This window comes from Aurantiacibacter sp. KMU-128, assembly GCF_056933515.1.
Map to the genome: position 1 here is coordinate 1637747 of NZ_JBXORT010000001.1, position 111110 is coordinate 1748856.

The following is a 111110-nucleotide window of genomic DNA, read 5'->3' on the forward strand; positions in this document are numbered from 1 at the left end:
CGTCTTGGCGGCATCGGGCACCGGCTGGCCGGTCAGCTGTTCGCGCAGCATCAGGCCGAGCGCGGTGTGCAGCGGCACGTCAGCGAAAGTCTGCGCGCGGGCAATGTCACTCCCCGCCACACGCCGTTCCTGTACGGAGGCAAGGTTGTCGCGCATCCCGGCGAAATTGCGCTCGCCAATCGCTTCGAAACGCGCCCGCTCGATCGCGTCGTAGCAGGCGCGGGCATCGGGATCGGCGGGGCGCTGCGCCATATGCAGCTTCGGATTGTGGTGCCGCAGCTTGAGCGCAAAGGCATCAGCGAAGCCCCGTGCCTCGCGCGCGGCGGCAGCTGGAACATCGCGCGGCGGCATCGGCACGCGCACGGTGCGGCCCTGTTCGGAAGCGCTATCGGCGGTGAAGCCCAGCTCCACCTCCGCATCGCGCGCAATTGCCCGCGTCGCGCCGGTCAGCGCCTGTTTGAAACGGTCGAGAGGAGATTCGTCAGCCATAATTGCAGCGCCGGACATACTGGCAAAGCGCACGGGAACAAGGGGGGCCTTTCGGCGTCCTTCCACTTTATCTGTAACAGAATCTCATAGGATTACCCCATGCGTTTGCCTTTTGGCCTTACCCTTTTCGCACTTGCTGTCGTCCCAGCCGCCGCCCAGGCGCAGGAGCTGGACGAGGATTTCGAGCTGTGGCTCAATCCCTCGGTCGAATATTCGATCGACGATGACACGGCGGTGGAACTGGAAACCGCGCAGCGACTGCGCTCGTCTGACCGTGGCCGCGTCGACACCTACTTCTTTCGCGGCTGGGTGAAGCAGGATGTGGCAGACGGCCTCACACTGGCGGGCGCGGTCGAACAGCGCTTCAACGATGGCGGGCGCGATGAAGTGCGCACGATCCAGCAGCTTTCGGCCAGCAGCGGCATCTTTCGGGGTCGCCTGCGCGCCGAACAGCGGTTTGTCGAAGGCAATGATGGCCGCATGGGCCTTCGCTTGCGCCCACGCGCGGGCATCGCGCTTCCGCTTGGTGAGAACAGCCGTTGGAGTGCGGGAGCTGATGCGGAGCTGTTCTGGACGCTGCGCGGCACCAGCCCGACCAGCGACACTGGCATAACCGGCCTACGCACCCAGATCGGCGTCGGCTACGAAGTCAGCGACAGTCTTGAGCTGAGCCTCACCTATCTGCGCCAGCAGGACTTTGAGGATAACGGTCCCGATACGGTCGGCCATGCGCCGCTGGTGGGTATCGAATTCTCGTTCTGAAGCCAGACTGTACCGGGCGCTGCCTAATCGTCGTTCAGTAAACCGTTGAGCAATTCGGTGGCGCGGCGCTCCTGTTCGGGACTGCTGCCTACACTTGCCGAACATCGGACGCCGTTAGGAGTCCGCTCGCAATTGGGCGGCAGTTCGGGCTCCTCCTCTGCAATTGTGATGCGCTGATCCACCGGGCGGGCGCTGGCAAGCGTACGGTAATTTGCCTGCTCGGCCTCTTCGCATGCACTTGTACGGCGGATGATGACCTGTCCGTTCTCGCCCAGTTCGGGGCCAACAGGCTGGTTGGCCTCAGCCGCCGCCCGCGCCGCTTCGCAGGAGAATTCCGCAGGCGCGTCCGCCTGTTCATCCGCCGCCACCGGTTCTGCTCGAATGGTGTCGGCAAGGCTGAAGCTGTTCAGCTCACTCAAATCAGGGGTCGCGGTCGGATCGTCCGCCTGCGCGAAGGCCGTTGCCGGGACTGCTAACAATCCGGCTGCCATCAGAAGTCCGAGACCAAAGCGCATGGAAACCCCCTTTTCCTAGCTGATAGCTACAAATTACGCGCGCCCAGCACGCCGATCAAGAGCGGATCATTGGTTGCGCGCGGATTGGCGCGGATCGCGGCTTCCTCGACACCCATTTCGCGCCAGATGGCATTATCGATGCGGGTCGCCATGTTCTGCGAGATGCCGCCCACATCAACGCCGGTCGTGCTCGCCAGCAAATCCCGCACAAGCGGTTCGTTGGCAATGCGGATGGCGGTGCCGATTTCGGGAACGACCAGTTCCACCAGCGTCATCCCCATTTCGCCGCGCAGAAATTCCATCGCCGCGGTCGGCCCGCCATTGACGATGGCGAACGCGTTGTTGATACCGATACCGCGCACGGTTTCCAGCACGATGGGTGCGGCAATTTCCGAGCCTTCGAGGGCAATTGCGGCGAAGACATCCTCCAACCGGTTGCGAAACGCGGTTGATGTGAGGAAATTCGCAATCGCATTGCCCCGCACGCCAAGGAAACTGTTGAGGCCAATTGCGGCGACCTGCTCGTCCCAATAACCGCCCGGTTGCAGCATCCGGTCAAAAGCGCGCTGGCTGGAAAGCACCAGCAACCGCCGCACCGCCTCTGTCAGGCTGAACCCGCCCATGCTCTCGCAGCCGGGCAACACCAGCAGCGCGCCCGTGGCTCCTGCGCCCGCCAGAAAGCGGCGGCGATTCGCGGTGGTGGCAGTGAATTCGGTCATAATTTTGCGTCCTCTCCTTGCCGCGGGCTTAGCACGGCGACCATATAGGTGCGATGGCAATATCTCGCGTCAGGCTACTGGTGATGAACGCCGCTTTGGGCCCGCTCGATTACCGCGTGCCCGAAGGCATGGCGGTCGGGCATGGCAGCGTCGTTGTCGCGCCTCTCGGGCCACGCCAGGTGATGGGCATTGTGTGGGAGGAGGACAGACTCCCCGCGACTTCGGTGCCCGATGCGAAGCTGCGCCCCATTCTCGCCGTGCTCGACGTGCCGCCGATCCGCGCGGAATTGCGACGGCTGATCGAATGGACCGCGGATTACTACATCGCCTCCATGGCCTCGGTCGCGCGCATGGTGATCGCGAGCGGCGGCGCCTTGCGCGGGCCTGCCACCATGACCGAATACCGGCTGACCGGCGGAATGCCCGAGCGGATGACCCCGCAGCGGCAGGCGGCGATGGAGGCGCTGGAAGGCGCGCAAGCGACTATCCGCGAGCTTTCGGGCATTGCGGGCGTTTCCGAAGGCGTGCTGCGAGGGCTGGTGAACCAGGGCGTGCTCGAACCCGTCGAAGTCGATATCGACCGCCCCTACCCCCGCGCTTCGGCCGGACACGCGATGGTCGATCTCAACACCGACCAGCAGAGCGTAGCGGCACGGCTGGTGGAGGCGGTGCGGGAAGCCAAATTTGCGCCCTTCCTGCTCGACGGTGTAACCGGATCGGGCAAGACCGAAACCTATTTCGAAGCTGTGGCGGAGGCTATTACTTCGGGCCGCCAGACACTCGTCCTTCTGCCTGAGATTGCCCTTACCGAAGCCTTCCTCGCACGATTTGAGGCGCGTTTCGGCGCCGCTCCCATCGTCTGGCACTCCTCGCTCAAGAGCACAGAGCGCCGCCGCGCATGGCGCGCCATTGCTAGCGGCGAAGCACAGGTAGTGGTCGGCGCGCGCTCCGCACTTTTCCTGCCCTACGCCAATCTCGGCCTTATCGTGGTCGATGAAGCGCATGAAATCAGCTTCAAGCAGGAAGACGGCGTGCGCTACAATGCCCGCGATGTGGCGGTGATGCGCGCGCATTTCGAAGGGCTGCCGGTGGTGCTCGCCAGCGCCACACCCGCGCTCGAAAGCCTGCATATGGCGGATAACGGGATATACGAAAAGCTCGTCCTGCCCAGCCGTTATGGCGGGGCGGAACTGCCCGATATCAAGCTCATCAATCTCACCGAAGAGCAACCGGGGCGCGGCGCGTGGATTGCCGCGCCGTTGCGCGCCGCGCTCGAAGACCGGCTGGCGAAGGGCGAGCAATCGCTGCTCTTCCTCAACCGCCGCGGCTATGCCCCGCTGACGCTGTGCCGCAATTGCGGGCATCGCTACCAATGCCCCAATTGCAGCGCGTGGCTGGTCGAGCATCGGCTCAGCAAGCGCCTCGCCTGCCACCATTGCGGCCACGAGACCGCGCCGCCCGCAAAATGCGAGGAATGCGGCGAGCCCGATTGCCTTGTCGCCTGCGGTCCCGGCGTGGAGCGCATCGCCGATGAAGTCGCCGAAATCCTGCCCGAAGCGCGGGTGGCGGTGGTGACGTCGGACACGCTCGGTTCGCCCGAAAAGGCGGCGGAGTTTGTCGCCATGGCGGAGGCGAAGGCGATTGACGTGATCGTCGGCACACAGCTTGTCACCAAGGGCTTCCACTTCCCCGAGCTGACGCTGGTGGGCGTGATCGACGCCGATCTCGGCCTCGAAGGCGGCGATTTGCGCGCGGCGGAGCGCACCTATCAGCAGGTGGCGCAGGTGGCTGGACGCGCGGGGCGCGGCTCAAAACCCGGCGAAGTGCTGATCCAGACGCGCCATCCCGAAGCGCCGGTGATCGCGGCACTCAAAGCGGGCGACCGCGATGCTTTCTACGAAGCAGAGACCGAAGCCCGCCGCCACGCAGGCGCGCCGCCATTCGGGCGCTGGGCGGCGATTATCGTCTCTGCGGAGGATGACCGCGAAGCCCGCGAGGCCGCCAACCGCATCGGCGACACCCGCCCGCATCTGGACGATGTGATGATCCTCGGCCCTGCGCCTGCACCCCTGGCCTTGCTCAGGAACCGCTACCGCTACCGGCTGCTGCTGAATGCACGGCGCACCGCAAACTTGCAGGCGGTGATCCGCGACTGGCTGGGCAAGGTGCAACACCCGCCGGGCGTGCGGGTTGGGGTGGATATCGATCCTTACAGCTTTGTTTGAGGCGAATAGCCCTTCCCCTTGGGGAAGGGTTGGGATGGGGGTTCGGCGTCAAATTGGCGCGGTACCCCCACCCCCGGCCCCTCCCCACGGGTAGGGGAGGTAAGCAAAGGTTTCCAAAGAAACCAACTTCGCACTAGCAATATAACAATTCCGTTATATGCTTATGTAGCTATGCAAATCGAAACCGCCTTCCGTGCCCTTGCCGATGCGTCGCGCCTGCGTGTGATGCGGCTGGTAGCGCAGATGGAACTGTCGGTCGGGGAAATCGCGCAGGTGCTCGGCCAGAGCCAGCCGCGCGTGTCGCAGCACGTCACCAAGCTGGTCGATGCTGGCTTGGTCGAGCGGCGCAAGGAAGGCAATTCGGTGTTTCTGCGGGAGGCTGCACCCTGCCCGCTTGGCAATGCGCTCGCCCGCCTGCTCGCCACAGCCGAGCGCGAGGATGCCGCTTTCGCCGCGCAATCCGCCACCGACCGCGCCCGCCTCGCCGCGATCCGGCAGGCGCGCGAGGACGAGGCGGACCGCTATTTCGCCCGCCATGCCGATGAGTGGGACACTTTGCGCGAAATCCACGGCCCCGAAAAGCCGAGCGAGGAGGCATTGCTCGCCGTCCTCGCCGATAAGCCTTTGGGGCGCCTGCTCGATATCGGCACCGGTACGGGCCGCATCACCGAATTGCTCGCTCCGCAGGCCGACCACATCGTCGCGCTCGACAAGAGCCTTGATATGCTGCGCGTCGCGCGTGCCCGCTTGCAGGCACTGGTGCCCGACACGGTCGAGCTGCAGCAAGGCGATTTCACCGACCTGCCCTTTCCCGCCGCCAGTTTCGACACCGTGCTGCTGCATCAGGTGCTGCATTTCGCGCAAGACCCGGCGCTCGCTCTGCGCGAGGCCGCGCGCGTCACCCGCCCCGGCGGGCGCATCGCGGTGGTCGATCTGGCGCGGCACGAGCTCGATGATCTGCGCATCCGCCACGCCCATGCGCGGCTGGGCTTTGCTGATGCCAGCATGGCGAAACTGCTGTCCGAGGCTGGCTTCAAGCCCGCCGCGCCCGTCGCCATTCCCGGACGCGAATTGACAGTCAAAATCTGGTCAGCCAAGCGGCTGGCGCATCCCTCACCCGCTCCAACACAAAGAGAAGTAGCCCTATGAGCTCTGCCCCTCCCCTTGCGCCGTTTCCTGGCGCGGTTCCGCTCGACGCAGCGCAGGAAAAGCGCCGCTCGCGCGAAACGCCTCTGTTCAGCGGTCTGCCCGGCGATATTGCGGTGAGCTTCGAATTCTTCCCGCCCAAGACGGAGACGATGGAAGAAAAATTGTGGGAAGCGGTGCAGGAACTGGCTCCGCTTGCGCCCGAATTCGTCAGCGTCACCTATGGCGCGGGCGGCTCGACACGTGAACGCACGCACAATACCGTGGCGCGAATTATCCGCGAGACGGGCATTCCGGCGGCTGCGCACCTGACCTGTGTTGATGCGAGCAAGGCGGAAACGCAAGCGATTGCCGAAGCCTATTGGGAAGCGGGCGTGCGGCACATTGTCGCGCTGCGAGGCGATGCGGGCGAACCCGGCGCACCCTTCGTCCCGCATCCTGAAGGCTATCGCAACGCCGCCGAGTTGGTGAGCGGCCTCAAGGAAGTCGCCGATTTCGAGATTTCGGTCGCCGCCTATCCCGAAACGCATCCCGATGCCGATTGCCCGCAGAGCGACCTCGACAATCTGAAGCGCAAGATCGACGCAGGCGCGACGCGCGGGATCACGCAATTCTTCTTTTCGGCGGAGAAATTCTTCGATTTCGAAGACAGTTGCAAAGCGGCCGGTATTAGCGCGCCGATGGTGCCGGGCATTCTGCCGGTGACCAATGTGGCGCAGGCGCGCAAGTTTGCCGGACAATGCGGCACGGTGATCCCCGACTGGATGGACGGACTGTTTGAAGGGCTCGACGAACGCCCCGCCGCGCGTCAGCTGGTCGCCGCCACCGTCGCCGCCGAATTGTGCCGCCGACTCTACGCAGGCGGCGTGCGGCAATTCCACTTCTACACGCTGAACCGCGCCGATCTGGCCTATGCTATCTGCCATATGTTAGGTCGCCGTCCGGTGGAGAAAAGCGCATGAGCCGCCGCGAAGAACTGCAAGCACAGGCCGCCGAGCGCATCCTCATTTTCGACGGCGCCTTCGGGACGCAGATCCAGAATCGCAAGCTTTCCGAAGAGGATTACGCGGGCGATCTCGGCCTCAATGCCGACCAGAAGGGCAACAACGATATCCTCGCCCTCACCCGCCCCGATGTGATCGCGGACGTGACCCGCGCTTATCTCGTTGCGGGTTCGGATGTGGTGAGCACCAACACCTTCTCCGCCAACCGCATCAGCCAAGCCGACTACGCGGCAGAGGGGCTGGTGAAGGAAATCAACATCGCCTCCGCCAATATCGCCCGCGAACTGGCGGATGAATATGCGGCGAAAGATGGCCGCCCGCGCTTTGTCGCCGGTGCCATCGGGCCGACGAACAAGACGCTCTCATTGAGCCCCGATGTCGAAGATCCCGGCTTCCGCGAGATCGATTTCGATTTCCTCACCGACGTCTACAGCGAACAGGCCGAGGCGCTGGTCGAAGGCGGCGCGGATTTCATCCTGATCGAGACGATTTTCGATACGCTCAACGCCAAGGCCGGGATCATGGCGGTGAAGCAATTGTCCGACCAGCTTGGCCGTGATGTGCCGATCATGCTCTCGATGACGCTCACCGACCTGTCGGGCCGCAATTTGTCGGGCCACACGGTGGAAGCGTTCTGGAACGCGGTGCGCCACGCCAATCCCGTGACCATCGGCCTCAATTGCAGCTTTGGCGCGGACCAGCTTCGCCCGCACGTGCAGGTGCTGTCCGACATCGCCGACACGCTGCTGCTCGCCTATCCGAATGCCGGCCTGCCCAACGAGCTGGGCGAATATGACGAGATGCCGGAAACGACGGCCGATTTGACCGGCATTTGGGCAGATAGTGGCCGCGTGAACATCCTCGGCGGCTGCTGCGGCTCAACACCCGAGCACATCGCCGCGATGGCGAAGCGGGTGGCCGGGATCGCGCCGCGCAAGGTGCCGGAGCGCGACAACACGATGCGCCTCGCGGGGCTGGAGCCGTTTGTGATCGCTGCATAAAGTGGAAGGATGCTAACCAAGTGAACAGTGAGCAAAGTCGCTATTGGGTGGTATTTTTTGTTCTGCTTTCGGCGATACCTTTGCAAGCTGCAATCATCTGGAAGCCTGAGGAGTTGGCACCTTTCCAATGGCTGATGATGCTTTTCCTGCTCATCCTAGGATGGGCGCATTTAGATCAAGAAACACCGAAACCATAATGACCAATCTCTCCTCCGCCCGTTTCGTCAATATCGGCGAGCGCACCAATGTTACCGGCTCGGCCGCGTTCAAGAAGCTCATCATGGGCGACGATTACGCGACCGCGGTCGAAGTCGCGCGCCAGCAGGTCGAGAACGGCGCGCAGATCATCGATGTGAACATGGATGAAGGCCTGCTCGACGCCGAAAAGGCGATGACGACCTTCCTCAAGCTGATCGCGGCAGAGCCCGATATTGCGCGGGTGCCGGTGATGATCGACTCATCGAAATGGGACGTCATCGAAGCGGGCCTGAAATGCGTTTCGGGCAAGCCCATCGTGAACTCGATATCCATGAAAGAGGGCGAGGAACAATTCCTCGAACAGGCGAAGAAATGCCGCGATTACGGCGCTGCCGTGGTGGTGATGGCGTTTGACGAGGTCGGCCAGGCGGACACCAAGCAACGCAAGGTCGAAATCTGTGCGCGCGCTTATGATCTGCTGGTCGCCAATGGCTTCCCGCCCGAGGACATTATCTTCGATCCCAACATTTTCGCCGTTGCCACCGGCATTGCCGAGCATGACCGCTACGGGCTGGACTTCATCGAAGCGGTGGCGGAGATCAAGCAGCGCTGTCCCCACGCGAAGACGTCAGGCGGCCTCTCCAACCTCTCCTTCAGCTTCCGCGGTAATGAAACGGTGCGCCGCGCGATGCACTCCGTTTTCCTCTACCATGCCATCCCCGCCGGGCTCGACATGGCGATCGTCAATGCAGGCCAGCTCGATGTCTATGACGCCATCGACCCCACCTTGCGCGAACTGTGCGAAGACGTAATCCTCGCCCGCCGCCCTGATGCGGCAGAGCGGCTGGTCGACCTTGCCGAAAGCTATCGCGGCACGACCGAAACCGAAGCCAAGGCGGCGCAGGAGTGGCGCTCGCTCCCCGTCACCAAGCGCCTCGAACACGCGCTCGTCAAAGGCATCGACGCGCATATTGTCGAGGACACCGAGGAAGCGCGGCAGGCGGCGGATCGTCCGATCAACGTGATCGAAGGCCCGCTGATGGACGGCATGAATGTCGTCGGCGACCTGTTCGGCAGCGGCAAGATGTTCCTGCCGCAGGTGGTGAAGAGCGCCCGCGTGATGAAAAAAGCCGTCGCCCACCTCATCCCCTTTATCGAGGCCGAAAAGGACCTGCTGCCCGAGGAAGAGCGCAAGTCCAAGGGCAAGATCATCATGGCGACCGTGAAGGGCGATGTGCACGATATTGGCAAGAATATCGTCGGCGTCGTGCTGCAATGTAACGGCTATGACGTGATCGACCTTGGTGTGATGGTGCCGTGGTCGAAAATCCTCGAAACCGCCAAGGCCGAGAACGTCGATATCATCGGCCTGTCCGGCCTCATCACTCCCTCGCTCGACGAAATGGTGACGGTGGCGGAGGAAATGCAGCGCGCAGGCATGACCATTCCGCTGCTGATCGGCGGCGCGACCACGTCCAAAGTGCACACCGCGCTCAAGATCGACCCGCAATATGGCGGCCCCGTCATCCACGTGCTCGACGCCAGCCGCGCGGTGGGTGTCGCCTCCAAACTGCTCTCCGACACGCAGAAGGACGAGTATGTCGGCGAAGTGGCTGGCGATTACGAGAAAGTGCGCCTCGCCCGCGAAGGCAAGACGCCGAGCGTCCTGCTCAGCCTCGAAGAAGCGCGGGCAAATTATTACGACGCCTATCTGTCGGACAAGCCAGCCCCTCCTGCCAAGCCGGGCGTCCATGTGTTCGACGATTGGGACCTTGCGGACCTGCGCGAATGCATCGACTGGACGCCGTTCTTCCGCGCGTGGGAGCTGCACGGCACCTATCCGAAGATTCTGAAGGACGAAGTGGTGGGCGAAACCGCCACGCAGCTCTTCGCCGATGCCAATGCGATGCTCGACCGGATTATCGATGAGAAATGGCTAGTCGCTAAAGGCGTCGCGGGTTTCTGGCCCTGCGCGCGCGACGGCGATGATGTCACGATCCACCGCGTGCGGCGCGAAGAGCACGTGGTGCTGCCGTTCCTGCGCCAGCAAGTGCGCAAATCGCGCGACCGGGCGAATATGTGCCTTGCCGACTTTATCGACCCCGCAGGCGATTGGATCGGTGGTTTCGCGGTTGGCATCCACGGCATCGAGCCGCATTCGCAGCGTTTCCTGGCGGATAAGGACGATTATTCGGACATCCTGCTAAAGGCATTGGCCGACCGGTTCGCCGAGGCTTTTGCCGAGCGGCTGCACCAGCACGTGCGCACCGATCTGTGGGGCTATGCTCCGAACGAGAACCTCACCAACGCGCAGCTTATCAAGGAAGAATATCGCGGTATCCGTCCGGCACCGGGCTATCCCGCCTGCCCCGACCATTCGCTCAAACCCATCCTGTTCGATCTGCTCGATGCCGAAGCGAATGTCGGGCTCACGCTGACCGAAAACTTCGCCATGTTGCCGACCTCGGCGGTGAGCGGATTCTATTTCGGGCATCCCGAAGCCGAGTATTTCGGCGTTGCCCGCATCGGGCGCGACCAGTTGGAGGATTATGCCGTGCGGCGCGGGGTTGATCTGGAAACGGCGGAACGGTGGCTGCGGCCCAATCTCGATTGAGCCAGCTTCCTCCCGGAAGGCTGGTGCACGCCGGCGCGCTTGTTCTGGCAGGCGCCTGGGCGCTGTTGTGGGCGCTCGTACCCTACAGCCCTGCTCTGCTGGCAGAGTTGTGGTTCCTCCCCGCGATCGGCGTAGTCGGCGCGATCATCGCCAACACTTCGGGCACCGGCGGCGGCGTGGTCTTCGTCCCCGTTTTCAACGCCATGCGCGAATGGGGCGTGATGGATTTGCAGCCGCTGCAAGTGGTCGGCGTTTCCATGGCTATCCAGAGCTTCGGCATGACCATGGGCGCGCTGCGGTGGACTGACCGACTGTTGCACCAGCCCGCGCCAGAGCCGGGCCATGCCAGCGTGCAGGTCCGCGATTTCTTCACCGTCGCCTTCACCGTGCTCGTGCTCTCGCTGCCCGCCATGCTGCTTACCCAGCGCTTTGCGAGCCTCGATCAGAATGCGGTGCTGATGGCGTACAAGATGTTCTCCATCGTGCTGGGCCTTGCGCTGATTGTCAGCACATGGACGGTCAACCGCACCAAGCCCGAAAAGGCGAAGCTGGAGCGCATCGATCTGCTCGTCCTGCTGCTGCTCGCTATTCCCGGAGGCATTATTACTGCATTGTTCTCGGTCGGGATCGGCGAGCTGGTCGCGCTTTATCTCTTTATCCGGCATTATCCGGTCCTGCTGTGCACGGGTGCCGCCTGCCTCATTTCCTCGATTAGCGTGATTAGCGGGGTTGTGTGGCATATCGAAAATGCCACGCTGCAATGGGAGTTGGTGCTGCTCGCGGCACCGGCTGCGGTTCTGGGAGGCTTCCTAGCCCGCCCCATTGCTCTCTGGCTTGGCGCACGAAGGCTCAAGACCCTGGATGGCGGCTGGATAGTCCTCTCCGCAATTTATCTGCTCTGGCTCAATCGCGGGTAAATCCCAAAGGGTGTGTTGCACATGGCGTCCCAATCCATATGATCGCCCTTCAGGACTGGGAGTTTTCACAAATGAGTCGCATCATTCTGGCCGCCGTAGCGGTTTTTATTCTGGTATTGCCCGAGGCCGTGCAGGCACAGCGTTGGTACCGCGCTGAATCGGAGCATTTCATTCTCTATTCGGAAGATTCGGAGCAAGACACGCTCGAATTCGTGCAGGATCTTGAACGGCTGGACGAAGTCCTGAGCCTGTTCACCGGCGTTGGCCAAGACGCAAGCTTACCCGAATCGAGCAAGCTCACGGTCTTCCGATTTGGTGAAACCTCGGACATGAGCGCGCTGGCAGCAGGCAATCGCAATAGCGGTGTCGGCGGTTTCTTCATTCCGCGCGCGACCGGAGCGGTCGCTTTCGTGCCCCGCCAGCAGAACCGTCGCCGTGGCCGCAGTCGTGGTCAGGATATGCCGAGCGAAATGCAGCTTGATCCGCGCGGGGTGCTGTTCCATGAATATGTCCACTATTTCATGTTCCAGCACCGCGATGCGCCCTATCCGCTTTGGTACAGCGAGGGCTTTGCCGAGCTCTTCTCGAACCTCGAATTCAATGAAGACCATTTCGTGATCGGCGATGTGCCGACTGCGCGTAGCGCATCGCTGGCGACCGTTCCGATCGATATCGAAGCCACCTTCGATCCGCCGCCCGGGCGTGACCGCTATTATGTCGCGCGCACCTACGCGCATGGTTGGCTAATCGCGAGCCATCTGAACCTGAACCCCGAACGGCGTGGCCAGATGGGCGTTTATATGCAGGCGATTGCGGAAGGCATGCCGCGCATGGAAGCAGCCGCGCGCGCCTTTGGCGACCTCGACGTGCTGGAAGCGGAACTGGAAGAATTTCGTCAGGGCCGTGCACGTATCCTGCGGGTGCCCTATGCGGTCGCAGCCGATCCGCCAGTCGAAATCCGCCGCCTGACCGAGGCCGAAGAAGCGCAGATGGATCTGATGATCCGTTCCAAGCGCGGCGTCGATGAAGACGAAGCACAACGGCTGGTTGGCACGGCCCGTTCGCTGGTAGAGCGCTATCCCGACAGCGTTGCAGTGCTGCTGGCAGCGACCGAAGCCGAGTTCGACGCGCGCAACTATGACGAAGCTGAAGCCCTCGCCCAGCGCATCATGGCAATCGATCCGGAATCGACCGGCGCGGCAATCTATTACGCCGACGTCGCCTTGCGCCGGTCTTTCGAAGACCCGACGCAGTATGCCGAAGCGCGTCGTCGCTTTGCCGCGGCGAACAATCTGGAAGTCGATCACGCCTATCCGCTCTATGGCTATTACATGGCGCATCTGCTCGATCCGTCGGTCGAGCCGGACGAGGACGCGACCCTCGCGCTCGAAGCCGCTTTCTCTTATGCCGCGTATGATCGCGATGTAAGGCAGGCGCTGGTGCACTGGTTGTTGACCGAGAACCGGATCGAGGATGCCCGCGTGGTGGGGGCCGAATGGATTGACGGACAGGGCGAAGGTCAATGCGTCATCCGCAAGATGTACGACCAGTTCGCCGAGGGCAACACCGCGCCTTTGCTGGAACAGGTGCGTCCCGATCACCCCGGCGAATACCTTGATGAGGCGGCGCGCGATGCCGAACGCGAGGAATTCGAGGCGCTGATTACCGAGTATGATTGCGAGCAGGACTGATCGCTAACACGGTTTTCCGCTGAAAAGCTTGCGGGCGGTGTGCGTTTCCTGTGGCCAGACAGGAACGCGCGCCGCCCGCATTCATTTGAGCTGGGATGACCAGCAATTCCTCCGGCCCGATCCTTGTCCCGATCCTTGGCGACCAGCTGACCCGTAACCTCGCTTCGCTGCGTGGCAGGGCCAAAGACGATACGATTATCCTGATGATGGAGGTGTGGGACGAGGCTACCTACGTCAAACACCACAAGCAGAAGATCGCGCTGATCTTCTCCGCCATGCGCCACTTCGCCCGAGAATTGCGCGATGCCGGGTGGACGGTCGACTACACCAAGCTCACCGAAGAGGATAACGCCGGCAGCTTCACCGGCGAAGTCGCCCGTGCCTTAGAACGGCACGCCCCGCGCGCGATCCACATCGTCGAGGCGGGCGAATGGCGGGTGCAGCAAGCCATCGAGGAATGGCCTGACAAGTTCGACTGCGCGGTCGAAATCCTGCCCGACGACCGCTTCCTCTGCTCCATCGCCGAATTCCGAGACTGGGCGAAGGATCGCAAGACGCTGCGGATGGAGAATTTCTACCGCGAAATGCGCAAGAAAACCGGCCTGCTTATGAATGGCGATGACCCGGTGGGCGGCGAATGGAATCTCGATAAGGAAAACCGCGAGCCACCGAAGGGAGAAATGGACGCGCCCGAACGGCCCAAATTTGAACCGGATGACATCACGCAGGACGTGCTCGATCTGGTGGCGGAGAAATTCTCCGGCCATTTCGGCAATCTCGACGGTTTCTGCTGGCCCGTCACCCGCGAGGAGGCGGAGGAATGCGCCGATGCCTTCTTCGCCGAGCGGATCGAGCAATTCGGCCCCTATCAGGACGCGATGGTGCACGGGCAAGACGATCTGTGGCACTCAATGCTCTCGACCAGCATCAATCTCGGCCTACTCGATCCGCTGGAGCTCTGCCAGCGCGCCGAACAGGCCTACAAGGACGGCAAAGCGCCTCTCAACAGTGTCGAAGGCTTCATTCGCCAGCTGATCGGCTGGCGCGAATATGTGCGCGGATTCTACTGGCATTTCATGCCGGGGCTGGAGAGCGACAATGCACTGAACGCCCAGCGCGGCCTGCCCGAATTCTACTGGACAGGCGAAACCGATATGCGCTGCCTCGCCGACTGCATCCGCTCGACGCATGACAACGCCCATGCCCACCATATCCAGCGGCTGATGGTGCTCGGCAATTTCGCGCTGCTGGCAGGCGTCAAACCGCGCGAGGTGCAGGACTGGTATCTCGCCGTCTACGCCGACGCCTATGAATGGGTAGAGCTACCCAATGTCGCCGCGATGGTGCTCTATGCCGATGGCGGCAAGCTGGCGAGCAAGCCCTATGCGGCAAGCGGCAATTACATCAACAAGATGAGCAATTACTGCAAGGAATGCCGCTATAGCGTGTCGAAGAAAACCGGCGAAGGCGCGTGTCCCTTCAACCCGCTCTATTGGCACTTCATGGCTACCCACCGCGACCGGCTGGAGAGCAACCACCGGATCGGGCGGATTTATGCGACATGGGACCGCATGGGCGAAGACAAAAAGCGCGAATATCTGGAGAGCGCGGAGGCGTTTTTGGATACGCTGGTGCCAGCGGGCAAAGGCTGGGCGCGGGATTAGTAGGCCGTAATCCGCTCACCCCTCCGCACCCAAATCGGCGGCACCACCCGCCCGGCCTTTTTCGCCTTCCACAAAAGCCAAACGCCCGCGCTTGTGGCGACCACCAGTGCGAACATTGTCGCCTCCAGCCCGAAGCCTCCGCCCGCCAGCAGCGGCGGCCCGTCAAGCCTGGCGCGCACCAGGCCGTCCACCGCATTGCCCGATACCGGCACGCCCCACAGCGCCTGCACCACGTTCCAGCCTGCGTGCAGCCCGATGGCGAGCCAGAGCGAGCGGGTGAGCATATAGGCTGCGCCCAGCAAGATGCCCGCTTCGATTGCGATGGCGAGCGAGCTGAAGAGGGTCGCATTGGCATTGCCCGCATGGCCGAAGCCGAAGACCAGCGCGCTGATGGCCAGCGCGATCCAGCTTCCGGCGAACTCCTCGAGCCAGCGGAAGATAATGCCGCGCAGCAACAATTCCTCGAAGAAACCGGCGTAAAGCCCTGTCACAAAGAGGATAAAGGCCCAGTCGGTAAAGCCGCCCGGCCCGCTAATCGTGTAAACTCCCGCTATTGCGGCAAGCCCGACGGTGAGGCTGATCAGCGCCGCCCCGCCCGCAAAGCCCAGCATCGTATCGCGCAAGGCCGCGCGGTTTAGCGGCAGATCGTCATGCTTCTTCGCGCCCAATGGAACGACACCGATCTTGTAGACAAGGAAGGTCAGCGTCACGAGCAGCAGCGCGCCGATGATGATCGCGGTATTCTCTCCGAAATTGGGCGCGATCAGTTCCTGCCCCACCGCCGCCGAAACGAAGGCCGTGCCGACGATAATCGCCGTCGCCAACACCATCACCACCAGCGGGAAGTGCCAGATTTTGATCCATATCGAACGAGTTGGCGCTTTGGCGATATCGCCTTTGCTATCGGAGTTTTCCATGCTCCTGCCCGTCGCCGAACAAATCGCCCGTTGCAAGCGAATCCGCACGCCCTGCGCCCTCGCGCCGCAGCAATTCGCGCTTGATCTCCGGCCCGTAGGCATAGCCACCCACGCCGCCGCCCGCTGGCACCACGCGGTGGCAGGGGATCAGCACGGCGATATTGTTCGCACCATTGGCGCTGCCCACCGCGCGGCTGGCCTTGGGGCTGCCAAGCATCGCGGCCTGTTCGCCATAGGAGCGGGTTTCACCGGGCGGGATTGTCCGCAATGCCTCCCAGCATTTCTGCTGGAATGCCGTGCCTTTCACGTCGAGCGGGATGTCGGCGCTGATCGAGGAAGCGGGGTCTTCCACCGCCGCGGTCACCCGCTCGAACAGCGCAGCGAAGGCCTCCCCGCCTTCACGCAATTCCGCGTTGGGGAAGCGCGCCCGCAAGTCGCCCTCGCCCTCGCCGAAGCTCAGGCAGCACACACCCTTTTCGGTCGCGGCGACCAGCATTTCACCGAGCGAAGTCGGCATCACGCTCCAATGGATCACACGGCCCTTGCCGCCATTGCTCCAGTCGCTCGCAGTCATGCCCAGCCTCCCTTTCGTCTCCGCGTAGAAGCGCGATGGTGAGGAATAGCCCGCCGCGTACAGCGCCTCGGTCACGCTCGAACCCTCCGCCAATGCCTCCCGCACACGCTCCTCGCGCAAGGCACGCGCGAAAGCCGCCGGCGACAGGCCGACCGTGCGGGTGAACAACCGCTGGAAATGCGTCGGCGAGTAGCCGGTGAGTTCGGAAAGCGCCTCCAGCGACATCGCCCCATCGGCGCGGATTGCTGCTATCGCGGCGAGCACGCAGGCCTCTTCCGCGCTTTGCGTTTTGGGCGAGCAGCGTTTGCAGGCGCGCAGGCCCGCCGCCTCGGCCTCGGCGGGCGTAGGATAGAAGCGCACATTCTTGCGAAGCGGCGCGCGCGCCGGACAGGACGGGCGGCAGTAAATGCCGGTCGAATGCACGCCGGTTACAAATGCGCCATCAAAACGGCGATCCTTGGCAAGCGCGATCTGCCAGCGGTCTTCGTCGGAGAGTTCGGTCTTGGTCATGGCGCGTTTTTAGCTTCGAACCGCATGGATTGCGTCCCGCGGCTTGCGCCCAATGACGAAAACCCCGCTACTTCACCGCCTCGACATACAGGTTGAGCGGCATCCTGCCTTCGCAAGGGAGTTCCTGGTTCAGCTCCTCAATCGCACTGTCGTGGAAATCTGCCTTGCGCACCGCGCTGAAGCCAACCCGCGTCAGCAGGTCTTCCAGCATCGGGTAATCATAGATCCCACGATGGAAGTGACCGTAGAAGATATTGTTCAGCCCTTCACCCAGATGCCTCGCCTGCGGGTGGAAATTGGACATAAACTCGCGGTCCCCCGCGACGTAGCGCTCGGCGAAGGTCTGCAGATCGGGCACGATCAGGCGCAGCGTGCCGCCCGGCTTCAACACGCGGTGGAAATCCGCTGCGATCTTCTCGCCATCGGCGAAAGTGAAGTGTTCGAACACGTGTTCGGTAAAGATCATCGCCACCGACCCGTCTGCCAGCGGCATCCGGTTGCGCAGATCATACACAAGATCGGTGGCTGCCGATTCCCAGCCATCGACATTAACCCAGCCATCCTTCTTTTTGCGACCGCAGCCCCAATGCAGCTTCAGATCGGTCTGCTTTTGCAGTTCCTTGATGCGCGAACGGCGACCCGGAAGAATGCGGTTCTTCAGGCTCTCCATCTGCAAATGCGCTTCATAGCGGACATCCTGCATCAGCCGCATTTGCGAGCTGTGGAGGTTTTCACGCGCGTATTTCTTCAAGGCAGACATCGAATCCGGTCTCTTTCATGGCTCTTCGCAGGTGCACTATAACGCGCGTGATGCAGATTTATGGCAGCACTTGCAACATCTGACCGCATGGCGGGGCTTGCGGTGGGCGCGCTTCCCGATAGGAAAGCAGTCGATGCGACTTTTGAACCTTGTCTGCGCCGCGATCCTTTGCGCGCTCGTCCTCGCCCGGCCCATCCCCGCGTCGGCTGATCCCGCCGATATCGAAGCGGCGACGCGCGGCGTGGTCCGGGTGGTGATTATCGGGCAGGACGGAGCCGAACTGTATCCGATCTCGCACGGCACCGGCTTTTCGGTGGGCGGCGAACGGATCGTCACCAACGCGCACGTCATTGCGCAGGCAATGGATGATGACCGGCTGGCCATCGGCATCGTGCCCGCAGACCGCGATGTGGCCGTCTATGCCCGCGTGATCGCCTATAGCGAGCGCAATGATCTGGCGATTATCGAGGCAACAGAGCCGCTGGGTCTTCCCGCGCTTACTATTGCGGGCAATCCGGCGACCACCGGCGCGGTCACCGCCATTGGTTATCCGCTCAATGTCGACCGCGCTCAGGGCCTGTCTTTCAGCGATATGTTCCGCGCGCAGCCGCCGGTCACCGCTGCGGGCTCGCTGGCCGGACGCCGTCCCAGCCGCGATTTCGATACGCTGCTGCACACCGCGCCGATTGCCGCGGGCAATAGCGGCGGGCCGCTGGTCGATGATTGCGGGCGCGTGCTCGGCGTCAACAGTTTCGGCGCGCAGAGCGACGGGTCAGATGCCGAGTTCTTCTTTGCAGTCTCGACGCGCGAACTGCTTCCCTTTCTGCGCGCCAATAGCGTCACGCCGCGCCTCAATTCCGGCCCTTGCCGCAGTCTGGCGGAGCTGGATGCCGAGGAGGCAGCGCGCGATGCCGAGGCGCGCGCGGCTGCCGCTGATCAGGCGGAAGCAGAAGCGGCTGCCGAAGCGCAGGCGACCGAGGAAGCCCGTCGGCTCGCGACATTCGAAGTGCTCGATGAACGCGACACCAAGCTCGCGCTTGCCTTCCTGCTGCTCATTGTCGGCGCGGGTGCAGGCGGCGTGGCGGCCTATGGCCATGTCGGCCAGAACCAGCGCCTGCGCGCTGTGGCAGGCGGCGTGGCGTTGCTCTGCGTTGCCGGAGCTGCCGTCGCATGGTTCACCCGCCCGCCCTTCAACGCCATCGACACGCGCACCGAGGAGCGGCTGCGCGAAGCAATTCCCGAAAGTGAAGACAGCGGCACGATCGATCTCGCCGCCGGAGCGGCGGGCAACTACCAATGCGTGCTCGACCCCGATCGCAGCCGGGTAACGGGCGACCCCGAAGAGCAAATGGCGCTGACTTGGACCGAAACCGGCTGCGTCAATGGCCGCACGCAATATGGCCTCGATGCAGGCGAATGGACGCGGGTCTTCGTGCCCAACAGTGAAGCGGCGGTTTCGATCAACAGCTTCGATCCGGCAGCGGGCGAGTTTGTGATGGAACGCTATCTGCTGGCCCGCGAACCGATGAACGCAGCACGGGCCGCGCGTGGTGATTACTCCGCCCCCAGCTGCGAGGCGGGCGAGGACGCCGCGAACCGGTTGGGCGCGCAGCAAGCAGGCGTGACGGCTGCATTGCCTGACAGGCCGAACGAGCGGTTGGTCTATCGCTGCAGCAAATCTGGGGGAGAATAGCAAATGCAGCAGGCGCTGGTGCTTATTTCAATCGTGCTGGGCGTCGCGATCACGCTGGAATTGGGCAATCTCAACCGCCTGCTGCGGGCAAAAAAGGTTCGCTGGCATTGGGCGCAACCGGTGTTTGCTTTCTTTATCCTGATGGCGATCATTTATTTCTGGTGGAGCCTCGCCCGGGAAACCGGTGACATCACTATCGGTGAATTTCTGCCGATCATGTATGTTCTGATTATCCTGACACTGCTTGCCGGTGTCTCGCTTCCCGAACATATCGGCGAGAACGGTGTGGACCTTGCGGAATATTATCAGGAAAATCGCCGCTATATGTGGGGCACCTTCGCGTTTGGCATGGCCCCCTTCGCCGCCCAAGCATGGTTGGGGTGGCAGGAATTGGTTGACGGCGGACAGTGGCAAGAATTGGCATTTGTCACGGCGCACTTCCTGACCATGGTGACACTGGCTTTCGTGCGAAGCTGGTGGCTTGTCGGGCTCGGTTTCGCAATCCTCTCGCTAGCTCCGATCGCCTGGCTGTCACAAACACTCTGATCGCTCTCCTAATCCCTTGGTCTACCCCGCTTGCATCCCCCGTCCCCCGATGATAGGGGCGCGCCAGCTTTGGCAGGGACACCCCCGCGTGACCCGATTCCATCGCATTCGAATTTTACCGTTTCTCGGATCCAAGAGGACCTTCGCGCGTGGAGCTTTCCGCCGGTATTCAGGCCAGCCTTGCAGGGCGTTACGCCTCTGCTCTTTTCGACCTTGCCAGTGAAGCTGGCACAGTGACCGCTGTCGAGTCCGATCTCGAACAGCTGGACGCTGCTCTTGGCGAATCGGCAGAGCTGCGCGCGCTTATCCAGAACCCCGAAATCAGCCGCAGCCAGATCGGCAATGTCATGGCTGGCATCGGCGCACATCTGGGCCTTTCCGATCTCACCAAGAACTTTCTCGGCGTGCTGGCGGAAAACCGCCGCGTCTCGGCGCTGCCCGGCATGATCCGCGCTTTCGCCACCATCGCTGCCGCCCAGCGCGGCGAAGTGCAGGCCGAGGTCGCCAGCGCACATCCGCTCAGCGATGACCAGATCGCCACGCTGGAAACCAAGCTGCGCGCCCGCGAAGGCCGCACCGTGAAACTGAAATCACGCGTCGATCCCGACCTTCTGGGCGGGCTCGTCGTCACCATCGGATCGCAGCGCATCGACAGCTCGATCCGCACCCGTCTCAACTCGCTTGCACAAGCCATGAAGAGCGCCTGAGCGCTCTCCCCCATATAAGAAGGCATAGACATGGAAATCCGCGCCGCAGAAATCAGCAAGGTCATCAAAGACCAGATCGCCAATTTCGGCACCGCAGCCGAAGTCAGCGAAGTCGGCTCCGTCCTCTCGGTGGGTGACGGTATCGCCCGTATCCACGGCCTCGACAAGGTGCAGGCCGGTGAAATGGTCGAATTTGCCAATGGCGTTCAGGGCATGGCGCTGAACCTCGAAGCGGACAATGTCGGCGTCGTGATCTTCGGCTCGGACGCTGAAATCAAGGAAGGCGATGTCGTCAAGCGTACCGGCACGATTGTGGACGTTCCCGTCGGCAAGGGCCTGCTGGGCCGTGTGGTCGATGCTCTTGGCAACCCGATCGACGGCAAGGGCCCGATCACCGATGTGACCCGCCAGCGCGTGGAAGTGAAGGCGCCGGGCATCATCCCGCGTAAGTCGGTTCATGAGCCCGTGCAGACCGGCCTCAAGGCGATCGACGCGCTCGTTCCTGTCGGCCGTGGCCAGCGCGAGCTGATCATCGGTGACCGCCAGACCGGCAAGACCGCCGTCGCTATCGACACCTTCATCAATCAGAAGACCGTGAATGCGGGTGATGATGAAGGCAAGAAGCTCTACTGCATCTACGTCGCCGTGGGCCAGAAGCGCTCCACCGTCGCGCAGATCGTCAAGAGCCTCGAAGAAAACGGCGCGATGGAATATTCGATCGTTGTCGCTGCAACGGCTTCGGAGCCTGCGCCTCTTCAGTATCTCGCACCCTACACCGGCTGCGCGATGGGCGAGTTTTTCCGCGACAACGGTATGCACGCGGTGATCGTCTATGACGACCTTTCGAAGCAGGCCGTCGCTTACCGCCAGATGTCGCTGCTGCTGCGTCGTCCTCCGGGCCGTGAAGCCTATCCGGGCGACGTGTTCTATCTGCACTCACGCCTGCTCGAGCGTGCGGCAAAGATGAACGAAGACAATGGCGGCGGTTCGCTGACCGCACTGCCGATCATCGAAACACAGGCGGGCGACGTGTCGGCCTACATCCCGACCAACGTGATTTCGATTACCGACGGCCAGATCTTCCTCGAAACCGACCTGTTCTTCCAGGGCATCCGCCCCGCGATCAACGTCGGCCTGTCGGTGAGCCGCGTGGGCGGTGCCGCGCAGACGAAGGCGATGAAGAAGGTGGCCGGCTCGATCAAGCTGGAGCTGGCGCAGTACCGCGAAATGGCGGCCTTCGCACAGTTCGGTTCGGACCTCGACGCTTCGACCCAGAAGCTGCTTAACCGTGGCGCACGCCTGACCGAACTGCTCAAGCAGCCGCAGTTCTCGCCCATGCCGTTCGAAGAGCAGACCGTGTCGATCTTTGCAGGCACCAATGGCTATCTCGATAACGTGGCGGTGAACCGCGTGACCGAATACGAAGCCGCTATGCTCAGCTTCATGCGCAATGAACACGCCGCCGTGCTCGCCGAGATCCGCGACAGCGGCAAGTTCGAAGGCGAGACTGCGGACAAGACCAAGGCCGCACTCGACGCATTTGCGAAGCAGTTCGCGTAAGTCTTTAGGAGGGCATTCCAATTCGTCATCCCGGCGTAGGCCGGGATCCAGAGCCAAACAGAGACAGCTCATCAACTGGATTCCGGCCTTCGCCGGAATGACGGAAGAAGAAGGGAATTATGGCAAGCCTCAAGGAACTCAAGGATCGGATCGGGTCGGTCAAGTCGACCCAGAAGATCACCAAGGCGAAGCAGATGGTCGCCGCCGCGAAGCTGCGCAAGGCGCAGGCGGCGGCGGAAGCTGCGCGCCCCTATGCCAACCGCCTCGCCGATGTGATGGGCTCGCTCGCCAGCAAGGTGAGTGGTGACAGCGCCCCACTGCTGCTGCGCGGCACCGGATCGGATAAGCGCCACCTGCTGGTGGTCGTGAACACCGATAAGGGCCTGTGCGGTGGTCTCAACTCGAACATCGTGAAAGAGGCCAAGAAGCAGGCGCAAAAGCTGCTGGCCGATGGCAAGGACGTGACCTTCTACCTCGTCGGCAAGAAGGGCCGCGCGCCCATCCGCCGCGACTATGAAAGCAAGATCGCGCATCACTTTGACACCAGCACGGTGCGCAATATCGGTTTCGAAGAGGCCGAAGCCATTGCGGACGATCTGGTGGCGCGCTTCGAAAAGGGCGAATTTGACATCGCCCACCTCGTCTACCCCGTGTTCAAGAGCGCGCTGGCGCAGGACCCGACCACGGTGCAACTGCTGCCCGTACCTTCGCCTGAAACTAGCGAAGACACCGGCGCGGCGGTGGAATACGAGCCCGACGAGGAAGAAATCCTCGCCGAACTGCTCCCGCGCTATGTGAAGACGCAGCTTTTCGGTGCCCTGCTGGAGCGTGAAGCGTCCGAGCAAGGCGCGTCGATGACCGCGATGGACAACGCCACGCGCAACGCAGGCGACCTGATCGACAAGCTGACCATCCAGTACAACCGCAGCCGCCAGGCCGCGATTACGACCGAGCTGATCGAAATCATCGCCGGTGCGGAGGCTCTGTAGGATCATGCGCAAAATCGCCCTCCTCCTTCCTGCTCTTGCTCTCGCCGCCTGCGGTGAAGAGCCCGCACCTGAGCCGGTCGAAACGGTCGCTCCGGAACCGGTGGTTGCACTCGCTCCCGCGGACGAGGCGCTTTTCACCGAGCTGTTCGCGGCAACCTGCCCCGCTGCCGAGCCGGTTTCGACCGCCTTTTGTCAGCGCGCCATGGGTGCCGACACTGCTTCGTGCGAATTCGGCCTCGGCGAAGACACCGAATTGCGCCACGACGCGACGCTGAATGTCGATGAAACCGGCGAAAGCTGGGTCATCGCCGACGCCGAAGCGGTCTGTACCGAACACAATTCCCATCACGTAGATAACTGAGCCACAGGACAAACATCATGGCTACCGCCCCCGCATTGAACCAAACCACCAATGGCACGATCAGCCAGGTCATCGGCGCCGTCGTCGACGTGCAGTTCCCCGGTGAACTGCCCGCCATTCTGACCGCGCTCGAAACCAAGAACGGCGACAACACGCTGGTTCTCGAAGTCGCGCAGCACCTCGGTGAAAACACTGTGCGCACCATCGCAATGGACGGCACGGACGGCCTCACCCGTGGTCAGGAAGTCATCAATACCGGCGCGCAGATTTCTGTGCCCGTCGGCCCCAAGACTTTGGGCCGCATTATGAACGTTATCGGCCAGCCGATCGACGAGCGCGGCCCGATCGGTGCCGACATGACCGCACCGATCCACGCCGAAGCTCCTGCCTTTGTGGACCAGTCGACCGAAGCGGACATTCTGGTGACGGGCATCAAGGTGATCGACCTGCTCGCGCCTTACGCAAAGGGCGGCAAGATCGGCCTGTTCGGCGGTGCTGGCGTGGGCAAGACCGTGCTCATTCAGGAACTCATCAACAACATCGCCAAGGGCCACGGCGGCGTGTCGGTCTTCGCCGGCGTGGGTGAACGTACCCGCGAGGGCAACGACCTGTACCACGAATTCCTCGACGCTGGCGTTATTGCCAAGGACGAAGAAGGCAACGCGACTTCGGAAGGTTCCAAAGTGGCACTCGTCTTCGGCCAAATGAACGAACCGCCGGGCGCACGTGCCCGCGTGGCTCTCTCGGGCCTGACCATGGCGGAATATTTCCGCGATCAGGAAGGCCAGGACGTGCTGTTCTTCGTCGACAACATCTTCCGCTTCACGCAGGCGGGTTCGGAAGTGTCGGCTCTGCTCGGCCGTATTCCTTCGGCTGTGGGCTACCAGCCGACCCTGTCGACCGACATGGGTAACCTTCAGGAACGCATCACCTCGACCACCAAGGGCTCGATCACCTCGGTGCAGGCGATTTACGTTCCTGCCGACGACTTGACCGACCCGGCACCGGCAACCTCGTTCGCCCACTTGGACGCAACGACCACGCTGAACCGCGCCATTTCGGAGCTGGGCATCTACCCGGCAGTGGACCCGCTCGATTCGACCAGCCGCGTGCTCGAACCGCGCGTTGTCGGCCAGGAACACTACGACACCGCCCGCCGCGTTCAAGAAACGCTGCAGAAGTACAAGAGCCTGCAAGACATCATCGCCATTCTCGGCATGGACGAGCTGTCGGAAGAGGACAAGACGATCGTTGCCCGCGCGCGCAAGATCCAGAAGTTCCTCAGCCAGCCGTTCCACGTGGCCGAGGTGTTCACCAACATTCCGGGCAAGTTCGTGCAGCTGGAAGACACGGTGAAGAGCTTCAAGGCGGTTGTGGACGGCGAATACGATCACCTGCCCGAAGCAGCCTTCTACATGGTCGGCGGCATCGAAGATGTGGTCGCCAAGGCCGCAAAGCTGGCTGAAGAGGCTTAAGACAAAGGTACCCCGCCGAAAGGCTGGGGCTCCTAATTTTCCCCTCCCATTTATGGGAGGGGTCAGGGGAGGGAATGTCGGGCCACCCTCCTTTTGGTTACAGGCCCTCCCCCGACCCCTCCCGCAAGCGGGAGGGGGGTTGAAGGAAGCCCCGCTTTGCAAGGGGCTATGATGTGAAATGGCACTACACTTCGAACTCGTAACCCCGTCCAAGCTCGTCCGTTCCGAAGACGTCCACATGGTGGTCGTCCCCGGAACCGAGGGTGAATTCGGTGTGCTGGAGGGCCATGCGCCCTTCATGTCGACCATCCGCGACGGTGCGGTGCAGGTCTACAAGACCGAAGGCGGCGAGCCGGAAAGCATCGAAGTGCGCGGTGGCTTTGCCGAAGTCGGCGACAAGGGTCTGACCGTTCTCGCCGAGCACGTCGAGGGCTAACCGGCACCGGGCGCGCCATGCAGACGCGCCCTGCCATTTGCGCCCGCAAACGGCGCTATTCCAGCGAAGAGGCCGCCATCGCGGCTGCCATGAGGGCGCGGGTAACTCTGCGCCCTTATCGTTGCAGCCTGTGCCGCGATTATCACCTCACCAGCCGCACGAAGGGGATGAAATCGCTGCCCCTCGCCTGATCGCTGGCTAGTCGTCCATCCGGCGGTAGGCCCAACGCATCGGGTTGCTGCCGTCGACCAGCGAAATCTCCGCCATTAGCTCACGCCCCTCGCGCCAGTAGCGGATGCGCTGCGGATATTCGTTGGCGGTGTTGATGAATGTGACGCTTTCCGAATCGCCCGGGCTCCACGCGAACAAGGTCGGCGTCGCGCCCATCGGCGCGGCAAGAAACGCCATCCGCACATTCGGGCCATCGCCATTCGGTTCGTCAAGCGCGATGCGCATCGTTTCCCAGCCGAGCAGCCTCTCGCCATCACCGCTGCGTCCGCTGCCCAGCATGATCCCGGCGCGCGGCACCGTCCAGCATTCCTCGACCCAGCGCTCGCCATCGGTCGCTTCCCAGCAACCGGCGAGCCAATCGGGCAACTCGGGCGCTTCCTGCGCGGCAAGCGGCAGCGGAAACAACACAGCAAGCGTCAAAACAGCAGCAAATTTCATCGCAATCCTCTCCATATTATTTGGAGAAATATTTCTCTGTACGACCGGCGTCAAACAGGCTCGCGGCTACGCATACCTATACATTGCAGCACGAATTCGCGTTCGATGCGGATCGAATCAGCGCGGTTGGGCACTCCGCAGCCGGTGCTCCGCGAGCAGGTGGCGCAATGCCCGGCGCAATTTCGGCGTGCGGTGCTCCACCAGATCGGCCAGCAGCCAGCTCAGCGCGATCACAAAGCCGAGGAGCAGCGCGAACAGCGCCACGCTATCGCCGGCCCCGATACCATTTGCTCGAACGAAGAGAAGCATCGGATGATGCACGATGTAGAGCGTGAACGATATGCCGGCGAGCCAGCGGACCGGCCGTTCGACAAAGGCCAACGCGGGCATCAGCGTGTCAGCCCAGGCGCGCAGTCCGACAAAGGCGAGCATCACCGCCAAGCCCATCGCCGCATCGACAAGCAGGAATTTGGCAATTCCCAGCTCTTCGAATGAGAGGCCGGTGAATACCGAAAGTGCGCTTGTCCAGGCAAGCAGCTGTCGGTCGATCAGCACCATGGCAACCCCTGCCACCAGAAGCGCGCAAGCCCCCGCAACACGTCCTATTTCAAAGCGTTCTGGGTACAGCACCAGAGCGACGCCCAACAACCAGATCGGGAAGAGCACCAGCACTTTCCAGCCCGCGAGCATTGCGATGATTCCCAGTACAACGACCCGTCGGTGCCCCCGCAGGAACACAGCCGCACCGAACAGCGCGTAGAAAAACACTTCGCACACCAGCGACCAGAAGGGCGGATTCCACACCAGCCCTGCACCGATCGCGCTTTCGCTGAGAAACAGGGCCGGCAGCAACGTCGTCTGCCAGGTTAGCTGATCTGTCGGAGGGGAGGCTCCTGCATCCAGGCCGGCAGCTTCGGCCAGCACGAACAACAGGATCGACAGGCCGATTGCCAGCCAGACGACCGGCACGATCCGGGCGATGCGGGCGATGGCGTAGTCTGCCAGATCGGTCTTCCGCCGCATTGCGCTATGCGCAATGACCAAACCCGAAAGCACGAAAAAAGCCGTCACCGCATGATGCTGGATAAAACCGCTTATCGGATAGGGCCCAGTGTACAGATCCATGCCCTGGGCATGGCCGACCAGCACGATCAGCGCGGCGATGCCGCGCACCGCATCAAGCAGCAGCGACAGTGACGGGTTGAGAAAGGTCTGCGTCGTCACTGAGCGACTGTCTCGTTAGCGGCACCCTTTCCGGTAAGGTGTGCGATATATTCGCCCGATGTATTGCGCATGAAATGCACGCCGTCGAACGTGTGTCCTGAAAGCCCCTGCGGTGCGGGGATAAATGTCGCTCCGGTTTGTGCGGCCATGCTTTCCAGTTCGCGATTGAGTAATGCCAGCGTTTCCAGATCGTACAGTCCGCCCAGCGGCTCGACCGTCGGCTCCGGCGCCCAGATGCCCGCAATGCTGACGCGCTCTGCGCCGCACTGCTCGACCGAGCGCCGCGCGCTATCCATCGTCGATCCGACATCGCTCCAGCGCGGGATCGTATCGTTTACGCCCAGGGCGATTGTAATCGGAGCGGAGCTAACCGAGCAAACAATGCTGATCAGCCGTTCCAGCTGCGGGAATGTTGCCCCGTCATAGCCTATGAGCAGCGATTCACCGTCCGGTTCCGCCATCGCGACGCGGCTGTCTCCGAGCACGATCCTGTCCGCGAGCGGTGCTCCAGCAATATGCGAAGCGGCGCGAAACTTTGCTTCTTGCGGCCCCGGATAGGGCGCGATGCTCCAGCTCGCGAAGGCGAAATAGGAGAAAGCCGCCAGCATCAGGACGGCGGCCAATCGGAACAGATGCCGGAAAGTGTAGCTGTTGCGGGTCATGTTTCGCCGCTACCAAAACGCGGTTAATTTTGGGCAAATCCGGCGATGCCGCGCCGACGACGGTTGGCCGCGTGCGCGAGCGACGTTGATAATGCTTCCTTAACCATACCCGCGCCACAAGCGCCGCATGACCATGATGGCGCCGATATCCGTCACCTCGCAACCCGCACGCCGGCAATGGCTGCGCGGGGACATGGTGCCGTTTGCGGTGATCGTGCTGGTGATCGCGGCGACACGCGGCATCTGGTTCGGCAATCCGGTCGCCGATTATGACGAGCAGCTTTACAGCTTTATCGGCTGGCGGATGCAATATGGCGAGCTGCCCTTTGTCGATTGGTGGGACCGCAAGCCTTTCGGTCTCTTCGCCATTTTCGGCGCGGCGCACTGGCTATTCGGCCCCGGACCGCTGGCCTACCAATTCGTTGCGGCGGGCTTTGCCCTGCTCGCCGCCTGGCTGACCTATCGCCTTGCGCTTCTGCTGGTCGGTCGCGCCTCTGCGACACTGGCGGCGATTATCCAGACCGTGCTGCTGTGCGCCTATGCCAGCTATTCGGCGCAGAGCGAGGTCTTCTTCCTGCCGCTGATGCTCGGCATGGCGCTGCTGCTGGTCGATCCGCAGCACCCGCATTTCCGCCGCCGCGCTCTGGCAGCGATGCTGCTGGGCGGGATCGCCTTGCAGATCAAATACACGGTGCTGCCGCAATGCGCATTTTTCGGCCTGTATGCCCTGTGGGTGGAATACCGGCGCGGTTCCACCCTGCCCTATATCGCCGCTTTGGGCGCTGCTTTTGCCGCGCTTGGCCTTGCCCCGACCGTGGTGGTGGCGCTGCTCTATGCGGCAGTCGGCGGGTTCGACGCCTTCGTCTTCGCCAATTTCCTCAGCTTCTTTGACCGTATGCCCGCGCCGCAAGGCCGCTGGGCACCCGAATTCTGGCTCGGTGTCGCGCCGCTGGTGATCGTCGGGGGCGGAGGCATTTACGCCGCTTACCGCATGATCCGACCCGAACCTTTTGCGACCTGGCTGTTCTTCGCCGGATGGGCGCTCGCCAGCCTTGCGACCGCCTTTCTGCCGAGCACGGTCTACCTCTATTACTTCGCCGCAGTTAGCGCACCCTTCGCGCTGGTCGGACTGCCGCTGCTCAATGCCAAAGGGCCGCTCAAGCTCTATCCCGGCCTGTTTGTTTCCGCCGGATTCCTTGCCCTGCTCAACCTGCCCGACCGTTACGCGGAATCGCAGGGGCAGATTGACGCCGCCCAGCAGCTCGCCAACGCCATCGCTCCCCATGTTGACCGGCGCGACACCTGCCTGTGGATTTTCGACGGGCCGACCGCGCTTTACCGGATGAGCGACAGCTGTGTGCCGACGCGGCTGGTCTATCCTGACCATCTGAACAACGCGCTGGAACTCAACGCACTCGATGTCGACCAAGGCGATGAAGTGCGCCGCATTCTGGCGCTGGAGCCGGGCGCGATTGTCACCGCAGACCGGCCGGTTACGGTGCAGAACGAGGAGACGACCGCGCTGGTCGACGCTGCGCTAGAGGCCGACTATTATGAGAGCCGCTCAGTGGAATTGCAGGATCGCATCCTGACCGTCTGGATCAGGCGCTAGCACCAGCCTTCCGTGCGGCCGCTGAATCGGCCTTGCGCCCCATATGCCACAGCCACAGTCCGGCAGCGATAATCAGCGCCGCACCGCCCAGCGCGGCCAGATCGGGCGCTTCGTCGAAGAATATCCACGCGAGCGTGGTCGCAACCAGGATTTGCACATACGTCATCGGCGCAATTGTCGCTGCACCGGCGCGCTCGGTACCTTTGAAGATCAGCCAGTGCGCGGTGCTGGCGAAGAGCGCCACCAATGCCGTGCGCGCCAGCACGTGCCATTCGGGCCAGAAGAACGCGATTTCGGGCATACCGCTTCGATCCCCGGCAAAGGCGACGGCGACCAGCACGGCTGCCGCAATGATCGCGCCATAGGCCTGTGCCGCCAGCACGCTCCCCGCACCTCTCGCGGCGCGGTTGCCGATCATCAGCATGGCCATGCCGCTGGCAACAAGCAGCGGCAGAAGCGCGGCAAAGCCGATTTCTGCAAAATTGGGCCGCAAGACGATCAGCACGCCGACAAACGCGACAACAATCGCGATCACCTTGTTCATTTGCAGTCGCTCACCGAGGAAGATCGCAGCGAGTATGGCTGTAATCATCGGTTGCACAAAAGTGATAGCAACCGCATCGCTCAACGGCATTACCCAGACACTGGCGAAAAAGGCGACGGTCGAAATGCCCAGCCCTAACCCGCGCAGCAGTTGCACGCCCGGCATGGGGATGGAGCGGAAGGGGGCCACGCCTTCCCGCGCGAAGAGCAAGGCCGACAAAGCAACCGCGCCGATAACATAACGGACCGAAGCGAGCGCCGTGGGTGTCCACTCGTCAGCCATGCTTTTGACGACATTGTCACTCACGGACAGCAAGCAAAAGCCCGCCAGCGCGTAAAGCAGCCCGACCCGATCCGATTGTTGCATGGAGATGTACCCGAAAAGCGAAAGCGGGCTGTAGGCACTCGGCCAGGCTCGCGCAATCAACGTTATGGCGAAAAGCCCGCCTGATCCGAGGAAGACGACGGTGAACAGCAAATTCACCATCGGCGGCTATTGCGGTTGAAGAGTTTACATCACTCGTCCCGCTTTCGGCGCAAACCTTAGCGAAATGTTTACCAAACTCCGCGAAATGGGTCTGTGTACCGGCGCAGCTTTGATTGAGGTTGCGCCTTTGTGGGAAGAGACGAGGGATAGCGGATGAGCGCTTTCGGACGCAAAAACGGCCCCGGCGGGATTGGCAACGGCGCACGCCCGAGTTTTGGCGTGGCCAAGCCGATGCACGCAGGCGCAGGGGCAGGCAATGCTGACGGCGGTTCAGGGCCGCGGGGTGGCGAGCAATTCCCCCCCGTCCCCGCCGAGGGCGCGCCCCTCTCTTCTGCGGACAAGAACGCCAGCGCGATGGACCGTCTGTCCGAACGCGCCAATGCCGTTCACGAACAGCAGGAATTTGGCGGGTTCGAAGCTAGCGTCCACAAGATCAAGGAACAGGTGCTGCCGCGCCTGCTCGAACGTGTCGATCCCGAAGCCGCCTCGACGCTTTCCAAGGAAGAGCTGAGCGAAGAATTCCGCCCGATCATCATGGAAGTGCTGGCCGAGCTCAAGGTCACACTCAACCGGCGCGAACAGTTCGCGCTGGAAAAGGTGCTTATCGACGAGTTGCTCGGTTTCGGCCCGTTGGAAGAGCTTCTTAACGATCCGGACGTTTCCGATATCATGGTCAACGGCCCTGACCAGACCTACATCGAAAAGAAGGGCAAGCTGACCATCGCGCCGATCAAGTTTCGCGATGAAAGTCACTTGTTCCAAATCGCCCAGCGCATCGTGAACCAGGTCGGCCGCCGCGTCGACCAGACGACGCCGCTGGCTGACGCCCGTCTCAAGGACGGTAGCCGTGTGAACGTCATCGTGCCGCCGCTCAGTCTGCGCGGCACTGCGATTTCGATTCGTAAGTTTTCCGAAAAGCCGATCACCATCGATATGCTGCGCGATTTCGGATCGATGTCGGACAAGATGGCCACCGCACTAAAGATTGCCGGTGCCTGCCGCATGAACATTGTCATCTCGGGCGGTACCGGTTCGGGTAAAACGACCATGCTCAACGCCCTGTCGAAGATGATCGACCCAGGCGAGCGCGTGCTGACCATCGAAGACGCGGCGGAACTGCGCTTGCAGCAGCCGCACTGGCTGCCGCTGGAAACCCGCCCGCCGAACCTCGAAGGCCAAGGCGCGATCACCATCGGCGACCTCGTGAAGAACGCCCTGCGTATGCGCCCTGACCGCATCATCCTGGGCGAAATTCGTGGCGCGGAATGTTTCGACCTCCTCGCCGCGATGAACACCGGCCACGATGGTTCGATGTGTACGCTGCACGCCAACAGCCCGCGTGAGTGCCTTGGCCGTATGGAAAACATGATCCTGATGGGCGACATCAAGATCCCCAAAGAAGCTATCAGCCGTCAGATCGCCGAATCGGTCGACCTGATCGTGCAGGTAAAGCGTCTGCGCGACGGCTCGCGCCGCACCACCAACGTCACCGAAGTGATCGGCATGGAGGGCGACGTGATCGTGACGCAGGAGCTGTTCGCGTTCGAATATCTCGACGAAGGCGATGACGGCAAGATCATCGGCGAGCACCGCTCGTCCGGCCTGCGCCCCTACACGCTGGAAAAAGCCCGCCAGTTCGGGTTCGACCAGGCTTATCTGGAAGCCTGTTTGTAGTTTGCCTCCGGTCGCGCTTGCCGTGACCTAGCGCAAACCAACCGCCAGAGCTTCTATCTCTACCCGCGGATCCAGCCGACAATCCCGAACGCGCACAGCGCGAGGCCAGCGAACATACTTAACGCGCCGATGTCGCGCCACGGCATGATGCCGACCGCATCGGGATGCTTGCGCCGCGCGCGCCGCTGCTCCCCAAGCGCGGCAATGGCCGAGAGCACGAGAAGCGCGCCGCCCGCCATCACGTAACGGGTCGCATCGCTCGACAACAGCAGGAAGGCAGGCCATTTCATCGCCCGCCATATGGTGGATGCAAACCCCTCCCGCAATCCCGGGGAAGCAGCAGGGCTTGCGCGACGACGCAGCAGGCCTAAAGCCGCGAAGGTGAGTTCCGCAAACCAAGACCGCCCGCTGCTTGCCCTGGTTTTTCGCCTGCTCGGCATTGCCGGCTTTGCTCTGATGGCGGTTTGCATCAAGCTGGCGAGCGAAAGCGGCGTCCATCTGCTCGAACTGATCTTTTGGCGGCAATTCGTGACGCTGCCGATCATGCTCGGCTGGGCGATGTTGGCCGGTGGGCTGGTGCTGCTCAAGACTGCGCGGGCGAAGGCCCATGCGCTGCGTGCGGCCTACGGTGTTGTCGGAATGCTGCTGAATTTTGGCGGTGTTATCCTGCTGCCCTTGGCGGAGGCGACCACCCTCAGCTACACTGGCCCGCTATTCGCCGTACTGCTCTCGATCATCCTGTTGAAGGAGACCGTGGGCGTGTGGCGTTGGTCCGCCGTAATTGCGGGCTTTGCGGGCATTGTCATCATCGCGCAGCCGGGCAGCGGCGCGATCCCGCTGACCGGCGCCATGGTGGCGTTGGGCGGCGCGTTTATGATCGCGCTGATTGCCATCCAGATCCGCGACCTCGGCCGCACCGAAGCGCCGATGGTGATCGTGTTCTGGTTCGCGCTCGCAACCGTGCTGGTCACTGCCCCCGCCCTGCCCTTTGTGCATCAGCCGCTCTCGGGCGAGCAATGGCTGCTGCTCCTAGGCATAGGCCTGTTCGGCACGTGGGGGCAGGTGTTCATCACCATGGCTCTGCGCTTTGGCGAGGTGTCGAGCGTGATCGTGATGGATTATTCCAGCCTGATCTGGGCCGCCCTGTTCGGTTGGCTGATCTTTGGCGACCTGCCCACGCCCGGTGTGTGGCTGGGCGCACCTTTTGTTATCGGATCGGGCATCGTGATTACCTGGCGGGAACGCGTCTTGCGCAAGGCTCGCCTCGCCGCAGCAACGCCGCCAGAGGGAACCTGAGCGCGCCATCACCCGTTCATCCGGTATGTTTAGGGCGAAAGCCACGAAAGGATGAGAACCATGGCACGCAAAATTCTGATCGCTCTTACCGCGAGCGTTTTCGCGCTCACCGCGACCGCCTGCAACACCATTCAGGGCATCGGGCAGGATATCGAATCCGTCGGCAAGGCAGGCGAACGCGCGATCGACTAAGCCGCGCTGTCGCGATCAGTCGCGGCGATAGACCAGCGTCAGATTGTTCGCGGGCATAGCGCGGTGCGGGTGAGGCCCGCTTCGACCGCCAGCGCATCAACAGCCTCCAGTCTGCGCAAACCCCAATCCGGATTGCGCGCCTTCAGGCTGGCGTCGAATTCCAGATTGGACACAGCGGTCGGCACATCGGGCTCGATAAACGGGCCGTAGAGGGTCAGCGGCGCGCCCTTTGCCAGCAAGCTGCCCGCGTGCCGTAACAGCCCCTCGGCGGCCGCCCACGGGCTGATATGGATCATGTTCGCGCAAAAAATTGCATCGGCTTTGGCGAGCGGACATTCGGCGTCGGTTACCGAAAAGCTCAAGGGCGGCAGCAGATTGGGCAGACTGCACTCCTCACGATAGGCCGTGATCGAGGCGATGGCTCCGGGATCGGCTTCGCTTGCTTGCCAATTGAGCGCCGGAAATTTCTCCGCAAAGAATACCGCGTGTTCGCCGGTGCCGCTGGCGACTTCGAGTATGATGCCACGCCCCGGCAATTCCTTCGCCAGCACCTCCGCAATCGCTTCCCGATTGCGCAAGGTCGCAGGCGCATGGCGCTTCACAGATTGACCCGGCGCGGGCCAGCCGAAGCGCGGGCGCGCTTTTCACGGATAAGGAACCAGAGGAACAGTCCCGCCGGCCCCGCCATGAAAGTCAGCAGCAGGACGGGCGCCTGCACCAGTCGCGAGAAGCCCTTGTGATCGGCATCCTTGGCGATCCACAATCCGGCAAACAGATCAAAGGCGAGGTAGTGGATCCAGCCGATCGTAATCCCCGCATCGCTGGCAAACAGGGCGCGTACGCCCTCAATGCTCATAAAGGATGCCGCCTGGCCATCGCCAACGACATTGCCGGGATCAAGCGCCCCTGCCAGCAGCAGCGCCATCAGCACGGCGTACGCCATGCATAACAGCCCGACGCCCGCGTAGAACACGAAGGCCTGCGACACCGACGTGCGCGGGAGCAGGATTAGAACCACCCACAGCACCAGCGCCCAGCCATTGGCGATAGCGAAAAGTGTGTCCCAAGGCACAATCTAGCGCTCCCCGCTCTTGAACCTGTCGGCCAGCCGCATGATCCCGTCATGCTCGTGAACGAACTGTCCGCCCGCCTTCTCGCCCGTCGCTTGCAATGCGGCTGCGGCGACATCATCGGCCATGATCGAGCGATATTTGGCGTATTTGCCATGCAGGAACAGATCGGTGAGCGGTGCGAGTACCCGCCCGATCCCTTCAAGCATCCGCACATCGCCTTGTCGCTGTCCGCGCAGCAATCCGGGGCGGAAAATGTCGAGCCGGTTGAAACGCAGCGTCTTCAGCTCCCTCTCGACCTCGCCTTTGGTGCGCAGGTAGAAATTCTTCGACGCGGTGTCGGCGCCAACCGAGGAGATATGCACGAAGCTGCGCGCTCCGGCGGCTTTGGCGGCGGCGGCGACCGCCATCACCAGATCGTGATCGACCGCGCGGAAGGCCCCTTCACTCCCCGCTTTGGTGCGCGTGGTGCCGAGCGCGTTGATCACCGCTTCGGGCGCGAGCATGGCGATGACATCGGGCCAATCTTGATTGTCGGCGAGCACCAGTTCCATCCGCACGCCATCGGGAAAGTCCATCTCGCGCCGCGCCAGCCCTTGCAAAGCGACCTGCGGCGTATGCGGCGTGCGGGCGATTACGCTGCGCCCGACCAGACCGGTCGCCCCCACCAGCAGCACGCGGCGTTTTGCGACGGCCGGAATGGCAGCGATGGCATCTGCCTGTGTATCGAACAGCGGTCCGGCTGCATCAGACATTGCTCAACCCTTCGGGAACTTTGCCGAAAATCCGCGCATATTGGCGGATGGCAAAATGGTCGGTCATGCCCGCCACGAAATCGGCGATGTGACGCCCGCGTTCGGGTGCCGTTTCGGGCAGGCTTTGCATCCAGCGGTCGGGCATCAGCGAAGGCTGCTGGTCATAGGCGGCAAACAGCTTGGCGATCACGGTCTTTGCCAGTTCCGCCGTGCGAACCTGATCGGGATGGTGATAGAGCCGTTCATACATGAACGCCTTCAGCCGCCGCTCGCGTGCGGCCATGTCGGGCGAGAACGTCGCCAAGGCGCGGCCCGCCTGCCGCACTTCTGCGACGCTTTCAACGCCCGCGAGATTGGCCCGCGTCGTCTCCAGCAGATCATTGCACATCACACCGATTTGCGCGCGCACCAGTTCGCGTAACCGCTCATCGCGCGTCGCCAGCGGAAAGCGCGCTTCAATATCGCGCCACAGATCGGCGAGGAAATCGAGGGTCAGCAGATCCTCGAGATCGAGGAAACCGGCGCGCAGTCCATCGTCGATATCGTGATTGTCATAGGCGATATCGTCGGCCAGCGCGGCCACCTGCGCTTCCAGCGAAGGATGCAGGTGCAGATCGAGCGGAAAGGCCGCGTCCAGCTCCGCCAGCGCCCAGCCGGGGGTTGCGACCGGCCCGTTATGCTTGGCGAGTCCTTCGAGCACTTCCCAGCTCAAGTTCAGCCCTGTCATCCCGTGATAGGGACTGTCGAGCCGCATAGCAGTGCGCAAAGTATGGCCATTGTGGCAAAAGCCGCCCGACCGCTCCAGCGCCGCCTCCAGCGCATCCTCGCCCGAATGGCCGAAGGGTGGGTGCCCCAGATCATGCGCGAGGCACAGCGCCTCAGTCAGATCCTCGTCCAGACCCAGATCGCGGGCGATCACCCGTCCGATTTGCGCGACCTCAAGGCTGTGCGTCAGGCGGACCCGGTAATGGTCACCATCGGGCGCGATGAAGACCTGCGTCTTGCCCGCCAACCGCCGGAAAGCAATTGAGTGGATGATCCGGTCACGATCGCGCTGGAAAGCCGTGCGCGGCCCGCGCGCAGTGTGCCCCGGCTGCGAAAACTCGCGCCCTCGGCTGTGCGCAGGATCGGCGGCATAGGGCGCGTAATGCATGGCCTGCACCGCTATGGCAGAGACCGGCCTATGACAACGGGAACAGGGCGCGAACGGCGGCGATTGCCGCGGGAAAACCCCGCTTCGGCGGTCTACTCGCCGCCGATAATCCAGTCCGCCGCAGCATCGGCATGGATGCGCATACAGTCATAGATCGGCAGCACATTGGCATCGATATCGACGATCAGCTCCAGCTCGGTGCAAGCGAGCACCACCGCCTGCGCGCCGTCGCGTTCATAACCGGTGAACCAGGTGCGCAGCGTGCGCTCGGAATCCTTGCGCGCCTTGCCTACCATCAGCTCATCATAGATGATCGCATCGAGCTCTTCGACGTGCTCCATATCAGGCGGTAGCAAATCGACCCCATGCGCCACCAGCCGGCGACGGTAGAAGCTTTCGGTCATCACATTGCGCGTGCCGACAAGCGCGGCACGCTTGATGCCGTCCGCCGCCATTTTCGCACCGACGCATTCGGCAATGTGCAGCATCGGCACGGGCACCTGTGCTTCGATCTCGCGAAACATCCGATGCATCGAATTGGCCCCGATGATGAGCATTTCCGCACCCGCGTCGGCAAGGCGGTTCGCCGCTGCCGTAATCACCGTTGCGCCGCGCTCCCAGTCTTCTGGCGTTTGCAACTGGTAGATTTGCGCGAAGTCGAGGCTTTCGATCAGCAGCGGCGCGGAATGGCGCGGGCCGGCATCGCGCTGGATGCGCTTGTTGATGCGTTCGTAATAGCGGTGGGTCGAAACCCAGCTCATCCCGCCAATCAGGCCGAGTTTGCGCACGTTTGGTAAGCCCCTTGAACCCCGTCGACCAAATCAGTCGAGCGCCTTGACGATTTCCTCGACCATCTTTTTCGCATCCGCCAGCAGCATCATGGTCTGGTCCATGTAGAACACATCGTTGTCGACCCCGGCGTAGCCGACACCGCCCATGCTGCGCTTGATGAAGAAGACCTGCTTGGCCTTGTCCACATCGAACACCGGCATCCCGTAAATGGGCGAGGACTTGTCGGTCTTCGCTGCCGGGTTCACCACATCGTTCGCACCGATGATGAAGGCAACATCGGCCTGCGCGAATTCGCTGTTGATGTCCTCCAGCTCGAACACCTTGTCGTAAGAGACATTGGCTTCGGCGAGCAGCACGTTCATATGCCCCGGCATCCGGCCTGCGACGGGGTGGATGGCGAATTTCACCTCGACGCCTTTTTCCTCCAGCACATCGGTCATTTCGCGCAGAGCGTGCTGCGCCTGCGCCACCGCCATGCCATAGCCGGGGATGATGATGACCTTCTCCGCCTGTTCGAGCATATAGGCCGCATCTGCCGCGCTGCCCTGCTTGTATGGGCGCTGTTCACGCGGTTCGCCACCCGACGCGCCGCCGCTATCGCCGCCGAAGCCGCCCGCGATCACGCTGAGGAAGCTGCGGTTCATCGCGCGGCACATGATGTAGGACAGAATCGCGCCTGACGAGCCGACAAGCGCGCCGGTGATGATCATCGCGGTGTTGCCCAGTGTGAAACCCATCGCCGCCGCCGCCCAGCCGGAATAGGAGTTCAGCATCGACACGACGACCGGCATATCCGCGCCGCCAATCGGGATGATGAGCAGGAAGCCGATGACAAAGGCGAGCACCGTCAACGCGACGATAAAGGGCAGATTTGCCGCCGGATCGGGCGTGTGCGCGAACATCGCGGTCAGCACGAGGATCGCCGCGAGCGTGCCGAGATTGATCACGTGCCGCCCGGGCAGCAGGATCGGCGAACCGCTCATTTTGCCGCTGAGTTTCAAGAAAGCGATGATCGAGCCGGAGAAGGTGATGGCCCCGATGGCGATGCCCAGACCCATTTCGACCTTGCTCACCGGCCCGATGGCGCCGCTCTCGGTCAACAGGCCGAATGCGCCGGGATTGAGGTAGGCGGCCCAACCGACCAGCACTGCTGCGAGGCCGACGAGCGAGTGGAAACCCGCCACCAGCTCGGGCATCTGCGTCATCGCGATGCGGCGGGCGATGGTGACCCCGATGATCCCGCCAAGGAAAATCGCGATTCCGATCTCGACGATATTGGCGAGGCTGTGCGTTACCAACGTCGTGATGACGGCAATCGCCATACCGATCATGCCGTTCCGGTTGCCTGCCCGCGATGTGGCGGGGCTGGAAAGCCCGCGCAATGCGAGGATGAAGAACACGCCTGCAACTAGGTAGGCAAGTGCGACCCAAGGGTTGACGCCAGTGCCCTCGGCGCCAGCTGCAAGGAAGGACATCGTCATCACTTATCCTTCTTCTTGTACATGGCGAGCATCCGCTCGGTTACCGCGAAACCGCCGAAAATATTGACGCTGGCGAGCACAACGGCGAGCAGCCCCAGCCACTTCGCCACATCGCTCCCCGCCTCCGCCGCAGCGATCAGGCCGCCGACGATAATCACGCTGGAAATCGCATTGGTCACCGCCATCAACGGCGTATGCAGCGCGGGCGTGACCGACCACACGACATAATAGCCGACGAAACACGCCAGCACAAAAATCGAGAGGATTGAGATAAAGTCCATTTCAGTCCTTTGTGGCAGTCCAAGGCAGCACGAAGTCGCGCCCTTCCGACCAGCTTACGCCGACCAGAACCGCGCCTGTGAGACAGGCCGAGTGATGATAATTGCCCGAGTTGTCGCTTGTCCGGAACGCAATGCACTCGCGCCCCTGGGCAGCGCCGAAACGGCCTGCCTCGATCGTAGAACCGTAAAGTTCGCCGGTTACGTGATTGGCGTGGGATAAACGCAATACCATCGGTTGCGTGTACCGCTCGTCATCGATTCCGAGACGGAGGTCGACAGTCCATTCGCCTTCAATTGGATGCGGCGGCTCGCCCTCAGCTTCTTCTTGTGCGAGCACCTGTACCGGCGTGACCACCAGAGCCAACGCAAATGCGAGTGTCAGCGCCCTCACCCCAACAGCCTCTCATTCACCACTTCGCCACCCCGCGTCAGCCGCACCGCGTCGCCAATCTCTTCGTCGAGCACCGGCTTGCCGGCTTCCTTGTCCCAGAAGGCGTTGAGGAAGTTGAACAAATTGCGGCTGAACAGCGCGCTGGCATCGGCGGCAAGGTGCGTTGCGGTGTTGGAGAAGCCGATGATTTTCACGCCGTGCTTCACCACCGTCTCGTCCGCTGCCGAGCCTTCAACATTACCGCCCTGCGCCACGGCGAGATCGAAGATCACGCTGCCTTCGCGCATGGTCGCGATCTGCGCGTCCGAAATCAGGCGCGGCGCGGCGCGGCCGGGGATCAGCGCGGTGGTGATGACAATGTCTTGCTTGGCGATATGACTGGACACCAGTTCGGCCTGCGCTTTCTGGTATTCTTCGGACATTTCGGTGGCATAGCCGCCCGCGCCCTCGCCCTCGATGCCAGCGACATTCTCCACAAAGATCGGCTTTGCGCCGAGCGACTGGATCTGTTCCTTGGTGGCGGAGCGCACATCGGTGGCGCTCACCTGCGCGCCCAGCCGCTTGGCCGTGGCAATCGCCTGCAGGCCTGCCACGCCGACGCCCATAACAAAGACTTTCGCCGCCGACACGGTTCCCGCTGCCGTCATCATCATCGGGAAAGCGCGGCCATAGGTGTCCGCCGCCGCGATCACCGCCTTGTATCCGGCGAGGTTCGACTGGCTGGAGAGCACGTCCATGCTCTGCGCACGGGTGATGCGCGGCATGAATTCCATGCTCAATGCCTCAAGCCCCGCCTTGGCATAGGCATCAACCCGCTCGCGCTGGCCGAAAGGATCGAAGGTTGCTGCGACCCAAGCACCCGTTTTCGCGCCTTTCAGCAGCGCCACATCGGGCGCCTGCACGCCGAGCACGATATCGGCATCCTTCACCGCCGCGCTCGCGGAAACAACGTCCGCCCCCGCGTCACGATAGGCGGCATCGGAGATCGACGCGGCAAGCCCCGCGCCTTCCTCAACCGCAACCGCCGCGCCCAGCGCAGTGAATTTCTTGACCGTTTCGGGAGTCGCGGCAACGCGGCTCTCGCCAGCTGCCCGCTCTTTGAGAACCGCTATCCGCATCAACTGTCCGCCGCCGCTCAGGCGATGAGCCAGAGGACGAAGAAGGTGATCGCCATCAGCAAGGGAACGGCCCATTTCAGCGTGCTGATAAAGCTCGAATAGGTGCCGGTGGCGGCTTTCATATCGTGCGGGTTGCTCATGGTGAGAGTAACTTTCCTGCAAGCAAAAGTTGAACTGTTGGCAGTGCTCTATCGCCCGTATTGCCACCGCTCAAGTCCCCACAAGCGATTTACCCCGCTGGCAGAGGGAATTCGGGCTTAATCGGGTTTTTACCCCCTCCTGTTACCACAATGCGTTCCTGCCCGGATGTCCGGGCGATTATGGTGGGTGCGCATGGCAGAGACCGAACAGCGTCTGTTGATGCTGATTGACGATGAACCGGCACAAAGCCGCCTGATTTCCGCGCTCGCCGGGCGCGAGGGATGGCGCACGCTGGTTGTCGGCGATTCCGAAACCGCGATTGCCACTTTGGGCACGCGGCAGGGGATGCAGCTCTCCGCGATTATCCTCGACCAGTGGGTGCCGGGAGACCGCGCCTGCGAACTGATTGCCGAGCTGAAAGAGCGTCGCCCCGCCCTGCCGATCCTGATGCTGACGACCAGCACCAGCCCGCAGCTTGCTGTCGAGGCGATGCGCGCTGGTGCGACCGATTACCTCGTCAAACCCGTCGCGCCCGATCGCCTGATGCAGGCGCTGCGCAATGCAACCACCCGCGAAACACCGCGCGACGAGCTGACCCCGCTCACCGAGAAAATGCCCTCGACCCTCGATTTCGACGCGATGGTCGGGACCGCTCCGCCTTTTCGAGACGCGCTGGCGAAAGCCGCCAAGGCGGCGCGTGGGCATGGCCATGTGTTGATCGAAGGCGAAAGCGGCACGGGCAAGGAAATGCTGGTGCGCGCGATGCAAGGCGCCAGCCCGCGTTCGAAGACCGCCTTCCGGATGCTCAGCATCGCGGGCATTCCCGCAAGCAGCCTCGAATCCGTGCTGTTCGGGCACGAAAAGGGCGCGTTCCCCGGCGCGTTCGAGCAGCAGGTGGGCGCGATCCAGCATTGCGATGGCGGCACGCTGGTGCTCGACGAGATCGACCGCCTGTCGATGGATTTGCAAGACCGGCTGACCGATGTGATCGAGAGCGGGCAAGTCAAACCCATCGGCGCGCAATATGCCTATAAGGTCGATGTCCGCATCATCGCAGCGAGCAATCTGCCGCTCGCCGATCTGGTCGCTACCGGCCATTTCCGCGAAGGCTTGCTGAACGCGATTTCGCGAACTTCCATCGAGCTGCCGCCCTTGCGGGAACGCACCGGAGATATTCCCGCGCTCACCCGCCATTTCCTCGCCCGCATTGGCGAGCAGCCGGGCCTGCGTCCGTTGGGCATTACCTCGGACGCGCTCACCCTGCTCTCCAATTTCGACTGGCCGGGCAATGTGCGCCAGTTGCAGGCCGTCCTCTTCCGTGCCGCCGTGTTCTGCGATGGCGATGCGCTGACCACCGAGGACTTCCCGCAGGTCAAGGAAATCGTCGGCGAATGCGAAGCACCCGATATTCCGGTGCGCGAAAGCGCGGGCGTGCAGCTTTACACCGGCGACGGCAATCTGCGCCCGCTCGAAGAGATCGAGGCCGATGTCATCCGCCTCGCCATCGGCCACTATCGCGGCCGGATGACCGAAGTCGCCCGTCGCCTCGGGATTGGTCGCTCCACGCTCTATCGCAAACTGTCCGATCTGGGCATCGACAACGCCGCCTAAGCGGACGTATCCAGTCGTAAAACTGCGGAACCGTAAGGCGGTTCGTGCGATGTAGTGTCATGCAACGGCCCGAATGCTCTCTCCTTCTGATCTGCACGATGGCGCTGGCGGCCTGCTCGCCAGCATCGAGCGAGCCGACCGAGCCTGCATCCGCTACCGTCCCCACCCAGGCCACACCACTGACCGAGGGGAGCCTTGCGCATGTCCACTACGCCTATGACGCGCAGTTGCTGAGCCAGGTCGAAACCGAGTTGCCGCTGCCTCCCGACTTCAGCGAAACAGCCTTCGCGATAAAGTTCATCCCGCGTGACCTTGTGCAGCAAATCGGGTCGGACGGCTGCTCGTTCGATAACGATAGCCATCGCGAGCCGTGCACCGCCGATCACGAAGTCGGCTTCGCGTTGGCGCTACTCGAGCGCCCGCTGAGCCATTACACCACCGCCATCGCCCAAGACCGCGAGCATATGGCAGCGTTCGAGCCGGCGGAGATGCACGGCGCGGAGGGCGTCACCCTGACGCACACCACCGATCACACCACCACGCGTTACACCTTCCTTCCTGCGCATGACCGCACTTTGATGCTGGTGAGCCGCGACAATGCCGGCGTGCATGAGGCTGCCGAGGCGCTTGAGCAGGTGCGCGACAGCATTACCTTCTAGCGCGCCCTAGCTCTCCAGCCCCGCAAAATCGGTCAGCGCCGCGTCGCGCAGGCCGCGCCAGACATTGCGCGCCTGCACCGTTTCGAACACGTCGTGCACGCGCAGCAGCTGCACGCCCGCATCCATCCCGAGCTTGGCCAGCGTCAGCGAGCCGCCGACACGCTGGTGCGCCGCCACTTCATTGCTCAGTGCGCCGATCATCCGCTTGCGGCTCGCGCCCAGCAGCAGCGGGCAACCCAATGCGTGATACATGGGCAGCGCGTTGAGGATGGCGAGATTGTCGGCCAGCGACTTCCCGAAACCGATGCCGGGATCGAGCACGATGCGCTCTGCCGCAATGCCGCCTGCAATCGCCGCATCGCGCAAGCCTTTCAGAGTATCGAACACGTCGAAAGCGACGGCGGTGTAATCCGGCCCCGCGTGCAAGTCCTCTCCCGTTCCCGGCGCGTGCATCAGGATGACGGGTACGCCTGACGAGGCTGCGAATTCGACGCTGCGCGGATCGTAGCGCAGGCCCGACACGTCATTGATGATATGCGCGCCCGCCTCCAGCGCCGCCTCCATCACCGCGGGGCGGCGCGTATCGACGCTGACCGCCGCACCCATCGCCACGCAATGTTCGATCGCGGGAACGACGCGTTTCACCTCCTCGCCTTCCCATACGGGTTTGGCGCCCGGCCGCGTGCTTTCCCCGCCAATGTCGATGATCGCCGCGCCCGCTTCGTGCATGGCGGCGGCGTGCATCTGCATTTCCTCGGGGTCGTCCATGAAGCGCCCGCCATCGGAGAAGCTGTCGGGCGTGACGTTGAGAATGCCCATCACCTGCGGCTGGTCGAGCCGTATGGTGCGTCCGCCCAGTTCGAGCGGCGCGTGTACCTTGGCGAGCCCCGCCCATTGTGCGCTGGCTTCCTCCGCCAGGGTGTCGGGCAGCGCAGCGAGAGCTTCCGCCATCGTCGCCTTGGTCGCATTCTGGCGCGACAGCACACGCCCGCCCTCGCGCACGATCACCGCAAACTCGCGCGCATAGACCATCCCGCCCCCAAGCCGCACCGCCTCCCCCTCGACCGCCTGCGGGCCGGAGACGGTGGTGATCGGCTGGATGTAGAGCGATTGGGTCATGCGTTTGCTTTCAATGCCTTGAGCCGTTCTCGGGCGCTAACCTGTTACACCTGTTACAGTGTCCTGAGGCAAAACTTTTCAGCCACAGCTTTCGCCTGTTTGCGGAGCGATTGGAAGGGTGTTCGGTGCGCATTTGCACGGGTGTATGCGCGGGGCGTTGGCGTAGGAAAGGGGCGGTACGCATACCCAACGCGTCACCCCGGATCACATCCGGAGTGACGACTGCACGGCTCAATCCTCGCTCGCCAGCAGATACAGCCCTCGCGCCGCATCGATAGGCTTCACCTCGCCGCCCGCTTCGTAGTGCCAGAACGTCCAGCCGTTGCAGCTTGGTGCGCCCTGTAACTCTTTGCCGACGCCGTGGATGCTGCCCACCAGCTTGCCGCATTCGATGCTGCCATCGGCGCGTACGGTCGCTTGCCAGCGGCGCGCTTTGTCGAACAGCAGCGTGCCGGGGGCGAGCAGGCCCGCCTCAACAACCGCGCCAAACGCCACGCGGGGCTGGGTCTTGCGGCTTTGCATTGTCGTGAGCGCGCTTTCATCGAGCGGCAGTTCCTTTTCGATGCGCGCGGTCGCCACCTTGCGATAGTCCGCCTCGCGCTCGCAGCCGATCCATTCGCGGCCCAAGCGCTTTGCAATCGCGCCCGTCGTGCCGGTGCCGAAGAACGGGTCGAGCACCACGTCGCCCTTCTCGGTCGTCGCCAGCAGCACGCGGTAGAGCAGCGCCTCGGGCTTTTGCGTCGGGTGCGCCTTGTGACCTGCCTCGTCCTTCAACCGCTCTCCGCCGCTGCAGATCGGGAAGGTCCAGTCGCTGCGCATTTGCAGCTCGTCATTCAGCGTCTTCATCGCGCGGTAATTGAAGTGGTATTTCGCCTTCTCGCCCTGGCTCGCCCACAGCAGCGTCTCATGCGCATTGGTGAAGCGGGTGCCGCGAAAGTTCGGCATCGGATTGGTCTTGCGCCACACGATGTCGTTCAGAATCCAGAAGCCCAGATCCTGCAGGATCGCGCCGACACGGTAGATATTGTGATAGCTGCCGATCACCCACAGCGCGCCATCGGGCTTCAGCACGCGGCGGCATTCGGTCAGCCAGTCGCGGGTAAAATTGTCGTAGATCTGGAAGCTGTCGAACTGGTCCCAGTGATCGGTCACTGCGTCGACATGGCTGCCATCGGGCCGGTTGAGATCGCCGCCCAATTGCAAATTATAGGGCGGGTCGGCAAAGACGAGATCGATGCAGGCATCGGGCAGCTTGCGCATTTCCTCCACGCAGTCGCCGGCAAGGATTTGCCCCAGCGGCAAGTCCTGTTTGTCGACCTTTGGCGCGCGCGTTTTGACCGGTGCGGTGCGTATTTTCGTCAGATTGCCCACGGAATACCCCTCAAGTTATCCACAGGGGATGAATCCTCGGGAGTCCGGGGTCAAGCGGCAATTTTGCACCGCTCCACCACAGTTAGAGCGGAACAAAAGGAGTCTCACACAAGATATTGAGTCTGCGCGTTATTACAGGACTCGATATGCTGCGGTGTGGCCGCGAGGACTCACCTGCAAATTTAGGCGAACAAAAGCGCCGTATTCACCGTGAACGCCGCCAAAAGCAGCAATCCCAGCCCGCGTCCGATACTGTGCGCATAGCGGCACAGCAGCAGCATGAGCACCGCCGATCCTGCCAGCACCGGGAATTCGAGGTCGAGCATCTCCGCCGGGATCGCGAGCGGCGACACAGCCATCGTCACCCCGCCAATCATCAGCAGGTTGAAGATGTTAGAACCGACGACATTGCCCACCGCCAGATCGCTGCGCCCCTTGAGCGCGGCAGCAATCGATGCGGCAAGCTCTGGCAGCGAGGTGCCCACGGCGACGATGGTGAGACCGATAACCGTCTGCGAGACGCCGGCAATGGTCGCCAGTTCGATCGCGCCATCGACGAGGAATTTTCCGCCCACCACTAGCGCGCCAAGGCCTGCAAGGAACAGGACGATCGCGAGGCCGAAACCGGGCTGTTTTTCCTCATCATCTTCTTCCAGCTCGGGCGGATGGCGCAGCCGCCAGACGATATACACCACCAGCGCCACCAGGAGTGCGATCCCGATCCAGAGCGCACCTGCCTGCGACACGGCCAGCGCCCAGACAGCCAGCGTCGCAAGCAGCGCGACCACCGCATCGCGCTTGCCGATGCCGTGGAGGATAATCGGCGCCACCAGCGCGGTCGCGCCGAGGATAAGCAGCGTGTTGGCGAGGTTAGAGCCGACGACATTACCCCAGGCAATGCCGGGCGAGCCGTCGAGTGCGGCCTGCACGCTGGCGACCATTTCGGGCATGGATGTCGCCGCGCCGACAATCACCAGGCCGGTCACCAGATTGGAAATGCCCAGCCGCTTGGCCATGGCGACAGAGCCGCGCACCAGCAATTCGCCGCCGACAAACAGGCCGACAAGGCCGCCGAGAATGGACAGGGAGAGAACTAGCATGGGAGGCAGGCGTTACAGGCTCATTTCCAATTGCGCCACCGGCGCGAAAGACCGCCTGTGCAAAGGCGTTGGGCCATGGACGCGCAACGCCGCCATATGTTCCGCCGAGCCGTAACCTTTATTGCGTTCCCAGCCATAATGCGGATGCTCTTGCGCGGCCTCAACCATCAGCCGGTCGCGATATTCCTTGGCGAGGATGCTGGCGGCGCCGATGCACGCCTCCTTCCCGTCGCCGCCGACAATCGCGCGCGCAGGCCAGCGCCACTGCCCGCAGCGTCCTTCCGGAGTCAGATTGCCGTCGATCAGCGTGGTGACTTGCGCTCCGCCCAGAGCATCGCACAGACGTTCGACCGCAAGGCTCATCGCCAGCATGGTCGCGCCGAAGATGTTGAGCCGGTCGATGTCCTCAACATCGACGACGCCGATCCCCCACGCGCAGTGCTCGCGGATTTGCGCCTCTGCCGCCGCGCGCGCTTTGGCGGAGACCTTCTTGGAATCGTCTACGCCCCTAGGGGCAGGCTTGCACAACACGACCGCCGCCGCCACAACCGGCCCCGCCAGCGGCCCGCGCCCCGCCTCGTCCACTCCGGCGACCAGCGGCGTGTCACCAAGCCGGGCACCAAATTCTGCATAAGGCGTTGCACACAGCATGAAACACACACTCCTGACCCTCGCCCTATTCCCCGCCACCCTCGCGCTCGCAAGTTGCGCGAATGCCCAATCGGGGGATAGCCCGCCTATGGTCGTGACCGCTGGTGAGCCGGTGGCGCTGGCCGAAGGATCGCCCTTCACTGCCGAAGCGCACGCCAATTTCGCCGAGCCGTGGGCGCTGAAATTCCACCCCGAAACGGGGATGATTTTCATCACCGAGAAGGCGGGCGCGCTGAAGGTCTATGACCCGGCAACGGGCGCAATCAGCGAAGTGAGCGGCGTTCCCGAAGTCGCCTATGCCGGCCAAGGTGGCCTCGGCGACATCGCCTTCGCCCCCGATTTTGCCGACAGCCGCATGGTCTATTTGAGCTGGGCGGCGAGCGATGGCGGCGACGGCACCTTTGCCGTGGTCGGTCGCGGAACGCTGGAATGCGGCGCGGAAGGCTGCGCGATCAGCGACCTTTCCGAAATCTGGCGGCAGAGCGTCGCAGGCGCGCGGCGTGGCCACTATTCGCACCGCATCGTCTTCTCGCCCGACGGGCAGTATCTGTTCATTTCCAGCGGTGACCGGCAGGAGCAGACCCCCGCGCAGGATCTGGGCAACAATCTGGGTGGCATCGTCCGCCTGAACCTCGACGGCACGCCCGCTGCGGGCAATCCGTTTGCGGGGCAAGGCTCGCCCGCCGATCAGATGTGGAGCTATGGCCAGCGCAACCTCCTCGGCCTCGCCATGCGCGAGGATGGCGAATTGTGGGAGCTGGAGCACGGCCCCGCGGGCGGGGACGAGCTGAACTTCGTCGTTGCCGGAGCCAATTACGGCTGGCCCACCCGCTCCAATGGCGACAATTACAATGGCGTCGCCATCCCCGACCACACCGAGGATGACGGCTTCACCAAGCCCGCCATCCACTGGACGCCGGTGATCGGCCCGGGCGGCATGGACTTCTATGCAGGCGATATGTTCGCCGATTGGGAAGGCCAGCTGCTGGTCGCCAATCTCACCATCCCATCGGTCGTGCGCATCGCCACCGATTCGAGCGCAAACAGCGCCGAAGAGCTGGGCCGCTACGAATTCCCCAACCGCCTGCGCGATATCGAGATTGCTCCCGATGGCGCGATCTGGGTTATCGAGAATGGCGACAACGGTCGGTTGATTAGGCTTACGCCTGCGGGGTAGAAATCTGCATCGTCATTGCGAGCGTAGCGAAGCAATCCAGTAACGACGGGACTGGATTGCCGCGTCGCCTGCGGCTCATCGCAATGACGGAAGTGGTTTAGACTTTGCAAGCGCGACCAAACCCCTTTATCGGCGCGCGCCTGATGGATGATACTGCCACGCTGATCCCGCTCGAAGCGGTTGCGCCCGATATGATCGAGGCTCTGCTCGACCGTGCCTTCGGGACGGATCGCCATGCCCGCACAGCCTACCGTGTGCGCACCGGCATGGACTGGCTGCCTGCGCTGAGCTTCGCCGTGGTCGATAGCGAGGAATTGCTGGTCGGCACGATCCAGACATGGCCCGTCGCGCTGACTGATCCCAAGGGCCGCGCGCATCCGATGCTCATGGTCGGCCCCGTAGCTGTGGTGCCCGAGCGGCAGGGCGAAGGCTTCGGCCAAGCGCTGATGGCGGCGATGACCGCCGCGCTCGATCCGCAGACCGCGCTCCCGCAAGTGCTGGTGGGCGATCCCGAATATTACGAACGCTTCGGCTTCACCGGCGCGCCGACGCAAGGCTGGCTGCTGCCCGGCCCTTACGAAAAGCATCGCTTGCTGGTGCGCTGCGCCAATCCCGCCGTGCTCCCCCACGAAGGTATGCTTGGGCCTTGGATTGGCTGACGCGCTCTGGCATCGGGGAATGACCGATGCCGTATACCCCGCCCCCTGATCTTGCCGGACTGTCGCTCGCCGAAATCGCGCTCGAAACCGCACGGCGCGGCCTGCCGCCGGTCGCCGACTGGAACCCGCCTGAACAGGGCGACAGCGGTATGCGCATCGCGGCGGACGGGCGCTGGTTCCACAATGGCGGTGAGATCACGCGCCCGGCCATGGTGCGCGCCTTTGCCAGCCTGCTGCGGCGCGAGGACGACGGGCGCTATTTCCTTGTCACACCGCATTACAAGCTAAGCATAGAGGTGGAGGACGCGGCCTTCATCGCCGTGGATGTGAAGGCCGAAGACGATGCGCTCGCCTTTCGCCTCAACACAGACGAGTTGGTGCTGGCCGGGCCGGACAATCCGCTGCGCGCGGCGGGCGATGCGGAGGCTCCTGCGATCTATCTGGCGGTGCGCCATGGCTGCGAGGCGCGGCTCAACCGCTCGACATGGCTGCAATTGGCCGAGCTGGCACGGTTCGAAGGCGATGTGCCGCTCGTCTCCAGCCAAGGGGCCGATTTTCCGCTGGTGCCGCGATGAGCGATCTTTTCACCCGCACGCAGCGGCTTTTCGAAGGCAGCGCGCATATCGGGATCGAAGGCATCCGCGATGACAGTGCGTGGGTGACACGCGAACCGCGCGATGCCGCCGTGCTGATGGCGATTACCGAGCGTGCCGAGCCCGGCCTGCTGCTCACCCACCGCCCCAAGACCATGGCCGCGCATCCCGGCCAAGTCGCCTTCCCCGGCGGCAAGCTGGAACCGGGCGAGGACGCGGTGGCGGCGGCCTTGCGCGAGGCGGAAGAAGAGCTGGCGATCCCGCGCGACGCGGTGCGGATTATCGGCACGGGGCAGAATTTCATGACCGGCACCGGCTTCAACCTTACCCCCGTGCTGGGGCTGGTGCCGTCCGATATCACGATCACCCCCGACCCGCGCGAAGTCGATGGCTGGTTCGAGGCGCCCTTGCGCTTCGTGCTCGACCCGCGCAATCACGTGCCCAAAATGGGCGATTTCGGCGGCGTGCAGCGGCCCTATATCGAGATCGTGTGGCAACAGCACCGCATCTGGGGAATCACTGCGGGGATCATCGCCAACCTGTCGCGGCGGCTGGATTGGCGCGAATTGGTTTCCTGAATTCCACACATCCGATTGCCCTGAGCTTGTCCCCTATCCCGCTCACCCTGAGCTTGTCGAAGGGTCGCACTTTCTTCTAGCGGAGAGTCCGAAAGGAAAAACGATGCTTCGACAGGCTCAGCATGAGCGGTGTTGTGGTGGCTAGGCTCCCCCAAACCGACTGGACACAGCGCGCAGATCTGGCGCAGCTTGTTGCCGCATTGGGCGCGGAGAATATGCGTTGGGTAGGCGGCGCGGTGCGTGACACTTTGCTGGGCAGCGAAGTCAACGACATCGACGCGGCCACCAGGCTGCATCCGCTGCAAGTCATGGAACGGCTGGAGGCCGCAGGAATCAAGCCGATTCCCACCGGCATAGAGCACGGCACCGTCACCGCTGTGCTGCCCGGCGGCCATGTCGAGATCACCACCCTGCGCAAGGATGTCGCCACCGATGGCAGGCGCGCGACGGTCGCGTTCGCGGAGGAATGGCACGACGACGCCGCGCGCCGCGATTTCACCATCAACGCGCTGTTCGCGCATCCCGAAACGCTGGAAATCAGCGACTATTTCGGCGGGCTGGCCGATCTCGATGCGCGCACTGTCCGCTTCATCGGCGATGCCCGAGAGCGTATCCGCGAGGACCACCTGCGTATCCTGCGCTACTACCGCTTCCAGGCGCGGTTCGGGGCGGAGCTGGATGCCGAGGCAGAGGAAGCCTGCGCCGAACTCGCCTCCACGCTGAAAGGCCTCAGCCGCGAGCGGGTGGCGATGGAAGTGCTGGCGATCTGTGCCCTCTCCGATCCGCATTCCGTGCTGGCGCGGATGTTTGAACGCGGGGTGCTGCCGGTGATCCTGCCTGAAACAGGCGTGAAGGAGTTGGAGGCGCTGGCCGCTTTGGTGGCGCATGAGCAGAGCCAAGCCGCCGCGCCTTCCGCGCTCCGCCGCTTCGCCGCTCTGTTGCCGGAGGACGCGAAGCTCGCCGATCAGGTCGCGGCGCGTCTAAGGCTTTCCAATACACAGCGCAAAGTGCTGACGCTGCTGGCTGCTCGCTCGGAAGTTGAGGGGGACGCGCGCGCCCTCGGCTATCGCCACGGCAAGGACGAGGCGCGCGATCTGCTGCTGCTGTCGGGGGGCGACACCGCGCCGCTCGCCAATTGGGACGTGCCGACCTTCCCGCTCAAAGGCGGCGCCATCGTCGCGCGCGGGGTTGGCGCAGGGCCGGAAGTCGCGCGCATTCTGCAAGCGGTGGAGCGGCGCTGGATAGCGGAAGGCTTTCCCGATGCGGCGCGGGTTGAGGTGCTGCTGGACGAGGAATTGGGCGGCCAAGGCTCATAGCCGTTGCGAATTCGTCCTTCGACACGCTCAGGACTAGCGGAACATTTCAGACGCGAAGCGGCTGACCGAGCGCACAGCGCGACCCGCAGGTGCCGCGCAGCCGGAACAAAGTCCCGGCGGAGCGAATAGCACCGAGGATGCTCGCCCGGATGGGCGAGCGGAACATCAGAATCTATTATCCTTCGGGAACCCCTGCGGCGGCAGCCGTCCCGCAGCGCCGCGCGCCACTTTCCACATTCCGATTTCGGTCTCGGTCCGCGTGCGGCCGCTATCGCCGCCCATCGCCCAGCTGAGGCCATCTTCCAGCGTGAAAGTCGTCGCATCGGACAGTCCGCCATCGCGATAGCGTTGCAGGGTGACGCCCTGCCCGCGGCTCATCACCGGCATTTCTTCGAGCGCGAAGGCGACCAGCTTGCGGTTCTCGCCCACCACCGCAACATGATCGTGCTCGGGCGCAATGGGCCGCGCCACCATCAGCTTCGCATCGCCTTTCAGGTTCACCACCTGCCGCCCTTTGCGCGTCTCGGCGAGCAGTTCGTCGGTGATCGCGACAAAGCCCTTGCCGATCGTGCTCGCGAGCAGGATCTGCTTGTCCTTGGCGTGAACGATCACCGCGATAATCCGGGCGCTCGCATCAATGTCGAGCGTGTTGCGCACCGGCTCGCCAAAGCCGCGCGCGCCGGGCAGCTTGTCCGCACCCAGCGTGAAGAAACGCCCGTCATCGCAGGCGAGCAGCACGCGGTCGGTCGTCTGGCAATGGACGGCGAATGCCGGGCCGTCGCCTTCCTTGTATTTGAAATCGCCCGCGCCATCCTTGCCCAGATCGACATGGCCCTTCGCCCCGCGCACCCAGCCCTTCTGGCTGAGCACGACAGTGACGGGCTCTTTCTCGATCATGGCATTGGGGTCGAATTCCACCACCGGCGCGGCATCGGTGATTGTGGTGCGGCGTCTGCCGAGCGCGGTATCCGGCCCGTATTCCTTGCGCAAAGCGGCCATGTCTTTCTTCAGCCGCGTTTTCTGCCGCGCGGGACTGGCGAGCAAGGCTTCCAGCTCAGCCTGCTCTTTCAGCAGGTCGTCCTTTTCCTGCCGCAGTTTCATTTCTTCCAGCTTGCGCAAGCTCCGCAGCCGCGTGTCGAGGATGGCTTCGGCCTGCCGGTCGGTCAGGCTGAATTCCTCCATCATCACCGCTTTGGGATGATCCTCGTACCGGATGATTTCGATCACCCGGTCGAGATTGAGGAAGGCGATGATATAGCCTTCGAGAAGCTCCAGCCGGTCGGCGATCTTGCCGAGGCGGTGCTCCGCGCGCTTTTGCAGGATTTCGATCTGGTGGCGTACCCAGTGGGTCAGCAGCTCTTTCAGCCCCATGACCATCGGCGTGCGCGTGTGATCGAGCACGTTCATGTTGAGGCCGAAGCGCGTTTCCAGATCGGTGAGCTTGTAGACGCTTTCCTTGAGCATCTCCGGATCGACATTGCGGCTGCGCGGGACGAGGACGATGCGGATATTTTCGTCGCTCTCGTCGCGCACGTCTTCGAGGATCGGAAGCTTCTTGTCGGCAATCGCCTGCGCGATCTGCTCGATCAGCTTGCTCTTGGGCACCTGATACGGGATTTCGGAAATAACGAGCTGGTATCCGCCGCCCTTTTGCCGCTCGATCCCCGCTTCGCGATCTTCGGCATTCTCCGCCTCGGGCGCGTGGAAGCGGCCGCGCACGCGGAAGCTGCCGCGCCCCGTTTCATAAGCACGTGAAATCGCTTCCGGCCCGTCCACGATCAGGCCACCCGTGGCAAAGTCCGGCCCGTGGAAGACGCCCATCAGCGCGTCGTGCGTCACGTCCTTGTTGAACAGTACGAGCTCGGCCGCGTCGAGCACTTCGGCGACATTGTGGCTGGGAATGCTTGTCGCCATGCCCACAGCAATCCCGCTCGCGCCATTGGCCAGCAGGTTGGGGAACAGGCCGGGCATCAGCTCGGGTTCCTGCTCCTCGCCATTATAGGTCGGGATGAAATCGACCGTGCCTTCATCCAGCCCCGCCATCAGCTGCATGGCGGTGCGCGTCAGCCGGGCTTCGGTGTAGCGGTAGGCGGCGGCGTTATCGCCGTCGATATTGCCGAAATTCCCCTGCCCCTCGACGAGCGGATAACGCAGGGTGAAAGGCTGGGCGAGGCGCACCATCGCATCGTAAACTGCGGTGTCACCATGCGGGTGGTACTTGCCAATCACATCGCCCACGACGCGGGCGGACTTCTTGAACGCATTATCGGGCGACAACCGCAATTGCCGCATCGTCCACAGCAAGCGGCGGTGCACCGGCTTCAGACCATCGCGCAAATCCGGCAGCGAACGCGCTGTAATCGTGGACAGAGCGTAGACGAGATACCGTTCTGACAACGCACTTTCGAACGGTTCGCGGATGATGCCCTGTTCGGAATCGGACGTGTCTTCGGGAGTAACCATCGGTTCGCCCTATCACCCGAACGGGTCACCGGACAGCACGGAACGATGCGATTTCCCCACCCGTTGATCCATCAGACACGCAAATGTGAAAGGAGAATACTCCATGACCCAACGGATCATGATTTTATCGACCAACGGCTTTGAACAATCCGAGCTGGAAGAGCCCAAACGCCGCCTGGAAGAAGCAGGCTACGAAACCGTCGTCGTGAGCCCCGAAAGTGGCGAAATCCGTGGCTTTTCGAGCGGCGAATGGGGAGAGCCCGTGTCGGTTGATCTGGACATTGCCGAAGCATCGGCGGCCGATTTCGACGCGCTGATGCTGCCCGGCGGCCAGATCAATCCCGACATTCTGCGGATGAATGACAAGGCGGTCCAGCTTGTCCGCGATTTCGACGGGGCGGGAAAGCCGATTGCCGCCATCTGTCATGCGCCATGGATGCTGGTCGAGGCCGGTCTCGTCAAGGGTCGCAAGGTCACCAGCTGGCCTTCTGTGCGGACCGATCTCGCCAATGCAGGCGGCGATGTGGTGGACGAAGAGGTTGCCGTAGATGGCAACATCATCACCAGCCGCAACCCGGACGACATTCCGGCCTTCACCAAGGCGGTTATCGAGCAGTTGCAAAATCGCTCCGCCAGCGCCGAGCGCGAAATGGAAAGCACATAAGCGCCCCATTCGCGCCGGTCTTTATCAGACCTTCGCACGGCTCCGTCACCCCCGTGGTGGCGGAGCCTTGTCGTATCACCTTTGCACTGTCCTGATTGCGTAGTCCGCATCTCCGCCCTGCAAATGGGCCGCGACGAAATCGGCGGTCAAATCCGCCCAGCCTTGCTCCGCAACCTCCATAGATCCGAAGCCGACACCGCCGAAGCCGTGGCCCGCACCAGTCACGGTAGCAAATGAAAGCGGCACGCCTGCGGATCGTGCTTGGCGAACGATCTCCTCTGCCTCGGTATAGCCGACAACCGTGTCCGCCGTGCCATGCAGGATGAAGAGCGGCGGTTCACCGGCATCAATCACGCCCTCGGTCAGCAGCAGCCCCCAATAATCGACCACGACGCGCGGCTCGGGCCGCGAAATGCCGAAATCATCAGCGCCATAGGCCACTTGTAGCACCGTCATCGCGCCTGCCGATGCGCCCCACAGGCCGATCCGTTCCGCATCCAAACAGTAGGCGGCACCCTGTTGCTCGATCCAGTGCATGGCATTCACCGTATCCTCCACCGCGGCGGCGACCGCTGCGGTGCGGGCATGGAAGGTTGTTCGGTCGCGCGTGCGAAGGTCTGCCGCCAATGCCTCCATTGCCGTGGCAATCAGCGGCGCATCATCGCGCAAGCGATAGGAGATCGACACCATGGCGATATCGTGGCGGGCCAGCGCTTCGGCGATGCGGGTGATATGGCCGCTGCGATTTGACCCTTCGACAAAGCCGCCGCCATGCACAAAGACGACCGTTGGTCGCGGCTGGAGGCACGGCGCGTCGGGCGCGTAGAGATCGAGCAGGAGCGGCATTTCGCCAGTTTCGGTCGCGCCGGTGGAATAACGGATATCGGCAATTCGGACCGGCTCCATTGGGACATCGACAAAACTTCGGACAGGCTGCTCGGAAATGGCCGGTGAACAGCTTCCCAGCGCTGTGATGCCCGCAAGGGCGATGCTCGCTGCGCGCAATTTTCCCATTGAGTCCCTCCCCGGCCCCTACCTCTCATGCACCGCAGATACGGCAATGTCACGCCGTCCGTGGTCGAACCAGCGCCCGAAGGCCGGGGGTGCAAACCCACTTGCCAAGTGCTGTAAAATGTGGCGAGATTATGGCGCAATTAAGGCAATAAGGAGGCCGAAGATGCGTAAGAGAGGTTTTTTGATAGCCATTTCATTGGCTTGTATGGCGCTTGCTGCCTGCTCCGAATCGGAGAATTATGGCGAAAGTGCCGAATATGCCGAAGCGGATGCCACAATTGAGGCAGCGCCGGAGGCACTCTTTGAAGAGGGCGAAGAGATCGCCGAGGCGGCATCCACCGCGTCCGACAGTGCCGCGCTCGAAAGCCGCCCGGACATTCCGCTTACCCTGCCCCGCATGGCCTATACCTATGAATACGGCTTCCAGATGGACGCGGCAGAGATCGCTCCCTTGCAGGAACGCCATGCCGATATGTGCGAGGCCGCAGGGCCCTATGTCTGCCAGATCGTCTCGCAATCGCATTCGGGCAATGTCGAGGATGGCTATGCCAGCGGTCGGCTCGAACTTGCGGTGATCGCCAATCAGGCCCGCGAATTCGGCGGCAGGCTGGGCGCGGCGGCGACCACGGCGGGCGGCGAGCAGGTGACGGCTGGCATCACCGGCGAAGATATCACCCGCAACATGGTCGATACCGAAGCGCGGCTGCGCAGCCGCATCGCCTTGCGCGACCGGATGATGGAAGTGCTGCGCACCCGCCAGGGCAGCGTCGAGGAAATCGTTGAGGCCGAGCGGCAGGTCGCGCGGATAAACGAGGAAATCGATCAGGCGCGCACCTGGCTGGAAGAAATGCGCGGGCGCGTCGCCTTCACCCGCATCAATATCGATTATTCGACTGCCAGCGCTCCGGCGAGCAGCTTCTTCGATCCGGTTTCGTCAGCCTTTGCCAGCATCGGCGGCATTCTGGGCTATCTGTTCGCCGCATTCATCGTGCTGGGCAGCATCCTCGTGCCCGTGGGCGGCGCGATCTGGGGCGTGAAACGGTTGCTCAAGCGGTTTGAGCCGCCGGTCGAAGCCGAGGCCTAGGCCGTGAACGCGGGGGCGGGTCGTTACCTGCCCCCGCGCTCCTCCACCGCATGGCGCAGTGCCGCGATTTCGTCTTTCAGGCCGCGCAGTTCGTCGAGGATCATCTCGCGCTCGTCATGCGCCTCTTCCTCGGTCGCCTCGCTCATCGCGTTCACGATCACACCAATAAACAGGTTCAGCACGATAAAGCTGGTGAGCAGGATAAACGGCACGAAGAAGGCCCAGGCGTAAGGGTACACTTCCATCACCGGGCGCACGATGCCCATGCTCCAACTTTCCAGCGTCATGATCTGGAACAGCGAATAGAGCGAGAGGCCGAGATTGCCGAACCATTCGGGGAAGGCCCCGCCGAACAGTTTGGTCGCCATCACCGCGCTGATGTAGAACAACAGCAGCAGCATCACGATCACCGTGCCGATACTGGGGATGGCCTGGAACAGGCCGACGATCACGCGGCGCATACTCGGCACCACCGAGACCAGTCGCAGCGCGCGCAGGATGCGCAAGGCGCGCAGCACGGAGAATTGCTGCGATGCGGGCACCAGCGCCACCGACACGATCACGAGGTCGAAAATGTTCCAGCCATTGCGGAAGAAGGCCAAGCGGTAGGCGAACAGCTTCAGCGCCAGCTCGACCACGAAAATGCCCAGCGCAAGCGTATCGAGCGCGTGGATGATGCCGCCGAACCGCGCCATCACGGAGGGCGAGGTTTCCAGCCCGAGGCCAATGGCATTGATGACGATCACCGTGATGATCGCCTTCTCGAACCAGCCCGCTTCGACGAACTGCCTGACCCGCTCCTGCATTCCGGGCGTCCTTCAGAAGGCCTGCGCGTTTACGCTGGCATCGGGAATGCGCACGGTCAGCCCGTCCAACTCCTCGCCGAGAATGATCTGGCAGGACAGGCGGCTGGTCGGCTGCACATCGGCGGCAAGGTCGAGCATATCTTCCTCTTCCTCGCTCGCTTCGGGCAGTTTCGCAAACCATTCGCGGGCGACGATCACGTGGCAGGTGGAACAGGCCATCTGCCCCTCGCACGTGCCTTCCAGCGGCATACCAGCGGCCTGCGCGACCGCCAGCAGGCTCTTGCCCGCCTCGGCGTCAGCCTCTACCTTGTCGCCATCGCGGGTGAGAAACGTGATTTTGATGGGGCCTATCCTTGCTGCGATGCAGCACTGATAATCACTTTCGCGCCCGCTTCAAGCTCCTCCGGCGTGGTGTAGCGGCCCCAGCCGATGCGGATCGTGCTTTTGGCTTCGGCGTCCGAAAGGCCGATGGCTTTCAAGACATGGCTAGGCTTGCCCGATCCGCTGGCACAGGCCGATCCTGCGGAGAACATCACGTCGCGGCAATCGCTCATCAGCCGCGCGACATCCAATCCCTCGCGCCGGATCGAGAGATTGGCGTGGTTGCGCGCCTCCATGCTGCCATTGACTGCCCAGCCATCGAACAGGTCCAGCGCGCGGTCCCACAGGCTGCGGGCATGGGCGGCGTCTGCCTCCATCCGCTCCGCCGCGAGTTTGGCCGCTGCGCCAAAGCCTGCACACAGCGCGGTGCTGAGCGTGCCCGAGCGCAGTTTCTCCTGCAAACCGCCGGTAATTTGCGGGTCGATCTCTACCCCGTCGCGCACCCACAGCGCGCCGATGCCTTTGGGGCCATAAAGCTTGTGCGCGCTGATCGCGATCATGTCCGCCCCTTCGGGCGCGGCGAATTTGCCCGCACCCTGCACCGCATCGCACAGCACCAGTGCGCCTGCTTCACGCGCGCGTTCGGCAATCTCGGTTACGGGCTGCACTGTCCCGATTTCGTTGTTCACCTGCATCACGCAAACGAGCGCAGTGTCGTCCGGCAAATTGGCGCGGGTGTCGATAATGCCGTCGCGGTCGACGGGAATGATGTGCGGTTCGTCGAGCACTTTGGCGGTGTCGCGCACGGCGGCATGTTCGATGGCAGAGGCGGCGATGCGGCCCTGCTTTGCGCCGCCTTTCATCACCGTGCCGCGCATGGCGAGATTGATCGCCTCGCACGCATTGCCAGTGAAATGCACCGTGCCGCCGGGCGGAAAAAGCGCCGCGACCTGATCGCGCGCCAGCTCGACAGCGGCGGCGGCCATTCGGCCCATGCGGTGCGGCGAGTGCGGATTGGCAAAGCCGGTGCTCTCCGGTCCGCCGAGCCATTGCAGCATGGCATCGCGGGCCTCGGGCGCAAGCGGCGTTGTGGCTTGGTTATCGAGGTAGATCATGCGCCTCGCTCTAACGCCCTAATCCCGTCATTGCGAGCGCGGCGAAGCAATCCAGTCCCGATGTCCACGGCATTTTCAAACGTCAGAACTGGATTGCCACGTCGCCTGACGGCTCCTCGCAATGACGATTTAGAGAAGACTTTCCCAAGCCTCCACAAACGCATCCAGCTCCTCCGGCGTTGTGCTCCAACCGAGCGAGACGCGGATCGTCCGGGCGGCCGTCGCGTCATCAACGCCGAAGGCATGGAGCACACGGCTCTTTTTGAGCGTTCCCGAAGAACAGGCACTGCCCGCCGAGACCGCAAAGCCCATCGCGTCGAGCCGGATGAGCAGGGCCTGCGCCGACATAGTGGGGTGGGTGAGCGGGATGATGTAGTTCGAGCGAGCACCTAGGAAAGTCTCCCATGGCTCCATCCGTTCGCCGAACATCGTAAATGCGGAAGCAACGTTGGGGTCTGGCTCTGGCGCTTCGAGGGCGGCGGCCATACCCATCACCGAAGGCAAGTTTTCCGTACCCCGGCGGTAGCCGCGCTCGTGTCCGCCCAAAGGCTTCAACAATGCAAAATCGCGCACCAACAAAGCCCCGATCCCAATGGGGCCGCCGAACTTGTGCGCTGCAACTATCGCCAAGTCAGCCTCGGCTGGCAGCTTCATTTTCCCAGCACTCTGCGCACAATCGACTAGCAGAATACCACCTGCATCGTGAACCATCGCAGCAACCGCGCTTAAGTCTTGTACCGTTCCCGTTTCGGAGTTGACGTGCTGAACAGCGACAAGAGTCGGTTTTTGCAAACCAGCGTCAAGCAGCTGGAAAGGCGAGCATAACTGTGAAATCGCGGATGGGTCTACGCCATGACGGTGCCCGATTGGCAGCTCTACGGCTCCCTCTGCCACAAATCGATGTAGCGCATCGTGTTCCACTGCACTGATCCCACAGCGGCGGACCTTCGATTGCTTGACGGCCAGCGCCGCTGCCTCACTCGCCCCGCTCGTAAAGATCAGCTCTCCTTCCCAGCCGAGCGCCGCCTTGCACCGCGCCCGTGCATCCTCCAGCGCGGCCTTCGCTTTGCGGCCCTCTGCATGGGGCGAAGACGGGTTCGCCCATATGGCAAAGCCCTCCTCCATCGCCGCCTTCGCTTCGGGGCGCAGCGGGCTGGTGGCGGCGTGGTCGAGATAGATGCGCTTCATAGAGAGACGGGGACGCTTAGAATGATTGCGATTTTACGGATCATGCCTATATAGCCGCCCACTTGCGCAGCGCCACCCGCTCCGCGCACCCACCATTTTTGCCAAGGCCATACAAGCCCATGCCGCACGTCATTTTCCCCGGCCCCGAAGGCCGTCTCGAAGGTCGTTTCTCCCCCGGCCCGCGTCCGCGCGCGCCCGTTGCCATGATCCTGCACCCGCATTCGCAGGGCGGCGGCACGATGAATGACCGGATCGTGCAGAAGCTCTACAAGACCTTCGTCGATCGCGGCTTTGCGACCTTGCGCTTCAACTTTCGCGGCGTGGGCCGCTCGCAAGGGTCTTTCGACAACGGAATTGGCGAACTGTCCGATGCGGCGAGTGCATTGGACTGGGTGCAGCAGATCCATCCCGAAGCGCAGGTGACTTGGGTTGCCGGTGTCAGCTTCGGCGCGCTCATCGGGATGCAGCTGCTGATGCGCCGTCCGGAAATCCGCGGCTTCATCTCGATTGCGCCGCCAGCAAATATGTACGACTTCAGCTTCCTCGCCCCCTGCCCCGCCAGCGGCATTTTCATCCAGGGGACGAATGACACGGTGGTGCAGCCGCAATCGGTGGAAAAGCTGGTCGAGAAGCTGCGCACGCAAAAGCACATCACGATCCACCACGACGAGATTCCGCGCGCCAACCACTTCTTCGAGAACGAACAGGAAGAACTGATGGCGTCGGTCAACCGCTATCTCGACTTCCGCCTCGATCCGGCCTGCCCGATCTCCTGATCGGGCGCCGAACCACGCGCACAGTTCCGAATAACCGTTTGCAGGACACCCCCGCGTAACACTGTTGCGCGAGTGGACTTGCCATTCTCACTTTCTTACGTTAGGTAATAGTATAACATGACTCGCTAAGGAGAGAAGCCATGTCATACGCCAATGCCACCATCACCCCGGCCCAGCGCGCCAAGGCCGCCACGACCGTTATCGGAATCCATGCGCTTATCGGCGCGGGCCTCATCGCCGGGCTTGCGGTCACCACAATTGTTGCTGAGCCGGTTGAGGAGCCCTTCGAGGGGACCGAAATCCTGATCGATGTTCCGCCTCCGCCTAAGCCGGACACGGTGGAACAGCCCGTCCCGCAGCCGCGCGACATCATCTATGTGCCGCCGAGCCCCTTCCCCCTTTCACCGAGTGATCCGATCCCGACATCGCCGACACCGGCCCCGCCCGGCCCGCCGATAACCGACCCCGGTGCACAGGCAGGCCCGCGCCCCACGGAAACGCCGCGCGCTACACCATCGCCCACGCCGTCCCCCTCACCCACCATCGCAGCGGTCGCGGCACGCCCCACGAATGGGCCGGTAGGCTGGATTACGACCGACGATTATCCCGACCGCGATTTGCGGCGCGGCAATGAAGGCACGGGCAGCTATCGCCTGACCATCGGCAGCAATGGCCGCGTCACCGGTTGCGAGATGACCCGCAGCACCGGGCATAGCGGGCTCGACCGGCAGACCTGCCGCGTCATCCAGCGCGTTGCCCGTTTCACCCCCGCCACCGACACCACCGGCGCCCGGGTGGCAGGAAGCTATACCGGCGAAGTGACCTGGCAGATCCCCGAATAGGCCTACTCGGCATTCCCGGCAGCGGCATCGGCGAGCGTCTCGCCATCCGCTGTCGGGAGCAGCCAGATCGCCACATTGACGAACATCACCGCCGCCAGCAGCGCCATCAGCCCCGCATTCTTGCGATTGCCGCGCCGCCACAGCGCCACCGCGCCCGCTACAAGAGCCACTCCGGCGAGCATGATGATAGAAATAATGACATCGAACATCCCGTCGCATTAGCGCGCGCCGCCGCTTGACGGAAGCGCATTGGTGCGCGACCACTTGGCGCATGACCACACCTTTCGATCACACGCTCACCCGCCGTTCCTTTGTTGGCGCGCTCGGGGCCACCACCGCGCTCACCGTTCTGCCCGGATGCGCCGCCAGCCAGACCGCGCAGACGGAGCCTGTCTTCACGACAATGTCTCCGCCTGCAGGACAATCGGCGGGCGAGGCGTTGCTCGAGGAAATGGCCTACAATCTGCTCGAACACGAACCGCTGCGCGCGAGCAGTCTGGGTGTGGAAACCGGCACCCACGCCGCCTTGCGCAGCCGCTTGCATGATGCGACGCAGGCGGGGCAGGATGCCTATGCGGCAACACTCCAGCGCGATCTGTTGCGCGCGCAGCAATTCCCCAAGGTCGGCATGGATGCGGCGACCCGCACCAGCTTCGAAGTGGTCGAAAGCGCATACCAGACAGCCATCGAAGGCTTCGCCTTGCCCTATGGCGATATCCCCGTCGGCAGCTGGCGCACCGCGCCCTATCCCGTCATCCAGAATGTCGGCGCCTATATCGATCTGCCGCGCGCGCTCGATAGCGACCACCCGATCCGCAACGAGGAAGATGCCGAAGCCTATCTCTCCCGCCTCGAAGCCATGCCCGATGTGCTGGCGGGCGAGCTCGAACGGATGCAGGCAGCGCGCGCAATGGGCGTTGTGCCGCCCGATTTCCTGCTCACCCGCGCCAATGACCAGATGGAACGCCAGCTGACCGACGCGATGGCGGGCGGATCGCTGGTGGAATCGCTCGTCCGGCGCACCGGAGAGGCGGGTATCGCGGGTGACTGGCAAGCGCGCGCGCAAGAGATCGTCACCGGCCCGATCGCCTTGCGGCTGGAAAACCAGCTCGCCGAAATCCGCACGCAGTTACGGACGGCGGGCAGCGCGCCGGGTATGTACGCGCAGCCCGAGGGCGACGAATGGTATCGCTGGAGCCTCAAATCTTCGACGACGACCACGATGTCGCCCGCCGAAATCCACGAGCTGGGCATCGACACGCTGGCCGACATTCACGCCGAGATGGACCCCATCCTGCGCAGCCTCGGCTATACCGAGGGCAATCCCGGCCAGCGGATGATCGAATTGTCGCAGGACGACCGCTTCAAATTCGCCGAGGGCGATGAGGGCCGCGCGCAGATTATCGACTTCCTCGAAGAGCGGATCGAGTGGATACGCGGCGAAATGCCCCGCGCTTTCCGCCGCGTGGTCAATCCCGCCGTGCAAGTCCGCCGCATTCCGCCGAATGAGGAGCTCGGCGCGCCCACCGCTTATGGCGGCGCTCCGGCGGTGGACGGATCGCGCCCCGGCACCTTCTGGATCAATCTGCGCACCACCGATCTGCACCGCGCCTATGATCTGGTCACGCTCACGCATCACGAGGCGATTCCGGGCCATGTGTGGGAGGGTGAGTACTCGAACCAGTTGCCGCTGATCCGAGCGATCCTCGCGTTCAACGCGTTCAGTGAAGGGTGGGCGCTGTATAGCGAACAATTGGCGGACGAGTTGGGTGCCTATGCCGACAATCCCGCGTGGCGATTGGGCTATCTGCAAGCCGCCGCCTATCGCGCCATCCGGCTGGTGGTCGATACCGGTCTCCACGCACAAGGCTGGGGACGGCAGCAGGCGATCGATTACTTCCACACGAACAGCGGGGTGGACATTCCCGAGACCACCAACGAGATCGACCGCTATTGCAGCTGGCCGGGCCAGGCCTGCGGATATATGGTTGGCAAGCTGGAGATTTTGCGCCAGCGCGGCCTTGCGCAGCAGGCGCTGGGAAGCAACTACGACCTGCGCGATTTTAACATGGCGGTGGTGGAAGGCGGCAATGCGCCGCTGGATGTGATGGGGCAGAACGTCTCGCGATACATGATCGCCAATGGCGCGCAGATCACGGTCGGTTAGCGCGGCGTTAACCGCGTTTGTTGAGCCGGAATTAACCAATGGGGCGCAGCTTGCCACTTTCCTAACACGGAAGGAGCGCCCCGTGGAGCTGACATTTCTGGTGATCGCCGCCATGGGCGTAATGCTGCTGGCGCTGTTGCCGCGATCCGAAATCCGCTGGCAACGCATCGGTTCGCGCGGTGGCGCGGCAATGTTGATCGGGCTCGGCCTGTTCGGCGCGGTGCATTCCGCGCTCGCGCAATCGGTGTGACTGCGCGAGCGCGAAAAGACGTTTAGCGGCGCGCCATCCCGCTAACGATCGAGCCGAGGATTCCCCCCAGCCCGCCGCCTTGCGCGCCTTCGCTCTGGCCCGCCTGCCGGGTCATATAGCCGACGACCGCCATGGCGAGGATCGGCAGCATCCGCTTGAGCAGGTTTTCGTCCAGCCCGGTCACGCCGGCGACTTCGCCTGCAACCGAGCGGCTGACATCGCGGCTGCCGAAAATGCTGCCGAGAATATCGTTGCCCTGCTCTACCGGCGTCGCCTGCGGAGCCAGCACCGCTTCGAGCAGACCGCCGCCAAGGCCGCCACCAGATGCTCCGCCACCCAGCACCGAGCCGAGCACGCCGCCCAGCCCGCCAAGCGGATCGGAACCGCCGCCTGCGGTGGAGCTACGTCCCATCCCCGCGACAATGGCCGGAAGCAGAGCGCCTGCGCCCATGCGCGCGGTCGCTTCGTCGATATTCAGCTCGCGCGCCATGCTTTCGATGACGCCCGTCTGCTGGAGGATCTGTGCAAGGCTCACCCTCAGCTACGCCCGAAGAAGCCCTTGGCCATATCGGCAATGTCGTTCAGCGGATTGCCGTCACCATCCTTGTCCACCATCGCAGCGAAGCTGCTCAGCGAGCCTTCGCCGCCAATCGCATCGCGGATCTGGTTGAGAATGCCTGCGTCCATGCCGGTGCGCTCTGCCGCCAGTTCGATGGTGTCGCCTTCCTGCTGGTGCGATTCGCCCAGCGCTGCCACGGCGCGCGCTGCGTCGGCAGGATCAATGCCCAGCTTTTCCGCCATGTTGGTAACGGTGGGGTTGTTGGTGACGTGGCCGAGAATCTGGTCAAAAATGCTCATGAAAATCCCTCCTTGGAGTTGCGTGTCGTGCTGGCGTGAAAGGACGCTTCGCAGGCCTTGGAGTCAAGTAAAACAAGGTGAAACATGTATGACTCAGGGGCAGACTGTTTTGCCGGAGCGTACAAAAGTTCGGGCCCCGCTCCGCACCGGATTTCTCCGGCACGGGCGGGGCCTCCTCTCCAACTCTACAGCGGGCTTGGCTTACGCCGCCTGCGGCGCCGCACCGCGCACCCCGTCATCGACATGGGCGGCAAAGGGCGCGAAATTGTCGACGAAGAGCTGCACCAGCTTCTGCGCCGCCGCATCATAGGCTGCGCCATCGGCCCAGGTGCTGCGCGGGTCGAGGATGGTCTGGTCGATACCCGCCTCAGCCAATGCGGGCACGCTGACGGGCACGTCAAAGCCGAAATTGGCGTCCTTGCGGTATTCCACGCCGTCCATCTTGCCATCCAGTGCGGCATTAAGCAGCGCGCGCGTCGCCCTGATCGGCATCCGGCTTCCGACGCCATATTTGCCGCCCGTCCAGCCGGTATTGAGCAGCCAGCACTGCACCCCGCCCTTGGCGATCCGCTCCTTCAGCAAATTGCCGTATACCGAGGGGTGACGCGGCATAAAGGGCGCGCCGAAGCAGGTGCTGAAGGTCGCCTGCGGCTCGGTGACGCCGATTTCGGTGCCAGCAACCTTGGCGGTGTAGCCCGACAGGAAGTGATACATCGCCTGATCGGGCGTGAGCCGCGCAATCGGCGGGAGCACGCCAAAGGCATCGGCGGTCAGCATCACCACATGGCTCGGCACCGGACCAAGATTGTGCTCGCTGGTGTTGGGGATGAAGTCGATGGGGTAAGCACCGCGGCTGTTCTCGGCGAGCGAGGCGTCGTCGAAATCAAGCTCGCGCGTGGCGTCGTCCATCACGACATTTTCCAGCACCGTGCCGAACATCCGCGTGGTGGCGTAAATCTCCGGCTCGGCCTCTGCGGACAGGCGGATCATCTTGGCGTAACAGCCGCCTTCGAAGTTGAACACCGACTGGTCACTCCAGCCATGTTCGTCATCGCCGATCAGCGTGCGGCTGGCATCGGCGGAAAGCGTCGTCTTGCCCGTGCCCGACAGGCCGAAGAACACCGCGGTCTTGCCGTCCGGCCCGGTATTGGCGGAGCAGTGCATCGGCATCACGCCCTTCGCGGGCAGCAGGTAATTGAGAATGCCGAACACACCCTTTTTCATCTCGCCCGCATAGCGCGTGCCGCCAATCAGGATCAGCTTCTCGGTAAAGTTCACCGCCACCACCGTTTCGCTGCGCGTGCCGTGGCGGGCGGGATCGGCCTGGAAGCTGGGCAGATCGATGACGGTATATTCGGGCACGAAGCCTTCAAGCTCTTCAGCGGTCGGGCGGCACAGCATCGTGCGGATGAACTGGTTGTGCCATGCAAGCTCGTTAATCACGCGCACATTGACGCGGTGTTCAGGCTGCGAGCCGCCGAACAGGTCTGCGACATAGAGCGTTTGTTTGTCCGCCAGCGCAGCCATGAAATCGGCCTTGAGCGCGGCGAAGTGTTCGGGATTCATCGAAGCGTTATTGTCCCACCACACGGTGCTCTCGGTCTCTGCATCGCGGACGATGAACTTGTCCTTCGCGCTGCGCCCGGTGTGCTTGCCGGTTTCGACCACCAGCGGGCCGTGCTTGGCGAGACGCCCCTCGCCATTGGTAATCGCGTGCTCCACCAGAGCGGGCGTGCCGAGATTGGCGTGGATCGTGGCGGTGGTGGCAATGCCCTGCGCGGACAAGGGAACACTAAGCGAAGCGGACACAGGCCTATCCTCTCAATTACGCGTTTGGCGCGGGTAATTTGCGCCGATGGGGCCGCTGCGGTTCCGTGCGAAACCGCTCCAGCGCATACGAATGCGCAGCAGCTTTGACGCGCCCCTTAGTGATGCCAAAAGCGCGCGTCAAATCCCTGTGGTTAACCTCTCGCCATGTTATCGTTCACAACGCGCCCAAGCGGCTTTCTCCAGCGGTTTTTTGCTCTAAAGTTGTGAACAGGCGCGCAAATCGTTAGGCCCCGACGGGAGAGAAAAAAGGCAAGCGGCAATGCAGGCGGAAAGCGAACAGGCTCAAGGCGCGGCGGCAGGCCGGAACGGCGATGCCCAGCGCGTGGTCGCATTGGTCGATGATGACCGCAACATTCTGACCACCCTGTCCATCGCTTTGCAGGCAGAGGGATACACCACGCGCGTCTATTCCGATGGCGAAGCGGCACTTGATGCGTTGCTCGGCAATCCACCCGATCTTGCGGTTTTCGACATCAAGATGCCGCGCATGGACGGTATGGAACTGCTGCGCCGGCTGCGGGAAAAGTCCGATCTCCCTGTGATCTTCCTTACCAGCAAGGATCAGGAAGAGGACGAAGAGGCCGGCCTTGCCATGGGCGCGGATGATTATATCGCCAAGCCGTTCAGCCAACGTCTGCTGCTTGCCCGTATTCGGGCGATCCTCCGCCGCGCCGCACCCTTGGAAGAAGGGCAGGAGGCAGACTCCGCCAGCGCACCTGCCGACGGCGGCCTGATCGTTCGCGGTCGGCTCAGCATGGATCCGGCGCGGCACCAGGTGACGTGGGACAACAAGCCAGTGAGTCTGACCGTTACCGAATTCCTCATTCTGGAAGCGCTTGCCCAGCGCCCCGGCGTTATCAAGAGCCGCAACCAGCTGATGGATGCCGCCTATCCCGACGACATTTTTGTCGACGACCGCACGGTCGATTCGCACATCAAGCGGCTACGGCGCAAATTCCGCGCGGTGGATCGCGAATTCGGCGCAATCGAGACGCTGTATGGCGCGGGCTACAGCTTCTCCGATGGCTGAAGCCCATGGCTGACCCGCCACAGCAGGAAAGCAGGCTGGACCGGCTGACCATGCCGGTGGGCAAATCGCTGGCCAAGCGGATTTTGGCCGTTAACCTGATCCCGTTGCTGGTGTTGGCGGGAAGCCTGTTCTTCCTCGACTCTTACCGCCGGCAATTGCTCGACGAGCGGTTCAAACTCGCGCGTATCGAGGCACAGATTACTGCGGAAGCGCTGGCGGGTGCGACAACCGAACGGCAGGAGGCACTGCTCAGCCAGATCGGGCGCGAACAGTCGATGCGGCTGCGGATGTACGATGCCGAGGGCAGGCTGATCGCCGACAGTTTCGCCCTCGCCGACCCCAGCTTTGCATTCGATGATCCGGTGGCCGAGCCCTTCTTCGAGGATCTGGCCCGCTGGACAGACAATGCGGTGAACATCGTCACCGGCGCGCCCTCTGCCCCGCCCTATGTCGAACCCGAAACCACCGATGCCGATGCCTGGCCGGAACTGGTGCGGGTGCGCCAGCAGGGGCTGAGCCAGATCGAACTGCGCCGCGCGCCCGACGATACGCCGGTCATCAATGCCGCCGCGCCTGTGGGCCTTAACGGCGCGACTTTGCTCACCACCCGCAACGCGGTCGACATCACGCAGGCGGTGCGCAATGCGCGCTCCAGCCTGATGACGATCATCCTGCTGGCGCTTGGCCTGTCAACGATCCTTTCGCTCTATCTCGCAAACACCATTATCGAGCCGCTGCGACGCCTCGTCAGCGCGACGCAGCGCGTGCGGCTGGGGCGTGAGCGCGATATCGAAGTGCCGCGAATGCAGGAGCGCGGGGACGAGATCGGCCTGCTCGCTCGCGCGGTTTCGGACATGACCGCCACTTTGCGCCACCGCATCGATGCAGTGGAAAGCTTTGCGGCTGATGTCGCGCATGAGATCAAAAACCCGCTCGCTTCGCTGCGCAGCGCCACCGAATCGATGCCCAAGATCGACGATCCGGAACTGCGGGCGCAGCTCGTCGATATCGCCGCGCATGATGTGCGCCGCATCGACCGGCTGGTGAGCGAGATTTCCGAGGCCAGCCGCATCGATGCCGAACTCAGCCGCGCGACCTTCGAGCAGGTCGACATGACCGAGCTGTTTTCAAACGTCGTCGCGCGGAAGATGGAGCGCGGTGAAGCGCGCGGCTGCACGCTCGAGATCGAACCTGACGGTCTGCCCTCCACGGTGATGGGCGTGCCCCTCCGCCTGGAGCGGGTGGCGGAAAACCTGATCGACAACGCCGTGTCTTTCTCCCCAGAAGGCGGGCGGATCGTCATTTCGGTGACCAATGCCGAAGGCCGCGTAGAAGTACGGGTGAGCGACCAGGGGCCGGGCATCCCCGAAGACGAGCGCGAGAAGGTGTTCCGCCGCTTCCACTCGCACCGGCCTGAAAACGAAAGCTTCGGCAACCATTCTGGCCTTGGCCTTGCCATCGGCCGGACAATTGCCGAAGCGCATGACGGCACGCTGCGGGTAGAGGATGCCCCGCCCTATCTTGGCGGTGCGTGTCTCGTGCTGGAACTGCCCGCCGCCAAGCCGGTGCTGCGCAAAGGAGAGTAGGAAGTCGATGAGCGAACTTATGGCCAATGTCAGCTGCGTTGCGATGCGCGGGCGCGGTGTGCTGATTACCGGCACGCCGGGCAGCGGCAAATCCAGCCTGGCACTGGCGTTGCTCGATCGCGGAGGCGAACTGGTGGGTGACGACGGCGTGCAGCTGGCATGGGATGACAAGACCGGATGCGTCCGCGCCGCGCCCCCGCCCAACACCGAGGGTCTGATCGAAATCCGCAATGTCGGCCTGCTCGAAGTGCCGAGCGCCAGCGCGCCGATCGCTATCGTGATCCACCTCACCAAGGATGCCGAGCGCCTCCCGCTGGGCATCGGCCACGCGCTGCTGATCGGACATGAGGTGCCCCAGGTCGATCTTTATCCCGATACACCGGTCCTCCCCTTGCGCGCAGAGGCGGCGCTGGAAATCCACGGACTGGTTTTTGATACCGCGTTCGACACGGCATAAGGGAGGACTTCACATTTGCGCACGATAAGCGCAAAGCGCTGCGCCATGGTCGAGTCACCTTCGCCTGTCCCGCCTCCATCAGCCGTGCGCCGCCAGCGCATCCTGCTCGTGACCGGGATGCTGGGTGCGGGCAAGACGACAGCGCTGCGCGAGTTGGAAGACCTTGGATGGGAGTCGATCGACAATTTCCCCGTCCGCCTGCTCGACCGGCTGGTGGGCAAAGACACCGAACCCTTTTCCCTCGCCATCGGCTTTGACTGCCGCACGCGCGGCTTCGTGCCCGATGATGTCATCGCGCGGATGAAGAAGTGGGTAGAAAGCGATTCGGTCGCCATCACCACATTGTTTCTCGATTGCGCCGGGCACGAGTTGGAGCGCCGCTTCAACGAAACGCGGCGGCGACATTTTCTGGCACAGGATATGCCGGTGGCGAATGGCATCGCGGCGGAGCGCGAGCTGCTCAGCCCTTTGCGCCGCTGGGCCGATGTGCTGATCGACACCACCGATTTCACGACCAACGATCTGAAGCAGACGATCCGCGAGCAATTCGCGCAGACCGCGCCCAAGGAGATGACCGTTACCGTCTCCAGCTTCGGCTTTTCGCGCGGCACCCCGCCCACCGCCGATCTCGTTTTTGATATGCGCTTTCTCGACAATCCGCACTGGCAGCCGGAGCTGCGCGCGCAGACGGGGCTTGATGCGCCGGTGGGAGAATTCATCGAACAAAGCGCGGTATTCGCCTCTACTTTCGAGAAAATCCGCAGCCTGCTGCTCGAATTGCTGCCGCGCTACGCCGAGCAGGGCAAGGCCTATGTCAACATCGCCTTCGGCTGTACCGGCGGGAGACACCGCAGCGTTTACACTGCCGAGAAGATGGCGCAGGTCTTGCGCGATGGCGGCTTTTCGCCCACGGTCTTGCATCGCAATCTGGCATCGCGCGCGGCAGAACTGGTAGAAGGCACGCAGCAAACATGACCGGCAAGCCCTCCCCCCGAACAATCGAAAAGGCCGCGCATTCGCGATGATCGGCATAATTCTTGTGACGCATGGCCGTCTGGCCGATGAATTTGTCGCCGCCATGGAGCACGTGGTCGGCAAGCAGGACGATGTGGCAACGATTTGCATCGGCCCGAACGACGATATGGAGGAACGGCGCAGCGATATCGCCTCCGCCATCGCCCGCGTTGACAGCGGCAAGGGCGCGATCATGCTGACCGATCTGTTCGGCGGCACACCGTCCAATCTTGCCATCTCGCTGCTGCAAGAAGGCAAGACCGAGGTGATTGCCGGCATCAACCTCCCCATGCTCATCCGTCTGGCGGGTGCGCGCAAGGAGATGTCGCTGGGCGAAGCGGCAGAGGCCGCGCGGGCTGCAGGGCGCAATTACATCACCCTCGCGTCCGAATTTCTGGGGCAGCATGCATGAGCGCAAACAGCAGGGACGTGCTCATCGTTAACAAGCGCGGCCTGCACGCCCGCGCCAGCGCAAAATTTGTTGCCGCCGCCGCCGTAATGGATGGCAGCACCGTCAAGGTGGCGAAAGACGGGAACGAGGCGCTCGGCACCTCGATCCTTGGGCTGATGATGCTCGGCGCCGCCAAGGGCGACACGATCACGCTGAGCGTCGAAGGCGAGGACGCCGAAGCGCGGCTGGGAGAACTGGTCGCGCTGGTAGAAAACGGCTTCGGCGAAGACTAAGCGCGACATTATGCGCAAACACATCACCGGCTTTTCCAACCCCACGGTCAAATATCTGCGGAGCCTGCGCGACAAGAAACACCGCAAGCGCGAAGGCAAATTCCTTGCCGAAGGGCTGCGGTTGCTGACCGATGCCCTTGAGTGCGGTCGCGTGCCCGAAGTGCTGGTGATGTCCGAAAAGCGCGATCCGCATCCGCTGGTGGACGCGCTGGAGGCCGCTGTTGCGGCGGCGGGCGGCGAGGTGATCGAAACAACGCCTGATATTCTCGGCAAGATCACCGGCAAGGACAATCCGCAAAGCGTCGCGGGCGTGTTTGCGGAGTTTGATACCTCGCTTGCCCAGCTCGACCGTAACGCCGCGTCGATCTGGCTGGTGGCGCAGGCTTTGCGCGATCCGGGCAATCTCGGCACCATGCTGCGCACCGGTGATGCGATTGGCGCGGGCGGGCTGATCCTGATCGACGATTGCGCCGACCCGTTCAGTGTCGAGGCCGTGCGCGCGAGCATGGGCGCAGTGTTCACGCAGAGCATTGCGCAGGCGCGGTGGGAGGAATTCCTGCCATGGCTGCGATCAGGTGACGGCCAGCTTGTGGCGGCGAGCTTGCGCGAAGCCGTCCCTTATCGCCGCGCGCCCTATGCCGCGCCTTGCTTCGTGATGGTCGGCAACGAATCGCAAGGCCTGCCCGAGGCCTATGAACTCGCTTGCGATCTTCGTGTGACGATGCCGATGAAAGGCCGCGCGGATTCGCTCAATGCAGCGGTGGCGGCCGCAGTGCTGGGGTATGAGGTGTTGGCGAGCCTGGACTAGCCAAACGCGGCGAGCCTACTCCGCCGCCTCGCGCTCTCCGCCCTTCTCGATCAGCAACTCCTCGGGCGCTTCGGCTGCATCTTCCGCTGTGTAGCGTGGTGCGCCTTCGACCAGCGGGACTTCTTCGATCTCTTTGGAGATTTCCAAGCCCTTTTCCGCCATGCGCCTGCCCGAAGTCAGGACGTTGCGTTCGAAGCTGCCGACGAATTTGTTGTAATTGCTGACCGCGCTTTCCAAACCGCCGCCGACCTTCTTGAGATGGCGCGCGGCGGTCTCCAACCGCGAGTAAAGCTCTGCTCCCATCCGCCCGATTTCCTGCGCTTCGGCAGCCATCTGGTCTTGCCGCCACACCTGCGCCACGGTGCGCGCGATCGCCACCAGATTGGTCGGCGTGGCCAGCAACACACCGTTCTTGAAGGCGAAATCCCACAGCTCCGGATCGGCTTCCAGCGCGGCGGCGACGAAATGTTCGCCGGGGACGAACATCACCACGTAATCGGGCGCTTCGTCGAACTGGCTCTGGTAACTTTTCGCACCCAGCGTCTGCACGTGGTTACGCATCGACTTGGCGTGCAAATCCATATGCCGCTTGCGCTCGGCATCGTCATCCGCCTCGAACGCGGCCTGATAAGCGTTGAGCGATACCTTGGCGTCGATCACCAGCTTCTTCTGCCCCGGCACATGGACAATCGCGTCGGGCCGCAGCCGTCCGCCCTCGGATTCTACCGAATGTTCGAGTATGAAATCGGTGTGCTGCGACAGGCCGCATTGCTCCAGCACATTTTGCAGCGCCCGCTCCCCCCAGCGCCCGCGCGCCTTGGGGGCGTTGGTGAGCGAATTGCCGAGCCGCTGCGCCTCGCGCCGGACTTCCTCCTGCCCGCGCTGCATGTTCTCGATCAGCCCGGTAAGCTGGCCGAAGGCATCGACCCGCCGCGCTTCCAGCGTCGCTACCTGCTCCTCATATTTCTGCAACCGGTCGTTCACCGGCTTGAGCAGATTGGCGACCGCCTCCTTGCTCGCCCTTTCGGAATGGCCGAAGCGTTCGGCGGCATCGGCGATGAATTTCTCCTGCGCCTTGCTCAACACCTCGCTGCCCGCCGCCTTGAACTGGGTAAGCAATTCCTCGCGCGCTTCGCGCATCAGCGCAATCTGCTTATCATGGTTCGCCGCATCCGCTTCCAAGGTGGCGAGACGCGCGCGCAGAGCCTCCCGATCCGCCCGCACCGTCTCTAGCGCCCCCTCCAGCGCATCGGCCTTCTCCGCCCGCACGCTCGCGCCTTCCAACTCGACGATGGCGCGGCGGAACTTCTCGTCCAGTTCCCGCGCCTCGGCGTCGCGAGTGGCAAACCGCTCGCGCAATTCGCCCACGGGCCGCGCGCCGACGAACCAGCCGAAAGAAGCGCCGAACACGAGGGCGACGAGTGCGAGAACGATAGCTAGTAAATCCATGCGCGGAACATAGCTGGAACGAGCGCACGCGCCAAGCCGCCTTCGGCACTAATCCCCCGCCCTGCCCCGGCGGCCCAGATCAAGCCCGTCCAACAAAAAAGGGCCGCTCCTATGGGGCGGCCCTTCGCTTGTTTCAAACGTGCGACCGGATCAGGCCGCCTCGCGCATCTTCTTCAGCTTCTTGAGCGCCATGCTCCGCTTCAAGCGGCTGAGGTGGTCGATAAACAGGATGCCGTTCAGATGATCCATCTCGTGCTGGATGCAGGTGGCGAGCATTCCGGACATTTCTTCCTCGTGCACATTCCCGTCCAGATCCTGATAGCGCACACGGCAGCGCGCCGGGCGCTCAACATCGGCGTAGATGTCGGGCACCGACAGGCAGCCTTCCTGATACACGCCCATTTCGCGCGAGGGATCGAGGATTTCGGGATTCACGAATACGCGCGGGTCTTTCTTCACCGGCTGATGCGTGTGTGAATGCCCGTCATGATCGCAAGGTACCGGCTCTGCGTCTGGGTCTTCTTCCTGCAAGTCGATCACCAGCAGGCGCAGCGGCTCGCCCACCTGGATGGCGGCAAGCCCGATGCCATGCGCGGCATACATCGTCTCGAACATATCATCGACAAGCGTCCGCAAGCTGTCGTCGAATGTCTCGACAGGCGTAGACACGGTTTTCAGCCGGGGATCCGGCGCTTCTAGGATTTCTCTGATGGCCATGGGAGCCAGATAAGCCTTCATGGGCCTCCGATCAAGAATTCGTCACTGCGAGCGAAGCGAAGCAATCCAACTCCGGCGCTACTGGATTGCCGCGTCGCCTGCGGCTCCTCGCAATGACGGGCGAAACGGCTAGTGTCAGCCCAACGGCCGCCGCGCCCTGAGCGCCTGCGCCAATGTCCCTTCGTCGAGATAGTCCAGCTCGCCGCCCACCGGCAGGCCGTGCGCCAATTGTGTGATGCGCACCGCAAAACCCTCCAACCGTTCAGCGATGTAGTGCGCGGTTGTCTGGCCTTCCAAGGTGGCGTTCATCGCCAGCACCACTTCGTCCACGCCTCCTTCGGCTACGCGGCCGAGCAGGCTGTCGATGGTCAAATCCTCGGGCCGCACACCGTCGAGCGCGGAGAGACGCCCGCCAAGCACGTGATAGCGCCCGGTGAACAGCCGCGCGCGGTCGAGCGCCCAGAGGTCGGCCACGTCCTCCACCACGCAAATGCTTTTCGCATCGCGGCGCGGATCGGCGCAGATGCTGCACGGGTTTTGCGTATCGACATTCCCGCAGGTGTCGCATTCAACGAGCTTGTCCTGCACCGCGCCCAGCGCATCGAGCACCTGCTTCAACGCGGTCTCCCGATGCTTGACCAGCCACAGCACCGCCCGCCGCGCGGATCGCGGGCCAAGGCCGGGAAGGCGTGCCAATGCGCTGGCGAGGTTTTCGATCTCTTGCGATGCCATAAATTCCCACTAACCGCTCATGCTGAGCTTGTCGAAGCATCGCTTTTTCTTCTAGCGCTGCCTCAACAGAAAGGACGACCCTTCGACAGGCTCAGGGTGAGCGGAAAGAGGGATCGCAAAGTATTGAACAGATAATGCGCATAATCTTCATGGGAACACCCGAATTCGCTGTGCCAACGCTCAATGCGTTGGTCGCGGCGGGGCATGATGTGGTTGCGGTCTATTCGCAGCCGCCCAGCCGTTCGGGGCGCGGGAAGCAGGAGCGTCCCTCGCCCGTCCATGCGCGCGCGGAGGAGCTGGGGATCGCAGTGCGCCATCCGCTCAGCCTGAAAGGCGCGGAGGAGCAGGAGGCCTTTGCTGCACTGCAAGCCGATGTGGCAGTGGTCGCCGCCTACGGCCTGCTGCTGCCGCAAGCGATACTCGATGCGCCCAGGCATGGCTGCCTCAATGTCCACGGCTCGCTGCTGCCGCGCTGGCGCGGGGCCGCGCCGATCCACCGCGCGGTGCAGGCGGGCGATGCAGCGACGGGCATCACGATCATGCAGATGGAGGCGGGCCTCGATACAGGGCCGATGCTGCTCAAGGGCGCGACGCCGATTGATCGCAAGACCACCGGCGAATTGCATGACGAACTGGCAGCTATGGGTGCGCGGCTGATGGTCGAAGTGCTGGCCCGCCTGGACGAGCTTGTGCCCGAAGTGCAGGACGATGCCCTCGCCACCTATGCACCCAAGATCGACAAGGCCGAGGCACGGCTGGACTTCAAACGGCCAGCGGTGGAGCTGGAACGCGATATCCGCGCCTTCGCCCCCTTCCCCGGTGCGTGGTTCATGCTCGGCGATGACAGGGTAAAGCTGCTGCTTGCGGAGGTCATCGAAACGGCGGGTGATCCCGGTGCGGTGCTGGACGATCAGTTCGCTATTGCCTGCGGCAAGCAGGCGCTGCGTCCGCTTAATCTGCAACGGGCGGGCAAGCCGGTGATGGCGCTGGCGGAGTTTCTGCGCGGCAATCCGGTAGCGGCGGGAACCCTGCTCGCATGACCCGCTTTGCCCTTACAATAGAATTCGACGGCGGCCCGTTCTTCGGCCTGCAACGGCAGGATAACGGCCCTTCCGTCCAGCAGAGCATCGAAGAAGCCGCCGCCCGCATTACTGGCGAACAAATCACGCTGCACAGCGCCGGGCGCACCGACAGCGGCGTCCACGCGCTGGGAATGCGGAGCCATTTCGATACCGGGAAGGACATCGCACCCTTCCGGCTGATGGAGGCGCTGAACGCGCATCTGCGGCCCGATCCCATCGCCATCACCGCCTGCGAAGTGAAGCCCGACGACTGGCACGCGCGCTTTTCCTGTATCGAGCGCAGTTATGAATACCGCATCCGCAACCGCCGCGCGCCGCTGACGCTGGAAAAGGGCCGCGCATGGCACGTCGCTCGCGATCTTGACCACGAGGCGATGCATGAGGCGGCGCAGGCGCTGGTGGGGCTGCACGACTTCACCACCTTCCGCAGCGTGCATTGCCAGTCGGCGAGTCCGGTGAAGACGCTCGACCTGCTGACCGTCAGCCGCGAGGGCGATGGCATCATCATCCGCGCCGCCGCGCGCAGTTTCCTGCACCATCAGGTGCGCTCTATGGTCGGCTGTCTGGCGCTGGTCGGGCAAGGCACATGGCGGATCGAACAGGTAGCCGAAGCGTTGGAAGCGAAGGATCGTACCGCGCTCGGGCTCAATGCCCCGCCAGAGGGTTTGTATTTCGTCGCTGCCCGCTATGAAGACGAGGAATAAGAGAGGAACTCCCCCATGACCACAGGCCGCCAACTCGTATCGACGCTCACCGCAGATGGCACCATGACGCTAGCGCTGGAGGAGAAGGACTTCCCCGCGCCCACCGGCAATCAGGTGCTGGTGCAGATGGAGGCCGCGCCGATCAACCCCTCCGACCTGTTCCTGATGACGGCCGGAGCCGATCTCGCCAATGCCACCTACGAACCCGGCAAGATCACCATGCAATTGCACCCGCAAGTCGCCGCCGGACAGGCCGCGCGGCACAACAAGCCGCAGACGGTGGGCAATGAAGGCGCGGGCACCGTTATCGCGGCGGGCGAAGGCGAGATGGCGCAGGCGCTGATGGGCCAGCGGGTCGCCTGCGTGCCGGGCAATGCCTTTGGCGAATACGCGCTCGCCGATGCTATGATGTGCATTCCGCTGGGCGAGCACACGTCAGAACAGGGCGCAAGTTCCTTCGTCAACCCGATGACAGCACTGGGTTTTGTCGAGACCGCCAAGCGCGAAGGGCATGACGCGATTATCCACGCGGCCGCTGCCTCGAATCTCGGTCAGATGCTGGGGCGCATTTGTCAGGAGGACGGGCTGGCGCTGGTCAATATCGTCCGCCGCGAAGAGCAGGCGGCGATTCTGCGCGATCAGGGCGAGAGCCACATCGTCAATTCCTCCGCCGATGATTTCGAGAAACAACTGGCAGGCGCGATTGGCGAGACCGGCGCCTATCTCGGCTATGATCCGATCGGTGGCGGCCAGACGACCGATATTTGCCTGCGGGCGATGGAGCGGGTCGCTGCCTCGAAAATGACCGAATACAGCCGTTACGGCTCGGATCAGGCGAAGAAGATGTATATCTACGGCCGCCTCGACCTCTCACCGACCATCCTCACGCCAAGCTACGGCTTTGGCTGGACGGTGTCGGGCTGGCTGCTGATGCCGTTCCTAGCCAGCTGCGATATGCCGACGCTGATAGGCCTGCGCCAGCGCGTGGTGAACGGCCTCACCACCACCTTCGCCAGCAGCTACAAGGCGCGCGTGGGGCTGGAGGAAATGCTCACCAAGGACGCGATTATGGATTATGCGCAGATGAAGACGGGCGAGAAGTATCTGGTTACGCCTGCGGGGTGAATTAGCAGAAACCCGTTCGTCCTGAGCTTGTCGAAGGACTGCTTTTCCTTTCTGACCTGGTGCCAAGGTCCAGAAAAAAGTGCAGCCCTTCGACAAGCTCAGGGCAGTCGGGTTTGGAGAAGCCGACCAGCTTCGTTCCCGAAAGGCTCAGGACAATCGGAAGTGGGACGGACTTACGGCCCCCCGCCCTGCGCTTCCAGCTCTTCCTCCAGCTTGCGCCGGATCGCTTCCTCGTCAACGTCGAGCGCGACGCCGCCATCGCGCACGCCGACGCCAATCGGCACGCCTTCCACATCGGTTTCGAACACTGCTTCGCCATCACGGATGATCAGGCGGCGGCCATCACCCAGCGGAATATCGCCGATTTCGGGCACGTCGAGCGGCTTCACCGGGCCTGACGGATTGGGTGTCGGCACCGGCTGCGAGGGCGCTGGCGCCGCAGCCGCGCCCAGCGCGCCGCGCATGAAATCGCGCCAGATGCGCGCGGGCAGGCCTCCGCCCGACACGCCATCGAGCGGAGTGTTATCGTCATTGCCGATCCACACGCCCACCACCAGATCGCCCGCATAGCCAACGAACAGCGCGTCGCGATTGTCCTGCGTGGTGCCGGTCTTGCCAAAATTGGGAATGGCGAGCATCGCCGCGCGGCCCGTGCCGTCATTGATCGCGCTGCGCAACATTTCCTCGATCGCGGCATGGTCGCGATTGCTCAGATCACCCGAATTGCCCCACAGCCAGTCAAACCAGCCCTCCTCCTCCTGCGGGAAAGCGCGCGGCGTAACGGGGAAGGAATTGGCGGCCACACCGGCATAGGCAGCGGTGAGTTCCAGCAGGCTGACCGAGCTGGTGCCCAGTGCCAGCGAGGGATCGCCCTCCGCCAGTTCGCTCCTGATGCCGAAATCACGCGCCGTCTCGATCACCGCCGCGCTGCCGACCTCGTTGAACAAGCGCACGGCGGCGACATTGGATGACTGCGCGAAAGCCTCGCGCAAAGTCAGCTCGTCCTGATACTCGTCATTGTAATTGCTTGGGCGATAGCTACCGCTGGTGAACTCCGCGCCCGATATGGTGTCGTCCAAATCCCAGCCATTGCGCAGCGCGGCGAGGTAGACGAACAGCTTGAACGTGGAGCCCGGCTGGCGGCGCGCTTGCGTCGCGCGGTTGAACGGGCTGTCCGAATAATCGCGCCCGCCGATCATCGCCACGACTTCGCCATTCGTGCGCATGGCCACCAGCGCCACCTGCGCATCACCCAGCGGCGCGCGTTCCACCACCCGGCGCGCTATGCCCTGCAATTCGGAATCGAGCGTAGTGGTGAGTGTCTGTTCGGAATAGCCGTTCTCGGTCAGCCTCCGCGCTTCGGGCAGTGCCCAATCGGCGAAATAGGTGCCGGTCGGCAGATCGTTGCGGGTGCGCACGTCAAGCTCTGGCACCGCCATCGCATCCGCCTCTTCCAGCGTAATATATCCTGCGGCGACCATCGCGTTCTTCACCAGCGCATAGCGCGCCGCCGCCGCTTCGGGATTGCGCGTGGGGGCTAAGCGGCTTGGCGCCTGCAACAGCCCTGCCAGCATCGCCGCCTGTTCGGGCCGCAGATTCTCCGGCTGGCGATAGAAGTAATGCAGGCTCGCCGCGCGGATGCCGTACATATTGTCTCCGAAATAGGCATTGGAGAGATAGCGTTCGAGGATTTCGTCCTTGGTCAGCCACGCCTCCAGCCAGAAAGCGATCAGCGCCTCGCGCGCCTTGCGTGTCAGCGTCTGTTCTGGGGTGAGGAAGGTGAATTTGGCGAGCTGCTGGGTGATCGTCGAACCGCCACCAACACCGGTAATCGCCGCCCGCGCAATGCCGCGCGGGTCGACACCCCAATGCGAATAGAAGCGCCTGTCCTCGATGGCGAGGAATGGTTCGATCACGTGATCGGGCAGCTCGGCCACCTGCACCGGCTCGTCCACCACTGCCCCGTTGCGGGCAATCGGCGTGCCGTCTGCCGCGAGCAAAGTGAGTTGCGGCGGAGCGATCGGTTGCAGGCTTTTGGAAAGCGGCGCGGTGATAGCAAGATAGCCTACCAGCAAGAAGAAGACGAGCAGGATGCCCGCGATCCAGCGGCTGATCCACCACAGCCATGATTTGCCCCGCATCCGGGCGGGCAGAAACCGCCGCCAGCCTGTGGGCGGAGCGGCAGGCGGCAGATAATCACCCGGCACCCCGGCGGGACGTCCACCGGGATAGGCAAAGGCGGGGTGATCATCCTCGTCATCGTCCAGCCCGTGCAGCGGCGACCACGGCGCATTTTCGAGCGCAAGGTCGCGCTCGCTCCAGCCGCCAGCTGCTTCGCGCCTATTGCGCTTACGGAAAAGGTTACGCCACATTGTCTCTACACTGAACCACTAGCCAGTGTGTTAGCAAGGCAATACAGTAATGGCGAGCGAATTTTGGCCAATTCCGCCGGTTTCCCTCAGTGGACACGTGCGGCGCTGCTACTATGTCTTGCCTGAATATCAGGTGATGCGGCGCCTGCCGCATATGGAAAGCTTGCCCGCATAAAAAAGGGGGCGGATGCCGCAGCGCCCGCCCCATTTAACTCGACTGATCCAGCGCGATCAGGCGATGTTATATTCGTCAACAATCTGACGGTAGTTCGGGTTCAGCTCGTAACCCAGATCAGCGAAGGAAGCGGCGCTCCAATAGCTGATGTAATTGGGGTCAGAAATGTAGCCGGTGAACAATTCGTTCGTATAAGTCTCATCGTCCCAGTGGCCGAAAGCAGTGCCTTGCCCACCATCGGTTTCGATGGCGATGGTATCGTCACCATTGAACTGCAGCGCATGCTCTGCCGAGGCCAGCGCGCCGCCAAAGGTGTTGTCAGGCAGCAAAAGGCCCAGGCGATCCCACAGCGTGCCCAGACCAAGAACGTGCGCCATCTCGTGCACGACGATATCGTCGAACAGGCCAAGCCCGTTGAACGCATCGGCATCGGCAATGTCGAATTCCATAATGCCCTTAACCGTCAACTGGTTATCAGTGCGGATCGAGGTCGGGCCAGCGCGGCCGAGCACACCGCCCGAACCGTCAATATTGATGAGCGAGGCGGTGATGACGAGGTCGTCGATCGTTTCCGTGGTGGCGCGCTTGCCGCGGCCACTGGTGATCGTCACATCCTGCAGATCGCCGACGATCAGCGCGGAGTAGAAATCCGCCGCCGCGACGAAAATGTCATACAGCGCCTGCGTCCACGTGCCTTCGAACACAATGGTGATATTGAAAGCGCCTTCTGCGCCGCTGGTATAGGGGCTGAAAGTGGTGCCACCACCACCGCCGCCACCGCCGCCGCCGCCGCCGCCGCCGCCGGGCGTGCCACCGGGCTTGGCATTGGCGAGATCGACATTGAAATGATCGACATCGATTTCGCGCACCAGATTAACAAACTCAACGTCGTGGTTGAACGCGTTCGGATTGCGGAAAAAACGTGGCTCGACGATCATCTCTTCGGTGAGCTGCTGGGCGAAGGATTTATACATTTACGTCCCCTTACTTCCTTTATTTGCTGCAAGCACCCCTGCGTTGCTGACTCGAATGTTACTCGCTTTGCTTTCAAGGGCAATAAGGGAAATGGTCAATCCACCACTCATCAGACCATAAAAAAGCCCACCCTGCCGAATTTTACAAAATCCGGCGGGGCGGGCTTTCTGAATTACCTATGCGCGGACTACTCGCCGTCCTGCACCGGGCCGCCGAACACATCGCCGAAGAAATCGCCCGAGTTCCAGGCGGGTGTTTCCGCCATATTGCCGATGTCACGCGCCACCAGATAGGCGATATCGGCAAAGCGGCCCAGCTGTTCGTAGGCGATCAGATCGGCCTCGTCCGAGGGTTCGTGATAGTGGGTGGAAAGGAAGGACGTCTGCGCTTCCTGCCCGCCATTGCCGAAGCCGATTTCCACATACACGGCAGGAATACCCGCGCGGACATAGGAATATTGGTCGGAACGGAAGAAGAAGTTCTCGTCCGGATTCGGATCGGGCACCAACGTCAGGCCATAGGCGGAGACAGCCGCATCCACCGCCGCGCCCAGATTGGACCGGTCTGCGCCAAACGCCACCACATCCACGAAGGGATAGGTCAGCACCGGCATATCGACATTTACGTTCGCCACAATCGAGCCATTCTCAAGGTCCTGATTGTTCGCGTGATAGGACGAACCGAGCAGGCCCAGCTCTTCCGCGCCCAGCGCGGCAAAGATAATCGGCCGGCGCGGCGGCTCTGCCGCGAGCAGGCGACCCATTTCGAGCAGTGCCGAAACCCCCGTCGCATTGTCCATCGCGCCATTGTAGAGCTGGTCATTGTCCGGCCCGTGGCCAGCCTGCAGCCCTTCATGGTCGAGATGCGCGGTGATGACGACATATTCGTCTGCCACTGACGGATCGGAGCCCGGCAGAACACCCAGCACGTTGCTGGTCGTCAATTCGTGCTCATACGCATTGGCATAGCTGACGCGTACGGTGCGATCGATGTCGAAACTTGGCATATCGCTGCCCGGATTCCGCACCGCTGCGTTGAGCGCGTCCATGTCGAACTCGGTGCCCGCGAGCAGCTCGCGCGAGAGCGCAGGCGAGGCAACCAGAGCGAACTCCAGATCGCCGCCGCCGTCGAAAGCGACCCCGTCGGGCCCCGCCCAGGTCAGACCGCCTACATTGCCGAAGAAGCTGACCGCGCGCTCGTAAGGGATGCGCTGCGCTTCGGGCCACACCATGATCGCGCCCACCGCGCCGGTGTCGGCAAAGCGTTCGGCACCGGCCTGCAGCAGATGCGTGCCAAGCAGCGAATCGAGATCGTCATGCAGGTCGAACACCCAGACGACGATCTTGCCTTCAAGGTCGACACCTTCAAGATCGTTGAAGCCGAGTGCGGGGATTTGCAGGCCGTGGCCGACAAACACCAGCTCTGCCTCTACGGTACCCGCGCCGTCTTCGCCGCCAGCGCTGGCAAGGCCGCCGCCGACAAAGTCGGTGCCATATTCGGCCTTGGTGCGGCTGCCATCGGCATTGACCAGCCCCATGCGCGTATCCGCTGCCGCGCTGTGGCGCACGAGGTTGAAGCTCTGGTAATAGCTGTCCCCGTCGCCCGCCGGGAGCAAGCCGATTTCGGCATAGCGGCCCGCAACATATTGTGCCGCGCGCTCATAGCCGTCGGTGCCCGCTTCGCGGCCTTCCATATTGTCATCAGCAAGGATGCGGACGTCGTTTTCCAGCGTCGCGCGGTCAGTCAGGGGATTGGTCGAGACCGACGGATCGGCCACCTGCGCGGCAGCCGGAAGCGAGACAATGGCCAGCGCAGCCGCGCCGATAAGCAGAAAATTCTTCATGGATTGAGATGACCCCATTCAATGTCCAAAATATGCGCGGACGCTACACGCCCTCACATGAACCGCAAGTGGCACGCGCGATTCTTCGTCTCAAAGCCTACCAGCCATAGGTCGTGCGCACTTCATTGGGCACGACGATGAACTCGGTGGGATTGATTTCCGGCGTGACGCGCAAAGTTGCGCGGTTTTCCTGCCGCACCGCATCAATCACCTCGAAGCGCAGGCCGAACATATAAAAGCCGCCGCGATTGCCCTCTCCAAAGCGCACATCGTTGAAACGCCGGGCCGTAAAGCGGCCGCTTTGCCAGGTATCGAAACTGCGAGTGCTGCCACGCTGGATCACATCGAGTTGCAATTGCACCACACTGCGACCCACGCGGATCATGCTGATGCGCGCGATATCGTCGGCTGTGCCCATCGGCTCGGCCATCAGCTCTTCGAAGGGAACACCTTCTACCGCGCCCAGATCGACAATGCCCGGCCCGTCTCCCAGCACGATGGCACGGTCGAGCATGAAATCCTTGTCGCTGTCCTGCAGGCACACGACCCTGTCCTGCAAGGAATTGAGCATACTGCCGAACATCGCCCCCATGAAGCCGGAGCCTTCCTGCGCCTCGGCCACACGGCTGCGGGTGCAATAGGCGACCTCGCCACTGTCAATCAGCGCCTTGGGCAGCAACTCGCCTTCGGGCAGAGTCAGCGTTTCGCCATCCCGCTCGATCACGACATCGCGACTGAGCCGGGTGGAAAAGGCCCAGCGCAGCGGCAGTTCGAGCACCGCCTCGCCCTCGACAAACTCGCGCTCCAGCCGCTCGGTCGCACCGGGCAGAATGATGATCGGCGATTGCTGCCAGCGCACCGGCGCCTGCGCGGCATCTTGTGCCTGCGCGGGAACGCCGGCGAAATACACCGCGAACGCGGCACACAACAAGCCTTTGAATTTCATCGACCCTACTCTCCAAGGCCGGTGTTAGCGGGCACCGGCGCTACAAGATTTATCCCTTCACCGCGCTTTCGGGCAATTCCTTGCCGAACACGCGCTGGTAATATTCGGCGACCAGCATCCGCTCTGCCTCGTCACACTTGTTGAGGAAGCTTAGGCGGAAGGCGAAGCCGGCGTCGCCGAAAATCTCTGTGTTCTGAGCCCACGTAATCACGGTGCGCGGACTCATCACGGTCGAGATATCGCCGTTCATAAAGCCCTGCCGCGACAGGTCTGCGACGCGGATCATGTCGGCCACCAGTTTCTCATCCAGCGTGGTCTTTGCACCGACAATCGCGCGCTCGGTTTCGGCGGGCAGATAGTTGAGGCCGACCACGATGTTCCAGCGGTCCATCTGCCCCTGGTTGATCGCCTGTGTACCATGATACAGCCCGCTCGTATCGCCAAGGCCGACCGTGTTGGCGGTCGCAAACAGGCGGAAATGCGGATCGGGACGGATGACGCGGTTCTGGTCGAGCAAAGTCAGCTTGCCCGCCTGTTCTAGCACGCGCTGGATCACGAACATCACATCGGGGCGGCCCGCATCATATTCGTCGAACACCAGCGCCACCGGATGCTGCAGCGCCCAAGGCAGCAGGCCTTCGCGGAACTCGGTCACCTGCAAGCCATCGCGCAGCACAATCGCGTCACGCCCGATCAGGTCGATCCGGCTGATATGCGCGTCCAGATTGATGCGCACCGTCGGCCAGTTGAGACGGGCAGCAACCTGCTCGATGTGAGTCGATTTGCCCGTGCCGTGATAGCCCTGCACCATCACCCGGCGATTATGCGCAAATCCGGCGAGGATCGCGAGCGTCGTGTCGGGATCGAACACGTAGCTGTCATCGGTATCGGGCACACGTTCATCCGCCTTGGAAAAGGCGGGAACTTTCATATCGATATCGATGCCGAAGGTCTCGCGCACATCGACTTCGGTATCGGGCGCGGCGAGCACCGTGGAGCCGGATTCGGACGTTTTGGTCATGTCATTCATATCGCCGCGCTGCCTAGACGGGGGAGCGGTGTGCTGCAACAAGGTATTGGGGCGGTAAATGAAGGAGAGGGACGATGTATATCCAAGGCTTTCTGCTGGCAGTGCCGGAGGACAAGAAAGCGGCCTATGCCGAAATCGCCATGCGCGCAGGCCACAAATTCCGCGAATACGGCGTCACTGAGATTGTCGAGGCGTGGGAAGACGATGTGCAGGACGGCAAAGTCACCGATTTTCGCATGGCGACCAGGGCCGAGCCGGGGGAGAAGATCGTCTTTAGCTGGATGATCTGGCCCGACAAGGCGACTTGCGACGCGGCGCACGCGAAGATGATGGACGATCCCTTTTGGGAACAGGATATGGGCGATATGCCGTTTGACGGGATGCGGATGATGTGGGGCGGCTTCACGCCGCTTGTGACCATGGGCCGCGATTGACGAGAGCACCAATGTTCATGTAATGTTCTCATGTGGGATGCGGGTGTGGGAACCCGACAAGCGGAGGAAACAATGGCAAATCAACATGGTGACTGGGTCTGGTACGAATTGATGACCCCCGACTCGGATAGCGCGCAGGCGTTCTATGCGGGACTGCTCGGTTGGAGTTTTGCGAATTCGGGGCAGGAAGGTGTCGATTACCGGATGTTCTCGGCGGGCGAGACACAGATTGGCGGTTTCCTGCAATTGACGCCGGAAATGGTGGAGCACGGTGCGCATCCCGGCTGGGTCGGCTATATCCGCGTGGACGATGCAGCCAAGGCGGTCGCCTCGGCGCGAGAAGCGGGCGCGAATGTGCTGATGGAAGGCAATGAAGTGCCCGGTGTCGGCCCCTTCGCCATACTGCAAGACCCCGAAGGCGCAGCGTTCTACGTGATCGAAGACCGCTCGGGCGAGGAAAGCCACGCTTTCTCCACCCATGAAGCCGCGAACGGCACCTGCGCCTGGAACGAGCTGATGGCGGCCGATCCGGCTGCAGCGATGGCTTTCTACGGCAGCCAGTTCGGCTGGGTCGTCGTCGACTCGATGGATATGGGCGAAATGGGCAAATACGAAATGCTCAAATGCGGCGCCGAGCGTGATTTTCTTTTCGGCGGGCTGATGCGCCGGATGCCGGAAATGCCCGTGTCATTCTGGGCCTTCTACTTCCGCGTGCCCTTGATCGATCCGGCAGTCGAATTCGTAACGGCCAACGGCGGGCAGGTGATCAACGGCCCGATGGAAATTCCCGGCGGCGAATTCGTACTCAACGGCATCGACCCGCAAGGCGCGATGTTCTCGCTGATCGGCAAGCGGGAAAGCTGAGATGCAGGAACTCAGCGTAACAACCTTCATCCATGCACCGCCCGCGAAAGTCTGGGACGTTATGGCCCACCGGCAGGAGGAGTGGTTCTGCCCTTCCCCATGGAGGTGCGAAATTGTGCGTGATGACAAACGTGCGGGCGGCGCCATCGCCTCTGTTTTTCGCGGCCCCGATGGCGAGGAAATGCCGCATGAAGGGCTCTATCTGGCGTGGGACGAAGGGCGGCTTTTCGCCACCACCGATGCGGTGACGGCCGACCTGCAACCAGCCGGGCCATTCATGATCGGCATCTGGGAAATCGCGCCCGAAGGCGACGGCACGCGCTACACCGCCCGCGCCCGCCACTGGCGCGAGGAAGATCGCAAGGCGCATGAGGAGATGGGCTTCGCGCAAGGCTGGGAAGCCTGTGCCGCGCAATTGAAAGCCCTTTGTGAGGGAGAAGACCAATGAGCAGCTACACCCTGTTTTTCAACCCGATGAGCCGCGCGATGATCGCCAAATGGGCCTTTGCCGAGGCGGGAGTCGCGCCCGAACTGGTGATGGTCGAGTGGAACGACAAACCACAATCGCTGCTCGATGCGAACCCGATGGGGAAGCTGCCGACGGTGATCCACCACCATGGCGAGCACGACCATGTCGTTACCGAAGCGGCGGCGATCTGCCATTATCTGGCGGAGATGGAGGCGACCGACCTCTTGCCTAAGCCGGAGGAAAAGGCGGACTATTTCCGCTGGCTGTTCTTCGCGTCCGGTCCGGCGGAACAGGCCATCATGAACAAAGCCATGGGCTGGGAGCCGAAAGACGAGCGCCAGCAAATGACCGCGGGCTTCGGAAGTTATGACCGGATGGTCGATACGCTCGACAGCTGGCTGTCTTCGCGTGATTATGTCTGCGGCGATCGCTTCACCATGGCCGATGTCTATGTCGGCTCCCAAGTCGATTGGGGCCTCAATTTCGGCACGCTGGCAGACCGCGATAGCTTCCGGCAATACCAGCAGCGCTTGCAGGTGCGTGAGGCCTATCAGCTGGCAATGGGTGGCGGAGAATAGGGTCTCGTATTTGGCCGCGCCCTGCCCCATATCGCGGGTATGGCGCGGCCTGATCCCATCGAATTTGCGCGGCTGAAACTGGTCGAGCGCGTGCGCGCGGCGTTCAACGATGCGTCCAAGGGCGAAACACCGATCCCGCCATCGGACGAGGCGTTCTTCGCGCCCGACACGCCAATCCGCATGGTGCACGCCGATCTCGTCAGCATGATGGTGGGCGGAATGTCGGCGCTGCTGCTGCAAATGCTGCATCCGCACGCGCTGCAAGGCGTGCTCGATTTCTCGAACTTCCGCGAGGATATGCATGGCCGCCTGCGCCGTACCGCGCGTTTTATCGCCGTCACGACCTATGGCCATCGCGACGATGCCGAAGCGGCGATTGCGCGGGTGAACCGTATCCACGCCGCCGTGCAAGGAACCTTGCCCGATGGCACATCCTATCAGGCTACCAATCCGCGCACGCTCGCATGGGTTCACGTGACCGAGGCGACGATGTTTCTCGAAGCGTGGCTGCGCCATGTGAAGCCGCAAATGCCGCAGGCCGAGCAGGACGAATATTTTCGGCAATTCGCCCTCATCGCGCGCAAGCTGGGGGCCGATCCGGTGCCGGAGACCAAGGCAGAGGCGCAGGCGGTGTTTCGCGATTTGCGCGCCGATTTGCGCCCGACCAAGGAAGCGCGCGAGGTCGCGCAACTGGTGCTCACCCACAAGCCGCCGGGGCCGGCGGGCACGATCCAGCCTTTCCTTGCAAGCGCTGCCGTCACCCTGCTCCCGCCCTTTGCCCGCACGATGCTGGCGCTGGAGAACCCCGGTGCGCGCGCCATGCCATCGCGGCTGGTGACCAATGCGCTTGGCAGCACGATGCGCTGGGCGTTCCAGCAACGGCCCTAGGCAAACGCCGCCGCCTTGCGCAGCAGTTGATACGCCTCCACCACCCGCTGCAACCTCGCTTCATAGGCGCGGTTGCCGCCATTGCGGTCAGGATGGTAGCGCCGCACGAGTTCGGAATAGCGCTGGCGCAGCTCGGTGCGCTCGACCTTCGGCCCCAGCCCCATGACCTGCAAAGCTTCGCGCTCCTCACGCGAAAAACGGCTGTCGCTCTCTCGCACGCGCCCCGCTGCCGCGCGCTTGATCTCCCCTGCCCTCGCGCCAATCGCATCCAGCGGATCGGAGAAATTCGCCCAGCGCGGCATTCCATCGACGCCAGCGGTGGCGGAGAAGGCGGGAATCTCGCTCCCCCAGCCCGCGCCGGGAGCCTGCGCGCGGTAAATCTCCTCCGCGCTCATGCCTTCGAACCAGTCATAGCCCGCATTGAATTCGCGCACGTGCTCAAGGCAGAACCAGCGCCATTCGCCCGGCCCGTCAAACGAATTGCCGCGCGTGCCCGGCGCACGGAATTCGCCCGCCTCGCGGCAGGTCGGGTGCTCGCACACTCTCCCCTCGCTTTCATAGCGGCCGTGGAATCGCTCGTTTCGCATGAGCGAGCCAGAATGGGGATTGCGCAGCCCGATGGAAACCCCCAACTTTGGCCCCATGACCGGCCCCGTTGCACAAGAAATCACCGAGCTGCTGACCGCCGCGCTCGCCCCCACACATCTCGACGTCATCAATGACAGCGCGCATCACGCGGGCCATTCGGGCGATGACGGCAGCGGAGAAAGCCATTTCACAGTGGTGATCGAAAGCGCCGCGTTCGAAGGCAAGAACCGCCTCGTCCGCCAGCGGCTGGTGCTTGGCGCGCTGGGCGATATTCCCGGCAACCGCGTCCATGCCTTTGCGTTGAAGTGCTTTGCGCCGGGAGAGCGTCAATGAGTGTGGAGCTCTGGTATTGGCCGCACATTCCGGGTCGCGGCGAGTTCATCCGGCTCTATTGCGAGGCCTTCGGCGTAGACTACACCGACATGGCGCGCGAACAGGATGCCGATGCGCTGGTCGAACATATGCACAGCCTACAAGGCATCCGCCCCTTCGCCCCGCCCTATATCGTCGATGGTGATGTGGTGATCGGCCAGACGCCGCTGATCCTGCAATATCTCTCCGACAAGGAAGGGCATGGATCGGGCGAGATGGAGACCGATCTCGGCCTCTTCCAATTGCAGATCGACATCGCCGATTTCGTGGAGGAGGTACACAGCGTCCACCACCCCATCGCCAGCGAGCTATACTACGCCGACCAGATGGATGCCGCCTTTGAAAAGGCAGGCTATTTCCGCGCCCAGCGCATCCCCAAATATCTGATCCATTTCGACAATGCGATTGCCGCGAGCGGCGGGCCTTTCGTGCTCGGCCAGCAGCCGACCCATGTCGACACCAGCCTGTTCCAGCTGATGGAGGGGCTCGACCATATGTTCCCCAACTATATGCGCTCGATGCAGGGGACATGGGCCTATCTGGAAGGCCTGCAAGGCGCGGTGCCCGATCTGGAAGGGGTTGCCGACTACCTCGCCAGCGAGCGGCGGATGGAATTCAACGAAGACGGGATTTTCCGGCACTATGAAGAGTTGGATGACGCATGAGCATTATTCAGACTGTCACCCCCGTCAGCCACGATCTCGGCCAGTTTACTGTGCGCCGCGCGGTGCCGTCGAAAGAGGCGCGGATGGTCGGGCCGTTTGTGTTTGTCGACCAGTTCGGCCCGGCGCAGCTTGACCTTGGCAAGGGCATGGATGTGCGCCCGCATCCGCACATCAATCTGGCGACCGTTACATGGTTGTTCGATGGCGAATATGCGGGCGCGATCGAGCATCGCGATAGTCTCGGCACGTTCTCCACCATCCGCCCGGGTACGGTGAACCTGATGACCGCCGGACGCGGGATCGTGCATTCGGAACGCAGCCCGCAGGACGAACGCGCCAAGGGGTCGCGCCTCTACGGAATGCAGACTTGGCTCGCTCTGCCCGATGGCAAGGAGGAGATTGACCCGGCTTTCGAAGCGGTGAGCGACCTGCCGTGGATCGAGGGCGACGGCGCGCGGGCCTGCGTCATCATGGGCGAGCTGTGGGGCGCGCGGGCGGCGACCACCTGCCATGCGGAAACGATCTACGCCGAAATCCTGCTGCAACCGGGCGGCTCCATCCCCATCGACGCGGAAGCGGACGAGCGCGCGGTGATGCTGGTCGGCGGCGAGGCGAGCCTCGATGGCGTGCCGCTGGCGCTTTACGATTTGAACGTGCTCAAGCCGGGCGAGGCGATGACGCTAACCAGCCAATCAGGCGCGCGGGCGATGCTGCTCGGCGGCGAGGCTTTTGCGACCAAACGCCATGTCTGGTGGAACTTCGTCAGCAGTGACCGCGAGCGGATCAATCAGGCGAAAGAGGACTGGCGCGAAGGGTGCTTTGCGAAAGTGCCGGGCGATGAAGAGGAATTCATTCCGATCCCGGAAGGACAGCCGAAGACTGTGAGTTATCCCTGATCAACACATCGTCATTGCGAGCGTAGCGAAGCAATCCAGTTCCGGCGCTGCTGGATTGCCGCGTCGCCTACGGCTCCTCGCAATGACGAGGTGACTAGGGGCAATTGGCGCGCTATCCCGCTCGTCATGAAACACACACTCCTGACCATCGCCGCCCTCACCCTTGCCACACCCGCCTTCGCGCAGGACGCTCCTGCCGAGCCTGCTCCGGGCGAAGCGGGCTCCATCGAATGGCACAATGCGCAGCAGGCCGCGCTGCATGGTCTCAGCCGCGAGGATGGCTGGTACCGCTTGCAGAACGGCGTGATGTTCCGCCGCACTGCGGGCGACGGCACGGGCCCCGCGCCCGAAGTCAGCGACGAAATCACCATCCACTACACCGGCACCTTCCCCGATGGCAGCGTGTTCGACAGCTCGGTGGAGCGCGGCGAGCCTGCCACCTTCCCGCTCAACCGCCTGATCGAAGGCTGGCAGATCGCCATCCCCTATATGGGCGTCGGCGACACGGCAGAAATCCGCATCCCGGCCGAAGCCGCCTATGGCCTGTCGGGCCGTGGGCCGATCCCCGGCGGCGCGACGCTGTTTTTCACCATCGAGCTGCTCGCCATCCCTAGCAAGGGGGTGTGAGCGGTGAGCGATCTGACGCCCGTCACCCTGCGTAATGGCATCACGCTGGACGTATGGGATAGCGGCCCGAAGGATGCGCCCGCGCTCATCTTCCTGCACGGTTTTCCCGAAAACCACCGCACGTGGCGTCACCAGATCGCGCATCTCAACGGGCGCTTCCGCTGCATCGCGCCCGACCAGCGCGGATACGGTAATTCCTCCGCGCCCGAAGGCGTAGAGCATTATGAGGTAGCCGCCCTGATCGGCGATATCTTCGCGCTCGCCAAAACCCGGGGTGTCGAGCGGTTTACGATTGTCGGCCACGATTGGGGCGGCGCGCTTGCCTGGGGCGTTGCGGCTTTCGGGCAGGCGATGGGCGTGGTAGAGCGCGCGGTGATCGCCAATGCCCCGCATCCAGCGGTCTTCCAGCGGCTGCTGTTCGAAGACGAGGCGCAGCGCAAGGCGAGCCAGTATATGCGCGTCTTCCGCGATCCGGCGCATGATGCGGTGATTGCGACAAGCGGACTGGCAGGCCTGCTCGCCAGCGCGCTTAAATGGGACAGCCGCCCGAATTACGACCCGGCCGAAGTTGCGCTGTTGATGGAGCAATGGAAGCGTCCCACCAACGCGTTTGCGATGCTCAACTGGTACCGCGCGAGCGGCATCAAGGTTCCGCCGATGGACGAGCCGGTTGGCCTGCCCAAGGACTATTCCGACCCGCCCTTCCCCGCACTCACCATCCCGACGCTGGTGATCTGGGGCATGGGCGACGAAGCGCTGCTGCCCGCCAATCTGGACGGTCTGGGTGACTGGGTGGAGGATTTGACGGTCGAACAAGTGCCCGGCGCCGGACATTTCATCCCGTGGGAAGCCCCCGATGCGGTGAATGCTGCGATGGACGGTTTTTTGGTGGGCTAATCAGCCAACCCATTCCACCCACGCGCCATGCGGATGGCTTTCGGTGAGCTTTACCCAGTCCTCACCACCCGGCCAGAAGCGCACGCGACATTCCTGCCGGAAAGTTTCGCGATTGGTCTCTGACATGATCCACGCCAGCGGCGCGTCCGGTGTCGCCGCTGCGCCCGCCGCCTCCATCGCTGCGGTGATCGCATCGCGGGTGGCGGCGGGCAGATATTGCCACATTACCGTGTGGAACAGCACGCGGGTGACGCCCGCCTCGGCAGGCTCGGCCAGCATCGCCTCGACAAAAGCTCCGGCATCCAGCTGCACCAGATCGGGCGGAGTCTCCTCCGCCATCGCAATCGCCGCATCAAGCCGCGCCATACGTGCGGTCGCTTCGGGCCAGACATAGCCGCGCAGGACCGCCGTCTTTTGGGGATCGGCGAGGTCAATTGGCGTGATATCGCTGCCTCTAGCCGAGACAATGGAGACAGGCGCAGCGGGCGGCGGCGCACCGCGCCATTCGGGCGCGATATGGATGGCGGAACCTTCTGCCCCCGCCTTCACTCCGCCCAGATCGAAGGAAAAGCGGCCCAGCATCGTGTTGATGCCCGCGCTCGCGCCGATTTCATTGAGCGCAAATCTCGACCCCGCACCTTGCGAAGACAGCCACAGCAGCGCCGCCATGATATTGGCAGAGCGTCCCGCCTCATTCGTCTGCGGCGGGTGGTCGAGCCACGGCAGCAACTGGCAATCGAACCTCTCGACCGCCTCCACCACAATCGCATCGACCTGCGCCTGATCGGTTATGAGCCCGCCATAGACATCGCCCAGCCGCCGGTTTTCGCCCGCCAGATGCAGAGCATGGAGCCCGCCAGCAATGCGCAGCGGCATCGCGTCCTCCAACGTCAGTCCCTGCCAGCCTGCAATGCGGCGACCGGTGGCGGTATCGCTTTCCATCACCGCAAGCAGCGCGCGCACCACACGGGCCGTCCCCGGCGCGCCGGAGTTCTCGGCGTGATCGGCTTGCCACGCGATAGCTTCCGCCACGCTCTTTATCGCCATCACGCCGTCTGCTGCCATATCCGTTGCCCTTTGCTGCCTTCGCCCCTACATCGCGCGGCGATGACCGAAGCTTCTGCCAACCAACCGCTGATTTTCGCCGTTCCCAAGGGCCGCATTCTCGACGAAGCGGTGCCGGTGATGGAACGTGCGGGCGTGGTGCCCGAAGCGGCCTTCCACGACAAGTCCGACCGCTCGCTCAGCTTCAGCGACACGAGCGGCGAAATGCGCATTTTCCGCGTGCGCGCTTTCGATGTGGCGACCTTTGTCGCGTTCGGCGCGGCGCAGATGGGCATTGTCGGCTCCGACGTGATCGAGGAATTCGACTATTCGGAGCTCTATGCCCCCGTCGATCTGGGTATCGGCGCGTGCCGCCTTTCGGTGGCCGAACCGGCTGATCCGAACGAGTATTCGGTGGGCAATGCCAGCCACCTGCGCGTGGCGACAAAATATCCCAACATCACCAGCCGACACTTTGAAAAGGCAGGGATTCAGGCCGAGTGCATCAAGCTGAACGGAGCGATGGAACTCGCGCCGTCGAGCGGGCTCGCCACGCGGATTGTCGACCTTGTCAGCACCGGCCAAACTTTGAAATCGAACGGCCTCGTTGAGAAAGACACGATCATGCAGGTCACAAGCCGCCTGATCGTCAACCGCGCTGCCCTGAAGACCGACGCCCGCGTCGCCGCGCTGGTCGAGCGGTTCCGGCAGGCCATGCTGAAGGATGCCGCCTGATGCGCCGCCTGCACAGTTCCTCCGAAGATTTCGCCACGCAATTCGCGCGCATCGTCAATGATCGCCGCGAGAGCGACGAGAATGTCAGCCGCGATGTCGCCGAAATCCTCGCCGAGGTGAAACGCACGGGTGACGAGGCGTTGCGCAATTACACCATGCGGTTTGATCACCATGCGCTGACCGCGGATACGAGCAGTTGGCGCATCACCGCCGACCAGTGCAAGGCGGCTTACGACTTCCTCCCCGCCGAGGCTAAGGATGCCCTCAACCTCGCCGCCGACCGTATCCGCGCCTATCACGAAGGCCAGCTGCCGCAGAACCGCGACTATCGCGACGCGGCCAATGTACGGCTGGGCGCGAAGTGGTTTCCCGTGGATGCGGCGGGCCTGTATGTGCCGGGAGGGCGCGCGGCCTATCCCTCCAGCCTGCTGATGAACGCCATTCCCGCCAAGGTGGCGGGGGTCGAGCGGCTGGTCGTCTGCACCCCGACGCCCAAGGGCGCGATCAATGATCTGGTGCTGGCAGCGGCGCATCTGTGCGGCATTGACGAGATCTGGCGCGTCGGCGGCGCGCAGGCGGTGGGCGCGATGGCCTATGGCACCGAGCGGATCAAGCCGGTCGATGTCATCACTGGCCCCGGCAATGCCTGGGTCGCAGAGGCGAAGCGCCAGCTTTACGGTGTGGTCGGCATCGACATGGTCGCCGGGCCGAGCGAAATCCTCGTCATCGCCGATGGCAAAAACGATCCCGACTGGATCGCCGCCGACCTGCTGAGCCAGGCCGAACATGATCCCACAAGCCAGAGCATCCTGATCACCGACGATGCCGCTTTCGCAGAACTGGTGGAGGATGCCGTCGATGTGCTGTGCGCGCAGCTTGCCACCAAGGATGTCGCGCGCAAGAGCTGGGACGATTACGGCGCGCTGATCGTGGTCGATGATCTGGTGGCGGAGGCCCCCGCCCTCGCCAACGCGCTTGCCGCCGAGCACGTCGAACTGGCGGTGGACGATCCCGATGCGATGTTCGCGCAGATCAAACACGCGGGTAGCGTCTTCCTTGGCCGCCACACGCCCGAGGCGGTAGGAGACTATGTCGCCGGGCCGAACCATGTGCTGCCTACCGGTCGCCGCGCGCGTTTTGCCAGCGGACTGTCGGTGCTCGACTTTATGAAGCGCACCAGCTTTATCGCGCTCGACGAAGGCGCGTTGGAGGCCATAGGCCCCGCCGCCGCCGCTTTGGCCGATATTGAGGGTTTGCCCGCCCACGCCGCCAGCGTAAGGGTGCGTCTGAAATGACCCAGTCCAAACGTTCCAAATCGCGCTCCGCCGCTCGTCTCGCCGCTGTGCAGGCACTGTATCAATGGCAGATGGAGAAGACCGCGCTCACCCGCCTGCTCGACGAATTCCACCAGCACCGGCTGGGCAAGGAAATCGAGGACGAGCAATATGCCGAGGCGGAGGTGGATTTCTTCGACGATGTCGTCTCCGGCGTGGTCGCACGGCAGGCGGAGATTGACGAGGCGTTGACGGCCAGACTCGCCGAGGGCTGGACGCTGCTGCGGCTTGACAAGACGATGCTGCAAATCCTGCGCTGCGGCGCGTATGAACTGCTGGCGCGCGCGGATATTCCGGTCGGTACGGCAATCAGCGAATATGTCGATGTGGCGCACGCTTTCTTCGACGAGCGCGAGGCGAAATTCGTCAACGGTGTGCTGGATGCTGTGGCAAAGGATGTGCGTTCCGGCTAGCGTTTGGCGCTTACCCCTTTGGTTGTAAGGCAAGAATGAACGAATCCCAATTCATCGCTGCCTTGCGCCAGCTTCCGCTCCACAAGGGCGCAAATGGTCTCACAGACGATGCCGCCGTCATTGCGCTGGGCAGCGACGTGTTTGTTATCACGCATGATATGCTGGTGGAGGGTCGCCATTTCCTGCCCGGCCAGCACATGGCCGATGTCGCGTGGAAACTGGTGGCCACCAACCTTTCCGATCTCGCCGCCAAGGGTGCCGATCCGCTCGGCGTGGTGTTGGGATATATGCTGGGCGACGGGGATGCGGACTTTATCGACGGGCTGGAAGAAGTGCTGACCCATTACGGTGTCCCTCTGCTGGGCGGCGACACGGTGGGCGGGGTGGAAGGCAACGCGCGCGCTTTCGGCCTCACCGCCATCGGCCATGCCAGCCACACGCCGGTTCCACGCCGCAGCGGCGCGAGGATCGGCGATGCGATCTATGTCACCGGAACGCTGGGCGCGGCGATGCTCGGTTTCGAAGCCTTGCGCGACGGAACCGATGACGATCCGACGCCCTACACCCGCCCGATGGCGCGGCTGGCCGAAGGGCGCGACCTTGCGCCGCTGGCCCATGCGATGATGGACATATCGGACGGGCTGCTGCTCGACGCCTTCCGCATGGCCGAGGCGAGCGAAGCCACCTTTGCTATCAACAGCGCAGCCGCTCCCCTCGCCGCACCTGCGCGGGTGATGGACTGCCTGACATGGGGCGATGATTACGAACTGCTGTTCACCCTGCCCGCCGGCACCTTCCCGCCCGTTCCGGCGACGCGGATCGGCGAAGTGCGGCCCAGGGGATTCGCCCCGCTGGTTCTCGATGGCGAGCCGCTAGTGAATGCCGACGGCCTTGGATATGTCCACGAATAGGCCGGTTTTGCGCTTTATCCCCGTCTGCATCCGAAAATACGCGCTTTAGGCTTGCCCCTCCCGCCGCGCTTGCCTAGCGGTAGCGCCACGCGAACCCGGCAAACCGGGTCGTTTTCATTTCGGAAGAGGGGAATTTCGGGTCATGGAACTCGTTCTCATAGCTATTGGACTGGGTGCGCTTGCCGTTCTGTACGGCTTCGTCACCAGCCGCCAGGTGCTCGGCGCATCTGCCGGCAACGAAAAAATGCAGGAAATCGCAGGGGCAATCCAGGAAGGCGCGAAAGCCTATCTGAACCGCCAGTATTCAACCATTGCCGTGGTCGGCGTTGCAGTGGCCGTGCTGGTCGGGGTGTTCCTCGGCTGGGTATCCGCAGTGGGCTTCATCATCGGCGCCGTGCTGTCGGGCGTGGCCGGATTCATCGGGATGAATATCTCGGTGAAGGCCAATGTGCGCACGGCGCAGGCTGCCTCGCTCGGTTTGCAGCAGGGTTTGACAATGGCCTTCCGCGCTGGTGCGATCACCGGGATGCTGGTTGCCGGCCTCGCGCTGCTCGCCATCGCGGTGTTCTTCTACGTGCTGATCGGCCCGATGGCGCTCGAACCTGCCAGCCGTGCCGTGGTAGACGCGCTGGTCGCGCTCGCTTTCGGTGCCTCGCTGATTTCGATCTTCGCGCGTCTTGGCGGCGGTATCTTCACCAAGGCCGCTGACGTCGGTGCCGACCTTGTCGGCAAGGTCGAGGCGGGCATTCCCGAAGACGATCCACGCAACCCCGCCGTGATTGCGGACAATGTTGGTGACAATGTCGGCGATTGCGCGGGCATGGCTGCCGACCTGTTCGAAACCTATGTTGTCACCGTGGGCGCAACCATGGTGCTGACCGCGCTGCTGCTGACCGCCGTGGGCGATCTGCTGCTGCCGCTGATGGCGCTGCCGCTGCTGATCGGCGGTGCCTGCATCGTCACCAGCATCATCGGCACCTATTTCGTGCGCCTTGGCGGCGGCACGAATGTGATGGGCGCGATGTACAAGGGCTTCCTTGTCTCCGCCGTGCTGGCGATCCCGCTGATCTGGTTCGCCACCGCGCACGCGCTGGGAACCGTCAACATCGATATGAACACCGTCCTCAACCCGGGCACGGACATGGTTCCGTTCACCGGACGCGACCTGTTCTATTGCTCGCTGATCGGCCTTGTGCTGACCGGCATCATCATCTGGATCACCGAGTATTACACCGGCACGGGCTTCCGCCCGGTGCGCTCGATCGCCAAGGCTTCGGAAACGGGCCACGGCACCAATGTGATCCAGGGTCTGGCGATCAGCCTTGAATCGACTGCTCTGCCCACGCTGGCGATTATCGCGGCGATCATCGGTGCATACCAGTTGGCGGGCCTGATCGGCCTTGCCTTCGGCGCAACCGCGATGCTGGCGCTGGCTGGCATGGTTGTGGCGCTCGATGCCTATGGCCCCGTGACAGACAATGCCGGCGGCATCGCCGAGATGGCCGGACTGGATGACAGCGTGCGTGAAAAGACCGACCTGCTCGACGCGGTTGGCAACACCACCAAGGCTGTGACCAAGGGCTATGCCATCGGTTCGGCGGGTCTCGCCGCGCTGGTGCTGTTTGCCGCTTACACCACCGATCTGGGGATCTTCTTCCCCGACGTGACGGTCGATTTCAGCCTTGAAAATCCGTATGTTATTGTCGGCCTGCTGCTCGGCGCGCTGCTGCCCTACCTCTTCGGAGCCATGGGCATGACTGCGGTCGGCCGCGCTGCGGGCGATGTGGTGATCGACGTGCGCGACCAGTTCGCCAATGATCCGGGCATCATGGATGGCACCAGCCGTCCCAACTATGCCCGCACGGTGGACCTCGTCACCAAGGCGGCGATCAAGGAAATGATCATTCCGTCGCTGCTTCCGGTGCTCGCGCCGATTGTGGTTTACTTCGTGATTACCGCGATTGCCGGTCAGGAAAACGGCTTTGCCGCGCTCGGTGCTTTGCTGCTCGGCGTGATCGTCGGCGGTCTGTTCGTCGCGCTTTCCATGACCGCCGGTGGCGGCGCATGGGACAATGCCAAGAAGTATATCGAAGACGGCAATCACGGCGGCAAGGGCTCCGAAGCCCATAAGGCCGCAGTGACGGGCGACACGGTTGGCGATCCCTACAAGGACACCGCCGGCCCCGCCGTGAACCCGATGATCAAGATCACCAACATTGTGGCGCTGCTGCTGCTCGCCGCATTGGCGGGACATGGTGTCGCCTAATACAGGGCGGTAACCTGTTGGAAAAACCTGTGCCCTGCCCGGACAATGTTCGGGCAGGGCTTTTTTAACCCTTTGCCTTAGGCAATCCTTTCCGCCGCGCCACTAGACCGATGACGGGGAACGCAGGGCGTGGTTTTGGCAAGGGTTAACAATTTTCCGGTGCAGCACGATCTCAACTTTGACGGCGCGGTTTTGACCACCGCAGCCGATATGCGAGCCGCTGCAACCCATGCCGGACTCCCGACCGCCCAGCACATTTCCGCCTGCGGCTGGCGCGCGATGGACAGCGCCGAAAACATCGCCCGCTGGGACGCTCTGGCGCTGGACGCGAGCGAGCCCAATCCCTTTTTCGAAAGCTGGAGCCTGCTGCCCGCCCTCGCCGCTTTCGATCCCGATGAGAATGTCCGTCTGCTGACGATGGAAGCCGATGGCAGGCTGATAGGCCTCGTTCCGCTGCGGCTAGACCGCCGTTACTACGGCCACCCGATCCCGCATTGGCGCATCTGGACGCACCACAATATGTTCCTTTGCGCTCCCTTGGTCGCGCGCGGGTTCGAACATCTGTTCTGGCAGCACCTGCTCGACTGGGCGGATGGCAATGCCGGCATCGCCGCCTTCTTCCACGCCGCGCATATGCCCGCCGAAAGCGGACTGGTGCGCGCGCTCGCCGAAGTGCTCACGAGCAGCGACCGCCCCGCCGCGACCGTGCAGAGCGAACAGCGCGCCATGCTGGCCAGCGAGAGCGATGCGGAAAGCTATGCCAATGCCTCGCTCTCCGGCAAGAAGCGCAAGGAACTGCGCCGCCAGCGCCGCCGCCTCGCCGAGCTGGGCCACCTCGAAACCGTCCGACAATCGGGCGAGGAGGAACTGGAAAGCTGGGTCGACAGTTTCCTCGCGCTCGAACATCGCAGCTGGAAAGGCGCGGCAGGATCGGCTCTTTCCTGCGACCCGCTGACCGAAGGCGCGTTCCGGCAGGCGCTCACGGGTGCCGCTCAGCGCGGGCGGCTGGAACGGCTGGCAATCACGCTCGACGGCGCCCCCATCGCCATGCTCGCGACATTTGTCACTCCACCCGGCGCGTTCTCGTTCAAAACCGCGTTCGACGAGGACTATTCCCGCTTTTCCCCCGGCGTCCTGTTGCAGCTCGAAAATCTCGACCTGCTCGCGCGCGACCGCATCCAATGGTGCGACAGCTGTGCCGCCGAGGATCACCCGATGATCGACCATATCTGGCGCGAACGCCGCGCAATCGACCGTTATTCCATCGCCATCGGAGGTGCCTTGCGCCGCCGCGCATTCGGCGCGCTGATCCGGCAAGAAACCGGCGCTGCTCCGGGAGGCATCGCATGAGCCGTATCCGTCGTTCGCTCCACGGCCGTGCCATCGGCGGCAGGCGTGCCTTTTCCGAACGGGCGCGCAGCTTCTTCAAATCGTCCTACCCCGAAGGCGCGCACCGGCTCGAACACGAAATGGTGTCGAACCCGCTGCTCGAGCTCGACGCGCTTGCGCTCTTGGGCAGTGCGCTGCCCGAAAGCAGCGTGGAGTATAATCGCGGCGATCTGCCGATTGGCGTCACCGGCAAGCCCGAAGGCAACGGCCTGACCATCGAACAGACCATTCGCGGCATCCACGACAACAACAGCTGGGCGGTGCTCAAGAATATCGAGCAGAAGAAGCCCTACGCCGCCTTGCTAGAAGAGCTGCTCGACGAGCTGCGTCCGATCATCGAGGAACGGACGGGCAAGATGATGAAGCTGCAGGCCTTCATCTTCATTTCCAGCCCCGGCGCGGTGACGCCCTATCACTTCGATCCGGAACACAATATCCTGCTGCAATTGAGCGGCAAGAAGACGATGACGGTGTTTCCAGCGGGCGATCCGGCCTTCGCTCCGGATGAAGCGCACGAGGCCTATCACACCGGCGGGCCGCGCGAATTACGCTGGCGGGATGATTTCCTGCCGCATGGCGTCAATTTCAATCTGCGCGCCGGCGACGCGGTCTATGTCCCGGTGATGGCGCCGCATTTCGTGCGCAACGGCAAGGATGTGTCGATCTCGCTCTCGATCACCTGGCGCAGCGAATGGAGCTTTAACGAGGCGGACGCGCGCGCGTTCAACCACCTGCTGCGCCGGTTCGGCGTATCGCCCGCAGCGCCGGGCCGGTGGCCTTCGAGCAACAGCTTCAAGGCCAATGCGATGCGCGTGGCGCGGCGGATACCCGGCCTCACTTGACCTCGCCCCGCTCCCCGCGCAGAGGGAGCGGTGATGAGCACGCCTCCCGAAACCCCGCCGACGCCCGAACGTGTGGTCGCCGATCTGGTCTTCCTGCTGCAACTGGAAGCCAAGGGCGCAGACCAGTTCGTGGGCCGCCGCCGACCGGACGGTACGGGCCGTGTGTTTGGCGGGCAGGCCATCGCGCAGGCTTTGAATGCAGCGAGCATGACGGTGGAGGAAGGGCGCGATGTGCATTCGCTCCACGCCTATTTCCTGCGGCCCGGCAGCGATGATCTGCCCATCGATTTCCGCGTGAAGCGCGATCTGGACGGGCGCAGCTTTTCCAACCGCCGCGTGGTGGCGAGCCAGGACGGCAAGCCGATCCTCAACCTCACCGCCAGCTTTCAGGTGCCCGTCGACGGACCCGGCCACCAGCATCCGGCGATGCCCGATGTTGCCGGGCCGGAGGATTTGACACCGGATTCGGTCATCCGCCGCCAGATCGCCGAAATCATGCCCGAAGGCGGTCTCAAGCGGCTGCTCTTGCGCGATTTTCCGGTCGATTTCCGCTCGGTCGAAGAACGCGACTGGCTCAATCCGCAAAAGCGCGCCCCGGTCAGCCATGTGTGGTTCAAGACGATTGCCCCGCTGCCCGATGACGCGGCGCTGCACCGCGCGGTGCTGGCCTATATCTCCGATTTCCAGATCCTCGCGACCGTGCTGCAACCGCATGGCAAGAGCATCCATGGAGGCCAGATCAAGGCGGCGAGCCTCGACCATGCGGTGTGGTTCCACGAGCCGTTCCGCGTTGACGAATGGCTGCTCTTCGCCACCGAAGCCCCGTGGAGCGGCGGCGCGCGCGGCTATTCACGCGGACAGGTGTTCACCCAAGACGGGCGACTGGTGGCGAGCGTGACGCAAGAAGGCATGGTGCGCCACGTGGGGTGAGCGTTAGGGGATCCTGAAATTGATCCTACTCGACCATGTATCTTCGACCGCGTTACCATCTGCATCCACTGCCGGATCAAACCGCGCAAATCGGCAGAGACCATCGCACGCCGCCTCATCAAGCAGGGGAAACCCGCTGCTGCTTGTGATGACACAATCGGTCACTCGGCCTGTGGTAGAGATATGCAGCCGGAACCCCACCGTGCCTTCTTCCCGCTGGCTGATCGCCTCCTGCGGGTAACGCTGATCAATGGCGCGCGTCCAACCAGGGACATCACGGGGTCTCGCTCTGCGCGACCCATCGGGCGGAGCGATAGGCAAACTTAAAGGCCGCGGGGCAGCTTGCTCTGGTATAAATGCGGGACGTTGCGGCCGTGCCTCGGGACGCTGCGGCGGTGCTTCGGAACGTCCCGGTTGTGCCTCGGGTCGTTCCTTGTCTTCCTGCGCCAGCGCAGGCGGGGCGACGCCAGCACTTAGACCAAGGGCGCTTGCGAGCAGGATCAGCCGCTTCATCACGCGCTTCGTCTGCATCTCACCCTCCCGCATGGTAAAAGTCGTAAACCGTCTGCGCCACGCTTTCGCTCACACCGGGCACGCGTTTCAGATCGTCGAGCGCCGCCGCGCGGACCTTACTCGCTGTGCCGAAATGCAGCAATAACGCACGTTTACGCGCCGGGCCGATGCCGGGAATTTCGTCCAGAGGCGAGGCGGTGATCGACTTGCTGCGCTTCGCCCGGTGCGCACCGATGACATAGCGGTGGACTTCATCGCGCAGGCGCTGGAGATAGAACAGCACGGGCGAATTGACCGGCAGCGTCTTCTCGCGCCCGTCGGGGAAGTGGAACACTTCGCGTCCCTCGCGCCCGTGATGCGGTCCCTTGGCAATGGCGATCAGCGGCACGTCCTCGATTCCCATCTCGGCGAGCGTATCGCGCACAGCGGACATCTGCCCCTTGCCGCCGTCAATCAGGACAAGATCGGGCCAGATGGCACGATGATCCTCCCCGGCACGGGGAGGGGGACCGTCCGCAGGACGGTGGAGGGGCACCCCGCCCTGCTCCCCGCGCAGGTTGTCTGGAGAAGCGGCGCCTGCCCCTCCACCATGCTGCGCATGGTCCCCCTCCCCCGTTGGGGGAGGATCAGCCAAAGCCCTAAACCGCCGCTGCATGACTTCGCGCATCATGCCGAAATCGTCATTGGTCTGTGCGGTCTTGATGTTGAACTTGCGATACTGGTTCTTCACGAAGCCTTCCGGCCCCGCCACCACCATCGCGCCCACCGCCTTCGCGCCCTGGATATGCGAGTTGTCGTAGACTTCGATCCGCGCGGGCACTTCAGGCAGTTCCAGAAACTCCGCCATTTCGCGCATGATCTTGGCCTGCGTCCCGCTTTCCGCCAGCCGCCGGTCGAGCGCCTCCACGGCATTGCGCGCCGCCTGCTGCATCAGCTTGCGCCGCTCCCCGCGCTGCGGGACGGAGATGCTGACCTTGCGCCCTGCCAGCGCGCCAAATGCCTCTTCGAGCAGAGCCGCCTCGGGCAATGCGCGATCGACCAGAATGACCGGCGGTGGCGGCACTTCCTCGTAAAATTGCGCGAGGACGCGGGCGAAGACTTCTTCCTTCTCCACATCCTGCGTGCGCGTGGGGAAGAAGGCGCGGTGCCCCCAATTCTGCCCGCCGCGCACGAAGAAACCCTGTATCGCGATCTGCCCGCCCTTCGCCGCCAGCGCGAACACATCCGCATCGCCGACGCCGCTGGCATTCACGGCTTGCGAGCCCTGGATAAAGGTCGCCGCGCGCAGCCGGTCGCGCAGCAGCGCCGCGGTCTCGAAATCGAGCGCCTCCGCCGCCTCGGCCATCTGCTTCTCGATCCGCGCCTGCACCGCGCCCGATTTGCCGCCAAGGAAGTCCTTCGCCTCCTGTATCAGCGCGTCATAGCCGTCCTTGTCGATCCGCCCGACGCAGGGCGCGCTACAACGCTTGATCTGGTACAGCAGGCACGGCCGGTCGCGCCGTTCGAAAAACGTATCGGTGCAGGACCGCAGCAGGAACAGTTTCTGCAGCGCATTGATCGTCGTGTTCACGCTACCCGCGCTGGCGAACGGCCCGTAATAGGCGCCTTTCGCCTTCCGCGCCCCGCGATGCTTCATAATGCGCGGATAGTCATGCCCTTCGCGCAGTAGGATAAACGGGAAGCTCTTATCGTCGCGCAGCAGCACGTTGTAAGGCGGGCGGAAGCGCTTGATGAACTGCGCTTCGAGCAGCAGCGCCTCCGCCTCCGAATTGGTGGTGACGATCTCCATCGCGCGGGTCTGCGACACCATGCGCTGCAGCCGGTTGGTCAGCCCCTTGATCTGTGTGTAATTCGCCACCCGCGCCTTCAGGCTGCGCGCCTTGCCGACATAGAGCACATCGCCGCGCGCATCGAGCATCCGGTACACGCCCGGCTTGGGCTTCAGCGTGGCGACGACGTTGCGGATCGCATTCACGCCCGCTTCCAGATCGGGCTGCGCGCCCTTCTCTGCGCTGCCTTTCACCGTGTAGGCCGCGCGTTCCTCGTTGAACCGCTCCTTGCCCCGGGGATCGGGCGGAGAACCTGCTGGCGTGCGCGACATGGGGGTGGAGATAAGCGGGTGCGCCGCAATTCTCAATTGCAACCCTGCGAAAACACGGGCACCTCTGCCGCCCATGGACAAACTGGTAGCACCGCAGCGCACGGTGGGCTTTTGGGGCACTGCGCTTTTCCCCGTCAACGGCATGATCGGCGCAGGCATTTTCGCACTGCCCGCTGTTCTGGCCGCCGGAGTGGGCAGCTTTGCCCCGTGGCTGATGCTGGCGGGCGGGATCGCCTTTATGCCGCTCGCGCTGTGCTACGCCTGGCTGGCGCGGCGCTTCGACAATAGCGGCGGGCCGGTGCTGTACGGCGAGGCCGCCTTCGGACGCTTTGTCGGCTTTCAGGCCGGCTGGGCGCGCTATGCCAGCGCGATTGTGACAGCGGCGGCGAATACCAGCGTGATGGTCGCCTATCTCGCCGCGCTCTTCCCGATACTGGCCGAACCGGTGTTCGAAATGGGCGCGATTGCCACGATTCTGGCGATCATCACTTACGTCAATTACATCGGGATGCGCCGTGCAGTCGGGATGCTGGGGGTGATGACCGTCATCAAGGTGCTGCCGCTGGTGCTGCTGGTGTTCTCCGCGCTGTTTGCAGGCAATCCGGGTATCGGCTTTGCCCTGCCCGAATTCAGCGAGGTGGAGACGGTCGTGCTGCTCACCTTCTACGCCTTTATGGGGTTCGAGGCCGTGACCGAACCCGCTGGCGAAATGAAGGAGCCGCGCCGCGATATTCCGCTCGCCATCGTCACCATGGTGGCGGCCGTGACCGCGCTCTATATGGCGGTGATCTGGGCCTATCTCGCCATCGCGCCCGATGTGCCGAATGAGGATAACGCACTTGCCGGAGCGGCGCTGGAAACCATGGGCGATATCGGCGCGATTGCCATCGTGGTAGCCGCTGCCGTCAGCATCGCGGCGAACAATTTCAACGGATCAACAACCCAGCCACGCCTCGTTTACGGCATGGCGCAGCGCGCAATGCTGCCCAAATGGTTCCTCGGCGTGTCGGAGAAATACGGGACGCCGGGCAACGCGATTTTGTTCACCGGCGTCGCATCGATCCTGTTCGGAATGTGGGAAGGCTTCGCCGCGCTTGCGGTGGCGGGCACGCTGACGCGGCTGGTGACCTATGGCATTTGCGCCGCTGCCCTCCCCGTGCTCGAATGGCGTGAAGGCAAGGTGCGACCCTTCCACGCTGTCTGTGCACTGCTCGCCATCGGCATCAGCCTGTTTGTCGCCATGCAGGTGAGCGAGCAGGCGGTGATGGTGCTGTTCGGCCTCATCGCATTGGGCACGCTGCTGTTCTTCCTCGCCGCGCAAAAGGAACCGGCGACCTAGGCACTCGCCCCTATCTGAAATCCCCGCCTTTGCGGTCGTCCTTTGCCGCATGACACAGGAACACTCATCGGCGCATGCAGCCCACGGAGGCTTGTTCAAATGGCTCGGCTTCGGGCGCAGCGTCCCTGAGCCGCTGAGCGGAAGACGGCACAGCGATCCAGTGCGCCACGCGCGCGCCATGCTGCTCGACCGGATCGGTAATTTCCTGCTCGATAGCGGGCTGGAAATCACCGCTGGGAACCTCGCCGCCGCGCACAGCGCCTTTGCCGGGTTCAATCCCGGGCTGGAGCGCCGCATCCGCCGCCGCATCGAATCCGGCGAGGCAGTTACGCAGGAATGGCTCGACCAGGCCACCGCCAGCGATGGCGCGGCGGATGACGAAGCGATCACGCGGCTGACCGAGCAGCTGGAACAAGGCATAGACCAGTTTTCCCGCAGCACACAAAGCGCCCGCAGCGCGACCACCAGCTATGGCCAAGCGCTGGCCGAACACGTCGATGCGCTGGCCGCTGCGCCCGAGACCGACGACGTGATCGTCAGTCTCGCCGACTATGCCCGCGCCATGCTCGAACGCTCGCGCAAGGCGGAGCAGGAATTGCGCGCGGCGGAGGAGGAAGCGGATACGCTGCGCCACAATCTCGCCCGCGCGCGCCGCGATGCGGAGGTGGATTTCCTCACCGGCCTGCCCAATCGCCGCGCCTTTGAAGCCGTGCTGGAAGCGGAATTTCGCGCGGCGCAGGCAGCGGTCGAACCGCTGTGCGTCGCCTTCTGCGATATCGACCACTTCAAGGCCGTAAACGACACGCACGGGCATGATGCGGGTGACCGGGTGATTTGCGCAGTGGCCGATCTGCTGGCGGAAATCTCCGGCGAAAAATGCCATGTCGCGCGGCACGGAGGCGAGGAATTCGTGCTGCTGCTGCGCGGCGCAAATGCCGACAAGGCATTGAATATCCTAGATTCGGCGCGCGAGAAGATGGCCTCGCGCAAACTCGTCAACCGGCGCAGCAAGCAGCCTTTCGGGCAAGTGACCTTTTCCGGCGGCGTGGCCGATGTCTTTGCTTATGCCGATCCGCGCACGGCTCTGGCGGCGGCGGATGACGCGCTCTACCGCGCCAAGGAAGCGGGCCGCAACCGCGTGATGCTGGCCGGGCCTGCCGAGAGCGAGGAAGCCGCATAAGGTTTGGACGCAGGCGCGCATTCCCCCTAACGGGCGGGGGATGTCTTATGATGCAATCATTCTGGGCGGCGGCGCGGCGGGCCTGTTTTGCGCTGCGATAGCGGGCCAGCGCGGGGCCAATGTGCTGGTGCTCGAACGCGCGGAAAAGGTTGGCAAAAAGATCCTGATCTCGGGCGGCGGGCGGTGCAATTTCACCAATGTCGGCGCGGGCCCGGCGAACTACCTTTCCGCCAATCCGCATTTCGCCAAGAGCGCACTCAGCCGCTACAAACCCCGCGATTTCATCGCCTTGGTCGAGAAACATGGTATCGCGTGGCATGAGAAGACGCTCGGCCAGCTGTTCTGCGACGGTTCGGCACGGCAGATCGTCGATATGCTGCTGGCGGAATGTGCGACAGGCCCCGGCTCCGTCACGATCCGCTGCAATGAAGAGGTTTCGGGCGTCGGTCACGATAGCGGACAATTCACCGTCACCACGCAATATGACCGATTCACCGCCCCCAACCTCGTCATCGCCACCGGCGGGCCGAGCATCCCCAAAATGGGCGCGAGCGATTTTGCCTATCGCCTCGCCCGCCAGTTCGGGCTCAAAGTGGTTGAACCGCGCCCAGCCCTCGTCCCGCTGACGCTGGGCGGCGAGGAAGTGCTGTTCCGCGAGCTTTCCGGCGTCTCCGCCGAAGTCGAAGCGACCGCCAACAAGACCACCTTCCGCGAGGCCGCGCTGTTCACCCATAAAGGCCTTTCCGGCCCCGCCATCCTGCAAGCCTCCAGCTATTGGCGGCATGGCGACCCGGTGAGCATCCGCTTCCTGCCCGATGCGCCGCAAGGCTGGCTGACCGATGCGAAGCGCGCCGAACCTTCGCTGCATCTTCGTACGATCCTCGCCCGCCATTTGCCCGATCGTCTGGCGACTGTCCTCGCCGACCAGCTCGGTATCAGCGGCGATCTCGGCAATGTGCCCGACAAAGCCTTGCGCGCAGCGGAGGAACGGCTGCGCAGCTGGCGCTTCCACCCCAATGGCAGCGAAGGTTTCGCCAAGGCCGAAGTCACCGCGGGCGGCATCTCCACCGCCGAGCTCAGTTCGCAAACGATGGAAGCGAAAAACGTCCCCGGCCTCTACGCCATAGGCGAGGCGGTGGACGTGACCGGCTGGCTCGGCGGCTACAATTTCCAATGGGCCTGGGCGAGCGGCTTTGCCTGCGGGGAAGCGTTGGGGGCGCGCAGCAAGGGCTTGGCTTTCTAGCACAACCCGTTAGCACTCCTCCCCAATGACCACCCCGCCTCCGCTCCTTGCCGCCATGTGCTTTTCGGGGACATGGCGCGATTATCAGGCGAGGGTGCTTGCCGAGATGGACGAGCATCTGGCTGATGGCCGTCTGCATATTGTCGCCGCGCCGGGTAGCGGGAAGACGGTGCTGGGGCTGGAGGCGATGCGGCGGCTTGGACGGCCTGCGATAGTCCTCTCCCCCAGCCTGACGATCCGCAACCAGTGGCAGGACAGGCTGGTGCCGCTTTTCCTCCCTGCGCTCGACGCGCACCGGGCGGAGATTTCGCGCGACCTGACAAAACCCGGCAGCATGACGCTGGGCACCTATCAGGCGCTGTACGCCGCGTGGAGCCGCAACGCTCCCTTTGCGGAGCTGGCCGCGCTCGGCCCCGCGACGCTTATTCTCGACGAGTGCCACCATTTGCGGCGCGAGTGGTGGAACGCGCTGTTCGCCTTGCGCGATGTGCTGCCCGATCTCGCCATCGTCGCGCTCACCGCCACCCCCCCCTATGATGCCAGCGGCGGCGAATGGGCCCGGTATGAGGCATTGTGCGGCCCGATCGATACCGAAATCGGCGTGCCCGAACTGGTGCGCAATGGCGATCTCGCGCCGCATCAGGATTTCGTCCACGTCTCCGATGCCGAGGGCGATCTGGTGCCGGTGCTGATGCGGCGGCGCGAGGCGGTGTTTGCGCTGATGGACGAGGTGATGGCGGATGCGGCTTTGCCCACGCTCATCCGTAGCCACCCCTTCATGGCCGCGCCGTTCCAGCACGAGGAAGCGATCCTCGAAGCGCCCGAGCACCTCTCCGCCATGCTGTTCTATCTCGCTGCGCGCGAGGGGGCCGACGCGCTGCCCGAAGAGCCGCTGGTGCTATTGGGCGTGAAGGGCGAGCCGGTGCCCGAATTCAACCATTTCTGGCTGGAGCCGATGCTCGAATGCCTGCTCCACCGCAGCATCGGCCACTGGCGGCTGGAAGAGGAGCGCAAGGCGGCGTGGAAGCGCGCGCTCTCGGCAGGCGGGCTCATCAGCAACAAGCGGGTGGACTTTTCCGAAAGCGTCGATCTGGCGCGGGTGCTGGCGGGCAGCACGGGCAAGCTCGCCTCGATCACCGCGATTGCCCGCTGCGAGAGCGCGGCGTTGGGCGACGGGCTGCGGATGGCGGTGCTGTCCGACCATGTGCGCGCGGCCGAATTGCCCGCCTCGCCCGACGCCCCCTTCGCGCCTGCCAAGCTGGGCGTAGTGCCGATTTTCGAGACGCTGCGGCGCGCTGGCATCGACGCGCCGCTGGGAGTCCTGACGGGAACGCTGGTGATCGTGCCCGACAGCGCGCGCGAGGTGTGCGCGGAGATGGCGCGGGCGTTGCACATTCCGTGCGACGATCTCACCTTCACCCCGCTCAAGGGCGCACCCGGTTATTGCAAACTCGCCTTCGCGTCGGCGGCAGACCGGGGGCGCGTGGCGCTGGTCACGCTTCTGGTCGAGCAGGGGCATATCCGCATACTTGTCGGCACGCAGGCGCTGCTGGGCGAAGGCTGGGACGCGCCCACGCTCAACGCGCTGGTACTGGCGAGCAATGCGGCGAGCTTCATGCTCTCCAACCAGATGCGCG

Annotated in this window: 115 protein-coding genes (2 of these 115 running past the window's edge); 68 read left to right on the forward strand and 47 right to left on the reverse strand. The window is 63.2% G+C overall.

Features of this window, described 5'->3' with window-relative positions; translation table 11 throughout:
* On the reverse strand, positions 1 to 489 hold the beginning of the coding sequence (cobT, locus tag ACS0VV_RS08170; RefSeq protein WP_483532220.1) for a cobaltochelatase subunit CobT. 1338 nt of this gene lie to the left of the window's left edge; only the first 489 of its 1827 coding nucleotides appear in the window; it begins with the start codon at positions 487 to 489; its stop codon lies off the left edge, out of view.
* Between the two features lie 99 nt (positions 490 to 588).
* Between cobT and ACS0VV_RS08175 the strand changes: the two genes are divergently transcribed.
* Positions 589 to 1251, forward strand: a complete 663-nt coding sequence (locus tag ACS0VV_RS08175; RefSeq protein ID WP_483532221.1) for a DUF2490 domain-containing protein — start codon at positions 589 to 591, stop codon at positions 1249 to 1251.
* A gap of 23 nt (positions 1252 to 1274) precedes the next feature.
* On the opposite strand, the gene ACS0VV_RS08180 is transcribed toward ACS0VV_RS08175, so the two are convergent.
* Together ACS0VV_RS08180 and ACS0VV_RS08185 are read right to left on the reverse strand one after the other, a co-directional pair.
* Positions 1275 to 1766 (reverse strand): hypothetical protein, encoded by a 492-nt coding sequence (locus ACS0VV_RS08180; protein ID WP_483532222.1) that lies wholly within the window; start codon positions 1764 to 1766, stop codon positions 1275 to 1277.
* 26 nt (positions 1767 to 1792) lie between these two features.
* Positions 1793 to 2485, reverse strand: coding sequence for a DUF4197 family protein (locus ACS0VV_RS08185; RefSeq protein WP_483532223.1), 693 nt, complete (start codon positions 2483 to 2485; stop codon positions 1793 to 1795).
* Positions 2486 to 2544: 59 nt separating this feature from the next.
* Here ACS0VV_RS08185 and ACS0VV_RS08190 point away from each other — a divergent pair, with 59 nt between their 5' ends.
* The 9 genes from ACS0VV_RS08190 (at position 2545) to ACS0VV_RS08230 (ending at position 14945) form a co-directional block, all read left to right on the forward strand.
* Positions 2545 to 4710 carry a primosomal protein N' gene (locus tag ACS0VV_RS08190; protein WP_483533515.1) on the forward strand — a complete coding sequence of 722 codons (2166 nt, stop codon included), beginning with the start codon at positions 2545 to 2547 and terminating at the stop codon, positions 4708 to 4710.
* Positions 4711 to 4881: 171 nt separating this feature from the next.
* Positions 4882 to 5859, forward strand: coding sequence for an ArsR/SmtB family transcription factor (locus ACS0VV_RS08195; RefSeq protein ID WP_483532224.1), 978 nt, complete (start codon positions 4882 to 4884; stop codon positions 5857 to 5859).
* A complete protein-coding gene (gene metF / locus ACS0VV_RS08200; RefSeq protein ID WP_483532225.1) occupies positions 5856 to 6818 on the forward strand; it encodes a methylenetetrahydrofolate reductase [NAD(P)H] in 963 nt (320 codons plus the stop codon). Before ACS0VV_RS08195 ends, metF begins: the two co-directional genes overlap by 4 nt.
* The gene (locus ACS0VV_RS08205; RefSeq protein WP_483532226.1) at positions 6815 to 7861 is read left to right on the forward strand and encodes a homocysteine S-methyltransferase family protein; all 1047 of its coding nucleotides are present in this window, start codon (positions 6815 to 6817) and stop codon (positions 7859 to 7861) included. The genes metF and ACS0VV_RS08205 overlap by 4 nt, the downstream gene beginning before the upstream one ends.
* Before the next feature lie 20 nt (positions 7862 to 7881).
* Positions 7882 to 8058, forward strand: a complete 177-nt coding sequence (locus ACS0VV_RS08210; protein WP_483532227.1) for a hypothetical protein — start codon at positions 7882 to 7884, stop codon at positions 8056 to 8058.
* Positions 8058 to 10673 (forward strand): methionine synthase, encoded by a 2616-nt coding sequence (metH, locus tag ACS0VV_RS08215; protein ID WP_483532228.1) that lies wholly within the window; start codon positions 8058 to 8060, stop codon positions 10671 to 10673. The genes ACS0VV_RS08210 and metH overlap by 1 nt, the downstream gene beginning before the upstream one ends.
* Positions 10670 to 11590: a sulfite exporter TauE/SafE family protein gene (locus tag ACS0VV_RS08220; protein ID WP_483532229.1), complete on the forward strand. Its 921-nt coding sequence runs from the start codon at positions 10670 to 10672 to the stop codon at positions 11588 to 11590. Before metH ends, ACS0VV_RS08220 begins: the two co-directional genes overlap by 4 nt.
* Before the next feature lie 71 nt (positions 11591 to 11661).
* A complete protein-coding gene (locus tag ACS0VV_RS08225; RefSeq protein WP_483532230.1) occupies positions 11662 to 13281 on the forward strand; it encodes a tetratricopeptide repeat protein in 1620 nt (539 codons plus the stop codon).
* Positions 13282 to 13376: 95 nt separating this feature from the next.
* On the forward strand, positions 13377 to 14945 hold the full coding sequence (locus tag ACS0VV_RS08230) for a cryptochrome/photolyase family protein (protein ID WP_483532231.1): 1569 nt from the start codon (positions 13377 to 13379) through the stop codon (positions 14943 to 14945).
* On the opposite strand, the gene ACS0VV_RS08235 is transcribed toward ACS0VV_RS08230, so the two are convergent.
* The 3 genes from ACS0VV_RS08235 to ACS0VV_RS08245 form a co-directional block, all read right to left on the reverse strand.
* Positions 14942 to 15862, reverse strand: a complete 921-nt coding sequence (locus ACS0VV_RS08235) for a lysostaphin resistance A-like protein (protein ID WP_483532232.1) — start codon at positions 15860 to 15862, stop codon at positions 14942 to 14944. The two genes, ACS0VV_RS08230 and ACS0VV_RS08235, sit on opposite strands and share 4 nt — an antisense overlap.
* On the reverse strand, positions 15846 to 16946 hold the full coding sequence (locus ACS0VV_RS08240) for a bifunctional transcriptional activator/DNA repair enzyme AdaA (protein ID WP_483532233.1): 1101 nt from the start codon (positions 16944 to 16946) through the stop codon (positions 15846 to 15848). Before ACS0VV_RS08240 ends, ACS0VV_RS08235 begins: the two co-directional genes overlap by 17 nt.
* A 67-nt stretch (positions 16947 to 17013) precedes the next feature.
* Positions 17014 to 17706 (reverse strand): class I SAM-dependent methyltransferase, encoded by a 693-nt coding sequence (locus ACS0VV_RS08245; RefSeq protein ID WP_483532234.1) that lies wholly within the window; start codon positions 17704 to 17706, stop codon positions 17014 to 17016.
* Positions 17707 to 17839: 133 nt separating this feature from the next.
* On the opposite strand from ACS0VV_RS08245, the gene ACS0VV_RS08250 reads away from it, so the two are divergent.
* From ACS0VV_RS08250 to ACS0VV_RS08290, 9 genes are all read left to right on the forward strand, one after another.
* Complete coding sequence (locus ACS0VV_RS08250) at positions 17840 to 19399, forward strand: trypsin-like peptidase domain-containing protein (protein ID WP_483532235.1); 1560 nt, start codon at positions 17840 to 17842, stop codon at positions 19397 to 19399.
* 3 nt (positions 19400 to 19402) lie between these two features.
* Positions 19403 to 19945, forward strand: coding sequence for a hypothetical protein (locus tag ACS0VV_RS08255; RefSeq protein WP_483532236.1), 543 nt, complete (start codon positions 19403 to 19405; stop codon positions 19943 to 19945).
* A gap of 149 nt (positions 19946 to 20094) precedes the next feature.
* On the forward strand, positions 20095 to 20652 hold the full coding sequence (locus ACS0VV_RS08260) for a F0F1 ATP synthase subunit delta (RefSeq protein ID WP_483532237.1): 558 nt from the start codon (positions 20095 to 20097) through the stop codon (positions 20650 to 20652).
* A gap of 30 nt (positions 20653 to 20682) precedes the next feature.
* Entirely contained in the window at positions 20683 to 22212 is a 1530-nt protein-coding gene (gene atpA, locus ACS0VV_RS08265) for a F0F1 ATP synthase subunit alpha (RefSeq protein WP_483532238.1), read from the forward strand.
* 119 nt (positions 22213 to 22331) lie between these two features.
* Complete coding sequence (locus ACS0VV_RS08270; protein WP_483532239.1) at positions 22332 to 23201, forward strand: F0F1 ATP synthase subunit gamma; 870 nt, start codon at positions 22332 to 22334, stop codon at positions 23199 to 23201.
* Positions 23202 to 23205: 4 nt separating this feature from the next.
* Positions 23206 to 23562: a hypothetical protein gene (locus tag ACS0VV_RS08275; protein WP_483532240.1), complete on the forward strand. Its 357-nt coding sequence runs from the start codon at positions 23206 to 23208 to the stop codon at positions 23560 to 23562.
* A gap of 17 nt (positions 23563 to 23579) precedes the next feature.
* Positions 23580 to 25037, forward strand: coding sequence for a F0F1 ATP synthase subunit beta (gene atpD, locus ACS0VV_RS08280; protein ID WP_483532241.1), 1458 nt, complete (start codon positions 23580 to 23582; stop codon positions 25035 to 25037).
* Positions 25038 to 25215: 178 nt separating this feature from the next.
* Positions 25216 to 25473, forward strand: a complete 258-nt coding sequence (locus ACS0VV_RS08285) for an ATP synthase F1 subunit epsilon (protein ID WP_483532242.1) — start codon at positions 25216 to 25218, stop codon at positions 25471 to 25473.
* 17 nt (positions 25474 to 25490) lie between these two features.
* A complete protein-coding gene (locus ACS0VV_RS08290; protein ID WP_483532243.1) occupies positions 25491 to 25664 on the forward strand; it encodes a hypothetical protein in 174 nt (57 codons plus the stop codon).
* Between the two features lie 7 nt (positions 25665 to 25671).
* Here ACS0VV_RS08290 and ACS0VV_RS08295 read toward each other — a convergent pair whose 3' ends face one another.
* From ACS0VV_RS08295 to ACS0VV_RS08305, 3 genes are all read right to left on the reverse strand, one after another.
* Complete coding sequence (locus tag ACS0VV_RS08295) at positions 25672 to 26142, reverse strand: DUF6265 family protein (protein ID WP_483532244.1); 471 nt, start codon at positions 26140 to 26142, stop codon at positions 25672 to 25674.
* Positions 26143 to 26259: 117 nt separating this feature from the next.
* Positions 26260 to 27366, reverse strand: a complete 1107-nt coding sequence (locus tag ACS0VV_RS08300; protein WP_483532245.1) for an acyltransferase family protein — start codon at positions 27364 to 27366, stop codon at positions 26260 to 26262.
* Complete coding sequence (locus ACS0VV_RS08305) at positions 27363 to 28028, reverse strand: hypothetical protein (RefSeq protein WP_483532246.1); 666 nt, start codon at positions 28026 to 28028, stop codon at positions 27363 to 27365. The genes ACS0VV_RS08300 and ACS0VV_RS08305 overlap by 4 nt, the downstream gene beginning before the upstream one ends.
* 127 nt (positions 28029 to 28155) lie before the next feature.
* Between ACS0VV_RS08305 and ACS0VV_RS08310 the strand changes: the two genes are divergently transcribed.
* A complete protein-coding gene (locus ACS0VV_RS08310; protein WP_483532247.1) occupies positions 28156 to 29640 on the forward strand; it encodes an ArnT family glycosyltransferase in 1485 nt (494 codons plus the stop codon).
* Here ACS0VV_RS08310 and ACS0VV_RS08315 read toward each other — a convergent pair.
* A complete protein-coding gene (locus ACS0VV_RS08315; RefSeq protein WP_483532248.1) occupies positions 29630 to 30550 on the reverse strand; it encodes a DMT family transporter in 921 nt (306 codons plus the stop codon). The two genes, ACS0VV_RS08310 and ACS0VV_RS08315, sit on opposite strands and share 11 nt — an antisense overlap.
* A gap of 273 nt (positions 30551 to 30823) precedes the next feature.
* On the opposite strand from ACS0VV_RS08315, the gene ACS0VV_RS08320 reads away from it, so the two are divergent.
* On the forward strand, positions 30824 to 32344 hold the full coding sequence (locus ACS0VV_RS08320) for a TadA family conjugal transfer-associated ATPase (protein ID WP_483532249.1): 1521 nt from the start codon (positions 30824 to 30826) through the stop codon (positions 32342 to 32344).
* Positions 32345 to 32403: 59 nt separating this feature from the next.
* On the opposite strand, the gene ACS0VV_RS08325 is transcribed toward ACS0VV_RS08320, so the two are convergent.
* Entirely contained in the window at positions 32404 to 32634 is a 231-nt protein-coding gene (locus ACS0VV_RS08325; RefSeq protein ID WP_483532250.1) for a hypothetical protein, read from the reverse strand.
* Between the two features lie 91 nt (positions 32635 to 32725).
* Here ACS0VV_RS08325 and ACS0VV_RS08330 point away from each other — a divergent pair, with 91 nt between their 5' ends.
* The gene (locus ACS0VV_RS08330; protein WP_483532251.1) at positions 32726 to 33640 is read left to right on the forward strand and encodes a DMT family transporter; all 915 of its coding nucleotides are present in this window, start codon (positions 32726 to 32728) and stop codon (positions 33638 to 33640) included.
* A 60-nt stretch (positions 33641 to 33700) separates the two neighbouring features.
* Positions 33701 to 33832, forward strand: coding sequence for an entericidin A/B family lipoprotein (locus ACS0VV_RS08335; protein WP_483532252.1), 132 nt, complete (start codon positions 33701 to 33703; stop codon positions 33830 to 33832).
* Positions 33833 to 33870: 38 nt separating this feature from the next.
* Here the strand turns inward: ACS0VV_RS08335 and ACS0VV_RS08340 are convergent, their stop codons facing one another.
* The 10 genes from ACS0VV_RS08340 to ACS0VV_RS08385 form a co-directional block, all read right to left on the reverse strand.
* A complete protein-coding gene (locus ACS0VV_RS08340) occupies positions 33871 to 34434 on the reverse strand; it encodes a DUF938 domain-containing protein (RefSeq protein ID WP_483532253.1) in 564 nt (187 codons plus the stop codon).
* On the reverse strand, positions 34431 to 34904 hold the full coding sequence (locus ACS0VV_RS08345) for an ABA4-like family protein (protein ID WP_483532254.1): 474 nt from the start codon (positions 34902 to 34904) through the stop codon (positions 34431 to 34433). The genes ACS0VV_RS08340 and ACS0VV_RS08345 overlap by 4 nt, the downstream gene beginning before the upstream one ends.
* A 3-nt stretch (positions 34905 to 34907) precedes the next feature.
* A complete protein-coding gene (locus tag ACS0VV_RS08350) occupies positions 34908 to 35657 on the reverse strand; it encodes an NAD(P)H-binding protein (protein WP_483532255.1) in 750 nt (249 codons plus the stop codon).
* On the reverse strand, positions 35650 to 36810 hold the full coding sequence (locus ACS0VV_RS08355; protein ID WP_483532256.1) for a deoxyguanosinetriphosphate triphosphohydrolase: 1161 nt from the start codon (positions 36808 to 36810) through the stop codon (positions 35650 to 35652). The genes ACS0VV_RS08350 and ACS0VV_RS08355 overlap by 8 nt, the downstream gene beginning before the upstream one ends.
* A gap of 92 nt (positions 36811 to 36902) precedes the next feature.
* Positions 36903 to 37598 carry an aspartate/glutamate racemase family protein gene (locus tag ACS0VV_RS08360; RefSeq protein WP_483532257.1) on the reverse strand — a complete coding sequence of 232 codons (696 nt, stop codon included), beginning with the start codon at positions 37596 to 37598 and terminating at the stop codon, positions 36903 to 36905.
* A 33-nt stretch (positions 37599 to 37631) separates the two neighbouring features.
* On the reverse strand, positions 37632 to 39083 hold the full coding sequence (locus ACS0VV_RS08365; RefSeq protein ID WP_483532258.1) for an NAD(P)(+) transhydrogenase (Re/Si-specific) subunit beta: 1452 nt from the start codon (positions 39081 to 39083) through the stop codon (positions 37632 to 37634).
* Positions 39083 to 39364, reverse strand: a complete 282-nt coding sequence (locus tag ACS0VV_RS08370) for an NAD(P) transhydrogenase subunit alpha part 2 (protein WP_047094117.1) — start codon at positions 39362 to 39364, stop codon at positions 39083 to 39085. The genes ACS0VV_RS08365 and ACS0VV_RS08370 overlap by 1 nt, the downstream gene beginning before the upstream one ends.
* Before the next feature lies 1 nt (position 39365).
* Positions 39366 to 39719: a hypothetical protein gene (locus tag ACS0VV_RS08375; RefSeq protein ID WP_483532259.1), complete on the reverse strand. Its 354-nt coding sequence runs from the start codon at positions 39717 to 39719 to the stop codon at positions 39366 to 39368.
* A 32-nt stretch (positions 39720 to 39751) separates the two neighbouring features.
* On the reverse strand, positions 39752 to 40873 hold the full coding sequence (locus ACS0VV_RS08380) for an NAD(P) transhydrogenase subunit alpha (protein WP_483532260.1): 1122 nt from the start codon (positions 40871 to 40873) through the stop codon (positions 39752 to 39754).
* Between the two features lie 17 nt (positions 40874 to 40890).
* Positions 40891 to 41013 (reverse strand): aa3-type cytochrome c oxidase subunit IV, encoded by a 123-nt coding sequence (locus ACS0VV_RS08385; protein ID WP_483532261.1) that lies wholly within the window; start codon positions 41011 to 41013, stop codon positions 40891 to 40893.
* Positions 41014 to 41206: 193 nt separating this feature from the next.
* Between ACS0VV_RS08385 and ACS0VV_RS08390 the strand changes: the two genes are divergently transcribed.
* Both ACS0VV_RS08390 and ACS0VV_RS08395 read left to right on the forward strand, forming a co-directional pair.
* On the forward strand, positions 41207 to 42625 hold the full coding sequence (locus tag ACS0VV_RS08390) for a sigma-54-dependent transcriptional regulator (RefSeq protein WP_483532262.1): 1419 nt from the start codon (positions 41207 to 41209) through the stop codon (positions 42623 to 42625).
* Positions 42626 to 42723: 98 nt separating this feature from the next.
* Positions 42724 to 43284 (forward strand): hypothetical protein, encoded by a 561-nt coding sequence (locus ACS0VV_RS08395; RefSeq protein WP_483532263.1) that lies wholly within the window; start codon positions 42724 to 42726, stop codon positions 43282 to 43284.
* 6 nt (positions 43285 to 43290) lie between these two features.
* Here the strand turns inward: ACS0VV_RS08395 and folP are convergent, their stop codons facing one another.
* The 4 genes from folP to ACS0VV_RS08415 form a co-directional block, all read right to left on the reverse strand.
* Positions 43291 to 44403 carry a dihydropteroate synthase gene (folP, locus tag ACS0VV_RS08400; protein WP_483532264.1) on the reverse strand — a complete coding sequence of 371 codons (1113 nt, stop codon included), beginning with the start codon at positions 44401 to 44403 and terminating at the stop codon, positions 43291 to 43293.
* A 231-nt stretch (positions 44404 to 44634) separates the two neighbouring features.
* Positions 44635 to 45765: a DNA methyltransferase gene (locus tag ACS0VV_RS08405; protein ID WP_483533516.1), complete on the reverse strand. Its 1131-nt coding sequence runs from the start codon at positions 45763 to 45765 to the stop codon at positions 44635 to 44637.
* 191 nt (positions 45766 to 45956) lie between these two features.
* On the reverse strand, positions 45957 to 46874 hold the full coding sequence (locus tag ACS0VV_RS08410) for a calcium/sodium antiporter (RefSeq protein ID WP_483532265.1): 918 nt from the start codon (positions 46872 to 46874) through the stop codon (positions 45957 to 45959).
* Positions 46875 to 46886: 12 nt separating this feature from the next.
* A complete protein-coding gene (locus ACS0VV_RS08415; protein WP_483532266.1) occupies positions 46887 to 47525 on the reverse strand; it encodes a ribonuclease HII in 639 nt (212 codons plus the stop codon).
* Here ACS0VV_RS08415 and ACS0VV_RS08420 point away from each other — a divergent pair.
* The 5 genes from ACS0VV_RS08420 to ACS0VV_RS08440 all read left to right on the forward strand — a co-directional run bounded on the left by ACS0VV_RS08420 (position 47524) and on the right by ACS0VV_RS08440 (position 51848).
* A complete protein-coding gene (locus ACS0VV_RS08420; protein ID WP_483532267.1) occupies positions 47524 to 48702 on the forward strand; it encodes a PQQ-dependent sugar dehydrogenase in 1179 nt (392 codons plus the stop codon). The genes ACS0VV_RS08415 and ACS0VV_RS08420 overlap by 2 nt on opposite strands.
* 143 nt (positions 48703 to 48845) lie before the next feature.
* Complete coding sequence (locus ACS0VV_RS08425) at positions 48846 to 49361, forward strand: GNAT family N-acetyltransferase (RefSeq protein WP_483532268.1); 516 nt, start codon at positions 48846 to 48848, stop codon at positions 49359 to 49361.
* Between the two features lie 26 nt (positions 49362 to 49387).
* A complete protein-coding gene (locus ACS0VV_RS08430) occupies positions 49388 to 49936 on the forward strand; it encodes a DUF1285 domain-containing protein (protein ID WP_483532269.1) in 549 nt (182 codons plus the stop codon).
* Entirely contained in the window at positions 49933 to 50532 is a 600-nt protein-coding gene (locus tag ACS0VV_RS08435) for a CoA pyrophosphatase (RefSeq protein ID WP_483532270.1), read from the forward strand. The genes ACS0VV_RS08430 and ACS0VV_RS08435 overlap by 4 nt, the downstream gene beginning before the upstream one ends.
* Positions 50533 to 50666: 134 nt before the next feature.
* Positions 50667 to 51848, forward strand: coding sequence for a CCA tRNA nucleotidyltransferase (locus ACS0VV_RS08440; RefSeq protein WP_483533517.1), 1182 nt, complete (start codon positions 50667 to 50669; stop codon positions 51846 to 51848).
* Between the two features lie 165 nt (positions 51849 to 52013).
* Here the strand turns inward: ACS0VV_RS08440 and parC are convergent, their stop codons facing one another.
* Entirely contained in the window at positions 52014 to 54311 is a 2298-nt protein-coding gene (parC, locus tag ACS0VV_RS08445; protein ID WP_483532271.1) for a DNA topoisomerase IV subunit A, read from the reverse strand.
* A 103-nt stretch (positions 54312 to 54414) separates the two neighbouring features.
* On the opposite strand from parC, the gene ACS0VV_RS08450 reads away from it, so the two are divergent.
* Positions 54415 to 54975 carry a type 1 glutamine amidotransferase domain-containing protein gene (locus tag ACS0VV_RS08450; protein ID WP_483532272.1) on the forward strand — a complete coding sequence of 187 codons (561 nt, stop codon included), beginning with the start codon at positions 54415 to 54417 and terminating at the stop codon, positions 54973 to 54975.
* A gap of 75 nt (positions 54976 to 55050) precedes the next feature.
* Here the strand turns inward: ACS0VV_RS08450 and ACS0VV_RS08455 are convergent, their stop codons facing one another.
* Complete coding sequence (locus ACS0VV_RS08455) at positions 55051 to 55881, reverse strand: alpha/beta hydrolase (RefSeq protein ID WP_483532273.1); 831 nt, start codon at positions 55879 to 55881, stop codon at positions 55051 to 55053.
* Between the two features lie 313 nt (positions 55882 to 56194).
* Here ACS0VV_RS08455 and ACS0VV_RS08460 point away from each other — a divergent pair, with 313 nt between their 5' ends.
* A complete protein-coding gene (locus ACS0VV_RS08460; RefSeq protein ID WP_483532274.1) occupies positions 56195 to 57073 on the forward strand; it encodes a DUF4349 domain-containing protein in 879 nt (292 codons plus the stop codon).
* Between the two features lie 23 nt (positions 57074 to 57096).
* Here the strand turns inward: ACS0VV_RS08460 and ACS0VV_RS08465 are convergent, their stop codons facing one another.
* From ACS0VV_RS08465 to ACS0VV_RS08480, 4 genes are all read right to left on the reverse strand, one after another.
* Positions 57097 to 57879, reverse strand: coding sequence for an ion transporter (locus ACS0VV_RS08465; RefSeq protein WP_483532275.1), 783 nt, complete (start codon positions 57877 to 57879; stop codon positions 57097 to 57099).
* Between the two features lie 12 nt (positions 57880 to 57891).
* The gene (locus ACS0VV_RS08470) at positions 57892 to 58221 is read right to left on the reverse strand and encodes a 2Fe-2S iron-sulfur cluster-binding protein (RefSeq protein ID WP_483533518.1); all 330 of its coding nucleotides are present in this window, start codon (positions 58219 to 58221) and stop codon (positions 57892 to 57894) included.
* Positions 58222 to 58226: 5 nt separating this feature from the next.
* A complete protein-coding gene (locus ACS0VV_RS08475) occupies positions 58227 to 59315 on the reverse strand; it encodes a cysteine desulfurase family protein (RefSeq protein WP_483532276.1) in 1089 nt (362 codons plus the stop codon).
* A gap of 129 nt (positions 59316 to 59444) precedes the next feature.
* Positions 59445 to 60503, reverse strand: coding sequence for a cysteine desulfurase family protein (locus tag ACS0VV_RS08480; RefSeq protein ID WP_483532277.1), 1059 nt, complete (start codon positions 60501 to 60503; stop codon positions 59445 to 59447).
* 119 nt (positions 60504 to 60622) lie between these two features.
* On the opposite strand from ACS0VV_RS08480, the gene ACS0VV_RS08485 reads away from it, so the two are divergent.
* The gene (locus ACS0VV_RS08485; RefSeq protein WP_483532278.1) at positions 60623 to 61279 is read left to right on the forward strand and encodes an alpha/beta hydrolase; all 657 of its coding nucleotides are present in this window, start codon (positions 60623 to 60625) and stop codon (positions 61277 to 61279) included.
* 140 nt (positions 61280 to 61419) lie between these two features.
* Positions 61420 to 62121 (forward strand): energy transducer TonB, encoded by a 702-nt coding sequence (locus tag ACS0VV_RS08490; protein ID WP_483532279.1) that lies wholly within the window; start codon positions 61420 to 61422, stop codon positions 62119 to 62121.
* 2 nt (positions 62122 to 62123) lie between these two features.
* On the opposite strand, the gene ACS0VV_RS08495 is transcribed toward ACS0VV_RS08490, so the two are convergent.
* Complete coding sequence (locus ACS0VV_RS08495; RefSeq protein WP_151975344.1) at positions 62124 to 62330, reverse strand: hypothetical protein; 207 nt, start codon at positions 62328 to 62330, stop codon at positions 62124 to 62126.
* Between the two features lie 62 nt (positions 62331 to 62392).
* On the opposite strand from ACS0VV_RS08495, the gene ACS0VV_RS08500 reads away from it, so the two are divergent.
* Positions 62393 to 64288 carry a DUF885 domain-containing protein gene (locus ACS0VV_RS08500; RefSeq protein WP_483532280.1) on the forward strand — a complete coding sequence of 632 codons (1896 nt, stop codon included), beginning with the start codon at positions 62393 to 62395 and terminating at the stop codon, positions 64286 to 64288.
* Between the two features lie 82 nt (positions 64289 to 64370).
* Positions 64371 to 64538 (forward strand): hypothetical protein, encoded by a 168-nt coding sequence (locus ACS0VV_RS08505; protein WP_199857884.1) that lies wholly within the window; start codon positions 64371 to 64373, stop codon positions 64536 to 64538.
* 22 nt (positions 64539 to 64560) lie between these two features.
* Here the strand turns inward: ACS0VV_RS08505 and ACS0VV_RS08510 are convergent, their stop codons facing one another.
* From ACS0VV_RS08510 to ACS0VV_RS08520, 3 genes are all read right to left on the reverse strand, one after another.
* Positions 64561 to 65073 (reverse strand): DUF937 domain-containing protein, encoded by a 513-nt coding sequence (locus ACS0VV_RS08510; RefSeq protein ID WP_483532281.1) that lies wholly within the window; start codon positions 65071 to 65073, stop codon positions 64561 to 64563.
* Positions 65074 to 65075: 2 nt separating this feature from the next.
* A complete protein-coding gene (locus tag ACS0VV_RS08515; protein WP_483532282.1) occupies positions 65076 to 65396 on the reverse strand; it encodes a hypothetical protein in 321 nt (106 codons plus the stop codon).
* A 201-nt stretch (positions 65397 to 65597) separates the two neighbouring features.
* Positions 65598 to 67205 carry a phosphoenolpyruvate carboxykinase gene (locus ACS0VV_RS08520; RefSeq protein WP_483532283.1) on the reverse strand — a complete coding sequence of 536 codons (1608 nt, stop codon included), beginning with the start codon at positions 67203 to 67205 and terminating at the stop codon, positions 65598 to 65600.
* Between the two features lie 280 nt (positions 67206 to 67485).
* On the opposite strand from ACS0VV_RS08520, the gene ACS0VV_RS08525 reads away from it, so the two are divergent.
* Genes ACS0VV_RS08525 through ACS0VV_RS08555 form a run of 7 tightly spaced genes read left to right on the forward strand, consistent with a single transcriptional unit; the run spans position 67486 to position 72805 of the window.
* Complete coding sequence (locus tag ACS0VV_RS08525) at positions 67486 to 68256, forward strand: response regulator transcription factor (RefSeq protein WP_483532284.1); 771 nt, start codon at positions 67486 to 67488, stop codon at positions 68254 to 68256.
* Between the two features lie 5 nt (positions 68257 to 68261).
* Positions 68262 to 69842: a stimulus-sensing domain-containing protein gene (locus ACS0VV_RS08530; RefSeq protein WP_483532285.1), complete on the forward strand. Its 1581-nt coding sequence runs from the start codon at positions 68262 to 68264 to the stop codon at positions 69840 to 69842.
* Positions 69843 to 69849: 7 nt separating this feature from the next.
* Positions 69850 to 70299, forward strand: a complete 450-nt coding sequence (locus ACS0VV_RS08535) for an HPr kinase/phosphorylase (protein ID WP_483532286.1) — start codon at positions 69850 to 69852, stop codon at positions 70297 to 70299.
* Between the two features lie 45 nt (positions 70300 to 70344).
* Positions 70345 to 71274 (forward strand): RNase adapter RapZ, encoded by a 930-nt coding sequence (rapZ, locus tag ACS0VV_RS08540; RefSeq protein ID WP_483532287.1) that lies wholly within the window; start codon positions 70345 to 70347, stop codon positions 71272 to 71274.
* 46 nt (positions 71275 to 71320) lie between these two features.
* Positions 71321 to 71725: a PTS sugar transporter subunit IIA gene (locus ACS0VV_RS08545; protein WP_483532288.1), complete on the forward strand. Its 405-nt coding sequence runs from the start codon at positions 71321 to 71323 to the stop codon at positions 71723 to 71725.
* Positions 71722 to 71997 (forward strand): HPr family phosphocarrier protein, encoded by a 276-nt coding sequence (locus ACS0VV_RS08550; protein ID WP_483532289.1) that lies wholly within the window; start codon positions 71722 to 71724, stop codon positions 71995 to 71997. Before ACS0VV_RS08545 ends, ACS0VV_RS08550 begins: the two co-directional genes overlap by 4 nt.
* A gap of 10 nt (positions 71998 to 72007) precedes the next feature.
* On the forward strand, positions 72008 to 72805 hold the full coding sequence (locus ACS0VV_RS08555; protein WP_483532290.1) for a TrmH family RNA methyltransferase: 798 nt from the start codon (positions 72008 to 72010) through the stop codon (positions 72803 to 72805).
* A 15-nt stretch (positions 72806 to 72820) separates the two neighbouring features.
* Here the strand turns inward: ACS0VV_RS08555 and ACS0VV_RS08560 are convergent, their stop codons facing one another.
* From ACS0VV_RS08560 to recR, 3 genes are all read right to left on the reverse strand, one after another.
* Entirely contained in the window at positions 72821 to 74254 is a 1434-nt protein-coding gene (locus tag ACS0VV_RS08560; RefSeq protein ID WP_483532291.1) for a DNA recombination protein RmuC, read from the reverse strand.
* Positions 74255 to 74404: 150 nt separating this feature from the next.
* Positions 74405 to 74971, reverse strand: coding sequence for a peptide deformylase (gene def, locus ACS0VV_RS08565; RefSeq protein ID WP_483532292.1), 567 nt, complete (start codon positions 74969 to 74971; stop codon positions 74405 to 74407).
* Positions 74972 to 75106: 135 nt separating this feature from the next.
* Positions 75107 to 75703 (reverse strand): recombination mediator RecR, encoded by a 597-nt coding sequence (gene recR / locus ACS0VV_RS08570; protein WP_483532293.1) that lies wholly within the window; start codon positions 75701 to 75703, stop codon positions 75107 to 75109.
* A 134-nt stretch (positions 75704 to 75837) separates the two neighbouring features.
* Between recR and fmt the strand changes: the two genes are divergently transcribed.
* Genes fmt through ACS0VV_RS08585 form a run of 3 tightly spaced genes read left to right on the forward strand, consistent with a single transcriptional unit; the run spans position 75838 to position 78614 of the window.
* Positions 75838 to 76743: a methionyl-tRNA formyltransferase gene (gene fmt, locus ACS0VV_RS08575; protein ID WP_483532294.1), complete on the forward strand. Its 906-nt coding sequence runs from the start codon at positions 75838 to 75840 to the stop codon at positions 76741 to 76743.
* A complete protein-coding gene (gene truA / locus ACS0VV_RS08580; RefSeq protein ID WP_483532295.1) occupies positions 76740 to 77489 on the forward strand; it encodes a tRNA pseudouridine(38-40) synthase TruA in 750 nt (249 codons plus the stop codon). Before fmt ends, truA begins: the two co-directional genes overlap by 4 nt.
* A gap of 15 nt (positions 77490 to 77504) precedes the next feature.
* A complete protein-coding gene (locus ACS0VV_RS08585) occupies positions 77505 to 78614 on the forward strand; it encodes an alcohol dehydrogenase catalytic domain-containing protein (RefSeq protein WP_483532296.1) in 1110 nt (369 codons plus the stop codon).
* Positions 78615 to 78787: 173 nt separating this feature from the next.
* Here the strand turns inward: ACS0VV_RS08585 and ACS0VV_RS08590 are convergent, their stop codons facing one another.
* The 5 genes from ACS0VV_RS08590 to cobS form a co-directional block, all read right to left on the reverse strand.
* On the reverse strand, positions 78788 to 80986 hold the full coding sequence (locus tag ACS0VV_RS08590) for a transglycosylase domain-containing protein (protein WP_483532297.1): 2199 nt from the start codon (positions 80984 to 80986) through the stop codon (positions 78788 to 78790).
* Positions 80987 to 81217: 231 nt separating this feature from the next.
* Complete coding sequence (locus ACS0VV_RS08595) at positions 81218 to 82135, reverse strand: hypothetical protein (RefSeq protein ID WP_483532298.1); 918 nt, start codon at positions 82133 to 82135, stop codon at positions 81218 to 81220.
* Positions 82136 to 82323: 188 nt separating this feature from the next.
* Complete coding sequence (locus ACS0VV_RS08600) at positions 82324 to 83979, reverse strand: M28 family peptidase (protein WP_483532299.1); 1656 nt, start codon at positions 83977 to 83979, stop codon at positions 82324 to 82326.
* A 97-nt stretch (positions 83980 to 84076) separates the two neighbouring features.
* Positions 84077 to 84925, reverse strand: a complete 849-nt coding sequence (locus ACS0VV_RS08605) for a hypothetical protein (RefSeq protein ID WP_483532300.1) — start codon at positions 84923 to 84925, stop codon at positions 84077 to 84079.
* Positions 84926 to 84974: 49 nt separating this feature from the next.
* A complete protein-coding gene (cobS, locus tag ACS0VV_RS08610; RefSeq protein ID WP_483532301.1) occupies positions 84975 to 85955 on the reverse strand; it encodes a cobaltochelatase subunit CobS in 981 nt (326 codons plus the stop codon).
* A 74-nt stretch (positions 85956 to 86029) separates the two neighbouring features.
* Between cobS and ACS0VV_RS08615 the strand changes: the two genes are divergently transcribed.
* From ACS0VV_RS08615 to ACS0VV_RS08635, 5 genes are all read left to right on the forward strand, one after another.
* Positions 86030 to 86389 (forward strand): DUF1428 domain-containing protein, encoded by a 360-nt coding sequence (locus tag ACS0VV_RS08615; protein ID WP_483532302.1) that lies wholly within the window; start codon positions 86030 to 86032, stop codon positions 86387 to 86389.
* 72 nt (positions 86390 to 86461) lie between these two features.
* A complete protein-coding gene (locus ACS0VV_RS08620; RefSeq protein ID WP_483532303.1) occupies positions 86462 to 87253 on the forward strand; it encodes a VOC family protein in 792 nt (263 codons plus the stop codon).
* Position 87254: 1 nt separating this feature from the next.
* The gene (locus ACS0VV_RS08625; RefSeq protein WP_483532304.1) at positions 87255 to 87701 is read left to right on the forward strand and encodes an SRPBCC domain-containing protein; all 447 of its coding nucleotides are present in this window, start codon (positions 87255 to 87257) and stop codon (positions 87699 to 87701) included.
* On the forward strand, positions 87698 to 88300 hold the full coding sequence (locus ACS0VV_RS08630) for a glutathione S-transferase family protein (RefSeq protein WP_483532305.1): 603 nt from the start codon (positions 87698 to 87700) through the stop codon (positions 88298 to 88300). Before ACS0VV_RS08625 ends, ACS0VV_RS08630 begins: the two co-directional genes overlap by 4 nt.
* 39 nt (positions 88301 to 88339) lie before the next feature.
* Positions 88340 to 89188: an oxygenase MpaB family protein gene (locus ACS0VV_RS08635; RefSeq protein ID WP_483532306.1), complete on the forward strand. Its 849-nt coding sequence runs from the start codon at positions 88340 to 88342 to the stop codon at positions 89186 to 89188.
* On the opposite strand, the gene ACS0VV_RS08640 is transcribed toward ACS0VV_RS08635, so the two are convergent.
* Positions 89185 to 89775 carry a J domain-containing protein gene (locus ACS0VV_RS08640; RefSeq protein ID WP_483532307.1) on the reverse strand — a complete coding sequence of 197 codons (591 nt, stop codon included), beginning with the start codon at positions 89773 to 89775 and terminating at the stop codon, positions 89185 to 89187. The genes ACS0VV_RS08635 and ACS0VV_RS08640 overlap by 4 nt on opposite strands.
* 55 nt (positions 89776 to 89830) lie before the next feature.
* Between ACS0VV_RS08640 and ACS0VV_RS08645 the strand changes: the two genes are divergently transcribed.
* From ACS0VV_RS08645 to ACS0VV_RS08665, 5 genes are all read left to right on the forward strand, one after another.
* A complete protein-coding gene (locus tag ACS0VV_RS08645; protein WP_483533519.1) occupies positions 89831 to 90109 on the forward strand; it encodes a BolA family protein in 279 nt (92 codons plus the stop codon).
* Entirely contained in the window at positions 90106 to 90813 is a 708-nt protein-coding gene (locus tag ACS0VV_RS08650) for a glutathione S-transferase (protein WP_483532308.1), read from the forward strand. The genes ACS0VV_RS08645 and ACS0VV_RS08650 overlap by 4 nt, the downstream gene beginning before the upstream one ends.
* The gene (locus ACS0VV_RS08655; RefSeq protein ID WP_483532309.1) at positions 90810 to 91709 is read left to right on the forward strand and encodes a pirin family protein; all 900 of its coding nucleotides are present in this window, start codon (positions 90810 to 90812) and stop codon (positions 91707 to 91709) included. Before ACS0VV_RS08650 ends, ACS0VV_RS08655 begins: the two co-directional genes overlap by 4 nt.
* Positions 91710 to 91835: 126 nt before the next feature.
* Entirely contained in the window at positions 91836 to 92336 is a 501-nt protein-coding gene (locus ACS0VV_RS08660; RefSeq protein ID WP_483532310.1) for an FKBP-type peptidyl-prolyl cis-trans isomerase, read from the forward strand.
* A gap of 3 nt (positions 92337 to 92339) precedes the next feature.
* Entirely contained in the window at positions 92340 to 93233 is an 894-nt protein-coding gene (locus ACS0VV_RS08665; protein WP_483532311.1) for an alpha/beta fold hydrolase, read from the forward strand.
* Here ACS0VV_RS08665 and ACS0VV_RS08670 read toward each other — a convergent pair whose 3' ends face one another.
* Positions 93234 to 94298 (reverse strand): DUF2332 domain-containing protein, encoded by a 1065-nt coding sequence (locus tag ACS0VV_RS08670; protein WP_483532312.1) that lies wholly within the window; start codon positions 94296 to 94298, stop codon positions 93234 to 93236.
* A 42-nt stretch (positions 94299 to 94340) separates the two neighbouring features.
* Here ACS0VV_RS08670 and hisG point away from each other — a divergent pair, with 42 nt between their 5' ends.
* From hisG to ACS0VV_RS08710, 8 genes are all read left to right on the forward strand, one after another.
* Positions 94341 to 95012 (forward strand): ATP phosphoribosyltransferase, encoded by a 672-nt coding sequence (gene hisG / locus ACS0VV_RS08675; RefSeq protein ID WP_483532313.1) that lies wholly within the window; start codon positions 94341 to 94343, stop codon positions 95010 to 95012.
* A complete protein-coding gene (hisD, locus tag ACS0VV_RS08680; protein WP_483532314.1) occupies positions 95012 to 96307 on the forward strand; it encodes a histidinol dehydrogenase in 1296 nt (431 codons plus the stop codon). Before hisG ends, hisD begins: the two co-directional genes overlap by 1 nt.
* Entirely contained in the window at positions 96304 to 96759 is a 456-nt protein-coding gene (gene nusB, locus ACS0VV_RS08685) for a transcription antitermination factor NusB (RefSeq protein WP_483532315.1), read from the forward strand. Before hisD ends, nusB begins: the two co-directional genes overlap by 4 nt.
* 35 nt (positions 96760 to 96794) lie before the next feature.
* The gene (gene thiL / locus ACS0VV_RS08690) at positions 96795 to 97670 is read left to right on the forward strand and encodes a thiamine-phosphate kinase (RefSeq protein ID WP_483532316.1); all 876 of its coding nucleotides are present in this window, start codon (positions 96795 to 96797) and stop codon (positions 97668 to 97670) included.
* Between the two features lie 142 nt (positions 97671 to 97812).
* Positions 97813 to 99936, forward strand: a complete 2124-nt coding sequence (locus ACS0VV_RS08695) for a sodium-translocating pyrophosphatase (RefSeq protein ID WP_483532317.1) — start codon at positions 97813 to 97815, stop codon at positions 99934 to 99936.
* A gap of 135 nt (positions 99937 to 100071) precedes the next feature.
* Complete coding sequence (locus ACS0VV_RS08700; protein ID WP_483532318.1) at positions 100072 to 101286, forward strand: GNAT family N-acetyltransferase; 1215 nt, start codon at positions 100072 to 100074, stop codon at positions 101284 to 101286.
* The gene (locus ACS0VV_RS08705) at positions 101283 to 102167 is read left to right on the forward strand and encodes a cupin-like domain-containing protein (protein WP_483532319.1); all 885 of its coding nucleotides are present in this window, start codon (positions 101283 to 101285) and stop codon (positions 102165 to 102167) included. The genes ACS0VV_RS08700 and ACS0VV_RS08705 overlap by 4 nt, the downstream gene beginning before the upstream one ends.
* Before the next feature lie 33 nt (positions 102168 to 102200).
* Positions 102201 to 103097, forward strand: a complete 897-nt coding sequence (locus ACS0VV_RS08710) for an acyl-CoA thioesterase (RefSeq protein ID WP_483532320.1) — start codon at positions 102201 to 102203, stop codon at positions 103095 to 103097.
* A gap of 3 nt (positions 103098 to 103100) precedes the next feature.
* Here ACS0VV_RS08710 and ACS0VV_RS08715 read toward each other — a convergent pair whose 3' ends face one another.
* Both ACS0VV_RS08715 and uvrC read right to left on the reverse strand, forming a co-directional pair.
* A complete protein-coding gene (locus ACS0VV_RS08715) occupies positions 103101 to 103643 on the reverse strand; it encodes an energy transducer TonB (protein WP_483532321.1) in 543 nt (180 codons plus the stop codon).
* A complete protein-coding gene (gene uvrC / locus ACS0VV_RS08720) occupies positions 103630 to 105711 on the reverse strand; it encodes an excinuclease ABC subunit UvrC (RefSeq protein WP_483532322.1) in 2082 nt (693 codons plus the stop codon). Before uvrC ends, ACS0VV_RS08715 begins: the two co-directional genes overlap by 14 nt.
* Positions 105712 to 105784: 73 nt before the next feature.
* Between uvrC and ACS0VV_RS08725 the strand changes: the two genes are divergently transcribed.
* The 4 genes in view from ACS0VV_RS08725 to ACS0VV_RS08740 are tightly spaced (at most 49 nt apart) and all read left to right on the forward strand, a layout consistent with a single transcriptional unit that may run on beyond the window.
* Positions 105785 to 107050, forward strand: a complete 1266-nt coding sequence (locus ACS0VV_RS08725; protein WP_483532323.1) for an APC family permease — start codon at positions 105785 to 105787, stop codon at positions 107048 to 107050.
* Between the two features lie 49 nt (positions 107051 to 107099).
* Entirely contained in the window at positions 107100 to 108230 is a 1131-nt protein-coding gene (locus ACS0VV_RS08730) for a GGDEF domain-containing protein (protein WP_483532324.1), read from the forward strand.
* A 40-nt stretch (positions 108231 to 108270) separates the two neighbouring features.
* The gene (locus tag ACS0VV_RS08735) at positions 108271 to 109473 is read left to right on the forward strand and encodes a BaiN/RdsA family NAD(P)/FAD-dependent oxidoreductase (protein WP_483532325.1); all 1203 of its coding nucleotides are present in this window, start codon (positions 108271 to 108273) and stop codon (positions 109471 to 109473) included.
* A 25-nt stretch (positions 109474 to 109498) separates the two neighbouring features.
* Positions 109499 to 111110 carry the 5' portion of a DEAD/DEAH box helicase family protein gene (locus tag ACS0VV_RS08740; RefSeq protein WP_483532326.1) on the forward strand. It continues 1007 nt past the right edge of the window, so 1612 of the gene's 2619 nt are visible here — the first part of the coding sequence; its start codon is at positions 109499 to 109501; its stop codon lies off the right edge, out of view.

What these genes read in the sequence shown, in the direction of transcription:
- ACS0VV_RS08615 (WP_483532302.1), top strand. Translation starts at nt 86,030, where the DNA reads ATGTATATCCAAGGCTTTCTGCTGGCAGTGCCGGAGGACAAGAAAGCG.
- ACS0VV_RS08355 (WP_483532256.1), bottom strand. Translation starts at nt 36,810, where the DNA reads ATGCATTACGCGCCCTATGCCGCCGATCCTGCGCACAGCCGAGGGCGC.
- ACS0VV_RS08420 (WP_483532267.1), top strand. Translation starts at nt 47,524, where the DNA reads ATGAAACACACACTCCTGACCCTCGCCCTATTCCCCGCCACCCTCGCG.
- ACS0VV_RS08735 (WP_483532325.1), top strand. Translation starts at nt 108,271, where the DNA reads ATGTCTTATGATGCAATCATTCTGGGCGGCGGCGCGGCGGGCCTGTTT.
- ACS0VV_RS08550 (WP_483532289.1), top strand. Translation starts at nt 71,722, where the DNA reads ATGAGCGCAAACAGCAGGGACGTGCTCATCGTTAACAAGCGCGGCCTG.
- ACS0VV_RS08245 (WP_483532234.1), bottom strand. Translation starts at nt 17,706, where the DNA reads ATGTCTGCCTTGAAGAAATACGCGCGTGAAAACCTCCACAGCTCGCAA.
- ACS0VV_RS08255 (WP_483532236.1), top strand. Translation starts at nt 19,403, where the DNA reads ATGCAGCAGGCGCTGGTGCTTATTTCAATCGTGCTGGGCGTCGCGATC.
- uvrC (WP_483532322.1), bottom strand. Translation starts at nt 105,711, where the DNA reads ATGTCGCGCACGCCAGCAGGTTCTCCGCCCGATCCCCGGGGCAAGGAG.
- ACS0VV_RS08465 (WP_483532275.1), bottom strand. Translation starts at nt 57,879, where the DNA reads ATGCAGGAGCGGGTCAGGCAGTTCGTCGAAGCGGGCTGGTTCGAGAAG.
- ACS0VV_RS08730 (WP_483532324.1), top strand. Translation starts at nt 107,100, where the DNA reads ATGACACAGGAACACTCATCGGCGCATGCAGCCCACGGAGGCTTGTTC.
- ACS0VV_RS08655 (WP_483532309.1), top strand. Translation starts at nt 90,810, where the DNA reads ATGAGCATTATTCAGACTGTCACCCCCGTCAGCCACGATCTCGGCCAG.
- thiL (WP_483532316.1), top strand. Translation starts at nt 96,795, where the DNA reads ATGAACGAATCCCAATTCATCGCTGCCTTGCGCCAGCTTCCGCTCCAC.
- ACS0VV_RS08590 (WP_483532297.1), bottom strand. Translation starts at nt 80,986, where the DNA reads ATGTGGCGTAACCTTTTCCGTAAGCGCAATAGGCGCGAAGCAGCTGGC.
- ACS0VV_RS08500 (WP_483532280.1), top strand. Translation starts at nt 62,393, where the DNA reads ATGACCACACCTTTCGATCACACGCTCACCCGCCGTTCCTTTGTTGGC.
- ACS0VV_RS08310 (WP_483532247.1), top strand. Translation starts at nt 28,156, where the DNA reads ATGACCATGATGGCGCCGATATCCGTCACCTCGCAACCCGCACGCCGG.
- ACS0VV_RS08270 (WP_483532239.1), top strand. Translation starts at nt 22,332, where the DNA reads ATGGCAAGCCTCAAGGAACTCAAGGATCGGATCGGGTCGGTCAAGTCG.
- ACS0VV_RS08600 (WP_483532299.1), bottom strand. Translation starts at nt 83,979, where the DNA reads ATGAAGAATTTTCTGCTTATCGGCGCGGCTGCGCTGGCCATTGTCTCG.
- folP (WP_483532264.1), bottom strand. Translation starts at nt 44,403, where the DNA reads ATGACCCAATCGCTCTACATCCAGCCGATCACCACCGTCTCCGGCCCG.
- ACS0VV_RS08515 (WP_483532282.1), bottom strand. Translation starts at nt 65,396, where the DNA reads ATGAGCATTTTTGACCAGATTCTCGGCCACGTCACCAACAACCCCACC.
- ACS0VV_RS08335 (WP_483532252.1), top strand. Translation starts at nt 33,701, where the DNA reads ATGGCACGCAAAATTCTGATCGCTCTTACCGCGAGCGTTTTCGCGCTC.
- ACS0VV_RS08435 (WP_483532270.1), top strand. Translation starts at nt 49,933, where the DNA reads ATGAGCGATCTTTTCACCCGCACGCAGCGGCTTTTCGAAGGCAGCGCG.
- cobS (WP_483532301.1), bottom strand. Translation starts at nt 85,955, where the DNA reads ATGAATGACATGACCAAAACGTCCGAATCCGGCTCCACGGTGCTCGCC.
- ACS0VV_RS08715 (WP_483532321.1), bottom strand. Translation starts at nt 103,643, where the DNA reads ATGCGGGAGGGTGAGATGCAGACGAAGCGCGTGATGAAGCGGCTGATC.
- ACS0VV_RS08485 (WP_483532278.1), top strand. Translation starts at nt 60,623, where the DNA reads ATGCCGCACGTCATTTTCCCCGGCCCCGAAGGCCGTCTCGAAGGTCGT.
- ACS0VV_RS08525 (WP_483532284.1), top strand. Translation starts at nt 67,486, where the DNA reads ATGCAGGCGGAAAGCGAACAGGCTCAAGGCGCGGCGGCAGGCCGGAAC.
- ACS0VV_RS08605 (WP_483532300.1), bottom strand. Translation starts at nt 84,925, where the DNA reads ATGAAATTCAAAGGCTTGTTGTGTGCCGCGTTCGCGGTGTATTTCGCC.
- ACS0VV_RS08430 (WP_483532269.1), top strand. Translation starts at nt 49,388, where the DNA reads ATGCCGTATACCCCGCCCCCTGATCTTGCCGGACTGTCGCTCGCCGAA.
- ACS0VV_RS08455 (WP_483532273.1), bottom strand. Translation starts at nt 55,881, where the DNA reads ATGGAGCCGGTCCGAATTGCCGATATCCGTTATTCCACCGGCGCGACC.
- ACS0VV_RS08175 (WP_483532221.1), top strand. Translation starts at nt 589, where the DNA reads ATGCGTTTGCCTTTTGGCCTTACCCTTTTCGCACTTGCTGTCGTCCCA.
- ACS0VV_RS08225 (WP_483532230.1), top strand. Translation starts at nt 11,662, where the DNA reads ATGAGTCGCATCATTCTGGCCGCCGTAGCGGTTTTTATTCTGGTATTG.
- hisG (WP_483532313.1), top strand. Translation starts at nt 94,341, where the DNA reads ATGACCGAAGCTTCTGCCAACCAACCGCTGATTTTCGCCGTTCCCAAG.
- ACS0VV_RS08410 (WP_483532265.1), bottom strand. Translation starts at nt 46,874, where the DNA reads ATGCTAGTTCTCTCCCTGTCCATTCTCGGCGGCCTTGTCGGCCTGTTT.
- ACS0VV_RS08350 (WP_483532255.1), bottom strand. Translation starts at nt 35,657, where the DNA reads ATGTCTGATGCAGCCGGACCGCTGTTCGATACACAGGCAGATGCCATC.
- ACS0VV_RS08650 (WP_483532308.1), top strand. Translation starts at nt 90,106, where the DNA reads ATGAGTGTGGAGCTCTGGTATTGGCCGCACATTCCGGGTCGCGGCGAG.
- ACS0VV_RS08555 (WP_483532290.1), top strand. Translation starts at nt 72,008, where the DNA reads ATGCGCAAACACATCACCGGCTTTTCCAACCCCACGGTCAAATATCTG.
- ACS0VV_RS08370 (WP_047094117.1), bottom strand. Translation starts at nt 39,364, where the DNA reads ATGGACTTTATCTCAATCCTCTCGATTTTTGTGCTGGCGTGTTTCGTC.
- ACS0VV_RS08320 (WP_483532249.1), top strand. Translation starts at nt 30,824, where the DNA reads ATGAGCGCTTTCGGACGCAAAAACGGCCCCGGCGGGATTGGCAACGGC.
- ACS0VV_RS08710 (WP_483532320.1), top strand. Translation starts at nt 102,201, where the DNA reads ATGAGCACGCCTCCCGAAACCCCGCCGACGCCCGAACGTGTGGTCGCC.
- ACS0VV_RS08475 (WP_483532276.1), bottom strand. Translation starts at nt 59,315, where the DNA reads ATGATCTACCTCGATAACCAAGCCACAACGCCGCTTGCGCCCGAGGCC.
- ACS0VV_RS08450 (WP_483532272.1), top strand. Translation starts at nt 54,415, where the DNA reads ATGACCCAACGGATCATGATTTTATCGACCAACGGCTTTGAACAATCC.
- ACS0VV_RS08385 (WP_483532261.1), bottom strand. Translation starts at nt 41,013, where the DNA reads ATGAGCAACCCGCACGATATGAAAGCCGCCACCGGCACCTATTCGAGC.
- ACS0VV_RS08295 (WP_483532244.1), bottom strand. Translation starts at nt 26,142, where the DNA reads ATGAAATTTGCTGCTGTTTTGACGCTTGCTGTGTTGTTTCCGCTGCCG.
- ACS0VV_RS08250 (WP_483532235.1), top strand. Translation starts at nt 17,840, where the DNA reads ATGCGACTTTTGAACCTTGTCTGCGCCGCGATCCTTTGCGCGCTCGTC.
- ACS0VV_RS08595 (WP_483532298.1), bottom strand. Translation starts at nt 82,135, where the DNA reads ATGTATAAATCCTTCGCCCAGCAGCTCACCGAAGAGATGATCGTCGAG.
- ACS0VV_RS08630 (WP_483532305.1), top strand. Translation starts at nt 87,698, where the DNA reads ATGAGCAGCTACACCCTGTTTTTCAACCCGATGAGCCGCGCGATGATC.
- ACS0VV_RS08305 (WP_483532246.1), bottom strand. Translation starts at nt 28,028, where the DNA reads ATGACCCGCAACAGCTACACTTTCCGGCATCTGTTCCGATTGGCCGCC.
- ACS0VV_RS08640 (WP_483532307.1), bottom strand. Translation starts at nt 89,775, where the DNA reads ATGCGAAACGAGCGATTCCACGGCCGCTATGAAAGCGAGGGGAGAGTG.
- recR (WP_483532293.1), bottom strand. Translation starts at nt 75,703, where the DNA reads ATGGCATCGCAAGAGATCGAAAACCTCGCCAGCGCATTGGCACGCCTT.
- fmt (WP_483532294.1), top strand. Translation starts at nt 75,838, where the DNA reads ATGCGCATAATCTTCATGGGAACACCCGAATTCGCTGTGCCAACGCTC.
- ACS0VV_RS08390 (WP_483532262.1), top strand. Translation starts at nt 41,207, where the DNA reads ATGGCAGAGACCGAACAGCGTCTGTTGATGCTGATTGACGATGAACCG.
- ACS0VV_RS08185 (WP_483532223.1), bottom strand. Translation starts at nt 2,485, where the DNA reads ATGACCGAATTCACTGCCACCACCGCGAATCGCCGCCGCTTTCTGGCG.
- ACS0VV_RS08460 (WP_483532274.1), top strand. Translation starts at nt 56,195, where the DNA reads ATGGCGCTTGCTGCCTGCTCCGAATCGGAGAATTATGGCGAAAGTGCC.
- ACS0VV_RS08415 (WP_483532266.1), bottom strand. Translation starts at nt 47,525, where the DNA reads ATGCTGTGTGCAACGCCTTATGCAGAATTTGGTGCCCGGCTTGGTGAC.
- ACS0VV_RS08620 (WP_483532303.1), top strand. Translation starts at nt 86,462, where the DNA reads ATGGCAAATCAACATGGTGACTGGGTCTGGTACGAATTGATGACCCCC.
- ACS0VV_RS08315 (WP_483532248.1), bottom strand. Translation starts at nt 30,550, where the DNA reads ATGCAACAATCGGATCGGGTCGGGCTGCTTTACGCGCTGGCGGGCTTT.
- rapZ (WP_483532287.1), top strand. Translation starts at nt 70,345, where the DNA reads ATGGTCGAGTCACCTTCGCCTGTCCCGCCTCCATCAGCCGTGCGCCGC.
- ACS0VV_RS08660 (WP_483532310.1), top strand. Translation starts at nt 91,836, where the DNA reads ATGAAACACACACTCCTGACCATCGCCGCCCTCACCCTTGCCACACCC.
- ACS0VV_RS08395 (WP_483532263.1), top strand. Translation starts at nt 42,724, where the DNA reads ATGGCGCTGGCGGCCTGCTCGCCAGCATCGAGCGAGCCGACCGAGCCT.
- nusB (WP_483532315.1), top strand. Translation starts at nt 96,304, where the DNA reads ATGACCCAGTCCAAACGTTCCAAATCGCGCTCCGCCGCTCGTCTCGCC.
- ACS0VV_RS08545 (WP_483532288.1), top strand. Translation starts at nt 71,321, where the DNA reads ATGATCGGCATAATTCTTGTGACGCATGGCCGTCTGGCCGATGAATTT.
- ACS0VV_RS08535 (WP_483532286.1), top strand. Translation starts at nt 69,850, where the DNA reads ATGAGCGAACTTATGGCCAATGTCAGCTGCGTTGCGATGCGCGGGCGC.
- ACS0VV_RS08725 (WP_483532323.1), top strand. Translation starts at nt 105,785, where the DNA reads ATGGACAAACTGGTAGCACCGCAGCGCACGGTGGGCTTTTGGGGCACT.
- ACS0VV_RS08275 (WP_483532240.1), top strand. Translation starts at nt 23,206, where the DNA reads ATGCGCAAAATCGCCCTCCTCCTTCCTGCTCTTGCTCTCGCCGCCTGC.
- hisD (WP_483532314.1), top strand. Translation starts at nt 95,012, where the DNA reads ATGCGCCGCCTGCACAGTTCCTCCGAAGATTTCGCCACGCAATTCGCG.
- ACS0VV_RS08365 (WP_483532258.1), bottom strand. Translation starts at nt 39,083, where the DNA reads ATGACGATGTCCTTCCTTGCAGCTGGCGCCGAGGGCACTGGCGTCAAC.
- ACS0VV_RS08560 (WP_483532291.1), bottom strand. Translation starts at nt 74,254, where the DNA reads ATGGATTTACTAGCTATCGTTCTCGCACTCGTCGCCCTCGTGTTCGGC.
- metH (WP_483532228.1), top strand. Translation starts at nt 8,058, where the DNA reads ATGACCAATCTCTCCTCCGCCCGTTTCGTCAATATCGGCGAGCGCACC.
- ACS0VV_RS08205 (WP_483532226.1), top strand. Translation starts at nt 6,815, where the DNA reads ATGAGCCGCCGCGAAGAACTGCAAGCACAGGCCGCCGAGCGCATCCTC.
- ACS0VV_RS08325 (WP_483532250.1), bottom strand. Translation starts at nt 32,634, where the DNA reads ATGAAATGGCCTGCCTTCCTGCTGTTGTCGAGCGATGCGACCCGTTAC.
- ACS0VV_RS08490 (WP_483532279.1), top strand. Translation starts at nt 61,420, where the DNA reads ATGTCATACGCCAATGCCACCATCACCCCGGCCCAGCGCGCCAAGGCC.
- ACS0VV_RS08285 (WP_483532242.1), top strand. Translation starts at nt 25,216, where the DNA reads ATGGCACTACACTTCGAACTCGTAACCCCGTCCAAGCTCGTCCGTTCC.
- metF (WP_483532225.1), top strand. Translation starts at nt 5,856, where the DNA reads ATGAGCTCTGCCCCTCCCCTTGCGCCGTTTCCTGGCGCGGTTCCGCTC.
- ACS0VV_RS08230 (WP_483532231.1), top strand. Translation starts at nt 13,377, where the DNA reads ATGACCAGCAATTCCTCCGGCCCGATCCTTGTCCCGATCCTTGGCGAC.
- ACS0VV_RS08635 (WP_483532306.1), top strand. Translation starts at nt 88,340, where the DNA reads ATGGCGCGGCCTGATCCCATCGAATTTGCGCGGCTGAAACTGGTCGAG.
- ACS0VV_RS08530 (WP_483532285.1), top strand. Translation starts at nt 68,262, where the DNA reads ATGGCTGACCCGCCACAGCAGGAAAGCAGGCTGGACCGGCTGACCATG.
- ACS0VV_RS08290 (WP_483532243.1), top strand. Translation starts at nt 25,491, where the DNA reads ATGCAGACGCGCCCTGCCATTTGCGCCCGCAAACGGCGCTATTCCAGC.
- ACS0VV_RS08480 (WP_483532277.1), bottom strand. Translation starts at nt 60,503, where the DNA reads ATGAAGCGCATCTATCTCGACCACGCCGCCACCAGCCCGCTGCGCCCC.
- parC (WP_483532271.1), bottom strand. Translation starts at nt 54,311, where the DNA reads ATGGTTACTCCCGAAGACACGTCCGATTCCGAACAGGGCATCATCCGC.
- ACS0VV_RS08670 (WP_483532312.1), bottom strand. Translation starts at nt 94,298, where the DNA reads ATGGCAGCAGACGGCGTGATGGCGATAAAGAGCGTGGCGGAAGCTATC.
- ACS0VV_RS08495 (WP_151975344.1), bottom strand. Translation starts at nt 62,330, where the DNA reads ATGTTCGATGTCATTATTTCTATCATCATGCTCGCCGGAGTGGCTCTT.
- ACS0VV_RS08425 (WP_483532268.1), top strand. Translation starts at nt 48,846, where the DNA reads ATGGATGATACTGCCACGCTGATCCCGCTCGAAGCGGTTGCGCCCGAT.
- ACS0VV_RS08195 (WP_483532224.1), top strand. Translation starts at nt 4,882, where the DNA reads ATGCAAATCGAAACCGCCTTCCGTGCCCTTGCCGATGCGTCGCGCCTG.
- def (WP_483532292.1), bottom strand. Translation starts at nt 74,971, where the DNA reads ATGGCCATCAGAGAAATCCTAGAAGCGCCGGATCCCCGGCTGAAAACC.
- ACS0VV_RS08240 (WP_483532233.1), bottom strand. Translation starts at nt 16,946, where the DNA reads ATGACCAAGACCGAACTCTCCGACGAAGACCGCTGGCAGATCGCGCTT.
- atpA (WP_483532238.1), top strand. Translation starts at nt 20,683, where the DNA reads ATGGAAATCCGCGCCGCAGAAATCAGCAAGGTCATCAAAGACCAGATC.
- ACS0VV_RS08695 (WP_483532317.1), top strand. Translation starts at nt 97,813, where the DNA reads ATGGAACTCGTTCTCATAGCTATTGGACTGGGTGCGCTTGCCGTTCTG.
- truA (WP_483532295.1), top strand. Translation starts at nt 76,740, where the DNA reads ATGACCCGCTTTGCCCTTACAATAGAATTCGACGGCGGCCCGTTCTTC.
- ACS0VV_RS08645 (WP_483533519.1), top strand. Translation starts at nt 89,831, where the DNA reads ATGACCGGCCCCGTTGCACAAGAAATCACCGAGCTGCTGACCGCCGCG.
- ACS0VV_RS08625 (WP_483532304.1), top strand. Translation starts at nt 87,255, where the DNA reads ATGCAGGAACTCAGCGTAACAACCTTCATCCATGCACCGCCCGCGAAA.
- atpD (WP_483532241.1), top strand. Translation starts at nt 23,580, where the DNA reads ATGGCTACCGCCCCCGCATTGAACCAAACCACCAATGGCACGATCAGC.
- ACS0VV_RS08235 (WP_483532232.1), bottom strand. Translation starts at nt 15,862, where the DNA reads ATGGAAAACTCCGATAGCAAAGGCGATATCGCCAAAGCGCCAACTCGT.
- ACS0VV_RS08585 (WP_483532296.1), top strand. Translation starts at nt 77,505, where the DNA reads ATGACCACAGGCCGCCAACTCGTATCGACGCTCACCGCAGATGGCACC.
- ACS0VV_RS08180 (WP_483532222.1), bottom strand. Translation starts at nt 1,766, where the DNA reads ATGCGCTTTGGTCTCGGACTTCTGATGGCAGCCGGATTGTTAGCAGTC.
- ACS0VV_RS08380 (WP_483532260.1), bottom strand. Translation starts at nt 40,873, where the DNA reads ATGCGGATAGCGGTTCTCAAAGAGCGGGCAGCTGGCGAGAGCCGCGTT.
- ACS0VV_RS08705 (WP_483532319.1), top strand. Translation starts at nt 101,283, where the DNA reads ATGAGCCGTATCCGTCGTTCGCTCCACGGCCGTGCCATCGGCGGCAGG.